This window comes from Paenibacillus sp. GbtcB18 (genome assembly GCF_019091125.1).
GTDB classification, from domain to species: domain Bacteria; phylum Bacillota; class Bacilli; order Paenibacillales; family NBRC-103111; genus Paenibacillus_F; species Paenibacillus_F chitinolyticus.
On the sequence record NZ_JAGXJX010000001.1, the window covers coordinates 631,763 to 747,105 of the forward strand.

Annotated in this window: 78 protein-coding genes and 1 riboswitch (2 of these 79 running past the window's edge); of the genes, 66 read left to right on the forward strand and 12 right to left on the reverse strand. The window is 54.4% G+C overall.

The annotated features are described in order from the left end of the window. The 4 genes from KVT34_RS03105 to KVT34_RS03120 all read left to right on the forward strand — a co-directional run. A protein-coding gene (locus KVT34_RS03105; protein WP_254634509.1) for a serine hydrolase domain-containing protein crosses the window boundary here: on the forward strand, positions 1–494 show its 3' end. 1,030 nt of this gene lie to the left of the window's left edge; 494 of the gene's 1,524 nt are visible here — the last part of the coding sequence; its start codon lies off the left edge, out of view; the stop codon is at positions 492–494. Between the two features lie 128 nt (positions 495–622). Next, positions 623–1,345 (forward strand): class I SAM-dependent methyltransferase, encoded by a 723-nt coding sequence (locus KVT34_RS03110; RefSeq protein WP_217556617.1) that lies wholly within the window; start codon positions 623–625, stop codon positions 1,343–1,345. Between the two features lie 223 nt (positions 1,346–1,568). Next, positions 1,569–2,018, forward strand: a complete 450-nt coding sequence (locus tag KVT34_RS03115) for a flavodoxin (protein ID WP_217556618.1) — start codon at positions 1,569–1,571, stop codon at positions 2,016–2,018. Next, the gene (locus tag KVT34_RS03120; protein ID WP_217556619.1) at positions 2,015–2,686 is read left to right on the forward strand and encodes a hypothetical protein; all 672 of its coding nucleotides are present in this window, start codon (positions 2,015–2,017) and stop codon (positions 2,684–2,686) included. The genes KVT34_RS03115 and KVT34_RS03120 overlap by 4 nt, the downstream gene beginning before the upstream one ends. Here the strand turns inward: KVT34_RS03120 and KVT34_RS03125 are convergent. After that, positions 2,673–3,245 (reverse strand): D-glycero-alpha-D-manno-heptose-1,7-bisphosphate 7-phosphatase, encoded by a 573-nt coding sequence (locus KVT34_RS03125; protein ID WP_217556620.1) that lies wholly within the window; start codon positions 3,243–3,245, stop codon positions 2,673–2,675. The genes KVT34_RS03120 and KVT34_RS03125 overlap by 14 nt on opposite strands. A 208-nt stretch (positions 3,246–3,453) precedes the next feature. Here KVT34_RS03125 and KVT34_RS03130 point away from each other — a divergent pair, with 208 nt between their 5' ends. The 16 genes from KVT34_RS03130 to KVT34_RS03205 all read left to right on the forward strand — a co-directional run bounded on the left by KVT34_RS03130 (position 3,454) and on the right by KVT34_RS03205 (position 24,868). Then, the gene (locus tag KVT34_RS03130) at positions 3,454–3,999 is read left to right on the forward strand and encodes a GNAT family N-acetyltransferase (RefSeq protein WP_217556621.1); all 546 of its coding nucleotides are present in this window, start codon (positions 3,454–3,456) and stop codon (positions 3,997–3,999) included. Positions 4,000–4,130: 131 nt separating this feature from the next. Further along, the gene (gene ku / locus KVT34_RS03135) at positions 4,131–5,057 is read left to right on the forward strand and encodes a non-homologous end joining protein Ku (RefSeq protein WP_217556622.1); all 927 of its coding nucleotides are present in this window, start codon (positions 4,131–4,133) and stop codon (positions 5,055–5,057) included. Positions 5,058–5,060: 3 nt separating this feature from the next. Next, positions 5,061–5,966, forward strand: a complete 906-nt coding sequence (locus KVT34_RS03140; RefSeq protein WP_217556624.1) for an ATP-dependent DNA ligase — start codon at positions 5,061–5,063, stop codon at positions 5,964–5,966. After that, on the forward strand, positions 5,963–6,853 hold the full coding sequence (gene ligD / locus KVT34_RS03145) for a non-homologous end-joining DNA ligase (RefSeq protein ID WP_217556625.1): 891 nt from the start codon (positions 5,963–5,965) through the stop codon (positions 6,851–6,853). The genes KVT34_RS03140 and ligD overlap by 4 nt, the downstream gene beginning before the upstream one ends. Before the next feature lie 176 nt (positions 6,854–7,029). Then, positions 7,030–7,260 carry a DUF2188 domain-containing protein gene (locus tag KVT34_RS03150; RefSeq protein ID WP_217556626.1) on the forward strand — a complete coding sequence of 77 codons (231 nt, stop codon included), beginning with the start codon at positions 7,030–7,032 and terminating at the stop codon, positions 7,258–7,260. Between the two features lie 161 nt (positions 7,261–7,421). Next, positions 7,422–8,537 (forward strand): SGNH/GDSL hydrolase family protein, encoded by a 1,116-nt coding sequence (locus KVT34_RS03155; RefSeq protein ID WP_217556627.1) that lies wholly within the window; start codon positions 7,422–7,424, stop codon positions 8,535–8,537. Between the two features lie 8 nt (positions 8,538–8,545). Then, positions 8,546–10,120 (forward strand): extracellular solute-binding protein, encoded by a 1,575-nt coding sequence (locus KVT34_RS03160; RefSeq protein ID WP_217557237.1) that lies wholly within the window; start codon positions 8,546–8,548, stop codon positions 10,118–10,120. Beyond that, a complete protein-coding gene (locus tag KVT34_RS03165; RefSeq protein ID WP_309244055.1) occupies positions 10,081–11,958 on the forward strand; it encodes a cache domain-containing sensor histidine kinase in 1,878 nt (625 codons plus the stop codon). The genes KVT34_RS03160 and KVT34_RS03165 overlap by 40 nt, the downstream gene beginning before the upstream one ends. Then, positions 11,955–13,553 (forward strand): response regulator transcription factor, encoded by a 1,599-nt coding sequence (locus KVT34_RS03170; protein WP_217556628.1) that lies wholly within the window; start codon positions 11,955–11,957, stop codon positions 13,551–13,553. Before KVT34_RS03165 ends, KVT34_RS03170 begins: the two co-directional genes overlap by 4 nt. A 152-nt stretch (positions 13,554–13,705) precedes the next feature. Further along, positions 13,706–14,260 carry a hypothetical protein gene (locus KVT34_RS03175; RefSeq protein ID WP_217556629.1) on the forward strand — a complete coding sequence of 185 codons (555 nt, stop codon included), beginning with the start codon at positions 13,706–13,708 and terminating at the stop codon, positions 14,258–14,260. Positions 14,261–14,461: 201 nt separating this feature from the next. Then, positions 14,462–15,418, forward strand: coding sequence for an ABC transporter permease (locus KVT34_RS03180; protein WP_217556630.1), 957 nt, complete (start codon positions 14,462–14,464; stop codon positions 15,416–15,418). 16 nt (positions 15,419–15,434) lie between these two features. After that, positions 15,435–16,358, forward strand: coding sequence for a carbohydrate ABC transporter permease (locus KVT34_RS03185; protein ID WP_217556632.1), 924 nt, complete (start codon positions 15,435–15,437; stop codon positions 16,356–16,358). A gap of 97 nt (positions 16,359–16,455) precedes the next feature. Further along, a complete protein-coding gene (locus KVT34_RS03190) occupies positions 16,456–17,949 on the forward strand; it encodes an extracellular solute-binding protein (protein ID WP_217556634.1) in 1,494 nt (497 codons plus the stop codon). 111 nt (positions 17,950–18,060) lie between these two features. Further along, the gene (locus KVT34_RS03195; protein ID WP_217556635.1) at positions 18,061–22,953 is read left to right on the forward strand and encodes an S-layer homology domain-containing protein; all 4,893 of its coding nucleotides are present in this window, start codon (positions 18,061–18,063) and stop codon (positions 22,951–22,953) included. Between the two features lie 585 nt (positions 22,954–23,538). Next, the gene (aph(3')-IVa, locus tag KVT34_RS03200; RefSeq protein ID WP_217556636.1) at positions 23,539–24,327 is read left to right on the forward strand and encodes an aminoglycoside O-phosphotransferase APH(3')-IVa; all 789 of its coding nucleotides are present in this window, start codon (positions 23,539–23,541) and stop codon (positions 24,325–24,327) included. A gap of 25 nt (positions 24,328–24,352) precedes the next feature. Beyond that, positions 24,353–24,868 (forward strand): DUF6886 family protein, encoded by a 516-nt coding sequence (locus tag KVT34_RS03205; RefSeq protein ID WP_217556637.1) that lies wholly within the window; start codon positions 24,353–24,355, stop codon positions 24,866–24,868. A 13-nt stretch (positions 24,869–24,881) separates the two neighbouring features. Here KVT34_RS03205 and KVT34_RS03210 read toward each other — a convergent pair whose 3' ends face one another. Genes KVT34_RS03210 through KVT34_RS03220 form a run of 3 tightly spaced genes read right to left on the reverse strand, consistent with a single transcriptional unit; the run spans position 24,882 to position 28,593 of the window. Beyond that, on the reverse strand, positions 24,882–26,018 hold the full coding sequence (locus tag KVT34_RS03210) for a Ger(x)C family spore germination protein (protein WP_217556638.1): 1,137 nt from the start codon (positions 26,016–26,018) through the stop codon (positions 24,882–24,884). Continuing rightward, positions 26,015–27,499 carry a spore germination protein gene (locus tag KVT34_RS03215; protein ID WP_217556639.1) on the reverse strand — a complete coding sequence of 495 codons (1,485 nt, stop codon included), beginning with the start codon at positions 27,497–27,499 and terminating at the stop codon, positions 26,015–26,017. Before KVT34_RS03215 ends, KVT34_RS03210 begins: the two co-directional genes overlap by 4 nt. After that, positions 27,499–28,593, reverse strand: coding sequence for an endospore germination permease (locus KVT34_RS03220; protein WP_217556640.1), 1,095 nt, complete (start codon positions 28,591–28,593; stop codon positions 27,499–27,501). Before KVT34_RS03220 ends, KVT34_RS03215 begins: the two co-directional genes overlap by 1 nt. Before the next feature lie 252 nt (positions 28,594–28,845). Between KVT34_RS03220 and KVT34_RS03225 the strand changes: the two genes are divergently transcribed. Then, positions 28,846–29,172 (forward strand): antibiotic biosynthesis monooxygenase, encoded by a 327-nt coding sequence (locus KVT34_RS03225; protein WP_042227914.1) that lies wholly within the window; start codon positions 28,846–28,848, stop codon positions 29,170–29,172. Positions 29,173–29,394: 222 nt separating this feature from the next. On the opposite strand, the gene KVT34_RS03230 is transcribed toward KVT34_RS03225, so the two are convergent. After that, entirely contained in the window at positions 29,395–29,937 is a 543-nt protein-coding gene (locus KVT34_RS03230) for a DUF1697 domain-containing protein (RefSeq protein WP_217556641.1), read from the reverse strand. A 325-nt stretch (positions 29,938–30,262) separates the two neighbouring features. On the opposite strand from KVT34_RS03230, the gene KVT34_RS03235 reads away from it, so the two are divergent. Beyond that, positions 30,263–30,652 (forward strand): hypothetical protein, encoded by a 390-nt coding sequence (locus KVT34_RS03235; protein ID WP_217556642.1) that lies wholly within the window; start codon positions 30,263–30,265, stop codon positions 30,650–30,652. A 51-nt stretch (positions 30,653–30,703) separates the two neighbouring features. On the opposite strand, the gene KVT34_RS03240 is transcribed toward KVT34_RS03235, so the two are convergent. After that, entirely contained in the window at positions 30,704–33,277 is a 2,574-nt protein-coding gene (locus KVT34_RS03240) for a helix-turn-helix domain-containing protein (RefSeq protein WP_217556643.1), read from the reverse strand. A 190-nt stretch (positions 33,278–33,467) separates the two neighbouring features. Here KVT34_RS03240 and KVT34_RS03245 point away from each other — a divergent pair, with 190 nt between their 5' ends. The 4 genes from KVT34_RS03245 (at position 33,468) to KVT34_RS03260 (ending at position 37,295) form a co-directional block, all read left to right on the forward strand. Next, entirely contained in the window at positions 33,468–34,451 is a 984-nt protein-coding gene (locus tag KVT34_RS03245) for an ABC transporter permease (protein WP_217556644.1), read from the forward strand. Positions 34,452–34,467: 16 nt separating this feature from the next. Further along, positions 34,468–35,355: a carbohydrate ABC transporter permease gene (locus tag KVT34_RS03250; protein ID WP_217556645.1), complete on the forward strand. Its 888-nt coding sequence runs from the start codon at positions 34,468–34,470 to the stop codon at positions 35,353–35,355. Positions 35,356–35,444: 89 nt separating this feature from the next. Next, entirely contained in the window at positions 35,445–37,076 is a 1,632-nt protein-coding gene (locus KVT34_RS03255) for an extracellular solute-binding protein (RefSeq protein WP_217556646.1), read from the forward strand. Between the two features lie 66 nt (positions 37,077–37,142). Further along, positions 37,143–37,295: an AraC family transcriptional regulator gene (locus tag KVT34_RS03260; RefSeq protein ID WP_217556648.1), complete on the forward strand. Its 153-nt coding sequence runs from the start codon at positions 37,143–37,145 to the stop codon at positions 37,293–37,295. Here KVT34_RS03260 and KVT34_RS03265 read toward each other — a convergent pair. Further along, entirely contained in the window at positions 37,290–39,461 is a 2,172-nt protein-coding gene (locus KVT34_RS03265; protein ID WP_217556649.1) for an extracellular solute-binding protein, read from the reverse strand. The two genes, KVT34_RS03260 and KVT34_RS03265, sit on opposite strands and share 6 nt — an antisense overlap. 347 nt (positions 39,462–39,808) lie before the next feature. Here KVT34_RS03265 and KVT34_RS03270 point away from each other — a divergent pair, with 347 nt between their 5' ends. The 17 genes from KVT34_RS03270 to KVT34_RS03350 all read left to right on the forward strand — a co-directional run bounded on the left by KVT34_RS03270 (position 39,809) and on the right by KVT34_RS03350 (position 58,554). Beyond that, positions 39,809–40,309, forward strand: coding sequence for an MgtC/SapB family protein (locus KVT34_RS03270; RefSeq protein WP_217557240.1), 501 nt, complete (start codon positions 39,809–39,811; stop codon positions 40,307–40,309). 38 nt (positions 40,310–40,347) lie between these two features. Further along, entirely contained in the window at positions 40,348–41,166 is an 819-nt protein-coding gene (locus tag KVT34_RS03275; protein ID WP_217556650.1) for an MBL fold metallo-hydrolase, read from the forward strand. Positions 41,167–41,181: 15 nt separating this feature from the next. Next, positions 41,182–42,432, forward strand: coding sequence for an MFS transporter (locus KVT34_RS03280; protein ID WP_217556651.1), 1,251 nt, complete (start codon positions 41,182–41,184; stop codon positions 42,430–42,432). Positions 42,433–42,874: 442 nt separating this feature from the next. Continuing rightward, the gene (locus KVT34_RS03285) at positions 42,875–43,720 is read left to right on the forward strand and encodes an STM4015 family protein (RefSeq protein WP_217556652.1); all 846 of its coding nucleotides are present in this window, start codon (positions 42,875–42,877) and stop codon (positions 43,718–43,720) included. A gap of 17 nt (positions 43,721–43,737) precedes the next feature. Further along, positions 43,738–45,105, forward strand: coding sequence for an STM4014 family protein (locus KVT34_RS03290; RefSeq protein WP_254634588.1), 1,368 nt, complete (start codon positions 43,738–43,740; stop codon positions 45,103–45,105). Continuing rightward, on the forward strand, positions 45,102–45,884 hold the full coding sequence (locus KVT34_RS03295) for an STM4013/SEN3800 family hydrolase (protein WP_217556653.1): 783 nt from the start codon (positions 45,102–45,104) through the stop codon (positions 45,882–45,884). The genes KVT34_RS03290 and KVT34_RS03295 overlap by 4 nt, the downstream gene beginning before the upstream one ends. Before the next feature lie 26 nt (positions 45,885–45,910). Next, entirely contained in the window at positions 45,911–47,311 is a 1,401-nt protein-coding gene (locus KVT34_RS03300; protein WP_217556655.1) for an STM4012 family radical SAM protein, read from the forward strand. After that, a complete protein-coding gene (locus tag KVT34_RS03305) occupies positions 47,308–48,225 on the forward strand; it encodes an STM4011 family radical SAM protein (RefSeq protein WP_217556657.1) in 918 nt (305 codons plus the stop codon). The genes KVT34_RS03300 and KVT34_RS03305 overlap by 4 nt, the downstream gene beginning before the upstream one ends. Next, entirely contained in the window at positions 48,209–48,742 is a 534-nt protein-coding gene (gene cysC / locus KVT34_RS03310; RefSeq protein ID WP_217556659.1) for an adenylyl-sulfate kinase, read from the forward strand. Before KVT34_RS03305 ends, cysC begins: the two co-directional genes overlap by 17 nt. A gap of 91 nt (positions 48,743–48,833) precedes the next feature. Then, complete coding sequence (locus KVT34_RS03315) at positions 48,834–49,271, forward strand: GNAT family N-acetyltransferase (protein ID WP_217556660.1); 438 nt, start codon at positions 48,834–48,836, stop codon at positions 49,269–49,271. A 315-nt stretch (positions 49,272–49,586) separates the two neighbouring features. Continuing rightward, entirely contained in the window at positions 49,587–51,872 is a 2,286-nt protein-coding gene (locus tag KVT34_RS03320) for a helix-turn-helix domain-containing protein (RefSeq protein WP_217556661.1), read from the forward strand. 188 nt (positions 51,873–52,060) lie between these two features. After that, a complete protein-coding gene (locus tag KVT34_RS03325) occupies positions 52,061–52,981 on the forward strand; it encodes an ABC transporter permease (RefSeq protein WP_217556662.1) in 921 nt (306 codons plus the stop codon). 13 nt (positions 52,982–52,994) lie between these two features. Further along, entirely contained in the window at positions 52,995–53,855 is an 861-nt protein-coding gene (locus tag KVT34_RS03330) for a carbohydrate ABC transporter permease (protein WP_217556663.1), read from the forward strand. Between the two features lie 298 nt (positions 53,856–54,153). Further along, complete coding sequence (locus tag KVT34_RS03335; RefSeq protein WP_217556664.1) at positions 54,154–55,716, forward strand: extracellular solute-binding protein; 1,563 nt, start codon at positions 54,154–54,156, stop codon at positions 55,714–55,716. A 48-nt stretch (positions 55,717–55,764) separates the two neighbouring features. Next, on the forward strand, positions 55,765–56,829 hold the full coding sequence (locus KVT34_RS03340; protein ID WP_217556665.1) for an amidohydrolase family protein: 1,065 nt from the start codon (positions 55,765–55,767) through the stop codon (positions 56,827–56,829). 18 nt (positions 56,830–56,847) lie between these two features. Further along, positions 56,848–57,204 carry a Rieske (2Fe-2S) protein gene (locus tag KVT34_RS03345; protein WP_217556666.1) on the forward strand — a complete coding sequence of 119 codons (357 nt, stop codon included), beginning with the start codon at positions 56,848–56,850 and terminating at the stop codon, positions 57,202–57,204. A 909-nt stretch (positions 57,205–58,113) separates the two neighbouring features. Further along, positions 58,114–58,554, forward strand: a complete 441-nt coding sequence (locus tag KVT34_RS03350; protein WP_217556668.1) for a DUF6376 family protein — start codon at positions 58,114–58,116, stop codon at positions 58,552–58,554. Positions 58,555–58,693: 139 nt separating this feature from the next. Here the strand turns inward: KVT34_RS03350 and KVT34_RS03355 are convergent, their stop codons facing one another. After that, a complete protein-coding gene (locus KVT34_RS03355; RefSeq protein WP_217556670.1) occupies positions 58,694–59,476 on the reverse strand; it encodes a helix-turn-helix transcriptional regulator in 783 nt (260 codons plus the stop codon). Between the two features lie 113 nt (positions 59,477–59,589). Between KVT34_RS03355 and pyk the strand changes: the two genes are divergently transcribed. The 13 genes from pyk to KVT34_RS03420 all read left to right on the forward strand — a co-directional run bounded on the left by pyk (position 59,590) and on the right by KVT34_RS03420 (position 75,473). Then, a complete protein-coding gene (gene pyk, locus KVT34_RS03360) occupies positions 59,590–61,005 on the forward strand; it encodes a pyruvate kinase (protein WP_217556671.1) in 1,416 nt (471 codons plus the stop codon). Positions 61,006–61,177: 172 nt separating this feature from the next. Further along, positions 61,178–63,061 carry a TolB family protein gene (locus KVT34_RS03365; RefSeq protein ID WP_217556672.1) on the forward strand — a complete coding sequence of 628 codons (1,884 nt, stop codon included), beginning with the start codon at positions 61,178–61,180 and terminating at the stop codon, positions 63,059–63,061. Between the two features lie 140 nt (positions 63,062–63,201). Continuing rightward, positions 63,202–65,118 carry an ATP-dependent DNA helicase gene (locus KVT34_RS03370; protein WP_217556673.1) on the forward strand — a complete coding sequence of 639 codons (1,917 nt, stop codon included), beginning with the start codon at positions 63,202–63,204 and terminating at the stop codon, positions 65,116–65,118. Between the two features lie 102 nt (positions 65,119–65,220). After that, a riboswitch (cobalamin riboswitch) is annotated at positions 65,221–65,422 on the forward strand. A gap of 98 nt (positions 65,423–65,520) precedes the next feature. Continuing rightward, complete coding sequence (locus KVT34_RS03375) at positions 65,521–66,702, forward strand: FecCD family ABC transporter permease (protein ID WP_217556674.1); 1,182 nt, start codon at positions 65,521–65,523, stop codon at positions 66,700–66,702. After that, positions 66,699–67,505, forward strand: a complete 807-nt coding sequence (locus KVT34_RS03380) for an ABC transporter ATP-binding protein (RefSeq protein ID WP_217556675.1) — start codon at positions 66,699–66,701, stop codon at positions 67,503–67,505. The genes KVT34_RS03375 and KVT34_RS03380 overlap by 4 nt, the downstream gene beginning before the upstream one ends. Positions 67,506–67,510: 5 nt before the next feature. Further along, positions 67,511–68,518 (forward strand): ABC transporter substrate-binding protein, encoded by a 1,008-nt coding sequence (locus KVT34_RS03385; RefSeq protein ID WP_254634592.1) that lies wholly within the window; start codon positions 67,511–67,513, stop codon positions 68,516–68,518. Between the two features lie 225 nt (positions 68,519–68,743). Continuing rightward, positions 68,744–69,658 carry a hypothetical protein gene (locus tag KVT34_RS03390; RefSeq protein ID WP_217556676.1) on the forward strand — a complete coding sequence of 305 codons (915 nt, stop codon included), beginning with the start codon at positions 68,744–68,746 and terminating at the stop codon, positions 69,656–69,658. 86 nt (positions 69,659–69,744) lie between these two features. Next, positions 69,745–70,479, forward strand: coding sequence for an ABC transporter ATP-binding protein (locus KVT34_RS03395; protein ID WP_217556677.1), 735 nt, complete (start codon positions 69,745–69,747; stop codon positions 70,477–70,479). Further along, positions 70,472–71,218 carry an ABC transporter permease gene (locus KVT34_RS03400; protein WP_217556678.1) on the forward strand — a complete coding sequence of 249 codons (747 nt, stop codon included), beginning with the start codon at positions 70,472–70,474 and terminating at the stop codon, positions 71,216–71,218. Before KVT34_RS03395 ends, KVT34_RS03400 begins: the two co-directional genes overlap by 8 nt. Positions 71,219–71,232: 14 nt before the next feature. Then, positions 71,233–72,711: a sensor histidine kinase gene (locus KVT34_RS03405; RefSeq protein WP_217556679.1), complete on the forward strand. Its 1,479-nt coding sequence runs from the start codon at positions 71,233–71,235 to the stop codon at positions 72,709–72,711. After that, complete coding sequence (locus KVT34_RS03410; protein ID WP_217556680.1) at positions 72,708–73,394, forward strand: response regulator transcription factor; 687 nt, start codon at positions 72,708–72,710, stop codon at positions 73,392–73,394. The genes KVT34_RS03405 and KVT34_RS03410 overlap by 4 nt, the downstream gene beginning before the upstream one ends. A 235-nt stretch (positions 73,395–73,629) precedes the next feature. Further along, complete coding sequence (locus tag KVT34_RS03415; RefSeq protein WP_217556681.1) at positions 73,630–73,923, forward strand: KGG domain-containing protein; 294 nt, start codon at positions 73,630–73,632, stop codon at positions 73,921–73,923. A 305-nt stretch (positions 73,924–74,228) separates the two neighbouring features. Further along, complete coding sequence (locus KVT34_RS03420) at positions 74,229–75,473, forward strand: MFS transporter (protein ID WP_217556682.1); 1,245 nt, start codon at positions 74,229–74,231, stop codon at positions 75,471–75,473. 146 nt (positions 75,474–75,619) lie between these two features. Here the strand turns inward: KVT34_RS03420 and KVT34_RS03425 are convergent, their stop codons facing one another. Further along, positions 75,620–76,513: a LysR family transcriptional regulator gene (locus KVT34_RS03425; RefSeq protein ID WP_217556683.1), complete on the reverse strand. Its 894-nt coding sequence runs from the start codon at positions 76,511–76,513 to the stop codon at positions 75,620–75,622. A gap of 161 nt (positions 76,514–76,674) precedes the next feature. On the opposite strand from KVT34_RS03425, the gene KVT34_RS03430 reads away from it, so the two are divergent. From KVT34_RS03430 to KVT34_RS03440, 3 genes are all read left to right on the forward strand, one after another. Beyond that, positions 76,675–77,427: an SDR family NAD(P)-dependent oxidoreductase gene (locus KVT34_RS03430; RefSeq protein ID WP_217556685.1), complete on the forward strand. Its 753-nt coding sequence runs from the start codon at positions 76,675–76,677 to the stop codon at positions 77,425–77,427. A gap of 228 nt (positions 77,428–77,655) precedes the next feature. Then, positions 77,656–78,576: a GNAT family N-acetyltransferase gene (locus KVT34_RS03435; protein ID WP_254634510.1), complete on the forward strand. Its 921-nt coding sequence runs from the start codon at positions 77,656–77,658 to the stop codon at positions 78,574–78,576. A 178-nt stretch (positions 78,577–78,754) separates the two neighbouring features. Continuing rightward, on the forward strand, positions 78,755–80,401 hold the full coding sequence (locus tag KVT34_RS03440) for an alpha/beta hydrolase family protein (RefSeq protein WP_217556686.1): 1,647 nt from the start codon (positions 78,755–78,757) through the stop codon (positions 80,399–80,401). 62 nt (positions 80,402–80,463) lie between these two features. Here KVT34_RS03440 and KVT34_RS03445 read toward each other — a convergent pair whose 3' ends face one another. The 3 genes from KVT34_RS03445 to KVT34_RS03455 all read right to left on the reverse strand — a co-directional run bounded on the left by KVT34_RS03445 (position 80,464) and on the right by KVT34_RS03455 (position 83,309). Beyond that, on the reverse strand, positions 80,464–80,703 hold the full coding sequence (locus KVT34_RS03445; RefSeq protein WP_042227822.1) for a hypothetical protein: 240 nt from the start codon (positions 80,701–80,703) through the stop codon (positions 80,464–80,466). A gap of 98 nt (positions 80,704–80,801) precedes the next feature. Next, positions 80,802–82,442: a Tat pathway signal protein gene (locus tag KVT34_RS03450; RefSeq protein WP_217556687.1), complete on the reverse strand. Its 1,641-nt coding sequence runs from the start codon at positions 82,440–82,442 to the stop codon at positions 80,802–80,804. A gap of 15 nt (positions 82,443–82,457) precedes the next feature. Further along, entirely contained in the window at positions 82,458–83,309 is an 852-nt protein-coding gene (locus KVT34_RS03455) for an ABC transporter ATP-binding protein (RefSeq protein WP_217556688.1), read from the reverse strand. Between the two features lie 496 nt (positions 83,310–83,805). Here KVT34_RS03455 and ectB point away from each other — a divergent pair, with 496 nt between their 5' ends. The 7 genes from ectB to KVT34_RS03490 form a co-directional block, all read left to right on the forward strand. After that, positions 83,806–85,107: a diaminobutyrate--2-oxoglutarate transaminase gene (ectB, locus tag KVT34_RS03460; RefSeq protein ID WP_217557244.1), complete on the forward strand. Its 1,302-nt coding sequence runs from the start codon at positions 83,806–83,808 to the stop codon at positions 85,105–85,107. A gap of 56 nt (positions 85,108–85,163) precedes the next feature. Next, on the forward strand, positions 85,164–85,886 hold the full coding sequence (locus tag KVT34_RS03465) for a thioesterase II family protein (RefSeq protein WP_217556689.1): 723 nt from the start codon (positions 85,164–85,166) through the stop codon (positions 85,884–85,886). Positions 85,887–85,900: 14 nt separating this feature from the next. Continuing rightward, complete coding sequence (gene fabD, locus KVT34_RS03470) at positions 85,901–87,118, forward strand: ACP S-malonyltransferase (protein WP_217556690.1); 1,218 nt, start codon at positions 85,901–85,903, stop codon at positions 87,116–87,118. Between the two features lie 27 nt (positions 87,119–87,145). Further along, a complete protein-coding gene (locus tag KVT34_RS03475) occupies positions 87,146–99,880 on the forward strand; it encodes a non-ribosomal peptide synthetase (protein WP_217556691.1) in 12,735 nt (4,244 codons plus the stop codon). A gap of 23 nt (positions 99,881–99,903) precedes the next feature. Next, positions 99,904–107,862, forward strand: a complete 7,959-nt coding sequence (locus KVT34_RS03480) for a non-ribosomal peptide synthetase (protein ID WP_217556693.1) — start codon at positions 99,904–99,906, stop codon at positions 107,860–107,862. A 93-nt stretch (positions 107,863–107,955) separates the two neighbouring features. Beyond that, positions 107,956–114,525, forward strand: coding sequence for a non-ribosomal peptide synthetase (locus KVT34_RS03485; RefSeq protein WP_217556694.1), 6,570 nt, complete (start codon positions 107,956–107,958; stop codon positions 114,523–114,525). 41 nt (positions 114,526–114,566) lie between these two features. Beyond that, positions 114,567–115,343, forward strand: partial view of a non-ribosomal peptide synthetase gene (locus KVT34_RS03490; RefSeq protein WP_309244056.1) — the 5' portion only. 7,323 nt of this gene lie beyond the right edge of the window; 777 of the gene's 8,100 nt are visible here — the first part of the coding sequence; the start codon lies at positions 114,567–114,569; its stop codon lies off the right edge, out of view.

The following is a 115,343-nucleotide window of genomic DNA, read 5'->3' on the forward strand; positions in this document are numbered from 1 at the left end:
CCGAAAACACGTATTCGTTTATGGTTATTCATGGAGACACGGGCATTATTCTGCTTCTCAACACGATGGATTATCTCGTGCCTTACGATCAGATCGTGATGGGAATATACGGGATTCTGGAGGGAGAAGACGCTCCCGTAGAGTCGCTGCCGAACTATATCCGGACGTATGCGCTGGCCGATATGGCGCTCGCTGCCGTGCTTGCGCTTGCCGTCCGAAGTTTTTACAGCCTGTTCCGGAGGAAAAAACGCGTAAAGCCGACGGCCGTCCGCATCGCGTTCAGCGCAGCGGGAATTGCGGGGGTTCATCTGCTGCTCCCGGCTTGCATCCTGATGCTGCCCAAGCTGCTTCATGCGCCTTGGCCGGTTTTGATGGTTTTCCTGCCGGGGCTGTCCCAGGGGCTGTATTTTATGGCGATCCTGCTGGTTTGCACCGGTTTGCTTAAGATTGCCGCTGTTGTCCGGGCGATTCGGGTGAGAAAAACGGCGCTGTAACGGATATCGGTCCCGGATTGACTTCCCGGGCGAAGCCGTTCTCATTCCGCTGCCGACGTTAGACGCTTCAACCCGGCATTTTTTGGGGTAAGCATGGGTAGCGAAAAAGCAGCGGAAGGATGATGAGCATGAATTCGGCACGCTTACAGCGAATCAGGCGCGAAGAGAAGGCGTATCACGAGCAGTATTTTGAAGAGCACGATTTGTACGAGAAAGACAGTTGGCTGGAAGAGCCGGATGAACGGGTTCTGGAGTATTTAGCGATGCTTCAGGACGGGAAACCTTTGCGGCTGCTTGATCTGGGATGCGGGGTCGGACGAAATTCCATTCCGCTGGCCCGGAAGCTCCAGCCGACAGGCGGAAAGGTCGTTTGCGTGGATCTGCTGGACAAAGCGCTGGAGCAGCTTGAAGCAAACAGCGGCAAGTACGGCGTGAAAGAGGTCATCGAAACCGGGCGGGCGGACATCAGCGAATACGAAGTGCCGGAGAATACGTTCGATTATATCCTCGCGGCATCCAGCCTTGAGCATGTCCGTTCCGAATCCGCCTTGGATAAGGTGCTGGCAGGACTTGCGGCGGGGACTAAGGACGGGGGCATCAACTTCATCCTCATGAATACGAACATAAGAGAAGTGGATGCGGAAACGGGCGAAGGGCGCGAAACGCTGATCGAACTGATTTTGACGAAAGAGCAGGCGCTCGAAAAACTCCGGCAGGCATACGCGGGGTGGGAGGAGCTTGAGGTGTCCCATAAACCGCTGGATATCGAAATCAACCGGGGCGATACGCCGGTCATAATGAAAACGGACTATTTGAGCTATGCGGTCCGAAAGCGGGAAGCCGGGCGTTAATCGGTTAACGGAAATGTAAAGTACGAGAGAGCCGCCGGATAGACGGATAAACGAAGAGCCGCAGAGAAACTGCGGTTCTTTTGTTTTTTCGTTGAGAATAATTTTCAATTAGGGATTGAAAACGGAACGGAGACCCTCTATACTAATTATGAAAATGATAATCATTATCAATTAAATAAAACCAGTCATAATCAAATTACATAGATGGAGGGATGTGTGACGGATGAGCACATTTATAGTCGTTTACGCAAGTTTAACGGGCAATACGGAGGAAATGGCGGACGCTGTGGCGGAAGGGATCAAACAGGCCGGCGCAGCGGTGACGGTCAAGGACATTCTGGATGCCCGCGCGGCTGAACTGGAAGCCTACGACGGTATCGTGCTCGGAGCTTACACATGGGGAGACGGGGAGCTGCCCGACGAGTTTCTGGATTTCTACGAAGAGATGGATGAGCTGAAGCTGAGCGGCAAAATCGGAGCGGTATTCGGCTCCTGCGATTCCAGCTATGCCCAGTACGGAGCGGCCGTCGATCTGTTGACGGAGAAGCTTCAATCCCTCGGCTGCACGATGCAGGAGGGGCTGAAAATCGAGCTCTGCCCATCGGCTCCCGAACGCGAAGCGTGCAGAGAATTCGGACGGCAGGCGGTACTCCGCCTCCAGGGGGCCCTGTGAGCGGCGCGCCGGCGGTAAGCCGGATGGAGGATGGCCGGCTGGAGCAGTTTATCCGCTGCCCCGGCTGCTTTTACTCCGGCGGTAACTGTCAGGAGAGCGAGCCGTGGCGCGAGAGCGCGAGAACGTCGGCCGACCGGATCATCCGCGAGTTTTACGGCATCGACGCTTCCCGGCGGACGGCGGACATTATCCTGGAGAGGCTGGAAATGTACCTGATCGGTCCGGAGGAGTCGGGGCTTGTCATGGAAGATTATTTGCGCATGAAGAAAAATCTGGCGAAATATTTGATTCTCGCCCTGTTTCAGGAAGAGAAGTCGGACCCTCCTTTGTTCCTCTTCGAGACGCTATCGGTACAGGTCGAAGAGCTGGATCTGGAGCTCGTCATGCACCTGCATGTAGGCGAATGGGCAAACGGGTCCTACACGCTGAAACGGTACTATCTTGACGAGGACTGGTCCGTCGTGAAAGCGTACCTTCAGCTGTCGCTCGTTTTCGCCTACAAGGCGTTCGGCAGGCTGCCGGGCCAGATCGAAGCGTACAACCTGCTCACCGGCGAAGCTTACCGGATCCGGCCCAAATCGGACGATCTGCAGGCTTCGATGGATTTTCTGCGGCTGACGGATACGCTGATGCGCGAGCACAAGCGCGGCCGGATTATGCTCGCTTAGCGCCTGTCTCCACTTCCTGCCGCACAATGATCACCGCCGCTTCCAGCAGGGAAGAAGCCGCAAAATCCGCCCCGTCCGGCGGTGCGGTGAACGCTTCGGCCGCTCCTGCGTCGCCGATCCGGATCGTGCGGGTTCCTGCGGCCCGGCCCGCCCCGATGTCTGTCTCGCTGTCGCCGATCGTGTAGCTCCGCGCGAGATCGATGCCGTGCTTGCGGGCCAGGTCGAGAAGCATGCCGGGCTTCGGCTTGCGGCAGCGGCAGCCTGCGGCCGGACGGTGCGGGCAGTAAGCGATATCGTCGATGACCGCATTCTCTAAGGCCAGCAGTTTTTTCAGACGCCGGTGAATGGCCAGAAGCGTCTTCTCCGTCATAAATCCGAGCCCGATGCCGCCCTGGTTCGTGACAATGTAGAGGAGAAAACCGGCCTCTTTCAAACCTTTGAGGGCTTCCGGCACGCCGGGCAGCAGATGCAGATCGGACGGTTTGTTGACGTGGCGCACCCTGCCTGACATCACCTCGTTCAGAACCCCGTCGCGATCCAGGAATACGGCTTTTTTCATCGTGGTTCCCTCCTTAAGCAGTAACCGGGTCTACGAGTTATTTCTCCCGGAAGACTTTCTTAATTGCAATTGTACAGGAAATTTGAATTTTACCGGCCGCTCATCCTCCAAAAAACATCATCCTGACCCGTCGCTTTACGTCCAGCACCTGTGATACACTGTTTTAACCGCAAATTTTTTGCAAAAAACAGTAGAATTGGAGACGATCATGATTATTGCCGAACGGCCTTTTAACGTGAACGGTTTATCGTATACGATTCGGTCCGCAGCCGCAGAAGATGCGGAGCAGTTGTCCGGGCTAAGAGTGCAAATCGATGGAGAAACCGAGAATCTGGACCGGGAACCGGGTGAAGCGTTCATCGACGCGCCGGGCTTCGTCAAGCTGATTCAGGCGGATTCGGTTAGCCCGACAAACTTGTTTTTAGTCGCGGCCGTAGAGGACCGCATCGTCGCCTTTTCCAGATGCCAAGGCAGCGACCTGATCCGGTTTTCTCACAAAGTCGAATTCGGAGTCGGGGTACTTAAAGATTATTGGGGGCACGGCATCGGTAAAAATTTGCTGAAGACATCAATCGACTGGGCGGATTCCACGGGCATGGTAAAAATGACGCTGACGGTTCTGGAAACGAACGAAAAAGCCGTTCGGCTATATGAGAAGCTCGGTTTTGAAGTCGAAGGGGTTTTGAGAAAGGATAAACTTCTTTCCGACGGCACCTATTACAGCACGCTCGTGATGGGCAGATTGAACCAATAATTGCTTATGCGGCGCAGGATGGGGTCAATACCTCATCCTGTTTTTTCCGTCCGGCTCTTTGATTGATCCCCCGAGCTCACGGTTAAGTACAACACATACGCTTCTTTAAGCGAAACGGAGGGGATTGACACATGCAAACGATCTGGAAGGGCGCCATCAGCTTCGGTCTTGTCAACGTACCGGTCAAAATGTACACGGCTACGCAGGACAACGACATTCCGATGAAAATGCTGCACAAAGAATATAATGTGCCTATCCATTACACCCGTACTTGTCCGAAATGCGAGAGCGAGGTGAACTGGAGCGAGATCGTCAAGGGCTACGAATATGAACCGGGCCATTTCGTCACCTTCGACAAGAAGGAGCTGGAAGGGCTCGCCTCGGAAAAATCCCGGGAAATCCGGATTCTCGATTTTGTCCATCTGGAGGAAATCGACCCGATCTATTTCCAGAAAACGTACTACCTCGCGCCCGACGAAGCGGGAACCCACGCTTACAATCTGCTTGTGTCGGCACTGGAAGAAACGGAGAAAATCGGAATCGCGAACGTGACGATCCGTTCCAAAAGCAGTCTGGCCGCAATCCGCGTCATCGACGGGGTACTGTCCATGGTGACGATGTGGTATGCCGAGGAAATCCGGCCCAAGGAGCAGATTCCGAATTTGCCGGAAGAGTCCGAAGCCGATGAACGTGAGCTGGAAATGGCCAAAATGCTGATCGAGCAGCTCACCGGAACATTCAATCCCGATAAATATGAAGACGATTACCGAGAACGTCTGCTGGATGCGATCGAAGATAAGGTAGAGGGCAAGGAAGTGAAGCTGGCTCCGGAGGAGAAAAAGTCGAACGTCATCGATCTGATGGACGCCCTTCAAGCGAGCCTCAAGCAGATGAAAGACAAGCAGGGAGCGGCAGGAACCGAGAAGAACAAAACTTCCGGGACAGCGGGACGCACGGGCTCGGGAGGACGGAAAAAGACGGAGGCATCACCGAAACCGTCCGCCAAAGGCAAGCCGAAAAACCGCTCCAAGTCGACGGCGAAAAAGACGGGGAGCTGATTTATGCAGCCATTTCTGCCGATGTCGCCCATCCTCACGAATACGCTGCCTGAAGGCGATGAATGGCTATACCAGCTCAAGTGGGACGGATTCAGGATGCTTGCTTTTGTGGATAACGGGAAAGTGGAGCTTTTCTCCAAAAAAATGTTATCAAAGAACCGGAACTATCCCGACTTGATCGAAGCGCTAAAGAAGTTGACGGGAACCTTTGTGCTTGACGGAGAAGCCGTTATTCTTGACCCGGCAACCGGACGGCCCAGCTTCCAGAAAATGCAGCAGCGTGACAAACTGACCGATCCGGCTTTAATCCGGCGTGCGGTCGCCCGCGAACCCGTTCATTACATGCTTTTCGATGTGCTGCAAATCGGGGATGAGGATCTTCGCGGCATTCCTTTCAGGGAACGCTTCAGGCGGTTGGAAGTGCTTGCGGCCGACTGGAAGCCGCCTCTTTACCGGACTGACCTGTACGTGGACGCCGGGACGCTGTGGGAATGGGTGACCGCTAACGAATGGGAAGGCGTCATTGCCAAGCGTGCCGGGAGTCCCTACCGCGAGGGAAAAGAGCACAGAGACTGGTTCAAGCGCAAAAGGGCTGTCCGGCTCGAAGTGCAAGCCGTCGGCATTCTGTTCAAGGAAGGCCGGGTGGCCAGTCTCGTGATGAGCCGCGACGGCCGTTATTTCGGCCGTGTCTCGTCCGGGTTGAACGAGCGGGTAAAGCGCGAGCTCCGCGGCCTCAAGACCGGGCGGATCATCGAAGATTATTTCATGGGGACGCCTGAAGGTTTGCGAAGTGCCGAAGTGCTGTGGCTGGAACAGCCGCTGCCGATCCTTGTTACGGGACGCGAGGTGACGGAAAGCGGCCTGCTGCGGCATCCCAAACTGATGGCGCTGGAGGGGATGACGTTATGAGTCCAAGTTCAAGCGAATCCGGAGTCGTCACGGTCGACGGAAACGAAATCACGGTATCGAACCCGCAGAAGCTCCTCTGGCCCGAAGCGGGTATTACGAAGGTGATTTACCTGCAGAAGCTGATCGCGCTTTCGCCGTACCTGCTTCCCTATTGCCGGAATCGTTACCTGACCACGATCCGTTATCCGGACGGGGTCGGGGGAAAGTTTTTTTACCAGAAAAACGCGCCCTCCAAGCTGCCTGAATTCGTGAAAACCGCTGCCCACGGAGGCGTTAATTATATTCACCTGGACTCCTTGTCCACTTTGCTTTGGCTCGGTAATCTGGCCGCGCTGGAATTTCATCCTTCGTTCGAATATATCGGGGGTGAAGAACCTGCGGAATGGGTGCTGGATATCGATCCGAGTTTCGAAGACGAGCCTAGGCTCATGGAAGCCGTCGCGATTATCGGTGAAACACTCCAAGGGATGGGCGTACGCTCGGTTCCTAAAACGTCGGGTGCGACGGGGGTTCAGATATTCGTTCCGATCCGCGAAGGGTATACGTTCGATCAGCTCCGGTCCGTCGGAGAATTTCTGGGGAACTATCTGGCCGAGAAGCACCCCCGGCTGTTCACGGTCGAGCGGCTGATCAAAGAGCGGGGAAAGAAAATCTATATCGATTACGTCCAGCATGCTCCCGGCAAAAGCCTCTCCGCGCCGTACACGCCCCGCGGCAGGGTGGAAGCGACTGTTTCGACGCCTTTGACCTGGGATGAGGTCCGCCGGGGTATAAGCCCGAACCGGTTTACCCTGCTTACGATCGAGGAACGGCTGGACAAGACGGGGGATCTTATTGCAGCGGAAGAAAAACAGTCGCTGGACCAGGTGCTTGATTTTATCCGCTGACCGACCGACGGTAAACTTGCTTGGGCCGGGTTTATGCCGAAACGGAAAAGCTTCCGCACTTTGGGCCTATTGGTTTTCCAGGCCTAGTTTCCAGGTTGCGTTTGTTTGGACAGCCCGGTGAGTAATAAACCGGAAGTTAGGGTAAGTAAAATCATAAAAAACAGGAGGGGATTCCGATGTCCAAACATGAACCGGCTTCCGTACATACGACGCCGAGCCCCGAAGGCGGCTGGGACAATCAGCGCGACGGGAAGAAATTCAGCCATCATGACACGAAAGAGGAAGCGCAGGCAAGGGGCCGAGAAGAAGCCAAGAAGAGAGAAACGGAGCACAAAATTCACAACCGGGACGGCAAAATTTCGGAATCCAACAGCTACGGGAACGATCCGTTTCCGCCGAAGGGTTGATTACCCAAAGCGGATTCCACGGAAACAAAAAATCATGCAATCCTTTTTCCAAACCGGAGAAAGGATTTTTTTGATGAAACGGGATTTGCAAAAACCTCTTTACACGTTGGGAATGTCGAAGGTAAGTTTAAGGAAAGACCTTTCAACCAAACGGGGGAGTGATGGAAGTGGAAGTGAAGCAAGCGGCAAAAATAGATATCGCCCGGTACGACCGGAACTTACAAACGGATACGACGACCGATGAGGCAGCCGTGTGGCATGATCCGCGCCGGGCTCCGTTTAGGATTTCGGGGTTTCCGTGGCTGGAAACGGAAGGCCGGTACCGGAGACTTCCCGTACGTCCGGACCGCAAACTGCCCGAGGCGGTCGACCGGCTCGCGGATTGCACGGCGGGCGGGCAGATCCGCTTTAGTAGCGATACGGCGCAGCTGTCCGTCCGCGTCCGGCTTGGCGGCCATGCCGCTATGCCTCATATGACGGCACTGGGCCAGTGCGGGTTCGACTGCTACATCGGGGAACCGGGCAATCAGCGATATGTTGCAACCGCTTCCTTTAAGCCGGGAGACAGTGAGTACACGTCCCGGCTCTACCGGTTTGAGGAGAAAAAGATGCGGCACATCACGCTGAATTTTCCTCTCTATCAAGGGGTGGAGGAGGTCTGGATCGGAACGGACGAGGATGCCCGTGTAGCGGAACCGCTTCCCTATGAAAGTCCGGGCAGGATAATCATCTACGGCACCTCGATTACCCAGGGCGGCTGCGCGAACCGGCCGGGTATGAGCTACCCCGGCATTTTGAGCCGGCAAATCAACCGGGAGTTTATCAATCTCGGTTTTTCGGGCAGCGGCAAAGGCGAGCCGGAAGTAGCAGAGGTCATCCGCGAGATCGGGAACCCCGCTTTGCTGGTCCTCGATTATGAGGCCAACACGGGCGAGCCGGAGAGCATCCGGGCCACACTGCCGGTTTTTATCGACTTGTACCGGGAAAAGCATCCCGAAGTTCCGATTCTCGTTGTCTCCTGCATCGAGTTCGCCGCCGCAGGGTTTGACCCTGATGTCCGCAAGAAGCTGGACGACCGGCGGGCCATACAGCGGCAGACCGTTGAGGACCGGATCGCGAAGGGGGACTCCTTCATCACGTTCTTCGACGGATCGGCGCTTCTCGGGGAAGACGGGGACGAGTGTACGGTGGACGGGATTCACCCGACCGATCTCGGTTTTAAACGGATGGCGGACGGACTTCTAGGGGTATTCAACCGATGCTTGCAGGCAGAGTGAGACAGCGGATGCGCATATCGAGCCGACTCGGCAACCGTTCCCTTCGTCCGCTTCGTTCGCTTGCATTGCTGAGAAGTACGCTCCTCTTGGGGGCGCTGGCCGCCGCTTCCGCAGGTTGTGAACGTTCGCCGGAGACGGCCGGGGGCGGATTTATTCCGACCGGTACCGCGTCTCCCGCCGATTCCATCTCGATTGTGACGAACACGATCGGGATGAGCTTTCCCCAGGGGCTGGACGAGAATAACAATCCTTATCTGCGCTATATTGAAAAAAACACCGGACTGAACATTAAGGTGACCCTGCCGCCGCAGGATGTTTATCCCGAAAAGCTGAACGTCATCATGGCTTCGGGCAACACGCCGGATCTGATTAATTATTCCGATAAAGTATGGATGAACGATAACGCCAGACAGAACAAACTGATGCCGCTGGACGAGCTGATCGACCGCTATGGCAAAGACCTGAAGGAGAAGATTCCGAAAGAGGCGTGGGATCAGGTCACCGTCGACGGCAAAATTTACGCGGTTCCGAGTCTGAACGAAGTGAAGGGGCTGGAGCTGATGTACGTGCGCAAAGACTGGTTGGACCGCCTCGGACTTGCTCCGCCCGTCACCTTGGACGATTACTACAAAGTGATCCGCGCATTTACGCTGAACGACCCGGACGGCAACGGGATTAACGACACGATCGGGCTGACGTTCGGCGAGTCTCTGGTCCGTTCCGCGCCTTTCTTCGGAGCGTTCGGCGTGCAGCTCGATCAGTGGGCGGACCGTTACGGGGAGCTTGCGTACACGAGTACGCTGCCGGAGACGAAAGAAGCGCTCGCTTTTCTGCGCAAGCTGTACCAAGAAAAGCTGCTGGACCCCGAGTTTCCGCTCAACCGCAATCCTAGCATGATGGATAAAATCAAGAACGGCAAGGTCGGTCTGTTCTCGGCCGCCTGGTACGATACGCGGGGGCCCATCGCCGCCAATATGCAGAAAGACCCCCGCGCCGTCTGGATTCCGCTGGAATTCCCTAAAGGTCCGGAAGGGCATAGCGGCGTCTACGCGACCAACCTCGTCCGTTCGTATAACGTAATTCCGGTAGATAGTGCCAATCCGGAGGGCGTAATCCGGTACTTAAATTTCATTGCGGGCGACGGCTACAAGACACTTAAACTGGGTTTCGAAAATGAAATTTGGTCGATGCAAAACGGGAAGATGGTGATCAACTTCGAAGAACACGACAAGCATTTGTATCGTGGCATCTATCAGGCGATGGCGGATGTTCAAGACAAAGAGACTTCGAAAATACGGCTCGATGCTCTGGGCGATTTTCATTTATACGACAACTTAAAGCGAATCGAAGGCCATCTCATCCCGAACGCCTTCTACGGCTCGCCCACCCCGTCGATGAGCAAATACTACAACATCAAGGGGAAAGAACTTATGGAGCATTTCGTTCGTATCATTGTGGGCGTCGAGCCTTTGGACTCGTTCGAAACGGCTGTAGAACGGTGGAGGAAAGAAGGCGGAGATGACATGACCCGGGAAGTGAACGAGTGGTACAAGAAGCAGGGCATCCCGCAGGGTGCGCGATGAGGAAGACGCTGCGCTGGTTGCGGGACAAGTTTCAGCGGAATATACAAGTCCGGCTGACCTGCTACTTTCTGCTCATTCTGCTGCCGCTCGTGCTGGTGAGTCTCTTCGCCAATGAGCGTTCTCAGCAGATTCTCGTCGAGCAGGCTGCGGAAAGATCACGGCTGGCTTTGAATTCCGCGATGGACTACATCGATTTGACGCTGCAGAGCGTCGAGGAGCTGTCTACACTGATCTCGACGGACTCAGAGCTGATCGGCACTTTGTCGCGCAACGGCGGGGAACTGACTCCCCGAGCCGTGATGGACTTTTCGCAAATGATGAAGCAGTTGGCTAACATGAACTCCATCAATCACATTGCCGCCCAGATTTCCATTTACCATTATCCGTCTACCAGGATGTTTTCCACGAATTACGGCCCGAGGTACCTGGATAAGAGCCAGCAGGAGTATATGCATAGCATGACGCTCCGAAACGGCACGGGTATTCTGTACATGCTGCCCGGCGAAACCATATATGGTAGCACCACCTTCGGAGAGTTGATGAATTCGGACAGCGTGACCCTGGTCCGCTCAATGGACTTGTACAACCCTCTGCGGGAGCAGAACGTACTACTTGTCACGCTGAACAAAACGAGGCTGCTCAATCTCATCAAGCCGCTGCTTCCTTCACCACAGACTAAGATCTATCTGACCAATGCCAACAACAACCTGATCGCGGGGATCAGCCAGGAAGGGGAAACCCGGGACAAATACCTGCCCTCCGAACCGGACATGCTGTCGGTCACGATTACATCCAGCACGTCCAATTGGAAGCTGACGATGATGCAGCCGAAGAGCGAGCTGTACAGCAAAACGGAGCAGGTCAAGCTGTATACGTACGGCATTATTACGATCAGTATATTGCTCGCGCTATGGATTTCCTGGATCGTTTACACAGGTATCGCATCGCCGCTTCAGAAGCTCTCGCACGGAATCAAGCGGCTCGGCAGCGGCAAGCTGAACATTCAGCTGGAAAACAGGCGTAGGGACGAATTCGGTTATTTGACGGAGGCGTTCAACCAGATGGCCCAGCAGCAGAAGCATCTGATCGAGGATCATTACGAGCAGGAGCTGAGGCTGGCCAAGACGGAGCTGAAATTTTTGCAGTCGCAGATCAATCCCCATTTCCTGTACAATACGCTCGACTCCATCTACTGGACGGCCAAAAACTACGAGGCGGACGAAATCAGTGAAATGGTGCTGAATTTGTCGCGGTTTTTCCGGCTCAGTCTGAACAAAGGACGCGAAGTTTTTTCGGTGGAAGAAAGCTTCGCGCACCTGCATTACTATATCCGGATTCAGCAGATCCGGTTTCTCGAAAACTTCGAGGTGCAGTACCGGATAGAAGACGCGGCGAAAGGGGTCCCGCTTCTCAAGCTGCTGCTCCAACCGCTGGTGGAAAACGCTATTCTCCACGGTATGGACGGAAAAGAAGACGGGGGCCGCCTCGTTGTTTCCTCCCGGCTGGAGGAAGGGTTTCTTGTGCTGGAAGTGAAGGACAACGGAAGCGGCATCCCGCAGGAGCGGCTGGCCTATATCCAAGAGGAGCTGGGCAAGCTGCACAGGCGCAAGGGCAAGCTGTACTCGCTGGATGAGGAAGGCGTGGACGATCTGTTCGGGCTCAGGAACGTGGTGTCCCGGATCAAGCTGTATTACGGCGGAAGCGCGGAGCTGAGCATCGACAGCGCGGAAGGCGGGGGCACCTGCACGGCGCTTAAGCTTCCCCTGGTCCGCTGCAGAGAAGATTTCAGTCCCGGCGCGGACAGCATGATCGACTACAAGGAGGAGACGGGAACATGAATGTCATGATCGTCGAGGATGAAGTGCGTCTGCGCACTTCGCTCGTAAACAATATTCCGTGGGAAGAGAACGGAATCGAAGTGATTGCCCAGGCGGCGAGCGGGACGGAAGCGCTGTTTCTGTTCGAGCGGAAAAAGCCGGACATCGTGCTGCTCGATGTCCAGATGCCGGAGATGGACGGACTTTCGCTGGCCCGCAAGCTGCGCGAGAAGGATGCCTTCGTGAAGATGATTATTCTCAGCGGGCACGACAATTTCGGCTTCGCCCAGAAAGCGATCGAAGCCGGTGTTTCCCAGTACCTGCTTAAGCCCGCAGGGGACGGGGAAATTCTGGAAGCGGTTCTGAGCGCAGCCGAACAGCTCCGGCAGGAACTGGAGCGCTGGCACAACCAGGCGGAGCTCCAGGAAAAATGGTCGGAGCATCTGCCCCAGCTGCAGAGCGCGTTTTTCCAAAACCTGATCGGGGGCAAGTACGCCCTCTGGGAAATCCGCAAGATCAGCAGGGACTATCTGCTCGATCTGGATGAAAGCATGCAGTACGCCGTAGCCGTAGCCGACGTCGATCCTCTCGGTCCGGAGGAGCCCCGCTACAAAAGCGGGGATATGCCGCTGCTGCGCTTCTCGCTGCAGTGTGTCGCCCGCGAATTTCTCCAGCCGCATTCGTGCTGGGTGAACACGGACGCAAGCGGGTACACGCTGGTGCTCTTCGCCATGCCGGCGGACGATTCGCCCAACGACGTGATGCTCCGCGTCCATGCCGCGGTCGTGAAGCTGCTCTCCCAGGCCAAGGAATGCCTGAAGGTTACCTGCAGCGCGGGAATCAGCGGGGGAACCGGCGGCCTCACGGAGATCAGCAAGCTGTACGCGCAGGCGTACCAGGCGCTGCAGGACCGCATCGTGTACGGGGCAGACATCGCTGTTCCGTACCGGGACAAGCCGGCGGGGGGCTCGTCGGTTCCGCTTTCTCCTGGCTTGGAGAAAACGTTGGAGATCGCGCTCGAAACCGGGGACGAGGACAAGGCCATGGATACCCTCTCGGAGCTGTGGGATCAGGCGATGGAAGGAACGGAGACCGCTGCGGGCATGCACGAAGCGCTGATGTACTGGACGAGCCTTATGATCCGGCTCATTCATAAGCAGGGCTGGAGCGTGCGTGATGTCGCGAAGGACGACTATCCGTACTATCGGGACGTCACGATGCTGAGCACGAAGCAGCAGATCCGGGCCTGGCTGGAGCGTTCCGTGCTCCATTACACGGCCTATCTGCAGGAACAGCGCAAAACGACGAGCCACGGGGTCGTGAAAACGATCCTGTCCATAGTCGAGAAGGAGATCGACAGCGACATCACCCTCCACAGCGTGGCGGACCGGCTCTATGTCAATTCTTCGTACTTAAGCCGACTGTTTAAGCAGGAAATGGGTGTCGCGTTTTCCACGTACGTGCTGGAACGGAAAATGGACCGCGCCAAGGCGGCGCTGCTGGAAGGCGCCAAGGTGTACGATGCGGCCAGGCTGGTCGGCTACCGGGACGTCAGCTATTTTACGAAAGTGTTCCGCAAATATTGGGGCGTTACTCCGGGCGAAATGAAGCCGTAACACGCAGGGGAACGGCCGGGACTTCGCAGGCGGAACCTCAGAGACATGCTTGTTTACCCGCACGCTCAGCAAACTTTAATCTTGTGTTTAGCTTCGTTTAAGGCCGCCCTGTTGTCTTGATGAAAACGTCGTACTACAGGGAGCTGCCGAAAATGAATACCATCCTTCATGCGGTTAGAAAAAAACGGGCATGGAACGAGTTGATACCCGCAAAGGAACGAAAGCGGGTCTATGCCGCTGCGCTGCTCACCGGCGTCCTCGTGCTGGCGGGTATGCTGTACTTGCTCCAACAGTCCGGCTACCATACACGCGGTTTTAAAGGAATTTTTAAAAATTACGGCTCGCTGGCCAGGCTTGTTCTTTTCTTCGTCCTGGCGAACTATGTTCTGCTTTTTATGCTGAGGAAAAAACTTCCGGATCGCTTGAGCCCGTTGAAAAAAGCCGCAGTCGCTTTATCCCGCTTTGTCCGGAAATGGTATACGCCGGCCGCTCTGATCGCGATCGGACTGATCGTTCTTCATATCGCTGCCGTTTTCATGTACGGATTCGTATGGGATTTTCATAACATCAGCGGACTTCTGGCGCTTGCCCCTCTGCTGCCCGTCCCGGTTTCCGGGTTGTTCCGTTATAAGATGCGGGACCGTTCCTGGCATCTGAGTTCGGGACTGGCGTTTGCCGTATTATTTCTGATTCACGCTTTTATATAAGCATTCGGATTGAGAAAGGTTGCCCGGCTTCGGCCGGACGGCCTTTTTTTTGTTTGCTTGTTTTGCCGGTCTCTAACGGCCTCGGAAGCAGCAGCCCGCCATGAAAGTACCACAAATAGTAATGAGTGTCCTCTACTACGGATTTCGCGCAGGTTCTAAACTTAATACATACAAAAGCGAAAGCGCATAAGGGGGGATTCGATGAGACAGCCTGCTTCTGAAGTAAACGTCTCCCGGTCGAAACAAAGTTATTCCAGGCAATTGGGTTCGGATATCCGCAAGGATTGGGATTTATATCTGCTGCTCGTGCCGGGTATCTTGTTTGTTTTACTGTTCAAATACACGCCGATGTACGGCCTCGTCATCGCGTTCAAGGATTTCAATATTTTCGACGGAATGGCGGCCAGCCCGTGGGTAGGACTCGAGCATTTCAAGAAATTGTTTACCTCGCAGGAGTTCGGCGGTGTTTTCGTCAACACGCTTATTATTTCTCTGTTGAAAATCGTCATCTTGTTTCCGCTTCCCATTGTCGTCGCGATTTTGATGAACGAAATGAAAAACATGCTGTTCAAGCGCACCATCCAAACGGTCATTTACCTGCCGCACTTTCTGTCCTGGGTCATCGTCAGCGGAATTTTCATCGACCTGCTGTCCACAAACGGCGGGCTTGTCAACAAAGTGCTGATGAGCCTCGGGCTGGAACAGATCGCCTTCTTCATGGACAGCAGCGTATTCCGCAGCGTCCTTGTCACGTCGGCCGGCTGGAAGGAAACCGGATGGGGCATTATCGTCTACCTCGCCGCCTTCTCGACGATCGATCCCCAGCTTTACGAAGCCGCCAAAATGGACGGCGCCGGGCGTCTGAAGCAGATCTGGCACATTACGCTGCCCGGAATTTTGCCGACGATCCTGCTGATGTTCATTCTCCGGCTGGGCTCTGTGCTCGAAGCGGGCACGGAACAAATTCTCGTGATGTACAACCCTACGGTTTACAACGTTTCCGACGTGATCGGCACGTTCGTATACAGGATGGGTCTGGGCAACCAGGACTACAGCTTTACGACCGCCGTCGGACTTTTCGAATCGGTTATCGCCTTCTCGCTTGTCATCACCGGCAATTATTTGAGCCGCAGATATTTGCAGCGCGGAATCTGGTAGAGAGGAAGAGACACATATGAATACAGACGCAGCCCTGCCTGCCGTAAAGCCGCACAAACGCAGAAAACCCCGGACGACCTGGTCCGAGAAGCTGTTCCATCTGATCAATTACACCTTGTTTATCCTGTTCGGACTGGCCACGCTGCTGCCGTTCCTTAACCTGATCTCCAAATCGCTAAGCGATGAATCCGCTGTCATATCCGGGCAGGTCAGTCTGTTTCCGGTCGGCTTTCAGCTAAGCACTTACGCCTACGTGCTGCAGGATCAGATGTTCCTGAATTCGTTTAAAATATCCATCACAATCACAATCGTCGGCACCCTGCTCAGTCTTTTTCTGACCACGATTACGGCTTATCCGCTTTCAAAAACAAGGCTGCGGGGCCGGAAATGGCTGCTGCTGGCGTTCATCTTCACGATGCTGTTCAGCGGCGGGCTCATTCCGATGTACCTGCTCATGCAGAACTTGAATCTGGTCAACACGCTGCCCGCCCTTTTCCTGCCGGCCATGGTGAACGTGTATAACATGCTCATCATCAAAAACTATTTCGAAGGGCTGCCTGAAAGCCTTGAGGAATCGGCGAAAATGGACGGGGCCAGCAATCTGCGCATTTTGTTCAGCATCATGCTTCCGCTTTCCATGCCGGTACTGGCCACGATCGGACTCTTTTTCGCGGTGTATTTCTGGAACGATTATTTTGCCGCCATGATTTACATTACAAACCCGAGTCTGAAGCCGATGCAGCTGTTTCTGAAAGAACTGCTCATTTCGTCCACCGGGGATTTTCTGCGGAACAATAATCTGGATTCTTCCATGAATACGACCCCGCAGTCGATTCAGGCGGCCTCGATTTTGCTGGCCACGCTGCCGATCCTGCTCGTCTATCCGTTCCTGCAGAAATATTTCGTGAAAGGCGTTCTGGTCGGCTCCGTCAAAGGCTAACACGACACTCCATCCTGAAAGGCGGTGAGGCCCTTCTTTTGAGGCTTGCGGATCTCGGTTCGGTCTTGTTGTTCAACTAAAAGGGAGGTTTACATCTATGTTAAAAAAAGCAGCGCTTCTGCTCACAGTCGCAGCGCTTGGCGTCACGACGGCGGCATGCGGCGGAGGAAAAGAGACCCAAACCGGCGGTACTTCGCCGGCACCGGCAGGAGGAGCCAAGCCGGCCATGCGCCAGCTTATGCAGTACGGCAATTTCGATCCAAACAAAGAATTCACCGCCAAAACGATTACGGAGAAAACGGGCTATACGGTCAATTACGAGATGCTTCCGGCGGAAAATCCGGATGAGAAGCTGAACCTGCTGATGGCGAACAAAGAAGAATACGACGTGATGAAGCTGAGCGCGCCTCAATTCGAGAAGCTGGCTACATCGGGTGCCTTGGAGCCGCTTGACGACCTGCTCGAAAAGTACGCTCCGAACATTAAAACGGCCATCGACCCGGCTGCGTGGGAAAGCGCCAAGGTAAACGGCAAAATTTACGCCATTCCGGAAACGGGCTCGGGTCTTTCGGTCGGGGAAGAACTGGTTGTCCGCCAGGATTGGATGGATGAGCTGGGTCTGAAAACGCCGACGAACACGGATGAGCTGTACACGGTGTTGAAAACGATCAAGGAAAAGAAAAACATCGCCCCGCTTACAGGTTCCAAAGACTCGAAGGAATCCATTATCGGCGATATCGGCGCCGCCTTCGGCGTCACTACGGACTGGGTGGACCAGAACGGAACGCTTATCCATCAGGTAGAGACACCGGCGATGAAAGAATTCCTGACTTACATGAACAAGCTTTACAAAGAAGGCCTGATCGATCAGGAAATGCCGATCAATACGAGCGCCAAGGCGATCGAAAAGTTTTCCAGCGGCAAAGCGGCTATTTTCAAACAGGCTTACTGGAACGCGGGAACGACGGAAAAAGCGCTTAAAAAGAATGATCCGAACGCGAAAACGGCCATCATTCCTTTCCTGAAAGACAAATCCGGCAAAGCGTCCACGTTCGTCAAAGCGAACACGACCTGGTTCGTCACCATTCCGAAGGTTTCCAAGCATAAGGAAGATGCCATGAAGTTTCTGGATCTGAAGCTGAAGCCGGATAATTTCATCGAAATTGCCATCGGCAAGCAGGGCGAACATCATGAGATTAAAGACGGCAAATACTACCCGATTCTGCCGAAGTTCAACGACGAGCTTAACAATGGAAGCGGTTTCCTGACGGGTGTCGATTACAAGAAATATCCGGACTACTGGCAGGCCCGTGTGCGTAAAGATCCCGTTCTGCAAGCGTTCTTCGAACAGATCAACAAAAACGCCGAAGGCATCATAGTCACCGATCCGCTTGCCAAGGCGCCGCCGATTGCGGACATCTCCAAAAACAAGCAGAAGCTCGACAAGTACCAGACCGACAGCATGCTGAAATTTATTAGCGGAGCGGATCCGCTGTCCAATTACGATCAATTCTTGGCCAAATGGAAGGCCGATGGCGGCGATGCGATGATTAAAGCGGCAAACGAGTGGTTCAAAAGCGCAAAAAAATAACACACATCCAGAATCATTCACATCCGGCAGCGGCTTACGAGCGGCTGCCGTTTTGTTCACCGGCCCCGGCCGGGTTCGACTCTACACTTTGAGAGAAAGAAGGGAGCCGCTATGAAAAGCTTGCTGCGCAAGTGGAATGGGATGATGATTATCGCTTTGGTGATTTCTTTGCTTACTCCCGCATGGGGAAAAGCCTCGGCACAAAGTCTCGGGCAAGAGAGCGGGGGAGTTCGGCCCCAAGCCGCCGCCGGTGTGACGGACGATGTATACATCCTGTCGCAGGACGGTACGTTCCGGCTGCCGGTCGGGCACATCAACGTCAATGTCGATGCGCCGCCCCAGAAGACGAACTATGTGGCCCTGTTTACGAGCGGAGCCCAGGTGACGAATTCGCCGGAAACCGACAAAGTATTCGTCAAGAAGACGAACACGGCGATTGCCGTGGATAAACACGATCGGGTGATCCGCGTCATCGGGCCGACGGTTGTGCCGCCTACGGGCTCCTCATGGGAGGAGAACCAGAACCTGCCCGTACCGGAGGGCGGATACGTACTTCTAGCCAACGATTCTTCCTGGGGGACATCCGTAACCCGGAAGCCGCTTTTCGAGCATTACAAAACCGGAGATACCGTGTCTTTACATAAAGGAGGACAAGTTGTGCATGCAGGCGATTTTCTCAACCCCGACCCGGGCCTGAATCTCGTGACGGCATCCGGCACGACGGTTACATCGCCTGATTTTACGGTATCGGGACAGGTGATCCGCTACGGCAGCGGACAGGGAATCTCCTTGACCGTGAACGGGACGGAAGCCGCACTGAAGGCGGATGGAGCTTTTCAAAGCGTAGTCCGGCTGACTGCGGGGACGAACGCCATTCCCGTCAAGCTGCTGAAAGACGGCCGGGAGATCGTTTCGTCCACAGTTACGGTTACGTATAACGACGCTCAGCAGCCGGCTGATCTGATAGAAGTCGAGGCGGCGCCGATCGACATTACGATCAGTATCGAAGGCCCGCGCCACGCGATCGGGTATGTGGATCAGGATATCACGGGAATCGACGACACCGTGGCGCTTTTCACGAACGATTGGGGGCCGCGGATTACCGTTCCCCAGTTTAACGTTGCGGTTCAAGTGGATGCGGGGAGCAAAGTGACGAAGGTCATCAACCCTTCGATAGACGGCAAAACGCCGGCCTGGACCGGTCCCACGGACCTTGAAATTCCGCCCGGAGGCTATGTGCTGGTCGCGCAGGACACGAGCTACGCCAGCAAAAACATCAAGAAATATTTGGCGACGTATTTCAAAGTCGGGGATGCGATCAAACTCCGGAAGAACGGCTTTGCGGTCCCGGTCAAAGATCTGATGGGAACAGGAGGGCCGATTGCCCGGCTGACGCTCGACAATTACGCGATGTACACGGAGACGAAGCCGTCCACCGAGCTATCCGGAACGATTACGAATATGGACGATCCTTCGAAAATCGCGTTAACGGTGAACGGGACTCCGATTTCTTTCGGTCCGGACGGAAAGTTCAAAACTTCGTATACGCTTGCCGAAGGCATCAATTATCTCGCCCTCTCGGTTACGAAGGAAGGCAAAGAGCAGGACTCCAAGGATCTGGTCGTTTACAGCCGTCCGGGCTTTTCGACCGAGAAGAAGGTGATCCTGTGGGTCGATCAGGCCGCGAACGCGAGGAAATTCCAAACCAGTGACAATGTGGGGAATTTTTTGCGGACTGCGAAAGAGAACGGCGTGACTTCCGTCGTTTTTGACGTAAAAGGTGTGGAGGGGTACGTATCGTACAAGAAAAGCACGCTGACCGGCCGTCCATACGTAAGCGCAATTAAAGCGCCTGAAAAAGCGGGCTCCAATCCCGATCTGGATCTGCTTCAGGAATTTATCACCTACAGCCGTGAGCTGGGGCTCGATATTCACGTCGCCTTTAACATTTTCGCGGAGGGATCTATCGCCAGCAATGAATACGCGCTGCTGGACAGCCATCTCGACTGGGAAGAGCGTGTGTACAATGCGGCGGACAAAGGGCAGATCAAACGTCTCCGCGAGTCGGCCAAGCAGGGGGCGGTCGCATTCGTGAATCCGTCCAATGACGAGGTGCGCGACTTCCAACTCAAAACGATCGAGGAAGTGCTGCAAAATTACGACGTGGACGGCGTTGTACTGGACCGTGCCCGGTATGATAATGAAAGCGCGGATTTCAGTGATTTGACGAAAGCCAAGTTCGAATCGTTCCTCGGCGCGCGCGGCAAACAGCTTCAAAACTGGCCGGAGGACGTGTTCACTTACGCGGGTAACGAGCGCAAAGACGGTCCGCTTATCGGGGACTGGTGGGAATTCCGGTCGAAAACGATCAAAGGCTTTACCTCCGAAGTCAGGCAGCTGGCCGACCGTTATAAAGCCGAGAAAGGCAAAAAGATCGACGTATCCGCCTATGTAGGCTCCTGGTTCGAATCGTATTACTTGAACGGGGTACACTGGGGCAGCACGGAATTCCGCTACGACGAGCGTCTGCGGATGAAAGACGAATCCGTATACACGCCGGGTTACTATGAAAGCGGTTACGTCAAAAATCTCGATTTTATTATGATCGGCGCCTATCAGTCGACCGCTCCCGAAATCGAGCATTATATTACGCTCGGCAATATCGTAACGAACGGGGAAGTGCCGCTTTACGCCGGCATCGCCCTTACGAATGTGCAGGAACCGGCTCTCCAGCGGGAAGTTTTCCAGGCGGGGCTGGAAAATACGCACGGGCTTATGCTTTTCGACGCGTCACAGGTGAACTGGCCTGTAGCCGGCGCGGCTCTGCGCAATCTCGTTTACGTGAGAGACTATCAGCTCGGCATCTCCCTTCCGGACTCGTCCGATTCGTTCCTAGAGGGAAGCTACTACAACACCAATCTGATCGAAAATAATATCGGCGTGCTCACGGACACCTTCGGCTATTCGACCGGCAACAGCCGCTTCGGCGTGGAAGCGGTCGTGGACAGCTCCGGCAAAGTAACGGCTGTGCCGAACAAAACCCAGGCCATGACGTGGAACTGGGGCAAGCCGGAAGAGACCAACAGCGTCATCCCGAAAGGCGGTTTCGTCGTATCGACGCTTGACGCTTCCGGAATCCGCACCAAGCGGCAGCTTGTCGCGAATGCGTACGAGATCGGCGACTCCGTAAGAGCGGCGGCCCTCAGCGGCTTCCTGCCGTACGAGGGGCTTAGGACTTCCGCCGAGACAGTGACGCTCCGGGGCAAGGTTGACGTACTGGGACCGGGCAAGGCAGCGGTCACTGTAAACGGGAAGGAGGCGGCGCTTCGGGAAGACGGCACATTCCAGGCCGATACCGCCATCCGTCCGGGAACGAATCCGGTCGTCATCACCGTCCGAGTGGACGGGTTCAAGACGAATGAGAAAACCGTCACGATCATCGGGGATGAAGCGGCGGTAAAATCATTGAAACTGGGTCGCGGCACGTACAGCATGAACAAGGGCGAGAGTCTCCAACTGGCCGTCACCGCGGAATACCTCAATTCCGGCAAGGACGTGACGGGACAGGCGGCTTATGTTTCCCTCGACCCGGCCGTTGTCTCCGTGAACGCTTCCGGGCGGCTCACCGCTTTAAAAGAAGGCAGCGGCACCGTTCAGGCGACATACGAAGGCCATACCGCTACGGCCCGGGTTAGCGTAACCTCCTGGAGCACCGGCGGCGGCTCGGACACGGAATCCGGCACGGGTTCCGGTTCCGGAGGCGGTTCAGCCGGAGGAGGCGGAACCGCCCCGTCCGGCCCGGAGCGCACGTCGGTGACGGAGACGAGAGGCTCCGACGGGCAGAACACGACGCTCGTATCGGCGGATGCCCGCGTGATGGAGGCGGAAATCGCGGCGCTTCAAGGAAAGGCGGACCCGGTCCTTTCCTTTGAGATCCCGGGCCGCGAGCCTGCGGGGATCGTATCGCTGCCGGGTTCGGCGCTCCGCAAGGCGGCTGCCGGATCGCCGGACGCGATCCTCAGCGTGAGCTCGCATCTCGGCGCAATCGAGCTTCCGGCCGGCCTGCTGCTCGCGGACCTTCCCGCGGACGGCAGCTTCGATCTGCTCGTAGGGATCGCGAGGACGGCAGCGGGAGAGACCGCGGATCTTGCCGCCCGGGCGGCGAAAGAAGGCATGCAGGTACAGGGCATGCCGGTTGTTTTCCGCGTTTCGCTGAAAACCGGAAGCGAAACGAAGGAAATCGGCGGCTTCGGAAGCTACGTCCGAAGAACGGTAAACTTGCCCGGAGCGGTTGATCCTGACCGCGCCACGGCGGTGGAGCTGGACCCGGCCACCGGAATGTTCCGCTTCGTGCCGTCCCGCTTCGAATCGTCCGGGGGCGCGCAGCGGGCCGTGATCCGCGACAGAAGCGGGGGAACCTACGCGGTGGTTACCTCCGACGTCAGCTTCTCCGACCTTGCGTCCCACTGGTCGCGCAAGGATGTCGAGCTGCTGGCCGCGAAGCGTATCGTGGACGGCATGGAAGGCGGCGCCTTCCTGCCGGACGAAGCGCTGACGCGGGCGCAGTTCGCGGCCCTGCTGACGCGTGCCCTCGCGCTCGATCCGGCGCCGGCCGCGGCGGACTTCACCGACATCCCCGGTGACGCGTGGTATGCCGGTGCCGTCGGCGCGGCCGTACAGGCCGGACTCGCGGACGGCTTCGAGACCGGGGAGTTCCGCCCCGGTGAGGTTTTGACACGCGAGCAGATGAGCGTGCTGCTCATGCGCGCCATGAAGCTGGCCGGTGTCCGGACGGCGGAGAACTCCGCGGCGGGCGAGCCGGCGGACTTCGCGGACCGGGGCGAAATCTCCGGCTGGGCGGCGGGCGCCGTCTCGCAGGCGGTGGAAGCCGGCCTGCTGAACGGGCGCGGGGACGGGCGCTTCGTGCCGGGCGGCACGGCTACCCGTGCGGAAGGCGTGGCTGTACTGAAACGACTGCTGCAGACAGCCGGTTTCGTGAACTAAGCGCTTCCGCACATGCAAGGCTCGTTCGGCACACGTGCCGGTATAAGCTCGGAAAGGCGCATACCACTCAGGTATGCGCCTTTTTGACATTCCGTTTTCAGCCGATCCACGAATTTCGTCCGGCAGGGTGAGCGGATACAACGCGGCCGATAACAGGTTGACAGACAGAGATGTTTCGAAGATAGGTTTAGTTCCGGAGACCGGATTCCTTCCCCTATGATCCATTAAGCCGCATGATTAGCTGCCCCGATCCCGCCGTTTGCTTCCAGAATCAGACTTTAGGTATAATTTTGCGACAGGCTTATGCCGGCAACTAAAGCACGGAGAAGGAGAGTTACAAAGGCTTTCGAGTAAACGGCTTCGTTTGTATAGCAAGACAGGAGCAGCCGCCCTATTCTAAAGATTTCTAAATCTTAGATCTGGAAATTGGGTCTTAAAAAGGAATTTTGTTCCTAACGGCGAATAACAGTAATTTCCGTTTAAAGACGGGACATTTTTCAAAGCGGAGAAGGGCCGGAGGACGAATCGGGCCGTGCAGGCGGATCAAGATCCGTATGCAGCCGAATTTTAAGGAGGAACTAACCAATGAACGAAAATACGCGTAATTGGCCGGAGGAGCTTCTTGAGCTTCTCGGGCAGACGGAATTAACCGTGAATAAAATCGGATACTCCGGAGATCACGTCTATCATGTGAAGGAATACAAAGGAGCCCCCGCCTTTCTGAAAATCGCCCCCAGTATCTGGTGGAGAACGCTCCGGCCCGAAATTGAAGCGCTCGCTTGGCTGGACGGGAAGCTCCCGGTCCCTAAAATTTTGTACACGGCCGAACACGGCGGGATGGACTACTTGCTGATGGAGGCGCTCCCCGGTAAAGACGGCTCCCACGAAACGATCCAGGCGAAGCCGGAACTTTTTGTGAAGTTGTACGCGGAAGGGCTCCGAAACATACACGGCCTCGATATCACCGAATGTCCGCTGTCGAACGGGCTGGAGAAGAAGCTCCGGGATGCGAAAAGGATCGTCGATGAGAGCCTGGTGGACCCGACCGATATAAAAGACGAGTACGATTGCACGCCGGAGGAATTGTACCGGCAATTGATCGCCCAAAAGCCGGCAACCGAAGACTCGGTTTTTGCGCACGGAGATTACTGTGCACCGAATCTGATTATCGCCGGAAAGAAGCTGACGGGATTTATCGATCTCGGACGTGCGGGCGTGGCGGACCGTTATCAGGACATCAGCCTGGCGATCCGCAGCCTCCGTCACGACTACGGCGACGACCGCTACAAGGCGCTCTTCCTGGAACTTTACGGATTGGACGGGCTGGACGAGGAGAAGGTCGAGTATTACATCTGGCTGGATGAATTTTTTTGAACAACCGAGAAGAGGAGGCGGCCCGATGCTGTATCATTTCAGCGAAGAACCCGATATCCCGGTTTTCCTTCCCCGGAAGCCGCCGGGGCGCGAAGATTTGCCGCCTGTAGTCTGGGCGGTGGACGAAGGCCACGCGCATCTGTACTACTTCCCGAGAGAGTGCCCGCGCATCGTCTACACGTTAACCGGCGATGTCGGCGAGGAGGATAGGCGACTGCTGTTCGGGCCGGCTGCCTCCGATACGGTCATCGCGACCGAGAGCGCTTGGCTGGAGCGGCTGAGACAAACGGTTCTGTACCGGTACACCTTCGATGAGCGGGACTTCCGTTTGCTTGATTCGACAGCGGGCTATTACACGGCCGAAGTGCCGGTAACGCCTGTGTCGGTCGAGCCGGTTGGGGATCTGCTGGACAAGCTGGCGGCGACGGGAGCCGAACTGCGGATTGTGCCGAATTTGAACCCTTTGCGGGACGCTCTTTTGGCTTCGTCCGTTTCGCTTTTCTCGGTGATTCGTTTCCGCAATGCGCAGCCTCCCGGGTAGATTCAATCCTACGCTATTTTCTCTCTTTATACTTGCCGGAATGAGAGACGTTTACCTTCACGTCAATTTTTTCGATAGAATCTTTGTCCAGCGGAAATTCTTTTCCTTTAAAATGCGTTTTCCATACGTCCGGGTACTTGCGGTACAGCGTTTCGCTTAGCTTCAGGACATCGACTCGCTTGTTGATTCCTTTATGGAAGGACATGAGGATCTCGTTTTTGATGGCGGTCCCGGCTGCGGTTTCAATTTCCGCTTCCGTGGCGCGCTCCCGGAATTCGTCGATAAACGCTTTGATTTCCAATGAAATGGTAAATCGTATTTTTTCGTTTGCGACATGAGCGTCGATTTTATATTTGGGATTTTCCAAAATAAGCGCGGCGATAGGATGCTCTTTGGGAACGCTTAAAGGGGTGCGCTCCAGTTTCGTTTGAAGCCAGCGTGCTCCTTTCAAGTCTTCCTGCGACAGCCAGGCGGTGTATTTGGTACCGTTGAAAAAATAAGCGCCGTTTATTTCGTATAAGGCAACTTTCGACCGGTCCTCTTCCCAAACGACGGAGTTGGCCGTGAGCGAAGGCAGCATGGTCGAATTGCCGGCTTCGTTCAGATTGGCTATAAATTTGTACCCGTAAACGGGCAGGATCAATGATTTTTGGGAAAAGTACTGCTCGGGACGCGTCAATAAGGACTCGATCGGCGAAAAATTAAGCATGGACGTCAGGGACAACAACTTGTCGAGGGGCTTGTTCGTGCCGTAGAACAAAATGTTGTACCGGATCTCGCGGTACCGGTTGAGCATGTCGTAGACGTCCGGAAGCCCTTTTTTCATCAAAGCTTCGCTTACGATGACGGCTTTGACATGCCCCCAAAACAAGCGCAGCTGAGAGGTGGAGTAGATGGACGTAAGCGACTCCGATACGGTCTTCCCTTCGCCGCGGCCGACCCAGATCGGAATACGGGTTCCGACCTGGTTGTTTTCGCTTTTGGCAATATTGGAGAAGTTCAGGATCTGGACATACGTGATATATTTTCCGTCTGCGTAATCGATGCCCAAGGCTGTCGCATAAGCCATCGTCTGGAGATCTTTGGAGTTCCAGCAGCCGGTCAGCAGCAGAAGGATACCCAGCCAGGCGCTCCTTTTCACGATACTCACGGGTTATCCTCCTTCTTATGGTTCTTGTCCTGCGTATGCAGATTTTTGGGCCTTCCGGTCAACAAGGACCAGGGAAGACGCATAAAGGCGGGCACCCAGTTGCTGTAAATAGGCGGCGAGAACGGGGACAGATAGGAGACTCCGAACGATCTCAGCTTGGACAAATAAACCGTCACCACAATAATCCCCATGATAAGTCCGAACATGCCGAGCAGGCAGGAAAGGAAGAACAGGAAAAACCTCAGCAGACTGACGGCTGAGCTTAAGTTCTGGTTGACCAGGGTGGCGTTGCTGACGGCCGTAATAGCGCCGACTACGACTACGGATGGGGAGACGAGCCCCGCCCGAATGGCCGCGTCGCCGATAATGAGGCCGCCCACTACGGTCAAAACCTGGCCGATGGCGCTGGGCAGTCGAATTCCCGCTTCGCGGAAAACTTCCAGCAGGATAAGGAGGATCAGGAGCTCGAACTGCCCGGAGAAGGGCAGGCCCAGACGGGCGATCGTGATGGTGGCGAGCAGCCTGAACGGAACCTGGTCCTGATGAAAAGCGGCCAGCGAAACCCAGAAGCCCGGCAGCAGCACACACAGGAAAATGCTGAGTATCCGAACGAGACGGGAAAAAGACGTATAGTAGAAATTATTGTGCAGATCCTCGGGCGATTTAAGCTGCATAGCCATGGTTGAGGGCGCGATCAACACCATAGGATTGCCGTCGACAATCAGGACGAATCGGCCGTTGAGGAGAGCGCTGACGGCAAAATCCGGTCGTCCCGTGTAATCCATCAGGGGCATCAGGGAAAACTTCTGGTCCGTGACCATCTCCTCGATTTGGGAAATGCTGTAGATGCCGTCCACGTCAATGGACTCCAGCCGGCTGCGAACTTCAAGGAGCACTTCGGGCGAGAGGATGTCCCGGACGTACATCAAGGCCACCTTGGTTCTCGTTCTTCGGCCGATCACGAACTTCTCGCAGCACAACGTATGACTGCGGATTCTCTTGCGGATTAAGGCGATGCTAACCGAGAGGTTTTCCACGAAACCGTCCCTCGGTCCTTTAATGGATAGTTCCGTATTGGATTCTTCCGGCATCCGCTCCGGCAAACTGCTTATATTCATAAGGAAAGCCGAGCGAAGATGCGGGAAAATAAGCAGCAGCTTGCCTTCAAACAAGCTCTCCGAGATCGTATCGGCCGTAATGGGACCGGCAAAGGGAAGAAGCGGCAGACAAGAGCTTAGGACGGTCCCGGCCGTCGGGAAGCCTTGATCCCTGTCAAAGGCCATTTCAAGCCCGGGCAAAACCAGCTCGCCGATGAGCTGGCTGTTGCTGGTTGCCTCGCCGTACAGGAGAAGAACTTCCGCAGCGTTCGCGCCGTTTTCCCCGAATGTATGGGTAAGCAGAACGACATCGTCGTTCTGGCTGAATAATTGACTGAGCTGTTCGGCTGTCCATATTTCGGCATTGCTGCTGCTCTGCGCCATTAGGAAGTCCCCTCCTTGCCCGTTTTAGTCGTGACGGATATAAGCGTCCATATTAGGGTCGAGCCCAGTATCGCAATAAGAGACAGCGGAAAGTAATACCGGTGCATAAATTCATACAGATTTTGTTGGGTAATCGGCAGCAGGGTTAGGAGCAGGTAACTTAACGCCATGCAGGCGATAAAGCGATTCCGGTATTTCGCCCGCTTAAAGGGGAGCAGATCCCCGAGCAGAAACAAGGATAAGCTGATTCTGACCATAGTTCCTGCCAGCCACTGGAAGACAGAGAAAAAATCGACATGCTCGATAGAGTCCCCCACTTTGACAAGCCGCCACTGTTCATAAGGCGATTCCGCCTGCTTCGCGGCCTCCTCAGGCCCGAACTCGGTGATGGCGCCGACGAGGGGACCCAGCATGATGTGAATGAACAGCAGGGCCAGTACGAGCAGCTGCCAGCTCTTGATTCTCCTTTTCAAGTGCTGTTGAAGGGTAAGGATAAGAACGAATTCCATAAAACCGCTGCCTGCATAAATCATCCCGTTCATAACCGGGTTCATGCCGAACTCCAGCATGGGAAAGAGTCGATCGTATTCTTTGTTGGGCATGTTGGTTATCATGACGAAGTAACCGAGCACAACTACGAACGGCAGGAGAACACCCGCGCTGATCGCGATCGTCCGCAGTCCCGATACCGCGCAGTACGCGCATACCGCCATGAGAGTTAGGCTTAAAGCGAAGTGCGGAGTGGCCGGCAGGTAATTCGTAACTGTCCAGATGCTCGTGTGCAGCAGCGTCGTCAGGCCGATCAGGTAGATTTGAATGTACAACGGGATAATCAGAATCCAGGAGACGACCGGATGCGTTCGCTGCGCCAGCCAGGGCTGAAGTTTTTGCTGCCTGGACTTTTTCATGAAATAAACGAGAAGAAGACACCACGGGACAAGGAACAAGGCGGAGAAAAGGGGAACGAGCCACGCATCCCGGCCTGAAGCATCCATAACAATGGGATTGAGAATAACGTGATTCATCAGTCCGTTAACGAGCATAAGAAGCATGGCGAGCTGTAAAAACGATATTTTGCCGCCTGATTGTGCCATAGGACCACCGCCTTCCCCAAGTGATAACGGGCTGTTACACAGCCGTATCCATAGGGTTTGCAGATAGTGGTAAATCTATGTCCTGTCCGGACAGGTTTTAGGAAAAAGAACGGAATACGTCAAAAATAGACAAGGGCTGCTGTCTACGAACCGGTAACTGGCGGGATGCAAAGAGGCACGGATCAAATTGACAATGATAATCTTTATCAATTACAATGAAGCTATATTTCATAAATAAGGAAGTGTATCTTCATGTTCATTCAAACGAGATCCGTCGTAGTGGAAAAAGGAAATGCCGAGCAGGTTGTCGAGCGTTTCAGTAAAGAAGGCGCCATTGACAGCCGCGAAGGTCTTATCGACGTCAGTGTGATGGTTAATCGTTCGAAGAAAGAGAACGAGGAAGTGCTGATCCTGATCCGCTGGGAATCGGAAGAGGCCTGGAAGAACTGGGAGAAGAGCGAAGAGCATATCCAAGGGCACCGCCAGAACAGAGGACAGCCGAAGCCCGAATATATTATTTCTACCAGCGTAAATTCCTATGAGCTGAAAAAGAGAAAGATCGGAAAAGCAGGCCAATAAGACACAAAAATGCACCTCGCGTGCATGTACATATCCGTTTCGGATGGGTGTTACTCCGCCGGAACACGGACTCTTCCGAGTGCAGGGAAAGCTGTGGGAACGCCGCAGACGGAACAAAGAATGCCGCCGATGGGCGGCTTTCTTTGTTTTCGCAGACCTCATTCGTCCCGACCCGTCCGGGATGCGGAAAGGAGATAAGGCTGCCTTCGGAAAAGTGACGGCTTAGAGGGAACGGGCCAACGCAAGCAGCTTGTTCATCGTGTTCCAGTTCCGCGTCGTTGCGGGGGTTTTCATCTTATGCAGGCTGGCGGCAAGCTTGGAATCGCGAATGCTCTGATGAAATAGAAGGTAGACCTCGCGTCCGCCCGCCTGGTATTCCTCCAGGCGGGGATCGGGGTCAGGCACACGATTCCAATCTTCGGGAGCAGGCCGGTCTGCCAGCAGCGTCACGTAAATGCTCTCGCCTTCTTTCAAATCTGCCGCGTCGTAGGGGCAGTCCCGGATAATCTGCTCCCATTCTTCCGCCGTTCGTACAATAACGGACACCTGGAAGCCGAAGACGGCGGCGATTTCATCTTCAATCCGCTCCCGGAGCGCCTCTTCTGAATTCGCGAGGTCTGAACGGAACAGAACGTTGCCGCTTTGGATATAGGTTTTTACCGCGAGAAAGCCCATCGCTTCAAACATGTTCTTGAGTTCGGCCATTTTGATCAGCTTCTGGCCGCTTACGTTAATTCCCCTCAATAAGGCGAGGTACGTCGTCATGATTCATCCCCGATTCTTTTTTGATCCAGTATAGCATGTACGGGCTGTGAAGGGAGAGTGAGAGAGAACGGGCCACCATCATTTCGCCGTCGATTGCAAATATCTCCATAAAGGAAATACCTCAGGCGATCGGCATCCCGAACACTCTCCGGGCGTAGAAGATCGCTTTTTTTATGCAGCAGCTTGTACCGTTTGTGAACGATTCTTACCCGCTTATAATTGGAAATTTAGTAATTATTAAGTCGGATTTTATATATAAAGCATTTATATATTAATCCTTTAAACTCTTAGATGTATACAAAAAACCAGTTACTAGGAGGTTGTTATGAACAAAAAATTGGTTTCAGTCGTACTGACAGGTCTTTTATCCCTTACGCTGGCGTCTTCTGCCTTCGCTTCATCCAGCAGCACGATCATTGCGGACAAGAACGGGGACAGGACAGGTTCCATCCCTGGCGCCAACCAATACGGCAGGGTCACACTGACCATCGATACGATCGTCTGGTACGATAATTATGCGTATGCCTACGTGTACGAGGCTTGTCCAGGCAAATCTCTTAACAATTTGGGCTCCGTTAAAGGGGAAGCATATAATCGGGTCGGAACGAACAACTTCTGGATGAGCGCCGCATGTTCCTATTATGCGGAATACTACAAGTATAGTCCCGAAGGGGCTACGGTAAGCAGTCATTTGACCATCCAAAACAATCCGTAGGGTTCATAAATAAGATCAAGAAAGCCGCAGCCAATGCGGCTTTTTCTTTTTTTATAAACCGCCAAGTTCCCCGCCGATGACCTGTCTCTTGCGGTATTCGCCGGGCGGAAGGCCCGTCATCTTTTTGAACATCCGGTTGAAAGAAGTGACGTTGCGGTAACCGATTCTCGCGCTGATCTCCTGCACGCTCAAACCGGTATCGCCGAGCAGTTCCTTCGCCCTGCGGATGCGGATGGCGTTCAGTTGTTCGCTGAAGTTGGCGCCCGTCTTCTCCTTGATATAGACGGATAAGTAGGCGGCCGACAAGTTCAGCCTATCCGCCAGCAGATCGAGCGAAATATCGTCCGCAAATTTGTTCTCCAGCTCGTTCATCACGAACTCGATGACGGAATCCCGCTCTTCCTTGCCAGCGGCGATAATCCCGGCCGCTTCCTTGAACATCTGCGCGTAGAACCGCCTGAACTGGCCGGGCGTGTAGCAGGTTCTCAGCCGGCGCTGGTGCCGCTCCTGGAAGGAGAGAGCTTCCTCCGGGCAGCAAGCCCCGCCGCAGACGCAGGCCGCTTCGCAAGGCGTGCCAGGGTCTCCGCCGCAGACGCAGGTCGCTCCGGACACCGCGGGTCCGGCTCCGCCGGTGCCCTCGCCGTTTCCGGCAATATTCCGCGGCAGAGTCCGCCGAATATTGCCGGAGACGCCGGCTGCGGCGGCTCTTTCACCCGCGCCCCCGTCCGGAGGCGTATCCGCCGGATGGCGAGCGCTCGCCTCCGCCGCGGGAGACGCTTGTCGCGGCTCGGCGCCCGAATCCGGCTGCGCCACACCGGCTGCGGCGGCGCGGCCGTACGGCTCGACGGCTCTCGCGGCGCGGAGCAGGATGCTCTCGGCGATTTGCCGGTACTGCGCGAGTCCCGCGTCTTTCTTCTCCATCTGCTCCACGATGCGATCCGTCAGCGACACGCAGTGGGCGAGATTTCCCGCCTGGATGTGCCGGAACAGCTCCTGCTCCTGGGCAGCGGTCGGCGCATAAGGAGGCGACACGCGGTGACTGCGGATAATCTGGCACTCGTCCAGAGGCCGGGCCTGCTGCGCCATTTCCTGCGCCTGCCTGTAGGCGGCGTTGAACTGGCCGGAGCCTTGGTGAACGGAACCGACGGCGAGCGTGACGAGAAAATAAGCTTTGTCCCGGTCCAGGATAGGCTTCAGCTTTTCCAGCGCTTCCCCGAGTTTTTCCGGCTCATCTCCGCCTTTTACAAGTGTCAAAATCTGATTCGTGTCGATCTGGAACGTGTGAGATTGAGGGAGATGCTCGGTCATGACGACGTTGATATACTCCCGGATATAGTAGGCGATCCGGTCCGGCCGAGAGTGGCTTTCGGGGACGGTCCCTTCTTTGAAATGAAGCTGGGCCAGCACGAGGCGGAACGGGTCGTCCATTTCCGCGATGTCCTGCCAATCGTTGATATCTGATGTAATCGCTTTCAATTTATTGATATAGCCGAAGCTGGTCAGAAGCGACTTTTTGCCGAGAAGCTCTTTCTGGACGGCTTCTTTTTCCTGCATCAGCTCGTGGAGGTTCTGATGGATCAGATCGAATTCGCGGATCGCGCTTTTCGGCCGGACAGGGTCCCGGCTCACAATGGAGCTGAGCATCTGTTTGACGGGCCGGTGAATTCTGCGGCTGAAGAACAGCGAGGCGGCAATGCCGAGCAGAAGGGCGGCGGCAAAAATAAGCAGCAGCGTCAGGCTCGCGTTCCGCACTTTAGCCGTGATATTCGCGTACGGTAGCGCCGTGACATACGTAAGCCGGGTGAGCGGGTCTTTTTCGGCAAAAAAATACGTATCGCCCGCTTTCGCATACCCTGCTCCTTCCGGTTCGAAGGACGGGATATCTCCGGCGCCGAAGGCGGATGAAGAGCGGTACAGCAGGGAGCCGTCTTCCCGGAGGATCATAAATTCCCGGCTGTCTCCGGGACCGTAGAACGCCTCCTGAAGAGCGCGGGCGTCCAGGAGGGCGACGACCAGATAGTTGGAGCCGGGCATGCGGAACGAGAACGGGATCAGCCCGACATCCACCGACGAGTTTAAGGTTGTCACGTTGAACGACGACTGCGGATGCAGCACGTAGTTGCCGCTTCGCGCAAACTGTTCCTTCCAATAAGCAAGCGGATAATCCGCGCTCCGGTAAAAGCGCTCGAACAGCATCGGCGCGCTTACGCTGCCTTCTTTCTCCACGATCAGCGAATGCGAATCGTAATACACCAGCAGATTATTCAAGTAAAACATCGGGTTGTAAGCCTGAGCGCGGACCGTTTTCAGCACCTCGGAAGCCTTCCAATAGTCGATATCCGGCTCCGCCTTTGTCAGCAGCTGGCGGTTAAACGCCACGACCGTTTCGTTCGAATAGAGGTCGAACAGCATCGTTTTGATCCGTTCGTAATGGGTCTCGTACCGTTCGGCCGTATTTTTAAGCATCAGACGGTTGTACTGGATAATTTCGTTTTGCATGCTCTTGTTAAAGAAATAAACGGACACTCCGTTAAAAACGGAAAACAACAGCAGAATGCCGAGAAAGCTGAAAAATAGTTTGTAGACCAGCGAATGCCGGTTAAGGAGGACCCGTTTCAAGCGCATCAAGCTCCCTTTCCGTGTTGTCTTCTTATTTTATCCAAAGAAAGCCGGGGGACAAATAAGCCATTTTTTAGATTCTTATCTTTTTTTTATCCGGCGAATCTGTGGCCAAGGAGATAAAGAAGTGTAAATACCCGTCGGCGGCACCGTTTGGTATGCTCCGGAAAGAATACATGAAAAGTGGGGTGGGGATTTGTCACAAGAAGCGTCATCGTCACAAACAGCGGCTCCGGCATCAGCCCCGGCCGCTTCGGCCGTCCGTAAACCGAAACGATCCGCGGTCTTTAAACGGGTCCGGAGAAACTGGGATCTGTATCTGCTTATCTTGCCGGTCCTCGTCTTCTTCCTGGTCTTCGAGTATTTTCCCATGTACGGCGTACAAATTGCCTTTAAAAATTTTATCGCGACCAAAGGAATCTGGGGCAGCCCGTGGGTGGGCTTCAAACATTTCGAGAGGTTCTTCGAAAGCTATTATTTCTGGCGGCTGCTGACGAATACGCTGGGCATCGGTCTCTACCAGCTCGTCGTCGGTTTTCCGGTTCCGATTATTCTGGCCCTGATGATCAATGAAGTCCGCTCCAAAAAGTTCAGCAAGTTCGTCCAGACGGTCACGTACGCGCCGCATTTTCTGTCCACGGTCGTTCTGGTGGGCATGGTCTTTATCTTTCTCTCGCCTCAGACCGGTCTGCTGAATATGGCCGTGACGTGGTTCCGGGGGGAACCCGTTAACTTTCTGACCGATCCCGCCTGGTTCAAAAGCGTCTACGTTCTGTCCGGCGTCTGGCAGCAGATGGGCTGGAGCTCCATCATTTATTTGGCCGCCCTTACGGGAATCGACCCGCAGCTGCATGAGGCGGCGAGGGTGGACGGGGCAAGCCGCTGGCAGCGCATCCGGCATATCAATCTGCCGGGCATTATGCCGACGGTCACCATTTTGCTCATTCTGAATATGGGATCTCTGCTCGGCGTCGGGTTCGAGAAAGTATATCTGATGCAAAATTCGCTGAACATGCAGGCGTCCGACGTCATTTCCACGCATGTGTACCAGAAAGGGATTATCGACGGTCAATACAGCTATTCGGCTGCGGTCGGCCTGTTTAATTCCGTCATTAACTTTATTTTGCTGCTAACCGTGAACCGGATCGCCCGCAAAGTCAGCAGCACCAGCTTGTGGTAGAAAGGAGGACTGCCCGATGAACACCATTCAAAGCACCCGGGAAAAAGCGTTCGACTGGGCCGTGTACGCGCTGCTCACGATCGTATCCCTGATTGTGCTGTATCCCCTTGTCTTCGTTCTGGTTGCCTCCTTCAGCAGTCCGGAAGCCGTCATGCGGGGAGAAGTGTGGCTGTGGCCCAAAAACATTACGTGGATGGGCTATACGAAGATTTTTCAGAACAACGAAATTTTGACGGGGTACCTGAACACGATCGTCTATACGGTCGTCGGTACAGCCATCAATCTGATTCTGTCCATTGCGGCCGCTTACCCGCTATCGCGCAAAGATTTTGCCGGACGGAACGCGATTTCCGCCCTTATGGTGTTTACGATGTTTTTCAGCGGGGGCATGGTCCCGACCTATCTGCTCGTGAAAAACCTGGGCATGCTCAACACGATGTGGGCGCTCGTTATCCCGGGAGCCGTGTCCGTGTATAACATCATCATCATGCGGACCTTTTTCCAGAGCTCGATCCCCGGCGAAATGCAGGAAGCGGCCTCGATCGACGGCTGCTCCAATCTCGGCATCCTGTGGAAAATCGTGCTGCCGCTTTCGATGCCGATTATCGCCGTGATGATCTTGTTTTACAGCGTGGGCCACTGGAATTCGTATTTCAGCGGACTGATGTATTTGACCGATCGCGACAAGTATCCTCTCCAGCTCTTTCTGCGCGAAATTCTCATTCAGGGACAGATGCAGGAAATGCTCGGGGTCGGAGACGATTCTCATGCCCGGAACGTGATGGAGGGCGAAGCGATCAAATACGCCGTCGTTATCGTCGCCAATCTGCCGGTGCTGATGCTGTACCCGTTCCTGCAGCGGTATTTTGTCAAAGGCGTCATGATCGGCTCGGTCAAAGGCTGATTTGAAGGAACGGAAAACTTCTCGGGTCCGCCGGGGCTGACACCCCGGCTGCCGATAGATACAATGGATTAAGGGAGGAAGATTTGCTGATGAGAAAAATGAGATGGACAGCCGTGACGTTAACCGTTGCCATGGCCGTAAGCGTACTGTCGGCATGCAGCGGAGGAAACGAAAGCGCGGGAAGCGCGGACGGCAAAGACAGCAAGAAAGAAGTGGCGAATTTGAATCCGACGGGAATGCCCATCGCCAAGGAGCCGGTATCGCTCACCTTCTTCACGGGGAAGGCGGCGACGAACGGCAATAACTTCGAAGAAACGCTCGTTTGGAAAGAATATGCCAAAATGACCAACATGAACATCAAGTTCCAGCTCGTCCCGTTTGAAAATCTGACGGAAAAACGCAATCTCGCGCTGGCCGGAGGGGATTATCCTGACGCGTTCTACTCGGCCCGAGTTCCTTCCTCCGACCTGATGAAATATGGGGCGCAGGGAACCTTCGTCAAGCTGAACGACCTCATCGACCAGTACGCTCCGAACTTCAAGAAACTGATGGAGAAATACCCGGATTTGAAGAAGGGACTGACGATGCCGGACGGCAACATTTATTCGTTCCCTTCCTTCTACAGCCCGGAATTTCTTCCGATGCTGATCGGAACTCCGCTCTGGGTTAAGCAGGACTGGCTGGATAAGCTGGGCATGAAGGAGCCGGCCACGACGGAGGAGTTTTACCAGTATTTGAAAAAGATCAAAGAAACCGACCTGAACGGGAACGGGCAGGCGGATGAAATTCCATATGCGGGAGAGGGAATCAACCCGCTGATCGAGCAGCTGCGCGGGGCGTGGGGCTTCGGAAACCGCGGTCTCGGCCACAAATTCGTCGATGTGGACCCGAAAAGCGGCGACCTGCGGTTTTTCCGGACGGACTCCGGCTACAAAGAAGTGATCGAGTACATGCGCAAGCTGTACACCGAAGGCTTGATCGATAAAGAAATCTTTACGATCAAGACGGCGGCCCTGTTTGCGAAAGGACAGAAAGGCGTATTCGGCGCGACCATCAATCCGAATCCGAAAACCCAGATGAACCAGACCGGCTATTTCGGACTCGGCGCTCTAAAAGGCCCTCACGGCGACCAGCTGTACTCGCACGTCAAGGTGCCTGCCGTATGGCCCGGCGCGTTCGTCATTACGGACAAGAACAAGAATCCGGAAGCGACCGTGCGGTGGATCGACCATTTTTACGGCGATGAAGGCGCGACGTTTTATTTCATGGGAATCGAAGGCCAGACTTATACGAAAACGGCGGACGGCAAGCTCGAATTCGTCGAGGAAATCACGAAAAACCCGAACGGCCTGACGATGGACCAGGCTCTGGCCAAATACATCACGTGGCTCGGGGGGAGCTATCCGGGATACGTGCAGCAGAAATATTTCAAAGGCTCGGAAACGCTGCCGGAATCCGTGGAGACGGGCAAAAAAGCGGAGCCTTACGCCGTGAAGGAGCTGTGGAACAACTTCAACTTTACCGAAGAAGAGACTGAATTCCGCTCGACAGTCGGCAAGGACATGGAGACGTATATCGGTGAAATGGAAGCGAAATTCATCACCGGCTCCCAGCCGATGTCCGAGTGGGACAAATACGTGGCGACCGTGCAGAAGATGGGCGTGGACGAATACATGAAGATTTACAAGCAGTCTTACGAGCGGTATAAAAGCAGCAAGTAAGGGCGAACGGGAGGAGGGCGTGACGTCCTTCTCCCTTTTATTACAGCCCGGTAAGGAATAAAGGGGATGGTTCATGTCGTTGCGAGGTTATCCGGGTACCAGAGCCCCAAGTATTTCATACTTGTATGTAAACAAAAGACAGGTCAGACACCCGGCGAATATCGCGGCGATCATGGACCTGTCTTTTTCCTGTTTCCTTATGAGCTGTATCTTCTATAAGGCAAGAAACTCTTTCTCGGATAACCTCGCGTTAATATAGTCAATCGCTTCCTCCATGCTCATCATCTGATTCATCACATCTTTCACGCCGAGACCGATAATCTTCTCGACTTTCCGCAGATTGAAGTTATGTCCCGTCGGGAAAGCGGATTCTCGAACCCCGCGATACTCTAAGTCTTTGGCGAATTTCAGCCAAGGGTATTGTTCCATGACATTCTGGTTACTGTAGACGAAATCGTTGACCGAGGCGCCGCCGAGCAGCGTGACTTGCTCGGCAATTTCATGATCATAGAACCAACGGAAGAAGGCTGAGACTTCGTCGTCCTTCCGGCAATATTTTGATACGCCTAGCGAGCCTCCCCCGAGCAGCGGCTGTTGGCCGGGGACCTCTGCGAACCCGACGAGCGGGGAGATCTCGCTGTGGGCGATATTCGAGAATAAGTTCATATACACGATGAGCATCGCGATCTGACCGTCTTCGAATAACGAGATGGACTCGTCCCACCATTTGGCAGGTAAGTTCTTAGCTATGGATAAATGATCGATATAGCTTTGCAAGGCATTAATCGCAATCTCTTTGGATAGAGCCAACTTGTTGTCTTCTTGGATCAAATGTCCGCCTTCGGCATAATACCTGACTAGGAATTCGGAAGCGATAATCTCTGAATTTCCCGTCGTTACGCAGGATCCATGGGATAAAGGCGACTCCGGGTTACTCGCTCGAGAGAAGAATGCAGAAATCCGATTGAACGCCTCGAAGTCGGGGGGCGTTCGCAGCTCCGCTTTATACTGCTCATAGAACATTCTTCGCACTTTGGTATCTTCGAAAATATCCTTACGGTAGAAGAGCATTTGAATGCTCGGATCGAAAGGTACGGCGTAAGGGATCTCGTTCACATAAGCATACCGATCAATAAGCTGTGGAGGATAATTCGTCAGCAGCTTCCGCATTTCCGGGCTTAACGGCTTTAAAGTCCGGCCCGCGAACCAAGAGAGCCCGGCCATATCAACACGAATGATATCGTAATGTTTATGGTTGTCGATATCGGATAAGATGTCGTAAATTTCTTCGAACGAATAGATAGCTAGTCGAAGATCGATACCGGTCGTCTTCTTAAAATGCGGAGCTAATTTCTTGAGCGCATCCGTGGTTGGGCTCGGGATCGTCAGAATGTTCAGCGTCTTGTTCGCCGTTGGATGACTGGGCGCTTGATCATCGAACATAAACCCGCGGTTCAACCCGATGATCGGGGCTCCGTCACGCTGGCCCGTCGTCTCATGACGTAGAATCGTCTCGGCAATTTCTTTGCCCAGCCACTGATAATTGATGTGATACTTGTGAATGAAATCCTCGGTTAAAAATTCGGAATCGGCCAAGCTGTATATCTCCGGACTTTGACCCGCACTCCCTAAGAAATGAGCATTTTTGATATAGCGTGCGCGTTCCAGATCACGGGTCACAATGCAATCGAAGCCATCCCCTGCAAAGAAATCAAATGCATGATTATAGGCCGTAGATTGCGCGGCAGCAATCGTATGTATGCGCACATCCTGAGGTGATAGTTCTTCCATGATGGCATTTCTAAAATCCCGATCACAGGAATATCGGAGCAAATCGGTGAATATTCCGATCTTCCGGTGCGCTTTTTCTTTTATTTTCTGAGCAATCGCTCGTCCGGATGCACCTGCATCGAAGCTGGCGAATTTCATGGTGTTTAGCAATTTACGATAGACAAAAATGATGTTCTCCCGTGGAATGCCGAGCAGGTCATAATATTCCATGGCATCGTCCACACAGGAGACCGTAATTACCGCGCAGTCCCGATTGGCAGCAATTTCTTGCAGAAGGGCTTGTTCATTTTCTTTCTGATTTTGTGTGAGATATAAATTTGTCGTGAACCCCGCACGGAGAAGGGTGCTATGGATTGCGATATATAGCTTGTTGTAGGAATCCGATGAAATGTTGGGCAAGATGAGGGAGACGGTTGTCGTGCTTCCTTCACGTAAAGATTTAGCCCGCGCGTGGATCTGGTAACCCATTTTACGAGCGGCTTCTTCCACGAGAGTGATTTTCTCCAGACTTACATTTCCTCTTCCGTTCAGCACATTCGATACCGTTCCATGCGACACCCCCGCAGCTTTGGCGATATCTTTGATTGTAGGCATGCTTCATCCTACCCCTTTTTGATAATATTTGGCTAAATTAATTATATCGGGTCTTCTTATAACATGCCATCACACATAAAATTTTTGACACGTTCCAATATTTAAAAGCGCTCAGAATGAATGTTTGAGTATTGTTTTTGCAGCGTTTTATGTAATTCATTCAAGTAAATCTGAAAACAAACCCTCAAATATTTATTGACACGTTCCAATAATATGTTAGAATTCTATTCAAGAAAGCGTTAACATTATACATGGATTGGTCGTTTTTCAGTGAGGCTGATCAAGATTTTCACGACATCATGATTAAGGGGGAGAGGAACGCTGTGGATCCAATCCAATATGGCCAAATGTTCGGACATTGGGAGATGTATGTCAGAATCCTTGCGAGTGCATTGATGGGCCTGTTTATTGGCTGGGATCGATCACATAAACATAAGCCCGCCGGTATGAAGACGTATACCTATACCTCAGTGGCTTGTACATTAATTACGATTATCTCCATCTCTACCGCCAGTCATTACAATGAAGCGGGTCAACTCATGCGCGCCGACCCGATGCGGCTAACGGCTCAAATCGTATCCGGCTTAGGATTTATCGGAGCGGGGGTCATTCTTAAGGATGGGGAACGGGTTAAGGGGCTGACATCGGCGGCGATGATATTTTTTTCAGGCGGCGTCGGAATTGGCATTGGAGCGGGGTATTACGGCATCGTCATTTTCTCCGTCGTCTTAACTTTTTTCCTCGCAAGAATCAGTCGATCTCTTCCAATGAACAATCCGGGAGATGATCGGAAATCAAGAAGCGACAGTGATGCTGTTAGGATACAACATGAGAAAGAGTGTATCTGAATTCCTGCATATCCGCGAATCGAAAAGGAGATATTTGTATGAAAGTTCATTTTCTAGGGTCTGCCGCGTCAGAAGGAATACCGAATCCATTTTGCAAATGTGAGGTTTGCGAGAAGACGAGAAGCGAGAAAGGGAAAAATAGAAGAACGCGGTCGGCTGCGATTGTTGATGATACGATGCAAATTGATTTCCCGCCGGAATACAGCTACCAAGTCATGCGGGATGATGTGGATGTTACTCGGATTTCGGCATTGCTCTTCACGCATACGCACCCTGATCATTTTAACGCAGGTGATTTGTTCAGTCGGATGGAAGGGTATGGTCACCACGTTACGCATCCGCTGCATATTTTCGGGAATGATCGTGCTGTTATGGGGTGTCTGGATGTGTTGTCCGGTTATAGTCCGGAGCGGTTTCAATTCACTCGGATGATTCCATTCGTGACAGTAGAGTCCGGCGGAGCGCGCATTACGCCGCTTCTCGCCAATCATGCGAAGTGGGAGACGTGTCTGATCTATTTTATCGAAAAGGAAGGCAAGACATTGCTGTATGGTCACGATTCAGGATGGTTTCCGGAATTGACGTGGTCGTGGCTTGCGGACAAGCATATCGATCTGACGGTACTCGAATGTACACATGGTTACAATCAGAATCCGCATTCCGATGGTCATATGAGCATTGAGACCGTGTTGGAGACACGGAAGCGATTGCTGGATAGCGGCATTCACTCGGCATCGAGCCAGATCATCGTCTCGCACTTATCTCATAACAGCGGTTTCATGCATGACGAGCTTGTGGACATATTCAAGCCTCTCGGTATCGAAGTGGCTTACGACGGTCTCATCAAATTTATTTAATAGGGGATACTACACATGAAGACTACGATCGTTCCGAGACTGTTAATCATGATGTTTCTGCAATATTTCGTCCAAGGCGCTTGGAATATGACTTTAGGATTAGTTCTCAGCACATCGGGCTTATCTTCCATCATCGGTACTTCTTATGCGTTGCTGGGCATCGCGACAATTCTGTCGCCGCTGTTCATCGGGATGGTTGCGGACCGGTTTATCGCCTCCCAGAAAATTATGGGCATCCTGCATATTGTCAATGCTTGTGTGCTGCTAGCGATTCCGGCTCAGATTCAATCGGGCAACGCGACGATGTTCCTCGTATTGCTCTTTATCGTCGGTGTGTTGTTCTATCCTACGACGGGACTGTCGAATAGCATCAGCTTCAGACATATTCACGGCGCCAAAACATTTCCGGTGATTCGGGTGTTCGGAACATTCGGTTTTATGGTGATCGGGTTTCTGCTCGGACAGATGGGCTTCTCGGGCAGTATTATGACCTTCAAAATTGCAGCAATTTCTGCCATTGTGCTCGGGATCTATTGCTTCACGCTTCCGAATACACCGGCAGCCGGCAAGGGTAAGAAGTTCCTGATCAAGGACCTGCTCTGTCTTGATGCGCTCGCATTGTTCAAGGATAAGAATTTTACGGTATTCATGGCCTGTACGATTTTCTTAATGATTCCTAAAACAGCTTACAGTGCTTATGTGCCGGTATTCCTGGGCGCGCTAGGGTTTAATAATGCAGCTACGATTATGCAAATCGGTATTGCAACGGAAGTTATCTTTATGTTCTTACTCTCTCTGTTTCTCTTTAAATTCGGATTCAAAAAGATTATCCTGTGGGGCGCGATCACGTGGGTTCTTCGTTCGTTGTTGTTCTCCTTCGCGGCAGTCGATGCAGGCATTTTCGTTATCGTCATTGCGCTGGCACTGCAAGGGATTTGTTGGGATTTCTTCTTCACGGCTGGAGACATCTATGTGGACAATAAAGCGGACGTAACGATTAAAGCGCAGGCACAGAGCTTGAAGTTCATGATCTCGAACGGGCTCGGGCTGTTGTTCGCTTCTTCGGTCACAGGTTATATCTTCAATCATACGGTCGTGGATCAAGGGGCGGCTGCGCTGAAGCAGTGGCAGCAGTTCTGGATTTACCCCGCTGTCGTGGCGGCTGTCGTCGCGCTGGTGTTCTTCCTGTTCTTCAAGGATAAAGGCATGATATTCCAGAAGAAGAATGCGGAAGAAGGTGCGGTTTCGGAGTTAAAGGCCGTGTAATAAAGGAGCCGAAATGCTGTGGAAAAAGGTTGCCGATAAGGTCGTTAGCCTTTTTCTTAGCATTTTAGTTCATGTTTTGGAATCCGCCAGGAGCGGATTTTTTATTTTGCGGCGATATTTTTTGTCAACATTACCGGTTCCCCGGGGAAGCAACTGCCTGTCGGTGCGGCTACTGTCTCTTGGCCCGGCAGTCCATTCGATCGCCGTGCCCTGCACGCGGCGGTTTTTTTACGAATAAATTCATTCTAGAAAGAAATTATCCATCATTTAAAACCGGCATCCGGTGGGGCTTCCATACGAAACAGACCTTACAAAACGAAAGGAAAACAAGACGGGAGACGTGCCCGGTTGCCCGGAAATGTTTGCAAGTCTTTTTTAGTATCGTTTATAGTAAGGATTATATCGTACATAGAAGGAAAAAGTTGACATGGGAGGGACTTAGATGTCCGAAGTGAAACTATCAATCGATTACGACCAGTATGAAAACGGCAAGAAAATGAAAGATTTGCTCGAGGAACTTGCGAACAGCCCGCAAAGCGGGGAACTCACAAGCCTCATTATCGGCGATTGGGGCGGTGCTTACGAGAACGATTCCGAAGAAACCGTCGAGACGCTTGTCGCGCTGAAAGACCGGTTTCCGAAACTGACGAGTCTGTTTATCGGCGACATGAGCTTCGAGGAATGCGAAGTGTCCTGGATTATGCAGACTAACCTGGCTCCTCTGCTGGAGGCTTACCCGGCACTGCGGTCGTTTACGATCAAAGGAAGCACGGGACTGGATCTGAACCCGGCCCGCCATGAAAACTTGGAGGAGCTGACCATTATTTGCGGCGGCCTCGGCAAGGACGTGATTCATCAAATTTACGAAGGGTCTTTCCCTCGTCTGAAAAAGCTGGAGCTGTATCTCGGCGTGGACGAATACGGGTTCGACGCCAGCCTGGAAGATGTGCTCAAGCTGACGGAGCCCGGCAAATTCCCGGAACTCACTTACCTCGGTCTCAAAAACAGCGAAATTCAGGACGAGCTGGCGATCGCGCTGGCCGATGCGCCGATTCTGGACGGGCTGCACACGCTCGATATGTCCGACGGAACTTTGTCCGATACCGGGGCGGAAGCGCTCTTAAACAGCGAAAAAGTGAAGAAGCTTCAATATCTGGACTTAAGCCATCATTATATGTCCGATGAAATGGTTAACCGCTGGAAATCGTCCGGCCTTAACGTGAACACGGACGACCAGCAGGATATGGACGAAGACGACGATTACCGGTACCCGTCGCTTACGGAATAACGGCCGTGCCTCAGAGGATGATCCTGATCGGCAACCCGGACAACCGCCGCACGGCGGGGCTGCAGAACGCCAGAGCGAAGCTGGGGCTGCCCCCGGCCGTCGTGCTGCCGTACGCCGGGCTGCTGGACGGCAGCGCCTCGCTCGCGCAGGCCGCAAGCCTCGCCGGGGCGGCGTCACAGCCGGCGGGCGAACCGGCCCCGCTGCTGCGGCTGGACGCGCCCGGCGAGCTCTTCGCGGTAGAGCGCGGGCTGATCGCCCTCGGCGCTCCCGACCACGAAGAGGCGGCGCACGGCGACCGCCTGCTTCCGTTCGGGCACCGCAGCGATCCGCAGCCGCTCTCCGTGCGGTCCGCGCTCGCGCTCGCGGAGCAAGAGGGACGTCAGTACCACCCGTCCCAATGGTTCCGCGGCTTTGCGCGGCTGCTCGCCCGCCTGCGGCGGGAAGCGGAGGAGCTGTGGCCGCAGCCGCAGTGGACGAACGCGCCGGAGGACATCGCCGGCATGTTCGACAAGCGGCAGACGCACCGCGTCCTGTCCGCAGCCGGCGTGCCGATGCCCCGCCTCCTGGCTCCGCCGGAGGAGATCGCGGGCTACGAGGCGCTTCGAGATTGGATGCTCTCCCGGCGGGTTCACCGGGTCTTCGTGAAGCTCGCTTCCGGCTCCGGCGCCTGCGGCGTCGTCGCTTACCGCATCAACCCGCGCACGGGCGCGGAGCAGGCGGTTACGACCGTCGGCGTCGAGAACTACGGCGCCCGCGCCCCGGTATTCTATAACGCGATGAAGCTGCGGCGTTACACGGATCAATCCGCGATCCGCCAGGTGCTGAACTGGCTCTTAAGGCACGGCGCCCACGTCGAACAGTGGATCGCCAAAGCTGCTTACGGCGACCGGACGTTCGATATCCGTCAGCTTGTCGTGGCGGGAGAAGCCTGCCACAGCATCGCCCGGGTCAGCCGGACGCCGATCACGAACCTGCACCTGCGCAGCGAAAGGGTGAGCGTGGATGACCTCGGTCTGGCGCCGGGCATCCGGGCGGAAGCTGCGGCCTGCGCCGTAAAAGCGCTGGCCGCTTTTCCGCGCTCCCTCGCAGCGGGAGTCGATGTTCTGCTCGACAGCGCGTCGCATGCGCCTTACATACTTGACATGAATCCGTTCGGAGATCTGCTGTACCGGGTCGTTCACAAGGGAATGGACCCTTACGAATGGCAGATGAGCCGGCTCGCAAGCGGCTCGGCGGAAGCGGCGGAAGAGTCCGCAGGGTCCGCAGCCTCCGGGGCTGCGGCCCCTAGGGGTTCCGCCGCTTCCGCCGGATTTTCCGTAGCGGAGAATTCCGGGAAACCGGGAGCCGCAGCGGGATCTCCGGGCGAGGGAGGAACGCTACGATGAATATGAACGAAATCGTGGGCACCCACGATATCCTGATGATCACGCTGGATACGCTGCGTTACGACGCCGCCGTGCTGGAGGAAGCCAACTGCCCGAATCTGTGCGGCGGCGGCTCCTGGGAGAAGCGTCACACGCCCGGCAGCTTTACGTATGCGGCGCATCACGCTTTTTTCGGCGGCTTTCTGCCGACTCCGGCGACAACGGACAAAACGCAGCATATCCGGCTGTTCCATTCCAAGAACACGGGGCTTAAAACCCATCCCCATACATGGCTCTTCGACACACCCGATCTGGTGTCCGGTCTTCAGGAAGAAGGCTACCGGACGGTCTGTATCGGGGGTGTAATTTTTTTTACGAAAAAAGTTCCGCTTGCCAGGGTGCTCCCGGGCTATTTCCAGGAAAGCTACTGGCGGATGACCTTCGGGGTGACGAACCCCCGCTCCACCGAGCATCAGGTCAATCATGCCCTCAAGCTTCTCGAACGGACGGAACAAAGCGAGAAGCTGTTTATGTTCCTGAACGTTTCGGCGATTCACGGGCCCAATCATTATTTCCTTCCCGGCGCGAAGAAGGATTCCGTCGAGAGCCAGAGGGCCGCGCTCCGTTATGTGGACGGACAGCTGGGCCGTTTGTTCGAAGCGATGAGAAAGCGGGAGCGGCCCGTGTTCTGCCTGGTTTTCTCCGACCACGGAACGTGCTACGGCGAAGACGGCTACGAAGGCCACCGGCTCGCGCATGAAGCGGTCTGGAACGTGCCTTACCGAGAGTTTGTTTTGTAAATTGACGTAAAGGAAGTGAACGGCCGATGACCTCTTCTCAACTGAGGAACCAACCGGTGCAGTCAGATGAAGAAATGTCCGTTTCCGCTTGGGAAGAAAATCTTCGTTCGGCGCCATACCGCTCGTATTTGTATTCGTATCCGCACAAGACGGCTTACCGCGAGCTGGACAGAAAAATCCCGCTGCAGGAGCTGTGGGCGGACGAGCCGGCGGACACCTTTTTCTTATATATGCATATCCCGTTCTGCGGGGCGCGCTGCGGCTTCTGCAATTTGTTTACCCTGCCGGATAAACGCACTAGCGTCCACGAGCAGTATGTGGATGCGCTGGAACGTCAAGCCCGCGAGTGGGCCCCGCATGTCGCGCACAAGAAATTCGCGCGGTTTGCAGTCGGAGGAGGAACCCCTACGCTGTTGGAACCGTCGCTGCTGGACCGTGTTTTCCGAATCGCGGAGGACGTTATGGGGCTGGACAGCGGAGAAGCTTCCATCTCGGTCGAAACTTCGCCGGAGACGGTCAGCGTAGAGCGCCTGGATATTTTGCAGGCTCACCGGGTGGACCGGGTGAGCATGGGCATCCAGAGCTTTGTGGATGCGGAGGCTGCGGCCATTTACCGTCCGCAAATGCCCCTGGTGGTGGAGAAGGCGCTGGAGCAGCTGAAGCGGTACAAGTTCCCGATTCTTAATCTTGATCTTATTTACGGACTGCCGGGCCAGACCGTGGAAACCTGGCTGTACTCCCTGGAACGGGCGCTTGCCTACGAGCCGGAGGAAATCTTTATCTACCCGCTGTACACACGCGAGCATACGATCGTCAAGCCCGAAGAGATCCGGCAGCGGGGCGCGGATATCCGCATGGCCTGCTACACGGCGGCTCGCGATCGTCTCCTGGCCGCAGGGTATACGCAGTATTCGATGAGGAGGTTCGCCAAAGAAAGCGCCTCGTCGCCCAAAACGCTTCTGCCGTACGGCTGTCAGGAAGAAGGCATGGTCGGTCTCGGCTGCGGCGCACGCTCGTATACGCAGAACGTCCACTACGCGACCCGCTATGCGGTGAGCCGCAGCGCGACGGCCGGCATTATCGCCGACTATGTCGCTGCGGAGCGTCATGACCTCGTCGATTACGGCTTCGTCCTGGACGAGGGGGAGCGGAAGCGGCGCTTTATTCTAAAAGCGCTCCTTCACCGCGAGGGGCTGGGGCTCGCGTCCTACGCCCGCCGGTTCGGCACGGAGGCGCTGGAGGATTATCCGGAGCTGAACCGGCTGACGGAGACGGGGCTGGCCGGGCATGTCCCGGGGATCGGGGCAGACGAAGACGGCGGCCTCTTCCGGCTGACGGACGACGGGATCGCCCTCTCCGATTCCATCGGAGACTGGTTCATCTCCCCGGAGACCCGCGCCCGGATGGAAGGATACACCTTCGCATGAAGGCGACGCTGTATTACCGGGGGAGCCTGTCATCGTGCAATTACGACTGCCCGTACTGCCCGTTCAGCAAGAACAAGGACAGTGCAGCCACGCTGGCGAAGGACCGGCGGCAGGTCGAAGCTTTTACGGACTGGGCAGAGAGCCAGGGAGCCGAAGGCCACCGTCTGTCGGTTTTCTTCAATCCTTACGGGGAAGGATTGACTCACCGCTGGTACAAGGAGGCCATGGTGCGGCTCTCGCACATGGATCACGTGGATAAAGTCGCGATCCAGACGAATTTGTCCGCGGGTCTTGCCTGGACCGGTGAACTGAACCCGAAGAAGACCGCTTTCTGGGTCACGTATCATCCCGGTCAGACGACGGAAGAGAAATTTCTGGAACAGGTTCTGCAGCTTTACCGTCGAGCCATTCCGTTCAGCGTCGGATCGGTAGGAGTCAAAAGCGCCTTCGGACGCCTGGAGTCGCTCCGTCGTTCGCTGCCTTCCGACGTGTATATGTGGGTCAATGCGTTCAAAGACAAGCGGGATTATTACACGGAAGAAGACCGGGCTTTCCTGAGGAGCCTCGATCCGCTTTTCGACCTGAACGCAGAGGATTACGAAAGCCGGGGACGGGCGTGCGGCACGGGCCACAACGTTTTCTACGTGCAGGGGCCCGGCATAGTGAAGCGCTGCTACAAAGACCGCCGGGTCATCGGCCATTTGTACCGGGACGGCCTGGACGCGCTTTCGCAGCCGCGCCCGTGCGGAATGGACTTCTGCGACTGCTATATCGGCTACATTCATATGCCGGACCTGCAGCTTCGCAAGCGGTATGGCGACGGACTGCTTGAACGCATCGCTGGAGCCGGTTCACAAAGGCAGATGCCGCGCGTTTATGAAGAAGGAGTGGAGAGTTGTGACGCACACGCTTAACAAAACGGTACCGGCCGGCCTCGCTTACTGGCTGACGGGACTTTCCGGTTCGGGCAAGACCACGACGGCCAAGGCTCTTGCCGCGGAGCTTGCGGCCCGGGGGCACGCCGTCGAATGTCTGGACGGAGACGAGCTCCGTAGGCAGGTCGGCACGGGCCTTGGCTTCAGTCGGGAAGACCGGATGGAGAATGTCCGGCGGGCCGTCTTCATAAGCGGTCTGCTTAACCGCAACGGCATCACGACCGTGGTCAGCCTGATCAGCCCATACCGCGAAATGCGGGCGTATGCCAGGCAGAACCTGCCGCGTTTCATCGAGGTGTTCGTGGATTGTCCTCTTGAGGAGTGCGAGCGCAGGGATGTGAAAGGGCTGTACGCGAAGGCGCGTAACGGCGAAATCCCGGCTTTTACCGGCATCAGCGACCCCTACGAAGTACCGGAAAATCCGGAGCTGGTTATCCGTACGAATGGGGATACGCTGGACCTCAACGTGCGCAGACTGCTCGATTTTTACGTGTAAAAGAAGGAACTCGCTCTGCGGGGTCGTATGTTATACCGTACGGAAGAGAAGGAACCCGGCAAAAGGGACCGCAAAGGGGGCAGCGAACGAGATGGAAATCCGCAAACCGATTCCGGAGGAAATTCAGCAGATCCGGAGGCTTTCGCCGCAGGCCCTATCGGAGGGAACGCTCGGAAAGGCCGAACCGAACCGGGACAAAGTGAGGCAGCTCGTAGATCCCCTTCTGAAAAAAGGCTGCTATTATCTGATCGCGACGGAAGAGGAGCGACTGGCCGGATGGGTTCTGATCGGGGAGAGCAAGGATTCGTTTACCGACCGGACTATCGGGTTTGTATACGAGCTCTATGTGCTCGAACGTTTCAGAGGACGCGGCATCTCCAGAAAACTCATGCAGGAAGCGGTGGATCAGCTCAAAAGTCAGGGATACCCCGAAGTACGCCTCAGTGTGTATGCCGGAAATCACGCGCTTCATCTGTATGAGTCGCTGGGCTTCGCTCCGAGAACGATTACGATGACCCTTCCTTTATGACCTGTCTGTCGCAGCAAAACGAATAGCCTGACGGTACGCCTAAAAACCTATTTCCCCCGGAGGAAATAGGTTTTTTCAGGTTGCACAGAAAATAATATTTCAAAATTCATAAAATTGTAGAATTTTTATTTCACCCCCACTATAATACAACTAAAGGGAAAATTGAGAACGCTTTCATTACATTTTGCCGGGATGCCGTACCTTTATCTGACCGTTTCCGGTGATGCGGGTTTTCATCCCCCGTGCTTTCTTGTCCCCGTATTCTCTCCTGCATTCCTTTCTTTCAACCTTCCGTGAAAAGGTGGTAGGCAGACCATGATTCCGATTCCGAGACCGCGTTCTTTCCGTATCGCCTTGTTCTGGCGTCATTTCGCCAACTATTTCGTCGTCATTCTGATTCCCGTTATCGTTGCCTGCACGCTGGCTCATTTCCTCGTCGTTTCCCTGATCGAGAAGGACGCGCAGAAATTAAACCGCGTCATTATGAGCCGTTTTTCCGAACAGACGGATACCGCTTTTAATTCCCTGAAAACGAATATGATTAACATGCTCAGCACTTCCAATATCCGCAGCCTGCTTAAAGAAGCCGGCGATTTGTCCGGCGAGAACACCCAGCGTATGGAGCTGATCCACGCTCTGCGGGAGCAGCTGATTAAGCTGCAGTCGGATGAACTGGTGACGAAAGCGTATCTGGTGTTCGCTCACCATGATCTTGTCATTGATGTGGATACGTATACCGATAAGTCGTACTATTTCGATTTTCGCTATCCGATGGGGGCGGAAGAGAAGGCGGCATACCTGGCCAAGTTTACAAACAAAAAAATGATGGAATTTACGGAACCGAAACCGGACGGCTCCGCCTTGTCCGCCTTGATGAGCTACCCGTTTAATACCAATGTCCCTGAAGTGTATCTGGTGGTGGATGTGAACAGGGATAAATTGCAGCGGCTGATCAACATTCGGGAAAACTGGGTAGCCGGTACCGCGATTGTGGGCAGTCGGGGAGAAATCATCAGCTCGAACGGGGTTGTGTCGGACGGTATAAGCCGGATTCCGTCTCCCCTGGGGGCCGATCCGGGCGAGTCCAAATTTCTGATTGCGAATGACAAAGCGATTTCGCTGGTCAAATCGGGTTTTGACGACACGTCCTATTATTTGAGCCTTGTCGATTTGCCTACGCTCATGAAGCCTGCCCATCTTACGCGGCTTATCAGTTGGATTTTTCTTGCCTTTTTCATTGTGGTGGGGAGTTTCGTCTCGTATTATTTGAGCCGCCGCATGTACCGGCCCATCCTGGAGATCAAAGAGGGCCTTAAATCGCACGGCTCTGCCCAGGTGCTGCAAATGCGAAGCGAAGGGAACGATTACGATGTGATCAAACGGTTTTCGCAGCTGATCATTTCGGAAAACAAACAGCTTAACCAGCGGGTGACGGGCATGTTTCCGATTGTGCAGGAGCATTTTGTGACCAAAATTTTGCTGGGTGAATACAGGGACGCCCTCTCCATCGAGACGTACGCCGGGGAAATCGGTTTTACCTATACGAAAAAAGCGGCGCGGACCGTACTTGGCATAGCGCTGCACTACGATCCGGACGTGTACGGCAGGCTTTCGGAGACGTCCAAATCTTTTCTCATGGCGGAGCTGAAAGAGCGCATTCTCCAGCTTGTACCCTCGACGATCTGGCTGTGCGGAATCAAGTCCGACCTGCTCGTCTGCGTTATTCAAAAGGACCCGTTCCTCAGCCGGAGCCCGGAGGAGGAGGCGAACCTGATCCGGGCGGCCCTACAGTTGTACGGCAGCTATTTTAAAGCGACGATCGGCATCGGCAGGACGGTATACGGCATTGAGGAGCTTCACTTGTCCTACGAGCAGGCCGTGTCGGTTTTGCAGCGCCGCGGACTGAGCGCCGACGTCGAGATTTGCAGCGGGCAGAGCGCGCCGGAATCGACCCAGTGCGATACATTCCTGAGCGTGCAGGAGGTGGGACGCATTTTGAACCGCTGCAAAACGCGCGACTACGACAAGCTGCTCCAATCGGCGTACGAAATGGTGGAAGAGGCCGTACGCAAAAACGGCACGGCCGTTCAGATCAAATATTTGTGCACGGACATTTTAAATACATGGGTACGTGCGGTGGAAACCGACCGCAAAGACTTCAACGTGCCTTTTTATGCGGGGCTGTTCGATAAGGTCAACGCCTGCATGACGCTGGAGGAAGTGAAGGGCTGCTTCCGGGAGTTTCACGAGCTGCTTTTCCAGCCTGCCAAGCCGGATGAGCGGGCCGGCAAATTTACCGACATCCTGGCGTATATTCATGAGCATTACGATGAAGAGTTGTCGATCGAACAGTTCGCGAACTCCATGAATATGTCCGTGGGCCATTTCAGCCGGACCTTCAAGGAAGAAGTCGGGGAGAAGTACGTGGAATACATCGCCAAATACCGGCTGGTCAAAGCGAAAGAACTGCTTCTTCAAACGGATTTGAAAATGGACGATATCGCCGAAAAAGTCGGTTACTGGGGAAGGAATTCGTTTATCCGGATGTTCCGGAAATACGAAGGCATTACCCCCGCGAAATACCGGACGATTCATCAGTGAATGCGGGAGGACTCCTCATTTTCCGGAGTCTCTTTTTTTTCCTGAACATACACGGAAAGCCACGGCCCGCAAGGGATAGAGGAATCGGCACCCGGGCCAAAATATGTACGCTTTACCGGAAAGAGCGGGTTCTTTATAGTTAGGCCATCACCATTTTGCAAGCGCTTACTTGAAAGGAGGAAGAGGCCATGACGAAGAGTGCCCGCTTCTGGTATCTCGTCAGAAAACACAAAGCGCTCTACCTGCTGATGCTTCCGGGGATTTTGTACTATATTATTTTCAAGTACGTGCCCATGTACGGCATCATCATCGCTTTCCAGGATTTTTCCATCGGCCGTGGCATCCTCGAAAGCAAATTCGTAGGGCTGAAGCATTTTATCGAATTCTTCTACGTCACGCCGGATTCCTGGAAGCTGATCCGCAACACGGTCATGCTCAACGTGTACGATCTGCTGTTCCATTTCCCGGCTCCGATCGTGCTGGCCATTTTGTTCCACGAGCTGCGGAACAAATGGTTCAAGGGATTTGTCCAGAGCGTCAGCTATATGCCTCACTTCCTCTCCACGGTAGTGATCGCGGGCATTCTCGTGACGTTTCTGTCTCCGACGACCGGGGTCGTCAACCATTTCCTCGTGAAGGTATTCGGAGCGGAACCCGTCATGTTCCTGGGCATTCCCGAGTGGTTCCGGACCATTTACGTAAGCTCCGAAATCTGGCAGAAGATCGGCTGGGGAACGATTCTGTACCTGGCGGCCATCGCCGGCATCGATCCCACGCTGTACGAAGCGGCCAAAATGGACGGAGCGAACCGGTTCCAGCAGATCCGCCATATTACGCTCGTCGGCATGCTGCCGGTCATGATCGTCCTGTTCGTGCTGACGCTCGGTCATTTTATGGAGACGGGCTTCCAGAAAATTTTGCTTCTCTACAACTCCATGAACTACGAAACGTCGGATGTCATCAACACCTTCGTGTACCGGCGGGGCATTCTTGATTCCGATTTCAGCTTCGCGACGGCCGTCGGCCTGTTCCAGTCCATCATCGGGCTTATCCTGGTCGTAACGGCCAACCGGATCGTCCGCAAATATTCCGAAACGAGTCTGTGGTAGGAGGAGGAACGCGATGAAAATCAAAACCAGCCTGGGCTCCAGAGTGTTTGACACGCTCAACATCATTCTGATGCTGCTGCTCGTCGTCGTTATGATCTACCCGATGGTGTACGTGTTCTCGGCGTCGATTTCGAATAACGCCCTGGTGGCGAGCGGAGAGGTGCTGCTTTTTCCGAAGCAGGTCACGCTGGTCGCCTACGAACGGCTCGTCACCAACCCCGATCTGTGGATCAGCTACTGGAATACGATCCGCTACACCGTTCTTCATGTGGCGCTTACCCTGATCGTGACGGCGGCGATGGCTTATCCTTTATCGAAAAAATGGCTTCCGGGCCGGAGGACCATTCTGCTCCTGGCCGCGTTTACGCTGCTGTTCAGCGGGGGCATGATTCCGACCTTCCTGGTCGTTCAAAAGCTCGGTATGCTCGATACGATCTGGGCCATCGTCCTGCCGTCCCTGATTTCGACGTGGTACTTGTTTATCATGCGGACGTTCTTCGAAGCGCTGCCCGAAGAGCTGGAGGACGCCGCCACAATCGACGGCTGTAGTTCCTTTCAGGTGCTGCTGCGCATCGTTTTGCCGCTTTCCATGCCCGTTATGGCCACGATCGGCCTGTTCACCGCGGTCAACCAGTGGAACGCTTTCTTCGATGCGCTGATTTACCTGAATGACAGGAGCATGTATCCCTTGCAGATTATGCTGCGCAACATTCTTATCGCCGGAACGAGCGTTCAGGGCGAGGGGGATCTGAATCACCTGGAGACGCTTAAATACGCCATGATCATGATCGCCACCCTTCCGATTCTGTGCGTGTATCCGTTTATCCAGAAATATTTCGTACAGGGCAGTATGATCGGCGGCATCAAAGGCTAGGCGGATGTGGAGATAGTTCTGAATTCCCGTGGGAATTCATGGCTATAAAGTAAAGTCTGCGGTATGCGGGGCAGCAGCAAAGAACGTGAGTCCAGTTCGCCCTGGCAACTGCGGCAGCGCTTGTGCTTCCGGTACGGGCAGCGTAACCATTCTGACAAGCGCGACCAGCAAGATCAGCAGAACCGGCAGAATCAGCAGGACTAACAGGAACTAACATGACTAGCGTGACCATGAGGACCAGCATTACCAGTAAAGCTATCCAGCAGACTAGAAGCTACCATTATGGGGAGGTTCGGAAATGAAAAAAAGACCGTTTGCCGTGATTTTAACTGTCGCTCTGCTTGCCGGTGTCGTTGCGGCGGGATGTTCCAGCAAGGATCAGGGGGCTTCACCGGGGGATGGCGGAGGTTCGGACGCCAAGAAACCCGTCAAATTTTCATGGCTGGCGTATGACCGGGTAGAGGGAAAAGTGCGGCAGGACTGGGAAATTTTCAAAGAGATCGAGAAAAAGACAGGCGTCAGCGTCGATTTTCAAATTGTCAGCCAAGAAGGACTCACCGAGAAAAGACAGATCATGATCGCCACGAACTCCGTCACGGATTTTATCCAGGTGAGCACCCAGGAGGGCAGGGAGCACGGTCCCGACAAAGTGTTTCTGAACTTGAAGGACTACCTGGACAAAGCGCCGAATCTGAAAGCGTTCTACGAGAAATATCCGGAAGCGAAAGCGGTTGCCAGCGGAGCCGACGGCGGTATTTATACGGTGCCCGTAATCGAAGGGGATGCGGAGGGCAAAGGTTTTAACTTCATCTGGTACACCCGCAAAGATCTCATGGATAAGTACGGGCTGAAGCCGCCGACAAACTTGGATGAATTTTACCAGTTCCTGAAGTCTTATAAGGAAAAAGAACCGAACTCGTATCCGCTCATTCCAAATGCGATCGTGGGCGACACGGGACTGTATACGGTGTTCGGCCGGGCGTTTACGGGCATACAGGGCTTCTTCAACATCGACCCGACGACCGATAAATATGCGTTCGCTCCGTATCACAAAGGCTACAAAGACTCGCTCGTTTTCCTGAATAAGCTGTATACCGAAAAGCTGCTCGATCCCGAGTATTCCCTGCTCACCCAGGCCCAGTGGGAGGAACGCATTCTGAAAGGCAAGTCGCTCGTGACCTACTTCTGGAAAGCGGATCTGGAATCGTTGACGGACAAAGGCCGCAAAGCGGGCACCTCTACCTTCGAGCTCGATGCGATCCCGCAGTTTGCCGCGGACGGCATCAAAAATTACCAGTTCTCCCGTCCCGTAATCGGAGCCGTCGGGCGAGCGATTTCCGCAAAGGTCAAAGACAAGGACCGGGCGGTTCAGTTCCTGGACTATCTCGTCAGCGAGGAAGGCTCGAACTACTTGTCCCTCGGAATCGAGGGTAAAACCTACACGATGGAAAACGGCAAGCCCGTTTATATGAAAGAATTCGGCGCTTCCCCGTTCAATACGCTGCGCAAGGACTGGGGCGTCTGGTACGACCTGATCACCCTGGACAATGCGAAATCGCGTGAGGTCTGGGAACGCGGGCTGAGCGACAAGAGCAAAGATATCAACAAGCGGTATGAGCCGTTTATCGTGCCGTCCCCGAAACAAATCGTAAAAACGCAGGAAGAGCTGGAACTGGAAAAATCGAAGCTGAACAACCTGAACAAATTCCTGGAACAGAAATTAACGGAGTTCGTCACCGGAAAAACACCGATCAACGATACGACTTACCAGCAATTCCTGGACCAGGTTAAGAAGATGGGCGCGGACGATTTGCTGAACATGTACAATACGGCCTATACCCGGACGTACGGCAAGAAATAGACCTTGAGCCGAGTACAAGGACAGCATCACTACGAAGGAGGGAAAGCTGTGGCAGCAGCGGAGAAGCTGAAAGTCATCGATACCGACGTTCACAACGAACAGAACGACTCGGACCTGATCCCGTATTTGCCGGAGCCATGGAAATCCAGAGTCGCGGCAACGGGCATCGGTTACTCGGGCTCCGGTTATTACTCGCCGATCGGCGTGATGAAGAAGGACTCGATTCCGCCGGGAGGAGGGAAAGCCGGTTCCGATCCCGACTTCATGATCAAGCAGCTTATCGAAGGCTATAACGTCGAGTACGCCGTCCTGACGGGCGTCGTCTACAACATCTCGACGACGCACGACCCGGATTACGCGGCGGCTATCTGCTCCGCCTACAACGACTTCCTTATCGCCGAGTGGCTCGGCAAGCATAAGGCGTTCAAGGGCGCTCTGGCGGTATCGACGCTTGACCCGCAGCTCGCCGCCAGAGAGATCGACCGGGTCGGGGATCATCCCGACATCGTCGAAGTGATCATCTCCAGCGCCGCACGCTGGCCGCTGGGGCACCGCTTCTATCACCCGATCTACGAAGCGGCGGAGCGGCACGGCCTGCCCGTCGCTATCCATCCGGGTGCCGAAGGAGGAGGCAGCTCGACCGCGCCTACGGCGGCGGGGTATCCGGCGAGATACATCGAGTGGCATACGTGCTTGTCCCAAATGTTCATGGCCCATTTGGTCAGCCTCGTATGCGAGGGGGTATTCGCCAAGTTCCCCCGCCTGAAGGTTGTGCTCGTCGAGGGCGGCATCGCCTGGCTGCCGCCGCTGATGTGGCGGCTCGACAAGAACTACAAGGCGCTCCGCTCCACCGTTCCGTGGCTGACGAAGATGCCGAGCCAATACGTCGCGGAGCATTGCTTCCTGACGACGCAGCCGATCGAGGAGCCGGACAATCCGCAGCATCTGGTCGACTTGTTCAACATGTTCGACGCGGAGAACATGATTCTCTATTCCAGCGACTATCCGCATTGGGATTTCGATGCGCCAGATATGATCCTGCGCAAGCTGAAGCCGGAAGCCCGGCGCAAAATCTTTTACGAGAACGCGAAAAAACTCTATAACTTAACGTAAACGGAGGGGCGTTTGATTATGGCGGTACACGATGTGCTGGATGCGGCAGACGTTCCCGAAGGCGGGCGTGTCCTGGTCGAGGTGGAGGGGCGGGAAATTTGCATTTACCGGATCGGCGGGGAATTTTACGCGCTTCACAATTACTGCCCGCACCAGGGTGCGCCGATGTGCGCGGGGCTTGTCTCCGGGACGAATCTTCCGTCGGACGTTTACGAATACGATTACAGCCGCCAGGGCGAAATTGTGCGCTGCCCTTGGCACGGCTGGGAATTCGATATCAAAACCGGGAAGTCCTTGTTCAGCGACCGGACCCGGGTCAAGAAATACGAACTGGAAATTAAGGACGGCCGAATTGGCATTGTGCTTGGAAAATAAGGGAAGTAATCGTGTCGTGCCAATGAAGAGCGCAGAATGGGATATACCGAAAGGCATCTCCCGTGTGCGTAGCGGCGTGTCAGGAGCAAGAGGGGCGGTCAAAAAGGACGGGAAGCAACCTGTTGAAAAATTAGCCGTCTGTGATGTGAAAGCAACTTGAAGAAACAAACCGTCTATATATCCAAGAGCTGCGTTGTGCGGCTCTTTTTTTGTTCAAAACAGGGTAGAGGCCTGTAAGTAGAAACACCGCATAGTGAAACCTAATCCCGCCAATGCAGTATTAACTTGAACCTGCTATAGCACGCCACACCACTAGCTTGCCTTGAAGTGAATGAGGTGTGAGTGTGAACGTATGGTTGTTGCAGTATTTAATGAGAGATGTTGGATACAGCCGACTTCACGGCTTTAACAATAACTGTTATCGATGCGCGATCTATTTTATTTTGAGGTATGAAATGAAAATAATCAAAGTTGTCACAAAGGCACCTAACCATCCGATAGTTGGAGCATATTCCACATAGCTCCGACCATATAAAGCAAATAACATCAAAATAACGTTAAACCCCATTGCGGAAATTATGAATTTTTTACTTTTCATTACAATCCCCTCGAATAATCTACTACACCATAATCCATTTATATACATCTATTAAAAATTATAGCGTATTTTTATTGTAAAAACTAGGTTCAGGATAACCACAGCAAATATCGAGAGGGAAAAGGGTTTAAACCTAAAGCGTTATAATTGCTAGACATTCGAAAATGTCACCGGTTAAAGAACTGCGCCTGTACGGCTCTTTTTTAAGTTTTTTCAGGCCAAGGCCTGTAAGTAGAAACACCGCAGTGAAACCGAATCCCGCTCAAAACGGTATTACCGTTTAAATGGAAACAAAAGGAGGCCTTAGATTCATGAAATCCAGACTCGTCCTTGCGGTTTTGACCGTTTTGATGCTGTCGGGCTGTTCGCTTCTGGAAGGCGTAAACAGTACCTTGAACTATGGGGAAGAAGCGAAAACGTATCTCCAGGAAGCCGCCGCTTTCGCCGAAAACCTGCCCGCCGCCCGCGATGCCGTAACCGATCCCCAGGCAGGTGAGAAAGTGAAAAAAGAACTGGAAGCAATGCGAGAGAATATTTCCAGTTTTAACGGACTGGACGCGCCGGGCTTCGCCGAAGACCTGCATAAGCAGATTGTCGGATATAACGAAACGATGCTGGGCACGATTAACGGACATCTGGAGCAGCTTAACAGCCAAGTGTTCGATTATCAATCGCTTCTCCAATCTCCGGTGATTCAGCAGGTCAACGAAATGAAGCGGCTTACCGAGAAAATCCAGAACCTGGGTCAGTAAACCAAGTTCAACAGCACGGCCCTTAACCTGTGAAAGAAGCGGCCGGGACGCATAAATATTCAGGCCCCTTGAGGGCTTTTTTTGTTGGAGCGCGGCACTTTTGCCCGCCATGATCATTCCATTTATCCGCACATGCGGGTCAATTCCTCGGCGGCCTTTCCTTCATATAGGAGGAAGGGGTGCGGCCGGTCGTTTTTTTGAAAATCCGCTGAAAATACGAAACATCCTCGTACCCGACAAATTCGGCGATTTCGGCGATTGTCAGCAGCGAATCCATCAGCATATAGACGGCCTTCTTCACCCGTACGGAATGGACATATTCGCTGATCGTTTGCCCCGTTACTTTTTTGAAAAGAGCGGCGGTATAGTTGGGGCTTTTCGAGATAAATTCACCCAGATCGTCTTTCGTCACTTTCTTGCGGTAATGGTCGCGGATATACTGCTTCATCCGTTCCGCATGTTTTCCCGTTTCGGACGATACGGACGCCTGATCCGCTTCACGGCTTAATAGAGCGAGCATTTCCAGGAGAATGGCTTGTCCGCGAATTGCCGCGTACGGTTCGTTCTCCTTCCAGTCGGAGTAGCACTTACGAGTCCGTTCAAGCAAAAATTCAGCCATGCCGGAGCGGATTTTTATCCATGGTTTACTCAGCAGCGGCAGCTCGTGTTCTTTTTCGGTCAGCCGGAAGCTTGCGACATATTTGTTGTGCAGGAAGGTCGGAATGCTTTTGCCGTAGTAGGTTACACCCTCTCTAATAAGGAGCAGGTCGCCTTTCTCCAGCATAATTTTGTCGTTTTCGATCCAGTACAGGCAGCGCCCGTAGCTCAGCATGATCAGCGAAGCGGCCATATTGCCGCCGGGCCCGCTTTCCTCGTACCATTCCGCCAGCCGGTCGTGCCGGATATTTGTCAATGTGATCATGGTTCCCTCTTCATAAAACATACTATAGTACAATTGCAATACTATAATTCATTTTCTCTCGAACGGAAACGAATTACAATAGGGACAACCAAAGAAGAGGAAGGACCGATCATATGCGGAAGACGAAAATTGTTTGCACCATGGGGCCCTCATGCCGCTCCGTCGAGGTATTGAAGGAATTGATCGCAGCCGGAATGAACGTGGCAAGAATTAACATGGCTCACGGAGAGCTGGAGGATCACAGCCTGCAGATCAGCCGGATCCGTCAGGCGGCGAAAGAAACGGGCGCCATCGTACCGGTGCTGATGGACATCAAAGGACCGGAAGTACGGATCGGCCTGCTTAAGGAAGCGTCGTGTGAAGTGAAAGCGGGGGAATCTCTCACGCTGACAAGCGAGGAAATCGCGGGAGACAGCACACGCATTTCGGTTAATTATGCGGAACTGCCGCAGGTGGTGAAAGCCGGGGACAAAATTTTGATCGACGACGGTCTTATCGAGCTGAGAGTCGTTTCGGCGGCGGGAACGGAAGTGTCGTGCGAAGTGATCAACGGCGGCGTCGTCAAGCCGCGCAAAGGGGTTAACCTGCCGGGCGTGCATACGACGCTCCCCGGTGTCACGGAGCGGGACATCCGCCATATCGAGTTCGGCATCCGCGAAAAGATTGAGATTATCGCCATGTCTTTCGTGCGTAAAGCGGAAGACGTGCTTACGGTCCGGCAGCTTCTGGAGGATCAAGGCTGCGGTCACATTCAGATCATTTCCAAGATCGAAAACCAGGAAGGCGTAGACGAACTGGAAGCTATCGTGGAAGCATCGGACGGAATCATGGTGGCCCGCGGGGACCTGGGGGTTGAAATTCCCGTCGAAGATGTCCCGGTCATCCAGAAAGTGATGATCGAATCCTGCAACCGGGCGGGCAAGCCGGTTATTGTCGCCACTCAAATGCTCGACTCGATGCAGGTCAACCCGCGTCCGACCCGGGCCGAAGTCAGCGACGTCGCGAACGCCGTTCTTCAAGGCTCCGACGCGATCATGTTGTCGGGAGAGACGGCGGCCGGCAAGTATCCGGTCGAATCGGTGCGTACGATGGCCACGATCGCCAAGAAAGCCGAGGGACTTTACATGGCGGAAGCGAGCCGCCGGCAAGCGGGCGTTCCCGCAGAGGTCAACGTGACGGAGATTATCAGTCAGGCGGCCGTCAGCGCTTCGGAGGCGATCGGAGCGAAAGCGATTCTGACGCCGACGATGAGCGGGTACACCCCGCGGATGGTGTCCAAGCACAGACCGAAGGCGCCGATCATCGCGATTGCGCCGAGCGACGAAGTTCTGACCAAGCTGTGCCTGCTTTGGGGCGTGCTGCCCGTAAAAGGTGAGTTTGTACAGACGACCGACGATATGTTCCAGGCCGCGGTATCCAGCGGCACCGCGCAGGGGCTCCTGCAAAGCGGCGATTACACCGTCATCACGGCGGGAGTGCCGATCGGCAAGACGGGAACGACGAACTTGATTAAAATCATGCAGGTATAGAAGGAAAAGCCTCCCGGCGACGGGAGGTTTTTTTTGTTGAAAGTGTAGACGTCATTCATCATACCGTCCTTTTTATGGTCGTATTAAAGACATTATATCCACTTTTATCATGCAACTTTTTCCAAATTATAGAGTCTAAATGGTAGGATTTAGGAAAGGTGGAAAAGGTACAATGAAAACGGCATTTCTGCTGGTCTTCCTTCTTGCGGCGAACACGATCTCCACTTCCGTTTCGGAACCGATTTCGGGAATGAGTTCTAAGCAGGCATTATCGATTGCCCAAAGTCATGTTCCGGACCGGAAGGCGGAATGGAAGGTCGGCTTGACGCAGTATCCTCCCGAGTTATTCGGAGAAGAAGCCGGGCAAAGCGGATCGTCTGCGGCACGCACGGAGAAACGAAAGGTTTGGAAGGCGGAAGCGAAATTCGAATCCGGAAACAAGGAGGTCTATTACATCGACGCATCCAGCGGCAAGCTGCTGAGCTTGTCCGAAATCGAGGCTTCCGGAAGCGGCTTGCGCGAACTTCCCGTCGCGTTGGAAGCGAGGCAGCTTCCTCATCCGTCTATTCAGGAACCCGGCGTGTCAGCTTCGGAAACCACTGGGGCTTCCAGCTCTCTGAACGTGAGCCTCGAAGAGAAAAAGGGTGGATTTCGGCTAAAACTGGCCGAAGAGAAGAATACGACGGCAGCTGTGATGCAGTCTCTCGTTTCTCCCGATAGCGGAAAAACCGTCCTGCACCTCGTCCGCAGGACATCTCCGGCCGAAGGAGGAACCCGGTACCGGCTCGATCTCGTAGCCGTGCATCCTGCGAAGAAGACGTTCAAGGTGTTTCCGTTTGCCGATCTGCAAATGAGCGACACTTATTCGACCGATACACTGGCCATGGGATACGGCTTCAGGGACGATTCTCATGTCGTTATGATCCAGCCCGTCGGGAAGGCGGGCGGCGCGGGGATCGGCTACCGGATCGTGTCGTTGGACGTTGGCAGCGGACGTCTTCGTGAACTGGCGGCCAACGTCCCTCCCGATCTATCCCCGGATTTTCTGGCATCCGGCTGGTTAAACTCGGACGGAAGCAAGCTGTACTTGAACAGCTACCGCGGGGGCAAGCTGTGGATCGCGGACCTTGCGGGCGGCGGCGTCAAAGCGCTTGACGGAACCTTCAGCCACACGTGGCCGGTGTTCCGCTTGTTCAAATCGCCGGACGGGGAGCGCTTCTGGTATGAGAAGGACGGCTACCGGCTGTTTGACGGCAAAGGCGTCAAGCTGGCCGATCTGCCGGCGGATACCGGTTTGCATTCAAACCCGGCGTTCAAATGGAGCCCGGACAGCCGCTACGCCGCTTACGAGTATACGTTCACGAACAGCGATGAGAACGTGATAGGCGGAGAAGATATCAAGGTGATAGCTCCGCAGGGCATCAAGATTTTCGGCCGGGACGGAAAACCGGTATGGAGTACCGACGCACGCGAGCTGAAGCACGGGGACCGGCTGGAGCTTCGCGGCTGGGTCGGCGGCAGCGGCGAAAGCCTCGGCAGCACCCTAAGTGCCGGCAACACCGGTAACGCCGAAAGAAGTATCGGCATCACAAGTGCGGGAAGCTCCAGCGCGGCTGTTCTTCGCAGCTATACCCTGGAGAGAGCGGAAGACCGTGAGCCGAGGAAAACGAACTCGGTCTATCATCTCGTGCAGCCCGCAACGGGGAAGCTGACGAAGCTAAGCGAGGCGAAGCTTGCGGAATTGCATAATCCGCAGCCCGTCCTGGGAGAGTCCGGCGCGCTCATGCTGGTGGATGCGGGGAACGCCCTGTATACGCTTGTCGGTGACGAGACGAATTCCGGGCGGACTGTGAAGCTGCTCTCGGCCTCTGAACCGAAGCGGCTGCTCTGGGCGGAAACCGACTACGCCAAAGGCAGCGTGACCATAACCGCGTATGACATCGCGTCGAAAAAGGTCCGGACCACCGAAACGAAAGATCTGTCGGGCGGGGATCTGCAAGCGGCCGGTGAGGAATATGTGATCGATTCCGAGCTTGTCTACCAAAAACTTCAATGACTTAGCCGGCAAGTTAGAAAGACGAATCCGCCTCCGGGCGGATTTTATTTTGCGCTTCTAAGAAAAGGAGGATTCGCACGGGGATCTTTTGCGGTATAATGGACAGATGTACGTAACGATGATGTGGAGGCACGGCCAGATTGAGAAATTATCCATTTGCATTTGATCCGACGAAACCTTTTATTCAGCAGGCAAGCGACTGGATTGCCGACGTATTTTACGAGCTTCTGCCGGAAGCCGGTTTTGAAGTGAGAGACGAACAAATTTATATGGCGTTTCAATTGGAGAGGGCTTACCAGGAGAAACAGACCATCTTTGCGGAAGCGGGAGTGGGAACCGGGAAAACGCTGGTGTATCTGCTCTACGCTCTTACGTATGCGCGTTATACGAGAAAACCCGCGATTATCGCTTGTGCGGACGAGTCGCTGATCGAGCAGCTGGTCAAACCCGAAGGGGATATCGCCAAGCTCGCCCGGCATCTCGATCTGACGATTGACGCCCGGATGGGCAAGTCGCAGCATCAATACATTTGCCTGAATAAGCTGGACGACACCCGGGGCGGCGGTTCTGACGAAGAGGAAGTCTTCAGCGAGATTTATCACGGCCTTCCTTCGTTCGTCCACTACCCGGATACGCTCCAGTCTTTCTATCCGTACGGCAACCGTAAGGAGTACCCCGAGCTGACGGACGAGCAGTGGGAACGGATCGGCTGGGACGTGTTCCAGGACTGCCTCGTCTGCAGCCAGCGGCATCGCTGCGGACAGACGTTGTCGCGTGAGCATTACCGCAAGTCCGCCGACTTGATCATTTGTTCCCATGATTTCTACATGGAACATGTCTGGACCTACGAGGCCCGTAAACGGGAAGGCCAGCTTCCTCTGCTGCCGGAGCACAGCTCCGTCGTTTTCGACGAAGGGCATCTGCTTGAAACGGCCGCGCAAAACGCGCTCACCTACAAATTGAAGCATGCGGTATTCGAAAGCATCGTCATCCGGCTTCTGGAAGGCGAGATCAGAGAAACGCTGGCCCTGGCTATCGAGGAAGCTATCGTCCAAAGTGAAACGCTGTTCCGCGTGCTGGACGAAAGCAGCTATTCCGTCCCGGCCTCGGACCGGAAAGAATTCGCCTGGAACGAAGAGCTGAAACGGGAAGTAAGCCGGTTCCGGCAGCTGATCGACGTGATCGAGGAAGAGCTCGTATTCGAGAGCGGGCTGTCCACCCTGGATGATTACCAGCTCAAAATCGTCGAGGAGCACCTGGAAATGATTCAGCTTGCTTTGAGCTTGTTCGATAAGCCCGGCCAGCTCATTTCTTGGGTTACGGAGGATTCCGACGGCATCACCCTGGTCATCATGCCGAAAATGGTCAAGGAGATTTTAAGAGATCGCGTGTTCTCGAAAAAAATGCCGGTCGTGTTCTCATCGGCGACCTTATCCGTCAACGGCTCTTTTGATTACATGGCGGGCAGCCTCGGCATCGAGAGCTTCCTTTCGTTCTCCGTTCCTTCGCCTTACGATTACAGCGCCCAAATGAAGGCGAACCTGTATCCAGACAAGCCGGAGGAGGATAAGACCGGCCGTGTTCTGGAACTGCTCAAGCAATCCGAAGGACGTGCGCTTATTCTGTTCCCGTCCCGCGAGGCGCTGGGAACTTTCAGAGGGAGCTTGGCGCTGTATCCCGAATCTGCCGATTACCGGTTTTTGTTTGAAGGCTCGGCGGAAATCAGTCACCTCATCTCGTCGTTTCAAAACGACGAGGAAAGTGTCCTCTGTGCGGTAACGCTGTGGGAAGGACTGGATATTCCGGGGCCTTCCTTGTCCCACGTTATCGTCTGGGAGCTTCCTTTTCCTCCGGACGATCCCGTCTTTGCGGCCAAACGGAAAGATTCGGCTCAGCCGTACGAAGACGTGGACATGCCGTACATGCTGCTCCGCCTGAGGCAGGGCATCGGGCGGTTAATCCGGTCACGCGATGACCGGGGTATGGTGTCCGTTCTCGGTCTTGATTTGGACAATCCCGCAATCAGAGAGCAAATCCGGGGCCTGCTGCCCGATTAAGCGGGATGGAAGATGTTGCCGATTCCTGTCGTATCCGCTATGATAGACAAGATGCTTCCGGTTCGCACTCCGTATTTCGTGTAAAATACAGCCGGACGATGAATTGAATAACTCGGTACAGGTGCTTGCCGCAGAGATTTTGCCGCGGTACAGCTTAATAGGGAAGTCCGGTGCAATGCCGGCGCGGTCCCGCCACTGTAACAGAAGAGTCGCAGCAACCCTAGTCACTGGTATCCGTACCGGGAAGACTGCTGCCGATGATGACGCTGAAAGCCAGGAGACCTGCCTGTATCCGTAACACGATCAACCTACGGGAGATAGGGAGGTGTTAGATGCGTTCCGTACTGAAATTACGAGCGTCTTTCCCTTTGTCTGCAAACGAAGGGAGAGGCGCTTTTTTGCATGGTCAGTCCTAAATATATCAAGGATCGAGGTGAGGACTTGCAGTCGGTTTGCAATAAAGAAACGGTACGGGAGACTGGTGAGGCCGGGGGCGCCCGCTCCACGTCCGTAAAAAAAGACGGAAAGGCACGCGCCCTAACCGCTTTTCCGCTGCTGCTGGGCGGCTTGTCGCTTTTCCTTGTGATCTCCGTGACGGCGGCCGTCATGCTCGGTTCCGTGCGAATTGAGCCCGTCACGGTCTGGAAGATCGCTTTGTCGCATATGCCGGGAATCGGCAGCCTGATCGAGCGGGATTGGACGAAAGCACAGGAGCAAATTATCTGGAACATCCGCTTTCCCCGCGTCCTGCTCGGTCTTGTCGTAGGAGCGGGTTTGTCCGCGGTCGGAGTGACGATCCAGGCGCTGATCCGCAATTCGCTCGGCGATCCTTACATACTCGGGGTATCGTCCGGCTCGTCGGTTGCGGCTACCCTCGTTCTGCTGTTCGGCGGCTTCTCGTTTCTTGGCGCTTACGCGCTGCCGGTTTCGGCCTTTATCGGCTCTCTGGTCGCGATGGCGCTTGTCTTTACCTTCGCCAAGGTAGGAGGCCGCATATCGACCACCCGGCTGCTGCTTGCGGGAACAGCCGTTGCGAGCATGATGTCGGCGTTTACGAGTTTTATCGTCACGATGGCGCCGAACGCCCAAGGCATCCGCTCCGTCGTTTACTGGCTGATGGGCAGCCTGGCGGGCGCGAAGTGGGAATACCTCACCGCACCGGCTCTGATCGTGGTGTCCGGTATCCTTTTCCTGCTCTTTCAGCACCGGTCGTTGAACGCTCTTCTCGTGGGGGAAGGCGCAGCGGGAACGATGGGGGTCAATGTGCCGGCGTTCCGGACCTGTCTGGTGATCGTGACCGCGCTGATCACGGGAACGATCGTGTCCGTCAGCGGCTCTATCGGTTTTGTCGGCCTGATGATTCCTCATATCGTCCGGCTGGTGCTCGGCTCCGACCATCGCAAGGTGCTTCCGGTGAGCGTCCTTTTCGGGGCGGTCTACGTCATCTGGGCCGACGTGCTGGCCAGGCTCGCGCTTGCGCCGGAAGAACTGCCGATCGGCATCGTCACCGCGATATGCGGCGGCCCGTTCTTCATCTGGCTGCTCCGCAGAAGCTCATACGCGTTCGGAGGAACTTCAAAATGAACATGGAAGCGAATCATCTTTCCCTGACCATAGGGGCCAAGAAAATACTCGATTCCGTAAACCTGAACGTCCGCGAAGGCGAGTTTATCGGCCTGATCGGCCCGAACGGGAGCGGGAAATCGACCCTGCTCAAAACGGTCTACCGCGAGCTAAAGCCGGACGCGGGACAGGTGTTTTTGGATGAGCGGGAGCTGCTGAATCTGCCTTACAAAAAAGCGGCCGAACTGATGGCCGTCGTCAGCCAGGAATCTTCCGTGGAATTCGATTTCAGCGTGGCGGACATGGTTCTGATGGGAAGATATCCCCACAAGAAATGGTACGAAAGCGATACGGAAGCGGACCGGGAAATATGCCTCCGGGCCTTGGAAACGGTCGGACTCGGACACTTCGGAGAACGCAGCTTCGCGACCTTGTCCGGCGGCGAGAAGCAGCGGGTGCTTATCGCCCGGGCGCTGGCTCAGCAGGCGAAGTTTCTGATTTTGGACGAGCCGACGAACCACCTGGATATCCGCTACCAGCTTCAGATCATGGAGCTTGTCCGCTCGCTGGGAATCACGACGCTGGCCGCCCTTCACGATCTGAATATGGCGGCTTACTATTGCGACCGTCTCTACATCATCAGCGAGGGAAGGATTGCGGCGGAAGGAACGCCCGGGGAGCTTCTCGTCCCTGCTGTTCTCCGGGACATATTCGGCGTTAACGCCGAGGTGAACCTGCACGCCCTGACAGGCAAGCCTGTCATTACATACTTGCCGGAATCTTTTTATAACGCCGGACTAAAAAAGACGGAGGAATCCTTTTGAATCTTATGAAATCTCTTAAACTTTCTTTATTCGTATGCCTGGTTCTTGTCTGCATGGCCGCTATAAGCGCCTGCTCCGCTTCCGATTCAACGAAAGAACTTGTACCGAGAGGGACTGCGGAGTCGGCGGGAACAACGGCGGCAGCCGTAGAACTTGATAATATGGGACAGAAGCTTCATTTTGCGGAAGCGCCCAAACGGGCCGTGACCTTAAACCAGCATGCTACGGAAGTGATGCTTGCGCTTGGCCTGGAGAAAAATATGGCCGGCACCGCATACCTGGACGATCAGATCTTGCCCGAGCTGCAGGAGGCGTACAAGAAAGTTCCCGTTCTCGCCAAAACTTATCCGTCCAAGGAAATTTTCGCGGAGGCCGCTCCGGATTTTGCCTATGCGGGCTGGAAAAGCGCGTTTACGGAGAAAAGTGTGGGTACCCGGGAAGAACTCGCCAAACAGGGGGTTCAGACCTATGTGCAGGAATCTTCCAATAAAGCCGCTCCGACTTTGGAGGATGTGTACCGGGATATTTTGAACATCGGCCGCATTTTCAGGGTGGAGGCCAAAGCGAATGAGCTTGTGGACGGCATGAAGCAGCGCTTGAAAGACATTCAAGAGCAAATCGGCACGGTCGGGACTCCTCAGAAGGTGTTCATCTACGACAACGGCGAAGACAAAGCTTTTACGGCGGCCAACACCTACATTACGAGCTTGATCAACATGATCGGCGGCAAAAATATTTTCGACGATATTCAGAAAAGCTGGGTCGAAGTCAGCTGGGAAGAGGTAGTCAGCCGCAGCCCCGACGTGATTGTGATTATGGATTACGGCGATACGCCGGTAGACAAGAAGAAAGAGCTTCTCCTCGGCAAAAGGGAGCTGGCCGATATTCCGGCGATTAAGAACAAGCGGCTGCTCGTTCTTCCTCTGTCGGCCGCTTCCGAAGGAATCCGCGCCCCGATCGCTCTGCAGACGCTGGCGGAAGGGTTATATCCGGATAAAGTACATAAAAAATAAACCTTCTTTTCCGATCCGATTTCGAGCAGCGCCGATAAGAGCCGCCTGACCGAATGGAAGGAATGAAATGAGCCCCTGCGAAAGGGGCTTTTTTTATGCGATTAAGCTAAAAATGTTCACTAGAAAGTGATTTAAGAAAGTTTTAATAGATGCTTCATAAGGGGTTTATTTTTTTTGCCTATGATGACAGTGGCAGTAAAATACGAATGGTTCAGGAGGAAGAAGATGAACAAGAAATGGCTTGTGCTGGGAAGCGTAATCGGAATCAGCAGCCTCATGATGGTCACGACGGGAATTAGCGCCATGGCGGGAACTTCAGGGTATGACGCCTACAAGTCCGCGTTGAAGAACACCAAGACCGTGCAAAGTGTGACCGTTCAGGCGGCAGGGTCTTTGCGGGATAACGGGAATGTGGCGCTGAGCGCAAACGGCACGTTTAAAATGAGCCGCGAAGGCGGCTCGGCAAGCGGCTCGGGTGAAGTTTCCGCGGGCGGCGCTAAACAATCGCTTCAATTTTACAAGCAGGGAGATCAAGCGATTTTCAAACCGGGAAGCGGCGATGTGTATTATGTAAAAGAGGCGGCGGCCGAAGCGCATAAGCGCTTTAAAGGCTCCGCGGACAAAGAAATGCCGCAGCAAGTGGAAACCGTGGTCGACGCGCTGGTCGGCAATCTGAAAGATTATGTCGCCGTCGATGTGAAAGGGGACGGGAGCAAGCGCGTATCGGCGGAGCTGGACGGCGCTCAACTGCCGGCTGTCGTGCAGGCGATTGCGCCGATTGTCATCAAGCAGGGGTCCAAGGAGCACGGAGCGCCGGAGAAGAAGACTGACAACGCGGCCAACCCGTTCGGCCATGATTTTCTGAAAGGGGCCGCTCCCGAGCTGACCGATGCTATTCGCCTGGAGAAGGTGGCCGTTAACGCGACGATCAGTCCTTCGAACTACATTCAGCACCAGGAGGCGGAACTGACCGTATCCGGCAAGGATGCAGGCGGCAAGACTCATCAAATGGTCGTACATCTTCAGGCGGATCTGTCCGGATACGATAGCACCGCGCCGGATACGGTGGATCTGAACGGCAAGAACGTACAGAAGATGGAGTCCGAGCACCGGAACAAATGGCAGGGCAAAAACGGCTAAACGGGCCGATTGTTTCGTCCGCAGCGGATGGACGCGGGTTACCGACGTCCGCCGGCTGCCGGACGAGAAAGGAAGAGGTGATACGGATGCAACCGATTTTGGAGGTCAGCGGCTTAACGAAGCTATACCGCGGAACCGGACGCGGAATAACAGAGGTCAGCCTGCGGCTGGAGGCCGGCGACGTCTATGGTCTGCTCGGCCCGAACGGAGCCGGAAAGACGACGCTGCTGAAGCTGATCACGGGGCTGATCCGGGCCGATGGCGGCACGGTTACCCTGTTCGGCGTCGACAGGAGCCTCCATCACGAGCAGGCGATGGCGAATGTCGGCTGCATGATCGAATCGACCGATTTTCCCGATTTTCTGACGGCCTGGCAGTATCTCCGGCAGTCCGCACGCTTTTATCCGCAGGTGACGGGACAGCGGATGGAGGAGGTGCTGGATACCGTCGGACTGCTTGGGGTTCGCCACGAGAGAATCAAAGGCTTCTCGGCAGGCATGAAACAAAAGCTGGCGTTGGCGGCCGCCGTCTTGCCGAGGCCGAAGCTTGTTCTGCTGGATGAACCTACGAACGGTCTGGATATCGAGGGAACGGTCATGTTCCGCAGTCTGATCCGCACGATGTCGGCGGAAGAAGGGACCTCGTTCCTTATTTCCAGCCATATGATCCACGAGCTCGAGCAGCTTTGCAGCCGGGCGGGGGTTCTGGCCGGCGGCAGCTTGAAGAAAGAAGCGGACGTCTCCGGTTTGGTGCTGGAAGGCGGGACGCTCGAAGATTTTTACATGAAAGAAATCCGGGAGGGGGAGCTACAAGGTGCATAGATGGAAAGCGGGTTACGTGAAGGAGCTTTATTTGCTGCTGTACCGGAAAAAGGTCGGCATCTTCGGGGCGGTCTCCATCCTGCTACCGATTCTGTTTGCCGTCTCGTTACAGTCGCTTGGGCCCGTGCTTGGATTGCTGGCGATCACCGGCTCTTTTCCGATCCAGATGCTCGGTTTCTACACCGCGCTGTGGATTCCCCTCTTTATTTTAACGCTTACAGGCGACCAGTTTCCTCACGAAGTCGCTTCAAGGACGCTTAAACTCGCTTTTTTGCGTCCCCATACACGCTTTCACATATTCACCGCGAAGGTGGCCGCCCAAGGAACCGCCGTCGCCATCCTCCTGGCACTGCTCTTCGCGATTACGCTGCTGTGCGCGATGTTCACGGGAACGTCCTTGGGCTTAGCCGAAGGACTGTCAGCCGCCAAAGCGTATGCGGCCGCGTTTGCCTCCATGCTTGCCCTGTCGGCCGTATTTGTTTTTGCCGCGCAGTTTTTCAAAAGCGCCAGCGGATTCGTCGTCTTCGGCATCGCTTTGTATGCGGCCGCCAAGCTGGCTCCTTTCTTCGTCCAATCCTTCCCGGCGTTCTCGCCCGTGTCTTATACGGATTGGCATCTGCTTTGGCTGAATGACGGGGTTCCGGCGGGAAGACGGATAACGGCTTCTCTGTTTCTGCTTTCCAGCAGCCTCTTGTTTTTTGCCTTCGGTTATTATAAATTTGATCGAAAAGAAGTGTGAACGGGGAAAAGCCTATGTCTATCCGTTTCAAACTGCTGCTTTCGTATGCCGCAATGCTCGTTATCCCGCTTGTTATGATGCTCATAACGGCGATGCTTCTCGTCGTGGTGTTCCGCGGCGATTTGCAGTCCATCAAAGACCAGTACGGCGAAGGCGAAGGCCGCTACGAGAACCGCGGTATCGAGCGGCTGCTCAAAGAAATCAAACGCACCACGGAAATTGACCCTGCAGCTTGGAACGATGCGTCCTACCTGGCGGAAATAGACGGGGAGCTGCAGCGGAACCAATCCAATCTAATTCTGCGCAAAGGCGATGAAATTGCTTATGCCGCAGCTTCTTTTCCTTATCCGCAGCTTCTTAAGAACCTGCCGGTATATGAAAAGCCGGGAAGCGTGAAGATGACCAAACCCGAGCGGATCGGCAAACAGCTTGTCGAGATCGTTCATGTGGATTTCAACTTTGAAGACGGTCAGAAAGGCAGCCTGTTCGTCGTAACGGCCGTAAGCCCGTTCGTCACTTTCGCCCGGAAGTTTTTCCCGATCTTGTTTATCGCTTTAATCGTCATTCTCATTCTCACGCATACGCTGCTGACTTATTTCGTGTCCAGAAGCATCATTAAACCGCTGAATACGCTGAAAGCCGCCATGAAACGGATAGAGGCCGGCGATCTCGATTCCCGAGTCGTGCCTTCGGGCAGGGATGAAATCGGGGAGCTTAGCGCGGCCTTCGAGCAGATGAGGATGAAGCTTAAAGCGTCCATCCAGACGCAGCTGCAATATGAAGAAAACCGAAAAGAGCTCATCTCGAATATTTCTCACGATATCCGGACTCCGCTGACGGCCATACGGGGGTACGTTGAAGGTCTCGGGGACGGAATTGCGGATACCGACGAGAAACGGGAGAAATACATCGGCATCATTACCACCAAAGTGGAGGAGATGGATCATCTGATCGACGAGCTGTTTTTATACTCCAAACTCGATTTAAACCGTGTGCCGTTCAATTTCGAGAGAGTCGATCTGTATGCGTTTATCGAAGATTTATCTTCGGAGCTGGAGTTCGAGCTCGGTAAACAAGGCATCCGGTACTCGGCCGATATCAGGCTGAAACCGCACACGGAGCTGGCGATAGACCGGGATAAAATCAAGCGTGTTTTCGTAAATATCGTCGACAACAGCGTCAAATATATGAATAAACCCGATAAACAGATCGGGCTGAAGGTTCTGGGAACGGAAGAAGAGGTCCGGATCGAACTATTTGATAACGGCCGGGGCATCGATCCCGAATCTCTTCCGCATATCTTCGAGCGGTTTTACCGGGCCGACCCGTCGCGCAACAGCGATACCGGAGGCAGCGGCCTGGGCCTTGCCATTTCCAAGCAGATTATCGACGGCCACGGGGGCACGATCCGGGCAAGTAGCCTTCCGGACGAGGGCAGCTGCATTACGATCGTGCTTCCGATCCGAACGAATAAAGAGAGTGATTCCATATGAAATCCATATTGATCGTGGAAGACGAGCGTCTGATAGCCGAGCTGCAAAGAGATTACCTGGAGGTTCACGGGTTCGGAGTCGATATCGCGGAGGACGGGGAGAACGGACTGCGTCTCGCCTTGACGGGAAATTACGATCTGATCCTCCTGGATCTCATGATTCCCCGCATCGGCGGATTTGAGGTGTGCAGGAAAATCCGGGAAGAGAAGGACATTCCGATCCTGATGGTCACGGCTAAAAAAGAAGACATCGACATTATCCGGGGCTTGGGCCTCGGGGCAGACGATTACATCACCAAGCCTTTCAAACCCGCCGAACTCGTCGCGCGCGTGAAGGCGCATTTGTCCCGTTATGAGCGGCTGATCGGGCCCCCGAAAAGCAAGGATGAGGTGTCCATCCGTGAGCTTGTCATCCAGCTCGATTCCCGCCGGGTTTTTCTGCGCGGTAGTGAAATTACGCTGACGACGAAGGAATTCGATCTGCTCTGGTTTCTCGCGCGCAATCCTAACCGGGTGTTCAGCAAGGATCATCTTTTCGAGAAATTGTGGGGCATGAATTCGCTCGGCGATTCTCAGACGGTTACCGTCCATATCCGAAAGCTGCGGGAGAAAATCGAGCTGGACTCCTCGAATTCCGAGTATATCGAAACCGTTTGGGGCGCGGGCTATCGTTTCCGCTTATAGAATATCGGGGCAAATTGGAGCAGGAGGCGGTTGCGGGCCTGCTTTTTTGCTTTTCGGAGAAAGTCGGCGGATTAGCAACGATTCCTTTTACGGCTGGATCGCCGGGAACATGTTCCGAGGAGAACCATGCGGTCGAAAACAGAAACCTTGTTTCAAAAAATTGACCAAGGGTAAATAAGACATAGGCAACGCCACAATGCCAAAAAAATTCAATACCTGTAAGGAGTGATTCAAAATGGCACGTAATGATGACAACAAAATGAGCCGTGAAGAAGCAGGACGTATGGGTGGAGAAGCAACCTCCAAGAACCATGATAAAGAGTTTTATCAGGAAATTGGTGAAAAGGGCGGCGAAGCCACTTCCCGCAATCATGACAAAGATTTCTACCAGGAAATCGGTCAAAAAGGCGGCGAAGCTCGCGGTAACAACGGAAATGGTGGCAATAGCGGCGGCGACGGCAAAATGAGCCGCGAAGAAGCCGGACGCAAAGGCGGCGAAGCAAGAGCCCGCCAGCGTGACCGCAGCTAAACGAACTGTAGACAATCAGACACGCATCAACCCTTATCTTATAAGTTATGGAAAAAGTCCGCCGAAATCCGGCGGGCTTTTTTAATTATAATCAAACTTTAGCCTGACTTTTGGATAAATACTCTTTATAATGAAACACAATCAATTCAGGAGGTGTCGTTCATGCAGCAAAACTCATATGAAACCCCGCGCAGAAAAGAACAAATCAAAAAGTGGGGAAGACGGCACGTGCGATAAGCTTGCCGATGAGCGGATAAGTGGATACAAAACGTGACGTGCCGTCTGCCTGAAAGGCGGACTTATTCATGAATGTACACGCGTCACAAGTTTATTTAAGATTAAAATTCGGCTTGGCACTGGCCAACAGTGTCATGTTTACAACGTATGCGGTGTATTTTATCCAGACATTGGGCCTGACACCGCTGCAGCTCCTGCTCGTCGGAACCGTTCTGGAGCTGACCGTGCTCCTGTTCGAAGGAATTACAGGGGTAGTGGCGGATACGTACGGCCGCAGAAAATCGGTCATCCTCGGGATGTTCGTGATGAGCGGCAGCTTTTTTCTGGAAGGCAGCGTGATAGGGGCGGGTGCGGTCGTGCCCGTTATCTCGTTGTTTGTCTGGGTGCTTATTTCCGAGGCTATCCGCGGATTCGGAGAAACGTTCCTCAGCGGCGCGGATACCGCCTGGTTCGTCGACGAAGTCGGCGAAGAGCATGCGGGCCCGGTCTTTATGCGTGCGAAAAGGTGGACGCTGACTGCCGCTTTGTTAGGAATCGGAATCAGCGTGGGACTTTCTACGCTGGCTACGAACTTGCCGTTTCTGGCAGGCGGCCTCTTGTATGCCGTAATGGGGGGTTACCTTCTCCTGCACATGAAGGAGACCAAGTTCATCCGTCAAGAGAGGCCGCCGGGAAGCGGACCTTGGACGGAACTCAAGTCTACCTGGCTCACCGGTGCCCGAGAGATTTCCTCCCGGCCCATCCTGCTGATGATGTTGGTTGTGACCGTATTCAGCGGGGCGGCATCCGAGGGCTACGACCGGCTGTGGGAAGCGCATCTTTTGAAGGAAATCACGTTTCCGGCCGAACTGCCCTTATCCGCCGCCCTCTGGTTCGGGCTCATCTCCGTCCTGACAATTCTGCTGAGCATGCTCGCGATGTGGATCGCCGAGAAGCGGCTGGACACGACGGATGAACGCATCGTGTTCAAAAGCATGTTCGTGCTGACGGCACTGCGAATCGCAGCCGTTCTGTCGTTTGCCTTCTCGCCGAATTTCGGCTGGGCCCTGGTCTCCCTGCTCGCTGTAGGGGTCATCGGGACGGTGAGCGCCCCGCTTTTCGAGACTTGGCTCAATCTCAATATCGAGAGCCGGGCGAGGGCGACGGTGCTCTCCATGATGAGCCAATCCGATGCGCTCGGCCAAACCGCAGGCGGTCCGTTCGTAGGCTGGATCGGCAACCGGCTGTCCGTTCGGGCTTCGCTTACGACCGCGGCGGTCCTGCTGCTGCCCATCCTGTTCGTGTTCGGACGCGTTCTTCGCAAACGGCAGTAAACCGAAATACACCCGAAAGACCTATGTCTGCAGACATAGGTCTTTTTTTGCTCGGCATAGTCGGAGCTTCCCCAAGAAAGAGTGATTCTCTTTGCGAATTGATCCTGCTGTAACAAGAAGTCTCTTATTGTACGGGGCAGGGGATCTTACCGCCGCCTTTTAAGCTGCATTTTGAGCCGGTTGACGAACAGATGGGCGGCTTGGGAGTACGGCTGTTCCTTGGGATGGACGCACCAAAGGTAAGAGGGCTGCTCGCCCGGAAGCTCCGCGTCCACCATCACAATATCGCCGTTTTCGTAATCCGGGTTCCCGTAAAACGTGTAATCCGTTCCGAGAGTGACGGCGATTCCCTCCCGGACCGCCTTGATGATCGCGTCGATATTGTTGCTCGTGAACAGAACGTTCACGGAATCGCCGAGCGTGGCGATAAAGCGGGCAATATACTCGTCATGGTAAAGCACAAGCTGATGGGCGGCCAACTGGTTCAGCGAGAGCGATTTTGCCGAGGCCAAGGCGGAATGCCGGCTCACGCCGACGACCATGCGCCCTTCGACAAGCGGTTCGGCATGCAGGCATGCGTTTTCCAGAATCGTATCAGGGAACAAAATAAAACCGATATCGACGCGGTTATGGCGCACATCGTCGATAATTTCTTTGGTGCCTTTCTCGATCATTTCCAGCCGGATGCCGGGAAAATCTTTTTTAAGTTCCGTCAGCGTATCTACGAGCAGAGAGACGGGGCCCGGAATCGTGGCCACGCGGAGCCTCGCGTTTTGCAGCTTTCCGTAGCTGTCCGCCTCCGCTTGCAGCTGATGAACCTGACTTAGAATAGCCGACGCTTTGCCGAGAATCATTTGCCCCTCCGGTGTCGGAACCGCCCCCGTACGCGACCGGATGAAGATGCGTACGCCGAGTTCTTTTTCCAGAAAAGAGATCGAGCGGCTGATGCCCGCAACTGTCATATGTTTATTTTGCGCAGCCTGGGTCAACGTTCCCGCCCGAGCCACCTCTACGATGAATTCCAACTGTTCCAGATTCATTTTAAGTGCTCCCTGATATTAACTTTAAGTTAAGGTTAGTTAATTAATGTGAAATATAATTAATCTTGAGTATATGATACGATCTAATCAAGGTCAACGTGTGACAAAGCGCACACCACCGACATATATACCAGACAAGATATTTTGGAGGCGGAATTTATATGACAACCACTCAACGTGTAGCAGTAATCACAGGCGGCGCAAGCGGTATCGGCCGTCAAACTTGTTTAAAATTTGCCCGCAAAGGCGACCGGGTCGTCGTAGCGGACTTCAATGAAGCGGCCGGTATGGAAACCGTAGAGCACATAAAAAAAGAGGGCGGAGAGGCGATCTTCGTCAAAGTCGACGTATCCAGTCAAGAAAGCGTACAAGCTCTCGTGGATGAAGCGGTTGCCAAGTTCGGCCGTATCGACGTGATGTTCAACAATGCGGGAATCGGCGGTGCCGGGCCCGTTTTGACTCAAAATATGGATCTGTATCACAAAACGATCGCGGTCAATCAGCATGGGGTTGCATACGGTATTATGGCCGCAGGGAACAAGATGAAAGAGCTCGGTATTAAAGGTGTGATCATCAATACCGCTTCGGTCTTCGGTTTCCTCGCTTCTCCCGGAACCTTCGCCTACCATGCGACCAAAGGCGCCGTTATCATGATGTCGAAATCGGCGGCACTGGAGCTTGCTCCTCACGGCATCCGTGTCATTGCGGTAGCGCCGGGTGCGGTGGATACACCGATCATCCAGGGCTTCAAAGATAACGGCATGCTCGAAAGCATGAAAGCCAAAGTGATGGGCGGCGAGCTGACGAAGCCGGAAACGGTAGCGAATTCCGTCTACCTGCTTTCGCTGGAAGAAGCGGATGCCATCAACGGCAGCGTAGTTATGGTCGACCAAGGGTACGCCTCGTTTAAATAAAAAAATTGCTTCCCCATACCATCAGGCAAGAAGCCTCTCTTCATCTGGAAGAGGGGCTTTTTTTATGAAATTCTCCATCCCGAGTAAACTTTATGTAAAATCAAATTCTCCCGTTTTTTTGCCGGTAGCCGTGGTATGATTTGGGAAAATAGTCATTAAGGAGAAATGGTATGGTGATTACGATCCGAAACATAGTGTATACCCGAAGACTATGAAGGCACGGCCGCTTTGCTCAGCACATTCTATTCCGAGCCGGTTACGGTACAGCGCATGCGTGAAGAGGATGCCGCGATTCCGCAGAAGGGCGAGTTGACGCGTGACGAGAACGGAAGACTGACCGGCCATGACCGTCAGCGTCTTGTGGCCGTAAACGAATCGGGTAAAATTATCGGCTACGGCTATTCCTGGCGGGCTCCCTGGACGGCTCCGGGTACGTTGTACCAAAAGGTTCTTGTCGATCCGGCGGAAAGGAAAAACGGCATAGGACGCGAAATTTACGCGAAGCTGGCTGCCTATGCGGACGAAAACGGCGCCAGTAAAATCGTAGGCGAAGTCCGCGATAACGATCGGGATTCTCAAGCTTACGCGTCAGGACGCGGTTTTGTCAGGGACCGTCACCTGTTTGAATCCCTCATCGAATTAGACGGGCCGGCGGCTGACACAGATGGCGGATCGGCAGACACGCCGGAAGGGATCACGCTGACCACGCTGGCGCAAGTTCCCGGAGAAGAGATGGAGAAGCGGGTCTATGAGCTCTACCGGAAAACCCACCGCGACATTCCCGGCTCCGAGGGAGAATTTATGTGGTACAGTCAGTGGCGTAAAGAGAATCTGGAACGGGAAAGCTTCGATCCGTCGCTGTTTCTGCTCGCTTTGGACGGAGACGAACCGGTCGGAGCCGCCGAGCTGTATGAAATGAAGCAAACCAACAGCGTTTATAATCTCTATACATGTGTGGACGGGGATTACAGAGGAAAAGGCATTGCTTACGCACTCAAACGCGCGTCTATCTCTTTGGCAAAAGAACGGGGCTACCGCTATATTCGGACGAACAACGATTCCCAGAATGCGCCGATGCTTGCCATTAACCGAAAGCTCGGTTATGTGCCTGTCCCGGGCTATTACCGCATGTTTAAAATCCTCGAATAGAACGTCTCGGAGCCTGCCGGCTTTATCCGGCGGGTTTCGGGCTGTTTAGTGACCCAAAAGGGCAGCTTACAATTTTGTAAGCTATCCCCTGTATTTTGTCATGGAAATCGATGGGACCTTTCTCTGGAATCCGTTACGCTGGAAGCAACACGATACCAGTAAAGGGGTACAGTCAGCGATGAAAACACAACCACCGCGTATGCTTACTATCTTCTTGTCAGCCGCCATTATCAGCAGCTCCATGCCTGCAGCCGCCATGGCTTCCCAGGATGGGAAAATCCCGCTGACACTTACTTCACAGGCTTCGGCTGCCGGAGAAGATTACTTGCCGCTTCGCGCGCTTTGCGAATGGGTAGGTATTCCCATTCATTGGGACGAAGCCAAACGGACCGTAACTGCCGCCAAAGACAAGCGTGTTCTCAGCTTCATTCTTGCGAAACCCGGTATGCCTGCTGCCGACCTGGAAGGCATACCTTTAGCGCCGGATGAAGTGATCCTGCTTGACAGCACTGCCTATATTAAACGGGAAACTGCCGTTAAAGCGTTTGGCATTGAAGCGGCTTGGCGCGGCGGAAAGCTGGAGATTCCGGCCCACGATCTCGCCGCAAGAGCACGGGCTTTTGTAACGCAGCTTCAAAAAAACAACCGTGCAGGCACAGACGCTCTAACGAACGAGGCATTCAAGGAAGCCGGGCTTCCGGAAGGGACGGTCCAACTGGTCAAACAGCTTGCACAGCTCCCGATTACCCGAGAACGGATCGAAAGCAACGCAGTCCACCGGACTGTCATCCTCACCTGTGAAAGCCCGCAGATGAATTTCGATCTGGAGATCCGGTTCGACAAAGACGGCTATGTGGACGATTTTTATGCCGGAATGGCTTTTGAGGGGTACCGGCCACCTTCGTACGACAAGCCCGCGGCTTATGAGGAGCGCAGAATGGTTATCGGGACCGGCGATCATGCCGTGGAAGGCACCATGACCGTTCCGGCGGGAAAGGGCCCGTTTCCGCTTGTGATTCTTTTGCAGGGCGATGGAGAACTGGACCGGGACAGCACGGTGTTCGCCCAAAAGCCGTTCCGGGATCTTGCCGTCGGATTGGCAAACCGCCAGGTAGCGACGCTCCGGATGGATAAGACGACCCGGGAGCATTTTGCGCAGCTTAACGGTCATTATACGATCGGAGACGAGTTCGTGGAACCGGTACTTGAGGCGGTCAAGGCGGCACGTCTAGATCCCGACGTCGATCCAGGCCGAATATACGCGGCAGGCCACAGCCGAGGCGGCTGGATGATACCGCGGCTTCTGGCAAAGGACACGGACTCGCTTATCAAAGGGGCCGTAGTGTTGGCGGGGGCCGATCCTCGCTATACGGAGATCGATTCCTACGAGCACGAGGAACTCGGCGGGATGATTCCGAAAGAGCAGCTGGCCTATTACCGCAAGCAGCTGGAGCTGGTGAAGGCCGATTCTTTCGATCCAAAGTCGCCCCCGGCCGCTTTCGAGCTGCCGCCGAATCCTTACTGGTGGCACGATATCCGCGGTTATTCACCGGCCGATGAAGCCAAACTCCGCAGCGCCGCCATGCTGGTACTGCAGGGAGAAGAAGATTTCCAGGTGCCGCTGGCGAGCCTGAAGGGTTGGAAGGAAGTATACGCGGGGAACCCGGCCGTTACTTATAAAACGTACCCAAACCTGACGCATTTGTTTACAGAAGGCAAATTGGAGAACGGCATCGGGAATTACAAAATTCCCGCGAATGTACCGGAGACCGTTATCGCGGATATTGCGGCTTGGATCGACGGCAGTGCATCGGTCCCAAAATAAAACAAACAAAAAAAGCCTGGTATTCAGGCTTTTTTTTGCCGCCATCTTTGAGCGGCGGGTGTTTAGTATTTTTGGCTGTTGTTGGACATATAAGCGATTGACCCGATGATGGTGCCTAACAGAACGAGGGCGACCGGAATTCCGATCAGCTCCATGATGGCAGCCTCTGTACCACGGTAGGTTGTAGTTCCGACGACCATCGGAATTTCCAGGCCCAGCACGTTCAAAATAAACACGATAACCCCTAGAATGACTCCCAGCAGAACAAACGGCTTTAAAAACCGGAAAATATATGCGGCCATTTTAAAACGCCTCCTTCACTTGCTTCTTTTTTATTTTCTTAACCCTTAGACGACCTCCAAAAGGATACCCCTTCAAAATATGGGTGAGGTTAACAATTTTATTTAACCTTTAATTTCCGTTTTGAATACGCCGCCAAAACAAGCAGAACCGAAGCCGCCAAAAGAACGGCAATAATAAGCAGGGAAGCGGAAGTAAGATGGCTGGCGGAGCCGGACGGTACTGCGGTGCCCATAAAATCCGCATAAAACAACTGGTTGAAAGGACCGAGGAACCACAGGAGCATGTAAATAAGTTCAAAGGGGCGTTTGGACTCCGTCCATATGCCCAAAGCGAGGGCAAAACTCGGTACGAAAAACGCCGCCGCGACAGCGTAAATCAGGTGAACCGCATCGCCCGTTACGATAAAACGGATGAGCATCCCGCTCCCTGTAAGGAGCACGGCCAGGAAACCGGACAGCCACACGGCAGGGATTTGTCTTCTGACATAGCCGGGTGACGAAGCGAGGACGGACAGTGTGCCGTACTGGTATTCGCGATTGCCCATCGAAGACCAGAGTGAAATCGGCCAGATCCATGCAAGCGGCCAAATCCACCTCAGTGCCGTCGTAAAGGGAAGGAACAGGCACAGAAGAGCGAGAATCACCGCCACAACGTACCAGCCGGGTGGAAAACCTGCGAACTGAAGCCGGAACTCCGCTCCGACGAGAGGCAGAAACCGGTTATTCACCCGCACGGGTGTCAGCCCGGCTGCCGACGCCAGGGCAGGACTTTTCGCCGGGGCGGGTTCCGTCGGCGCTTTTTTAGCCTGCCCCGAGGCCGGGGCTTTGCCGCGTCGGGAACGGGCCGGTACGGTCTGGCCGTCGGCGGTGCCGGCATTGGGCCCTTGAACGACGACAGGGCTTTCCTTGAAGCCGCGGAAAAGGCGGGAGGCCAGCAGGCAGACCAGGACCGCGACAAGGAGCAAAGCCGCTTGTTTGATCACAATGTCCCAAGTCCAGCTTATGCCGTCCCAGACGAATAGCTTGAGCGGGCTTTCCAGGAACAGAATTCCTTGCCCGTATGTACCTTCATAATCGGCGTGAGTGAGCAGCAGCTTTTCGCGCATCGCCTTGGTGATGACGTCGTTTCCCATGCCCGAATACAGCGTGGACATCGTAACGCCGGTAAACAAAAGCAGGTAAAGCACGATGCCGAACGGACTCCTGAGCACCGGACGGGTTTCGAAGAGGACGGCCATGGCTGAAACAACCGCCAGAGCAGGAATTACAACAAACAGATACGGGGCCAGATAAGCACCCAGGTGAAGCGTGTAGTCTTCGCCCCGGACCCACTGCATACAGATCGCGACGGGAATGACAACGGCGGCAATCACCGCCAAAACCAGAAAATTGCTGAGTGCTTTTCCGAGCAGATAATGGGATTTTTTCAGCGAGGAGCCTTCGATGATCTGGCCCACACGGGTCCTTTTATCACGCTCGATGCCGTTACGGACCAGAAAGAAGCCGAAGAAGGATAAAAACAAGGAGGTCGAAACCGCCGTTGTTCCGCCCACCCAAGCCGAGTTATAGATCCCCCGGAATTCTTCGAAATACAGCGTGACGTATCCGGCATCCGAGGGAGGCACGAACAGATAGGCTGCAAGAATCGTCAAACCGAGCGTAACGAGAAAACTGAACCGCCGGGTTCTTTCCAGAAAGTCCGCCAGAGCCACCTGGTATGTAATGTTCCATGCGTTCATCTGCGTCACGCCTCCTTATCCTGCGCTCAAATAGAGGTAGGCGTCTTCAATTCCCGCTTGAACCGCCGTCGCCTGCTCGTTTGGCGGAGTCTCCGACACCACGCGGAGCAGCAGCCCGTCTTCGCGCCGGACGGTTGCGCTGATGAGCCACTTGGCTCGGGCTTCCTGGAGCTGGTTTTCGGGTATGACCACGTTCCATACTTTTCCCTGTACATGCCGCAGTAGCTCCCCGGGGTTGGAATCGCTGATGAGCCGGCCTTTGGAAAGGATGGCGATTCTGTCCGCCGTCGCTTCAATGTCCGATACAATGTGAGTGGAGAAAATAATAAGACGTTCACCTGACAGGTCGGTCAGCAGATTTCGGAACGATAAGCGCTCGGCGGGATCCAGCCCGATTGTGGGTTCGTCGATAATAAGCAGCTTGGGATCGTTAAGCAGAGCCTGAGCGATGCCGATTCGCTGTTTCATGCCGCCCGAGAAGCTGCCGATTCTTCTCTTGCGCACGTCATACAAATGCAGCAGACCGAGGAGATCGTCGATGCGTTTCTCCGCCGCTTTGCCGCTTATCCCCTTTACCGCCGCCATATAGTTCAAAAATTCATGAGCGCTGAGATTCGGATAGACGCCGAAATCTTGCGGAAGATAGCCTAGAATACGCCGAATCTCTTCGGGATTTTCACGAATGCCGACTCCGTTCCACGTAATGGTACCCTCGGAAGGCTCCGAAATGGTGGCTAATAGCCGCATTAAAGTAGATTTGCCGGCTCCGTTAGGACCAAGTAGACCTAGAATGCCGGGCTGTACCTGCAAATCGACATGGCGGAGCCCCCATACATTTTCCTGGTACTGCTTACCGATATTGCTCATTGAAAGTAGGATGTCGGCCACCTCAAATCTAACAATTATTAACAAAATAACCAAGATATCAAGAAAGAGTATACACATGAAATTGGGAAATGTCTATAACTAAAACCATATTTACCAAAAAATTATAATTTAAAATTAAATAATTAAAAGACAAAATAAGTAACAATAATTTCAATTTTTTATTATTTGAAAATGCATTGACAACATTTGTAAACCTACTCTATCATAATTTATGAAAGAATTGGTAAATTCGACTTTCTTTTGCTACTTAAGACCTCTAAGATCTCCTCACATGATTCGTTAGTCTCACGTTTAGTCGGGCGTTTGGACTAAGGACACCTCAAGAACCCAGCCCACATTACTGGAACAAGCTCTGCCCTCATCATGAACTGCCTGAATAGCTTTTCGGATTGAAGCTGACCTCGAGCATTTTTTAAAATGCTGCTTTATCAGCGGTTATTTGTCCTGCAAAAAAACACAGATGGAGGATGAAATGATGAATTCGTTCGAACTTTTGGAGTCAAATGTAAGATCTTACAGCAGGGTATTTGGAGATGTGTTCCGTACGGCTAAAAATTCCATGATGTTTACGGAAGAAGGCAAATGTTTTCTCGACTTTTTCGCTGGAGCGGGGGCTTTGAATTACGGGCATAATCCCGATTTTATCAAAGGGAAATTGCTGGAATATATCGGGTCCGATGCGGTAGTTCACGGTTTGGATATGTACACGACGGCCAAGCGGACTTTTATCGAAACATTCAACGAACTGATCCTGGCGCCGAAAGGGCTGGACTACAAACTGATGTTCTGTGGGCCTACAGGCACAAATGCGGTCGAAGCCGCGCTGAAGCTGGCGAGAAAGGCGAAGAAACGGACTGGTATCTTTTCGTTCAGCGGCGGTTTTCACGGCATGTCTTACGGCGCCCTGTCCGCAACGGGCAATTTGTACAACCGCGGGGGCGCAGGCGCTCCGCTGCACAACGTGACGTTCATGCCATATCCTTACGGATTCAATGAGTCTTTCGACACGATCGGCTATATGGAGAATGTGCTTACGGACGCGAACAGCGGTATCGAGAAGCCCGCTGCCGTCATTCTTGAAACCGTCCAGGCCGAAGGCGGCGTAATCGTGGCTCCGGTGGAGTGGCTGCAGCGGCTGAGCGCTCTGTGCAAAGAGCATGACATTCTGCTTATCGTCGACGATATCCAGGTCGGCTGCGGACGTACGGGATCGTTCTTCTCGTTCGAACGGGCGGGAATTCAGCCGGATCTTGTCGTGCTGTCGAAATCGATCAGCGGTTACGGGCTCCCGATGTCGCTTCTCCTCCTGAAACCGGAGCTGGACGTATGGAAGCCGGGCGAGCATAACGGTACGTTCCGCGGAAACCAGCTTGCTTTCGTCGGCGCGACGGCGGCACTGGAGTTCAGAATTTCTTCGAACCTGGAGGGATCGGTGAAAGAGAAGGAAGCATGGGTCAGCGACTATTTGCAAAAAGAAATCGTTCCCCTGCACCCGGCCATCACCATCCGCGGACTCGGCCTGATCTGGGGAATCGATCTGGGCGGATTGGAAGGCGGCGAGCAGGCAGCCAAATTCGTGGCGTCCCGCTGCTATGACCAGGGTCTCATTATTGAACGGTCCGGAAGAAATGACACAGTCGTGAAACTGATGCCTGCCCTGACGATTGATTCCGAGCTGCTGGAGCAGGGCTGCAAGATCGTCAAAGAAGCGCTTGCCGCTTATTTCGAGCAGGCTACACTTTCCGCCCGCAAGGAAGCGACGCTTGAGCCGGTTTGATTTAAACCGCCTTCCGCAAGCTTTTACAAAATGGTTACGAATGGGCAGGTGACAGGATGAAAAAGATATTCTTGTTTTGTCTGCCCTATGCGGGCGGGTCGTCGGTGATTTACACAAGGTGGAAGCCCTTGCTGGATTCCGGCATTGAGCTGGTGCCGCTGGAACTGGCTGGCCGGGGAAGGCGCATTAACGAGTCATTCTACGAAAATGTGGACGAGGCCGTAAATGATCTTCTGCCCGTAGTGGAAGCTTATCTCGACAAAGGTCAGGCTGCTTTTTTCGGTTACAGCATGGGCAGCCTGATTGCCTTTGAACTCATCCACCGCATTAGGGAGAAGCACGGACAAAACCCGCTGCATTTTTTCGCGGCGGCCAGGATGGCTCCACATATACAGCGGACAGAGCCTCCTTTGCACGGGCTGGAGCCGGAATTGTTCAAAACGAAAATTGCGGATTTGGGGGGAACCCCTCCGCAATTGTTTGAAAATTCAGAACTGATGAATTTGTTTTTACCGCTTCTCCGGGCGGATTTCCGGCTTGTCGAAACATACGCTTACGCCGAGAAAGCGGAGAAGCTGGACTGCGCCATGACGGTATTGGCGGGGAAGCGGGATACGATGAGGGAAAAGGATGTGCTCGACTGGAGGCGCCATACGACGGGCGCTTTTACGGCTCATTCGTTTGACGGAGGGCATTTTTTTATCAATGACTTCCAGAAAGAAATCGTGGATATCCTGCACGCTTCCCTGGGAATCCGTTACTCATCTTTGTACGCGTAAGAAAGGAGCGGGGCATGGTTACTACCGCCTGGTTATTTCCCGGGCAGGGTTCCCAGTATGTCGGCATGGGGGCCGCCTGGTACGCCCGTTACGACGGGGCGAAAGCATTGTTCGAAGAAGCAAGTGATCTGGCCGGCTACGATATGAAATCTTTGTGTTTCGAAGGAAGCGCCGCCCGGCTCTCCAGAACGTCTTTTACACAGCCGGCGCTGCTGACGGTAAGCGTTTTGGCAAGCCGGGTATACCTGCACGAGATCGGTATCGAACCCCGATACTCGGCCGGGCACAGCCTTGGTGAATACTCCGCGCTGGTGAGCAGCGGCGTCCTCACATTTGCGGAGGCACTCGGACTGGTCATCCAGCGGGGCAAGTTCATGGAGGAGGCGGCGGAAGCCGGCCTCGGCTCCATGATCGCTGTCCGCTCGTCCGATCAGGCTATGCTGGAGGAGCTGTGCCGCAGGCATTCTTCCGACGGGCAGCCGGCGGCCATTGCCGGGTACAATTCCGGCAGCCAATTGGTCGTTTCCGGCCACCGGAACGCGGTGGCAAGCGCCGCGGAGGAACTGGAGCGGCTCGGCATCGAAGTGACCCGGCTCGCGGTCAGCGGACCGTTTCACAGCGTGCTTATGCAGCCTGCAGCGGAAAGCCTGGAAGAGGCGCTGAACAAGGTCACATTCAAGGAGGGCCGCTGGGCGGTCATTTCCAATACCACGGCGCTTCCTTATCCGGATGCGGCGGCTATCCGCCAGGGGCTTGTCGATCAGATGACCACACCGGTGAAGTGGTTGCAAACCGTGCGGTTTTTAGAGAAAGAAGGCGTTGAACTGGCCGTTGAACTGGGTCCGAGAACGGTTCTGAAAAACTTGACCCGGGACAGCTCGGGGCAGATCCGGCCTTACGCTTACGACCGGGAAGCGGATGCGGAGAGTTTGGCGGATTTGTTTCCGGTCCGGCAGTTTATCGAGGCAGGATTCTCTGCCGCGGTTTCTGCGCCTAATGCGAACTGGAACGAGGAAGAGTATGCGCAGGGAGTGCTTGAGCCGGTCAGACGCATGCGTGAAATGCTGAGTTCTTACACGGAAATGAACGGTTCTGTCCGGGATGCATACGGACTGAGGCAGGATGTAAAGGAATGCGTTCGGCAAGTGCTTCGGACGAAGAAGGTATCCGAGAAGGAACAAGAGGAGACGATTCGCCGGTTGTTTACGGACTCTTTTACAAAAAGCTTGTGACAAGGGGATAACTGCGGAGGGATGAACGTGGAACAATTTCAGACACTGATTGACGTTATCCGGGACAGGGGAGACAAGAAGTCCAGCGGAATAACCTTTATTAACGGTGACCAGAACGAAGAAAGTATTACTTACGGAGAGCTGCTAGAAGACGCGCTTGGCGTTCTTCACCATCTCCAAAGCTCGGGCATGAAAGCGGGCGACGAGCTTCTTATGCAAATCGACGATAACAGGTCTTTTCTGAATGTGTTCTGGGGCTGCCTGCTGGGGGGGATTATCCCGGTACCGGTAACGGTCGGCAATAATGACGAGCACAAGATGAAACTGTTTAAAATATGGGATACTCTGAACAATCCTTACTTGATCACCGAAGGAAAAGCATTGGACAATCTGGAGAAATATGCCCTCCAAAACGGAAAAGAGGAGGTGTTCGAAAAGGTCAGAGAAGTGTCTCTTTTTACGGATAAAGTACATTATTCCACTGGGGATAAGGGGGTTATTCATGAAGCGAAGGCGTCCGATCTGGCGTTTATCCAGTTTTCGTCAGGTTCGACTGGAGATCCGAAAGGGGTCATGCTGACCCATGAAAATCTGATTTATAACACAAGGGACATGGCCGTTCAAACGGAGATGGACGAAACGGATGCCTATCTCGGCTGGATGCCGCTCACGCATGACATGGGATTGATCGCTTTTCACCTGACCTGCGTCATGTCCAACACCAGGCAGCTTATTATGCCGACCGCGCTGTTTATCCGGCGCCCGTCTTTGTGGATGAAGAAAGCGTCGGAGCATAAGGTTACCCAGACCTGTTCCCCCAATTTCGGGTATAAATTTTTTCTGGCCCAGTACAAACCGGAAAATGCGGCGGATTGGGACTTGTCCCGGCTGCGTTTGATTTATAACGGGGCGGAGCCGATTTCCAGCGAGCTATGCGACGTCTTTATGGAGGCCATGAGCAAACACCGCCTGAGAAGTACCGCCATGTTTACCGTGTACGGCATGGCCGAGGCAAGCGTGGGCATGTCTCTGCCGCCTTTGGAAGAAAATTTCCGGCGTCTTCACCTGGATCGTGAGCATTTGAATATCGGCGAAAAGGTGGTTCAGATAGACGCTTCTGATAACCGCTGCCTGACGTTTGTGGATGTCGGTCATCCGCTGCGAAGCAGCTATATCCGCATCTGTGACGACGCGAACCTGCCTCTGGACGATTACGTGATCGGGAATATTCAAATCCGCGGCATGAATGTAACGTCAGGCTATTACAACAATCCCGAAGCGACCGCCAAGGTCATTACTCCAGACGGATGGCTCATAACAGGCGACCTGGGCTTTATGCGAGAGGGTCGGCTCATTATTACGGGCCGGGCGAAAGATATCATTTTTGCGAACGGGCAAAATGTGTATCCTCACGACATCGAACGGGTTGCGGAAGAAGTGGAAGGCGTTGAGCTAGGGAAAGTGGCGGTTTGCGGCGCCTACGATCCGGCGACCCGTCAGGACCGGATTATCGTTTTTGTGATGCATACGAAAAAAATCGAAGATTTCGCCCCGCTGGCCAAACGTCTCAAGGGTCACTTGAATTACCGGGGAGGGTGGGACATTCAAGCGGTTCTTCCCATCCGGCGGATTCCCAAAACGACCAGCGGCAAAGTGCAGCGGTACAAGCTTGCCCAGGACTATACGGACGGGAAGTTTGAAGAAACGATTGCGGGACTCCAGAAAATTTGGGAGCAGGAAAAGCAGAGTGCACGTGCGGCTGTCATTCCGCGCAGCGTTGCGGAGCAGAAGCTGCTTGCTATCGTGAAGCAAATTTTGCAGGTTGACGATATTGATACGCACGAGAGCTATTTCGATATCGGTGCCAGCTCTCTCCAGCTCGTGCAAATCGTGGAGGAGCTCGAAACCCAGTTAGGCGTTCAAGTGTCCGTGACGGACTTTTTCTCCTATCCGACGATTTCGAAGCTGGCCGGCTTTATTTCGCAGGGGGATGAGGCCGACCGTGTCGAGCAGAGCGATAGATTGGCGGGTTCCGGTCAGGAAACCGACGGCGATATCGCGATTATCGGAATGTCCGGAAAATTCCCGCAGGCGGACAACCTTAAGCAGTTTTGGACGAATATCTCCGAGGGCCGTGATTGTATTGCCCCGTATAACGAAAAGAGGAGAAAGGATGCCGAGGCGTTCATTTCTCATCTGAATACGGAGGGCCGGGATTTGTCGCTCGCGGAAGGCGGTTATCTGGACGAAATCGATACGTTTGACTATTCGTTCTTCAAGCTGACGCCTCGCGAAGCTTCGCTGATGGATCCGAACCAGCGGCTTTTTCTGCAAACCGTATGGAGCGCGATCGAAGATGCGGGATACGGCGGTTCCAATCTTTCCGGCAAACGAGTAGGCGTTTACGTCGGATTTTCCAAAACCAGCTTCGAATACGAGCGGCTTCTGTCCGAAGTGTCCCCGGCTTCTCTTCCGAATTTCGCGATCGGAAATTTGTCCTCGATCATTTCCAGCCGGATATCGTACCTGCTTGATCTCAAAGGACCTGCCGTCACAGTTGATACCGCATGTTCTTCCTCGCTGGTAGCTGTTCATCTGGCCTGCAAAGCGATTCTGAGCGGAGACTGCGATATGGCGCTTGCGGGCGGCGTGAAAACGATCTTGCTGCCGGTTAAGGCGGGCATCGGTATGGAATCCTCCGACGACCGTGCCCGGGCTTTTGATGACAGTTCGGACGGCACGGGCTGGGGCGAGGGCGTGGGCGCCGTTTTCCTTAAACCTCTCGGCAAAGCGATCAAAGACAAGGACAACATCCTTGCGGTGATCAAGGGGAGCGCGATTAACCAGGACGGAAGCACCGTGGGCATATCGGCTCCGAACGCATCCTCCCAGGCGGATGTCATTTCTCAAGCTTGGCGCAATGCACGGATCGATCCGGAGACGGTGACTTATATCGAAGCTCACGGAACCGGAACCAAACTCGGCGACCCGGTCGAAATCGACGGAATCGGCAAGGCTTTCCGCAGAAGGACGAAACGCAAGCAGTTTTGTGCCATCAGCACGGTTAAATCCAATATCGGTCACTTGTATGAAGCGGCCGGCATCGCAGGGTTGATCAAGACAGTGCTTTCCCTGCAGCACAAGAAGATCGCCCCTTCCGTTCATTACCGGGTTCCGAACCGGAAAATCAGTTTCGAGGAATCGCCGGTTTATGTGAATACCCAGTTAAAAGAATGGAAAACGGACGGCGCCCCGAGAAGATGCGGGATCAGCTCGTTCGGCTTTAGCGGAACCAATTGCCATGTCGTACTGGAAGAGTACGCGGGAGCCCCCGAACCTCTGCAGGAAGCATCTGTGGCAAATAGTGGAGCCGAAGGCAGCGTCCCGCTGCTGCTCACCCTATCGGCTAAAACCGAGGAAGGACTGCAGGAGCTTATCCGGGATTACGACCAACTGTTTGCCCGTACGGATGAACGCGATATGCAGGATGTATGTTATACGGCCGGCACGGGTCGTAGCCATCTGACTTACCGGTTGGCGGTTACGGCTGCCGGAGCAGCCGAATTGAAACAGAAACTGCAGCGTCTTCACAGGGAAGGCAAGGGTTCGGACGGCGTTTATATCGGCAAAATAGACAGCACTCAAGTGCAAGAATACACGCATCCGGGAAATCTCGCCGATCTTGGCGCGGAAGCTGTGCAGGAACTGGCCCGTCAGTATGTACAGGGAGCATCCGTAGATTGGAAGGCCCTATATGCGAAAGGATCGTTCAGAAAAGTATCTCTTCCGACGTATCCGTTCCAACGGAAAAGATGCTGGATCGACGTTCCCATCAAGGCCGGACAGGTGGCATCTGCGGCGCAACCGCTGCATTCGGCGCCAACGGGTCAACCGGAACGGGAACAATATATATCCGCAAAGGAGCAGGTGAGTGTGGTGAACGAACAGCTACAGGCGGAAACAGCCTCCGCCCGTCACGCCGATTCCGTCCGTCAGACGCTGATTACGATGATCGGCAACGTATCGCAGCTCAGTACGGAAGAGCTTCAGCCTCAGACACATTTCCTGGAGCTGGGACTGGACTCCATCAATTTATCCCAGGTCCGTCACAGCATTAAAGACGCGTTCGGACTGGATGTACCCATGAGCGATTTCTTCGAATCGCTCACAAACCTGGACCTGCTGACGGCCTATATCGTCGAACGGGTGCCGCAGACCGAAACCGCGCCCGTGATCCGTTCAGAAGCGGTCCTGCAAGTGTCTCCCGCCGAGACGGCGTCTGCCGGTTACGAGCGAACTGTTCCTGCGGAGCCGTACAGCTACAGCGAGCCTGCCGGAACGGCGAGCGAACAAGGACAGGCCGCGGCCGTTCCTGTCGTAGGTATCGCCGGAAGCTCAGCTTCTTCGGCAGTCGAGCGCATCGTGGAGCAGCAGCTACAGCTGATGTCACAGCAGCTGCAAGTGCTCGGAAATCGTCCGGCAGCGCAAGCACCGGTGTCCGTTCAACCGGCCGCCGTGCCCGGTCCGGCACCTGCCGTGAGGGTGATTGCCGCGTCTCCTGCCCAGTCTGACGCACGGCTGCATGCCGGAACGACGAGAGAAGTCGCTGCTGCCGTCGAAACGAGACCTGTTCCGCAGCAGGTAAACGGTGAGGAGCCGAAACCCTACGTACCTTATAAAGCTTTGGACCTGAAGGCCCGCGAATCGCTGTCACAGAGACAGGAAAAGCATGTGCGCGAGCTGATAGAGCGGTACACGGCACGGACGGGTCGTACGAAAGCGTACACCCAGCAGTATCGCGACGTGTATGCGAACAACCGCAATGTCGCCGGTTTTCGGCCTCTTTTGAAAGAAATGGTTTACCAGATCATCTCGGAACGCGCCGAGGGATCCAAGCTGTGGGACCTTGACGGCAACGAGTATGTCGATTTGACGATGGGTTTCGGTGTAAATCTGTTCGGACACAACCCTGCGTTCGTGCGCGAAAAGATTGAGCGGGAGCTTGCGAACGGCATGTGCGTAGGACCAATGTCCAATCTCGCCGGTCAGGTAGCCGAATCCATCTGCAGGATGACCGGAGTGGAACGCATCGCGCTGTACAATTCCGGAACGGAAGCCGTGATGGTTGCCCTGAGGCTTGCCCGCGCCGCAACCGGCCGTGCGAAGGTCGTTATTTTCGCAGGTTCTTATCACGGTACGTTCGACGGCGTGCTCGCACTAGGAAGCGCGGGAACGAACAAGGAGCATTCGACTCCGCTGGCCCCGGGCATTTTGCAAAATATGGTCGACGATGTGGTCGTGCTCAATTACGGAAGTGAAGACTCGCTGGAATATATCCGTATGCACGCTCATGAATTGGCTGCCGTGGTGGTCGAGCCCGTGCAAAGCCGCCGGCCCGATTTCCAGCCGAAAGCATTCCTGGAAGAAATCCGCCGTATCACGGCCCAGTCCCGCACCGCTTTCATCTTCGATGAAGTGATTACCGGTTTCCGCCTGCATCCGGGCGGCGCCCAGGCATGGTTCGGCATTAAAGCGGACCTGGTCACTTACGGCAAGGTCATCGGGGGCGGCATGCCCATCGGTATCGTCGCCGGTTCCTCGGCATTTATGGACGGCATTGACGGAGGAACCTGGAAATTCGGCGATGATTCCTTCCCGCAGAACGAACACCGGAGAACGTTCGTAGCGGGTACGTTCTGCCATCATCCGCTGGCAATGGCGGCATCCCTCGCTGTACTGAACCATCTGGAAGCTTCGGGAGGCCAAGTCCAGGCGGAGCTGAATGCGCGCACGGCGCGGTTTGCCGATGAGCTGAACACGTATTTCGGCCGTGAAGGCGTGCCGATCAAGGTGGTGCACTTCGGTTCGCTTTTCCGCTTTGTACTTAAAGGCGACCTTGAGCTGTTCTACTATCACATGCTCGATAAAGGCATTTATATCTGGGAGGGGCGCAACTGCTTCTTGTCCACCGCCCACTCGGAAGAAGATATTTCACGCATTGTACAAGCTGTCAAAGACAGCATCGGCGAACTGCGGAAAGGCGGATTTCTTCCCGACCGGGACCCGTCCCCGGACGATGACGATCCTTCCGGCAGCCGGCTTCCCGCCGACAAGCTGCAAGCAGACGGTCAAGGAGATACGTTTCCGCTGACTCCCGACCAGAAGCAGCTCTGGTTCGCCTCCGTTTCCAATCGCAAGGATTCCCCGGCGCTTCACGAAACCGCACTTCTGCGGTTTCGCGGACCGCTGCAGAATGAGGTGTTCGAGCAGGCTGTCCGGGCCGTTACCGCCAGACATGAAGCACTACGTCTCGTCATCAGTCAAGACGGTGAAACCCAGCATGTAACGGATAGCTTCAATGTGCCGGTTCCGGTTGTGGATTTAACGGGTGTTAATCCTGTGGAACAGGAACGTCAGATGAGGACTTGGCTCCATCGCGAGAGTCAGACGCCGTTCGATTTGAAGCAGAAGACACCGCTGTTCCGTATTCATCTTCTCCGCACATCGGCTGATGAGCATACGGCCGTGTTCACTTTTCATCACCTGATTGCCGACGGATGGTCCATGGCTCTGTTCGTCCAGGAACTGGAGCGGATTTATTCCGCTCTTGTCCGTCGGGAAGCTTACCGACTGCCGGAACCGGCACCTTTCAGAAGATATGCCGCTTGGCAGTCCGAGCAGCTGAAGAAACCGCAAAGCGCTCAAGCCACCGCTTATTGGAACGGACTTTTCGAGAAGCAGGTTCCCGTGGTCGAGCTGCCTTCCCCCGTCCGGGGAACGGTTCTTCCGACTTCCCGGGGCGGAAGGCATACAACTATACTTCAGGCCTCACTTGTACAAGAACTGAAAAAAACCAGCATAAAGCTCGGAAGCAGTCTATTTGTGACGCTGCTTTCGGGATTTCATCTTTTTCTGCACCGGTTAACGGGTCAGAGCGATATTACGGTCGGGGTACCCACGGCCGGACAGGCGCAGATGGAAGCTCCTTTTCTGATGGGAAACTGTGTCAATCTGCTCCCTGTCCTCAGCCGGGCTTCCTCCGAGCAGAGCTTTGCCGCTTATGCGGGTTCTATCAAGCAAAGAATGAACGAGCTGGACGCATATCAGGCATACAGCTTTGCGGCGCTGGCGGAGCGCGGGCTGCGCAATCTGCCTGTTCTTACGGCCGTATTCAACATGGACCGTCCGCTGCCGAAGCTTGCTTTTCACGAGCTGGACACGGAACTGCTTGTTCATGATCCGGCGTATTGCAAATACGAGCTTTTCCTGAACGTGACGGAGATTTCAAAAGAGCTGAGGCTCGATTTCGATTATAATGCGGACCTTTTCCAGCCTGAAACGGTTGAAACCTGGTCCCGTTATTTCATTCGTTTGCTCGAGTCTATCGTTCAAGGGGACGATAAACGCCTGCCCGAACTGTCTCTCCTTAGTGCGGAAGAAAGCGAGCGAGTGTGGGCGAGATGGGCCCTGCATGCGGATGAGAACGGGAGCTACGAATGTATTCTGGACGGTTACAAATATCCGGCCCCACCCGGAACGATCGGCGAAGTCTATGCGGTTTCGGGCGGAAAAGTCAAATCTCCGTCGAACCGTTTCACGAGTACGGGGAAATGGGCCTACAGCTACCCCAGCGGAGCCATTAAACGGCTCGGAAAATCTTCTCGCTCTGTCTTTATACGCGGAAACCGCGTGTTTTTGGATCAGATTGAAGAGCATTTGCTGCACACGCTTCACCTTGAGGCATGTGTCGTAACCGCTCAGCTCCACCCTGAAAATGAAGCCGTTGACTATATGACGGCATACATCGTTGCTAACCCTTCAAAAATATGGAAAGAAATAGAAAGTTTTTCGCTGCTGCACGAAACCTTGCCGGATTATGCGGTCCCCCGGTATGTGATTCCGATGGCGGAGCTTCCGCTGCTGCCGGATGGTGAGACGGATTTTGCGGCTTTACCTGCTCCCTCCGGCGGCAATTTGCCGCTTCCCGGCAAACAAAACTTGCAAGGAAGCGTAACGGACAAGCTCATCGCTATTTGGAAAGATGTGCTCGGCGCCGCTCATGTGAATGTCACGGATAATTTTTTTCAACTGGGCGGTGATTCATTAAAAGCGACCGTCATTCTTTCGCGGGTAAACAAAGAATTCGGCATTCATATTCCGTTAAGCGAGCTTTTTGCGCTGCAGACGGTTGGGGACCTGGAACAATTCATCACGGGCAGTTCCGGACAAACGTACGAGCCTATCCAGCCGGTTCAACCGAAACGGTCTTATCCAGTCTCGTCGGCCCAAAAAAGAATGTACGTCCTCGATCAGTTGGGCGGCGGAGGGACGGCTTACAACGTGCCGGGACGCCTTTTTATAGAAGGAGAAATCGACCGGGAGCGCCTTATCCGGGCACTTCGGCAGGCGGCGGCGCGACATGAGTCGTTTCGGACCTATTTCGAGCTGGAAAACGGGGAAGTGGTACAAAAAATCGCGGAAGAAGCCGATTTCGATGTTCCCGTCTCGATAGTACGGGCGGAAGAGATAGAGACGCTACAGATGCAGTTCGTCCGGCCGTTCGATCTCACGAAAGCCCCTCTATTCCGTGCCGGTCTGTTCGAGCTTGAAACAGGCGGCAGTGTTCTGCTGATCGATGTACACCATGCTGTGGCGGACGGTTACTCCATGGCCGTGCTTCTGGATGATTTTATCCAGCTTTATCAAGGTCGGCTTCTGCCTCCGCGAAATGTGCATTACAAAGATTATGCGATCTGGCAGAACGAACAGCTGGCCGAAGGAAAATTCAGCAGACAGGAAGCTTATTGGCTCCAGACGCTGGAAGGCGACCTTCCCGTTCTTCAGATGCCGACGGACTATCCGCGCCCGGCCTCTCAAAGCTTTAAAGGGGACAGCTTTGTCCAGCTTCCGGACGAGAAATTAACACAGGCGCTTTACAGCCTGGCGAAAGACAATGAAACGACGCTATACATGGTGCTGCTTGCTGCCTACAATGTGCTGCTGGCCAAATATTCCGGTCAGGAGGACATCCTTGTCGGTACGCCTGCCGCAGGGAGAAGACACGCCGATACGGAAAATATGGCGGGTATGTTCGTAAATACACTGGCGATCCGCAGCAAGCCCGAGTCCTCGCTGGCTTTCGGACAATTTTTGCAGGAGGTGAAAAGCCAGTCTCTCGAAGCGTTCGAAAATCAGGAATATCCGTTCGAGGAAATTGTCGAGAAGCTGCAGCTCGTGCGGGATTTAAGCCGCAACCCTCTCTTTGATACGATTTTCAGCCTGCAGAATGTAGGAACGGACGTCGTGAAGACGGGCAAGCTTTCCTTCAAGCCCGGAGAGTTTAACGTAGGCATCTCCAAAGTTGATTTCTCCTTGCATGTTACGGAGCAGAAAGACGGGCTGCTGTTTACTTGGGAGTATGCTACAGATCTGTTCGCGCGCGAAACAGTGGAGCGTCTGGCCCGGCACTATTCGGTCATCCTGGAGGCGATAGCCGGATCGGCGGATATTCTGCTTGGGGATATCCGGATGCTCACGGAGTCGGAGAAAGAGGACTTGATTAGCGGGTTAAACGCCACGGCGGTGGAGTTTCCTACTAATATAACGATCCACGAAGCGTTCGAGGAGCAGGCTGCGAAAACGCCGGAAGCTGCCGCGCTCGTTTTCGAAGGACGTAGCTTGTCATACCGGGAATTGAACGAACGCGCCAATTCCGCTGCCCGGACGCTGCGAGAGCTGGGCGTGGGACCCGACCGGCTAGTCGGGCTTATGGTGCCGCGCTCAATCGAAATGATCATCGGCCAGCTGGCCGTGCTGAAAGCCGGAGGCGCGTACGTGCCCATCGATCCGGATTATCCTTCGGCACGTGTTCTCTATATGCTTCAGGACAGCGAAGCAGGAGTGCTGCTGACCAGCCGCAGCTTGACCGAAGACCTGGAGTACGACGGAAGCGTGCTGTTCCTCGAAGAGGAAGAAATCTACCGGAACGACGGTTCCAATCTTGATGCTGAAGGCATAAAGCCTGAGCATCTGGCTTATGTCATCTATACGTCGGGATCGACAGGAAATCCGAAGGGTGTCATGCTGCCGCATCGTTCCGTCATGAACTTCGTAACCGGGATGAAAGAACTGATTGCTTTCCGCCCGAATAAAACGATTTTGTCGTTAACGACCATCTCGTTCGACATATTCGTTTTGGAATCTCTCGTGCCTCTTCTGACGGGAATGACAGTCGTCGTCGGAGACCGGCATCATCAGCTTGAAGCCGAAGCTCTCGGTGAACTCATCTGTTCGCATGAGATTGATATGCTGCAAATGACGCCTTCCCGTCTGCAAATGCTGCTCGCCAACGAAGAAGGCAAGCGGGCGCTGAACGGCGTGAAGGAAATTATGGTCGGCGGCGAAGCCCTTCCGCATGCGCTGCTGGAGCAGCTGCAGACGCTTGACGGACTGAAAATCTACAACATGTACGGACCGACCGAAACGACGGTATGGTCCGCGGTGAGGGAGCTGACTCAGGCAAGCCGGATCGATATCGGGCGACCGATCGCCAACACGCAGGTGTATATCGTCGATGCGCGTTCCAACCTGCAGCCTGTCGGAGTGCCGGGCGAATTGTGTATAGCCGGAGAAGGGCTGGCACGGGGGTACTGGAAACGTGAGGATCTCACGGCGGAGAAATTCGTGACCAATCCGTTTGTTCCGGGAACGAAAATGTACAGAACAGGCGATCTTGCACGCTGGAAGCCGGACGGGAACCTGGAATTCTTGGGGCGAATCGATCACCAGGTGAAAGTGAGAGGCTTCCGCATTGAGCTCGGGGAGATCGAAAATGCTTTGATAAGCGTGCCATCCGTTCAGGAGGCGGCGGTTACGGTCAATCAAAGCGGCGGACACGAGGCCGTTTTGTGCGCGTATGTCGTGCCAAAGTCGGATTCGGCTACAAGCGCGGCGGAGGTCAGGGAGCAACTGGCCAGACAACTGCCTTACTATTCGGTCCCGTCGCACTATGTATTTCTAGACAAGCTTCCGCTTACGCCAAACGGGAAAACCGATCGGAAGTCGCTTCCCGAACCGGATGATCTGTTCCGTACGGATACGGAGTATGCCCCTCCCCGCAATGAAGTGGAAGAGACGCTGGCCGGTGTATGGCAGGATGTGCTGGGTCGGGACGGGATCGGCATTCACGACAATTTCTTCCTCCTAGGGGGAGATTCGATCAAAGGGATCCAGGTCGTTGCCCGCATGAGAGCGGAAGGGTATGCGCTGGATATCAAGCAACTGTTCGAGCATCCGTCCATCGGGAATCTCGGCGCGTACGTGAGGTCGTCCGTCCGTGAAATCGCACAAGGTCCGGTCGAAGGAGAAATGGTGCTGACCCCTGTGCAGAACCGGTTTTTCGAACAAGGCGGTTACGAATCCGCATCGTCGCTATCGGCGCTGTTGTTTTCGGAAGCCGGTCTGGAAGAAAACCATGTCCGTTCGGCTTGGGACAAGGTGCTGAAACTGCATGACGCCCTTCGTTTGCGTGCCGTTTTGAAAGAAGGGAACTTGAAGCTGGAACACCGTTCCTTGGAGGAAGAAGATGCGGGACTAAGCGTCATTCGTCTGGACGGGGATAAGTCTGATCTCAGAGCGGCCGTTGAACTGCAAAGCAAAGGGATTGAATCGGGTCTTTCCCTGAAAGAAGGACCGCTGGCAAAAAGCGTGCTGTTCAAGACAGGCGAAGGTGACTACCTTCTGATCGCAGTCCATCGTCTGATTACCGACGAGACTTCTTTTTCTATAATCTTGGAAGATTTGGCGACTGTTTACGGACAGCTTATAGCGGGAGAAGGCGTATCGCTTCCTCTCAAAACGGATGCTTTCCGGACGTGGGCGGCCTATCTGGAAAAATACGCGGAGAGCAGCCAGGCGCAGACCCAGCGAGAGTACTGGACTCTGCCCGGCAATGTGGAGGAATGGACTGTTCCGCCTGATAAAGAAACCAAGGCGGGTCTTCCGACGCTCCGAAACTCGGTCTGCGCGGTTATCCCGGCAGAAAAGACGAGCCAATTACTTACAGGGGTGAAAGATATTTATTCGATGGAGGCCCGCGAAGCGATTTTATCCGCACTCGGCAAAACATTCGGCGAATCGTTGGGACTCAAACGTTTCTCCGTTGAACTGACGGCAGACGGCAGAAAGCTGTGCACAGATACGAAGCTGGATTTCTCACGGACAGTGGGCTGGTTCGATACGCAGTACCCGCTTGTGCTGGATACCTCGCATACCGATGATTTGGCGGGCTACCTCAAACAAGTTAAAGAAACGGTACGTCAAGTCCCGGACGGAGGAATCGGGTATGGGGCTTTGTACGATCTTGCGTCTTCGCATCGGCAAACAGAAGAGACCGCAGTCCGGAAGAAGCCGCGGATCGGGTTCGTTCACTTGGAGCCTTCGGGTGTCGCAACTCCTTATTTTGATTCATTTAACGAGGGCGAAAGAATAACAGACGAATTGTGGGCGGCACGGGAGTACAGCTGGTATCTCAAGAGCACGCTCGAATCGGGCGTCCTCACCCTACGGCTCGATTATGACGGCCATGCGTACACGGAAAAGACAGCATCGGATTTGCTTCATCGTCTGGAAGAAAATTTGGATGAGGTGCTGCGCCACTGCGAGGCCAAAACAGAGAGGGAGTTAACGCCGGCCGATGTCGGGGCAAACGATCTGGATCTCGATGAGTTCGAGGACATTAAACAATTTTATGAGAGCGTATAAGGGTTGCAAAGGGGGAGTTACGGATGAGTAAAGGACTGGAAATTGAGAAAATGTCCCATTTGACGCCTTTACAAGAAGGTATGCTGTTTCATGCGCTGATGAATCCCGATTCGCACGCTTATCTGGAGCAGGTGAGCTTGTCCATACGCGGAGAACTGGATGTGCAGGCGCTGGAAAGAAGTTTTCGCCTTCTTGTACAGCGGCATGAAACGCTCCGTTCGAATATGTATCACAAAAATGTCGCGAAACCCCGGCAAATCGTATTCAAAGACCGTGAGGCATCTGTCTTTTTTAAGGATCTGGCCTTGTTGCCGGATAGCGAACGGAATGCCGAACTTGAATCGCTGATCCAAGCCGATAAAAATCGTTCTTTTGACATAAGCAAGGAACTGCTGGTGCGGTTAACCGTTCTGCGGACAAGCCGGCAGGAATATACGCTGCTCTTCACGTTTCATCACATTATTATGGACGGCTGGTGCATCGGCATTGTGCTGGAAGAGCTGCTTAGTTACTACGAAGCCGAAAAGAACGGACGGCAAGCGTCCCTTCCAGAGGTCCGTCCCTACAGCCTGTACGTGCAATGGCTGCAAAAGCAGGATCAGACGGCTGCGTCGAATTACTGGCAGGCTCTGCTGGAAGGCGTGGAAGAACCGTCGGGATTGCCTGGCAATCCCGCGATATCCGGCGGTAAAGGCTACCTGCCGTCGGAACGGAAGTTTACGGTCGGGGCAGATATGGCCCGCCGGCTCCGTGGTATTGCGGAACGCAGCGGAGCGACAATCAGCAGCTTGTTCCTGGCCGCTTGGGCGCTCATTCTCGGACGCTATAACCGAAGCGAAGATGTCGTTTTCGGGACCGTCGTATCAGGCAGACCGCCGGAGATTGAAGGCATCGAGCGGATGGTGGGCTTGTTCATTAATACGGTTCCCGTGCGGATCTCGCTGCAGTCGGACAATACGTTTACCGGTTTGTTGAAGGAAATTCAGCGGCAGACGGTTCAATCACGCGCGTACGACTATTATTCACTGGCGGAAATCCAGGCTCAATCGGCCTTGAAACAGGATCTTATCGGGCATATCGTCGTATTTGAAAATTATCCGCTGCAGGAGCTGATCGGTCAGGAGGACTTGGAAAACCGGCTCGGATTCGCTATTACGGAGGCGGGATTATCCGAGCAGACTCCTTATGATTTTAATATCGAGGTAGAAGACGGGGAAGTTTTAACCATTACCCTTTCCTATAACGGACACACATACGATGAAGCGGAAATCGCGAGAATTCAGGGTCACTTGGAGACGGTTCTGGGCCAGGCCTCCAGCCAGCCGGAAAAAATCGTCTCCGAATTCACTCTTTTGTCCGAGCCGGAGCGGCAAGAACTTACGGAAGTATGGAGCGGTACTTCGGATTCCTTCCCGGAAGGGACGTTTCATGAACTTTTCGAGGCGCAAGCGGCAGAGACTCCGGACAAAACGGCGGTCGTGTACGAAGAGACCTCGCTGACCTACCGGGAGCTGAATGAGCGGGCGAATGTGCTGGCGCGTATTCTCAGAAAACAGGGCGTAAGGCCGGACAGTCCGGCCGCCGTTCTGCTTGAGCGTTCGGCCGATATGGTGACGGCAGTTCTCGCCATTCAGAAAGCGGGCGGTGCCTATATTCCGATCGATCCGACTTATCCGGCAGAGCGCATTGCATACATGCTCCGAGACAGCGGTGCGGGGGTACTGCTTACCCAGGCAAAGCTGACCGGTCTGCTCCAAGGAGCGGATTATCCGGGTAGTATTCTCGATATGCAGGGCCTTCTGGAAGCCGCAGAAAATCAAGGTTTTGTAAAACCTTTGAAAGCGGGAGAACAAGCGTCCTCGAATTCAGGTGAGGAAAAGGCCTGGATTTCCGGCTTGAACCGGGAAGAAGCGGTAAGCAACCTTGAGCCGGCCAATAAACCCGATGACCTTGCCTATGTGATCTACACGTCGGGAACGACGGGCAATGCCAAGGGTGTGATGATCGAGCACAGGCATTACGTGAATACTTCGTTCGGTTACCGGTATGGGTATCGGTTGAGGGAATTTGATGTGAAACTCTTGCAGATCGCGAGTTTTTCGTTTGACGTATTTGCGGGCGATCTCGCACGGACGTTCGTGAACGGGGGAACGATGGTTATCTGTCCCCAGGAGGTTCGGATCGATCCTTCCGCGCTGGCGAGCTATCTGGAAAAACACCGGATCACGGTGTTCGAATCTACGCCGGCTCTCATTTTGCCGCTTATGGAGCACGTGTACGATCACGGGACGGACGTCAGCGCTCTGAAGCTGCTGATCACAAGCTCCGACAGCTGCAGCGTGCACGATTACCGGACGCTGCTGTCGCGTTTTGCGGGAAGCATGCGGATCATGAACAGCTACGGTGTGACGGAAGCGGCCATCGATTCCAGCTTTTACGAGGAAGCTGCGGACAAGCTGCCGGAATCCGGCAATGTTCCTATCGGCAGGCCGCTGGGCAATCACCGCTTCTACATCGTGGATTCCGCGCTGCGGCCAGTCCCGGCAGGTGTGGCGGGCGAGCTGTGCATCGGCGGAGACTCCGTGGCACGCGGCTATCTCAACCGTCCTGAACTGACGGCGGAGAAGTTTGTCCCCAGCCCGTTTGCGGAAGGCGGCCGGTTGTACCGGACGGGAGATTTGGCCCGCTGGATGCCGGACGGAAACGTCGATTTTATCGGCCGGATCGACTACCAAGTCAAAATCCGCGGGTACCGCATCGAGCCCGGCGAGATAGAATCGGCGCTGCTGAAGCTCGAAGGAGTTGCGCAGGCCGTTGTCACCGACCGCACGGATTCAAGCGGGCACAAGTATTTGTGCGCTTATGTAGCGGGCCCTGCCGACGAGGCCTGGCTGCGGAAGCGGCTCGCCGCCGAGCTGCCGGGTTACATGGTTCCGGCTCATATCGTGAGGCTGGATAGCCTGCCGCTTACGCCTAACGGCAAAATTGACCGCAAGGCATTGCCGGCGCCTACCGGGGATCCGGCACCGGTGTCGGCTTACGCCGCTCCGCGCACTTTAACGGAAGCGCAGCTCGCGGAGCTGTGGCAGGAAGTGCTCGGCGTCAAAACCGTCGGCATCGACGATTCATTCTTCGAGCTTGGCGGGCACTCGCTCAAGGCGGTTCTGCTCATCGGCCGTATCGCCAAGCAGTTCAGCGTCGAGGTGCCGCTGCGGGAAGTTTTCGCCCATCCGACCGTGCGCGGGCTGGCCCCGCTAATCGCAGGTTCGGCGGAAAGCGCCTTTGCGGACATTGAACCAGTCGGCGAGAAGGACTACCATCCGGTATCGCCGGCTCAGAAAAGGCTGCTCATTATCGACCGTCTGGGAGACGCGGAGAGCGCTTATAACATGTGCGCCGCGCTGGAAATGACAGGTCCGCTTGACAGAGAGCGGCTGGAAGAGGCATTCCGGACGATGATTGGCCGCCACGAGTCCCTGCGAACGTCTTTTGCCGTAATCGACGGAGCACCCGTGCAGCGTATCCACAAAACGCTGGATTTCCGGGTTTCCTACCGCGAGCTGGCATCGGACGGGCACCGGGAAGCCCGCGATGAAGCCGCCGCGGCATCGGTAAGCGGGTTGCCGGCAGAAGCGGAATTGGGCTCAAGCGGTGCACAAGTCGAAGCGAAGCGGCCGGATTCGGAGCTTGAATCGCTTATCATGCCATTCATCCGCCCGTTTAATTTGGAACTGGCGCCTCTTATACGTGCGGAGCTGATCAAGCTGGAAGAAGGCAGGCATCTGCTTCTGGCCGATATGCACCACATTATTACCGACGGTATCTCGATCGAGGTGTTCGTAGAGGAGTTCAGCCGACTTTATGCCGGCGAGACGCTGCCTCCGCTCCGTATCCAGTACAAAGATTTTGCCGCGTGGCAGAAAGGGCAGATCGCCAAAGGGGCGGCCGAGAAGCAAGCCGCGTACTGGAAAGAGCTATTTGGCGGCGGAGAAGATGTACCTGTCTTGGACATGCCCGCCGATTATATCAGACCAGCGATCAAAAGCTTTGAAGGTGACAGCCTGACCTATGAAATCGGTAGCGAACTGACAGCCGACCTGCAGCGCTTGTGCGCCCAGACGGGGACGACCTTGTATATGGTTCTTCTCGCTGCTTTCAACACCCTGCTTCATAGATACACCGGACAGGAAGATATTGTCGTAGGATCTCCGGTGGCGGGTCGTCCGCACCCTGATCTGGAGACGATGCTGGGAATGTTCGTCAACACGCTGCCGATGCGGAACTTTCCTTCCGCTGATAAGCCGTTTTCGCATTTTTTGAAGGAAGTAAAAGACAGAGCGCTGCATGCCTACGAAAATCAGGACATTCCGTTCGAGGAAGTCGTCGAGCGTTTGCAGCTGCGCCGTGACGTGAGCCGCAATCCGCTGTTCGATGTGATGTTTGTACTGCAGAACACCGGCATGAACCAGTTCCAGTTCGACGGGATTACGTTCCGGCCGGTTGAGTTCGAAATGGGGATCGCGAAATTCGATCTGACGCTGAGTGTCGAAGAGTTCCCCGATAGGCTTGGCTTGTCGTTCGAATATGCGGTCAAGCTGTTTAAACGGGAAACGATCGAGAAGCTGAGTCGTCATTTCCTTAATATTCTTGAAGCCGTCGTCCGCAATCCGGATGTAAATCTCTCCGATATCGAGCTGCTGACCGAAACGGAAAAACACCGGATTATCGTTGAATTTAACGATACGAAGGCCCTGTTCCCGGAAAATAAAACGATCCACGGGTGGATCGAGGAACAGGCCGCCGAGGATCCGGACCGGATTGCCGTCGTTTTCGGCTCGAACCGGCTCACTTACGGGGAATTGGACGAGCGTGCGAACCGCCTCGCCCGTACTCTGAGGGCCAAAGGCGCGCGGAAAGACGGAGTTGTCGCCATTTTGACCGAGAGATCGGCCGAAATGATGATCGGTCTCCTTGCCATCCTTAAAGCGGGCAGCGCGTATTTGCCGGTCGATCCGGCTCATCCCCGTGACCGGGTCGGCTTCATGCTGGAGGACAGCGGAGCGCGTATCGTGCTTACCGCATCGAAGTGGGCCGAGCAACTGCCTGCCGGATACGAGTGCGTCCTGCTGGATGAAGAGAAGTCTTATCATGAAGATTTCAGCCCGCTGTCTTCCGAAGGAGCGGCGGGGCCCGGAAATCTGGCTTATGTCATTTATACCTCGGGTACGACCGGCAATCCGAAAGGCGTTATGATCGAACACCGGGCGCTGGTGAACCGAATTCACTGGATGCAGAAAAAATACCCGATCGGTCCCGACGATGTTATTTTGCAAAAAACGCCTTACAGCTTCGACGTATCCGTATGGGAGCTGTTCTGGTGGGGGACACAGGGCGCACGAGTCGTATTCCTGGCTCCCGGCGGAGAGAAAGAGCCGCAGCTTATTGTGGATGAAATCAAGCGAAGCCGCGTGACCACCCTGCATTTCGTTCCCTCCATGCTGTCTGTATTTCTTGACCATATCGAGCAGAATCGGCAGGCGGGAGAGTTGGGCTCGCTCCGTTATGTTTTCGCCAGCGGGGAGGCGCTTCAGGCCCAGCATGCAAACCGGTTTGACCGGTTGATCGGTACTTCAGGCGGAGCCGTACTGGCCAATCTGTACGGTCCTACCGAAGCGACCATCGATGTGACGTATTTTGACTGTCCGCAAGGTCAGCAGCTGGAGCAGGTGCCAATCGGCAAACCGATTGACAATACGGAGCTGTTCATCGTGGACGCCAAGCATCAAATCCAGCCGGTAGGCGTACCGGGGGAACTTTGCATTGCCGGAACGGGCTTGGCCAGAGGTTACCTTAACCGTCCCGAGCTGACGGCGGAGAAGTTCGTACAGATCCCACACCGTCCCGAGGCGAAGATGTACAAAACAGGGGATCTGGCCCGTTGGCTGCCGGACGGAAGCGTGGAATATATCGGGCGGATCGATCATCAGGTCAAAATCCGCGGTTACCGAATTGAATTGGGTGAGATCGAAGCGAGGCTTTTGAACCGGGACGAAGTTAAAGAAACGATTGTCCTGGATCGAACGGATGCGAACGGGCAGAAATATTTGTGCGCCTATCTGGTTTGCGCGGAAGATGCGGAGCTGACGGTTTCCGAGCTTCGCAGCGGACTCGCCGAAAGACTGCCGGATTATATGATACCCGCGCAGTTCGTTTTTCTGGATGCGATGCCGCTCACAAGTAACGGCAAAATCAACCGCAGGGCTCTTCCGGAACCGGACGGCTCGGTTAGACTGACGGCCGATTACGTCCAGCCGGAAACGGAGATGGAGCACACATTGGCCGAAATCTGGCAGGATGTGCTGGGAATCAAGAAGGTGGGAGTGCGCGATAATTTCTTCGAACTGGGCGGCGATTCGATCAAAGCTCTGCAAATTGCCGCGCGTTTGAACGGCAGAGGGCTCAAAATGGAGCTCCGGGACTTATTCCGCCATCCGCAGATCGAGCTGGTGATTCCTTATATCCAGGTTGTGCAAAGGACAATTCCTCAAGGGACCGTCCAAGGGCAGACGGAGCTTGCTCCTATTCAGCGGAGATTTTTCGAGCGTCACCGTACGGACCCGCATCATTATAATCAGGCCGTTATGCTGGAAAGTAAATCCAGGCTGAATGAAGATGCGCTTCGCCAGGCTTGGGATAAGCTGACCCTGCACCACGATGCGCTGCGCACCGTATTCCGTTCTACGGAAGAAGGCGGCGTTACGGCTGAAACGCGGGACTGGAAAGAGGGAGAGACATACGAGCTGCTCGCCTATGATCTTACTCTTGCGCTAGAACCAGGCCCAGAGATCGAGTCACTTGCGGATAAGCTGCAAAGCGGATTCTCGCTGAATCGCGGCCCGCTTGTGAAGCTTGCTCTTTTCCGCACAGCCGAAAGCGACCATCTTCTGATCGTTATTCATCATCTGGTTGTCGATGGAGTTTCCTGGAGAATTCTGCTGGAAGATCTGGAAACCGCCTACGAACAAGCGCTGGACGGCCATGCCGTTTCACTTCCGGCCAAAACCGATTCCTATCGCGAGTGGGCTGCCCGGCTGGCGGAATATGCGATCAGCAGCCGCGCTCAATCGGAGCTGAGCTATTGGTCCGCTGTCTCATCGCAAATTCCGAATTCGCTGCCGTACGATAATAAGGCGGCTTCGGATAAAGCCGAAGACGGCAAAGACTTTGAAATCGAGCTCGACCGCGAAAGCACGGAAAAGCTGCTGAAACACGCCCAGCAAGCCTACAACACCGAAATTAACGATCTGCTCCTTACGGCGTTAGGACTGACTTTCCAAGAATGGAGCGGCCTTTCCCGGATTGCCGTCAGCGTTGAAGGGCACGGCCGGGAAGAAATTATGAAAGATGTGGATGTATCCCGTACGGTCGGCTGGTTTACCGTCATGTATCCGTTTGTACTGGATATGAGCGGTCAAGGAGACTTGGGGCATCAGATCAAGCTGGTGAAGGACGGGCTGCGACGTGTACCGAACAAAGGAATCGGCTACGGCATCCTGCGCTATCTATCAGAAGGCATCAATCTCGAGGAACTTCCTTACGCTTTCGAAGAACCGCAAATCAGTTTTAATTACCTGGGTCAATTCGACGGCGAGGGTGACGGGGGGGCAAAATTCACGCCTTCCTCTTACCGGACAGGCGATGAAATCGGCGGCGGCAGCGAGAGACCGTTCGCTTTCGATATCAACGGACAGGTCACGGATGGAGTTTTCCGCTTAACCTTCAATTACAACCGTCATCAGTACCGGGACGACACGGTCGAGAAGCTGGCAGGCGGATTTAAGAAATACCTGCTGGAGCTGATCCGCCACTGTTGTGAAAAAGAGACCGCCGAGCAGAGTCCGACCGACTTTACTTACCAGAACTTGTCCATCGGGCAGTTCGAGAATATGGCGGCCCAGTTGGCCGGCAAACTAAAGCTTTAAAAACCTTTGGTCCTCCCCGTTTCACCGCTTAAGGCGGACATACGCTTCCGGGCGTCCTGCGGGACGGCCGGAAGTTTAAAGGAGAGTGAAATTGTGTCTCAAGTGAAGATTAAGGACATCTATCCGCTGTCCCCCATGCAGGAAGGCATGCTGTATCATTCCATGCTGGATCGGGATTCCGAAGTTTATTTTCAGCAAAATATCATTACCGTCGGTGAAGTGCTGGACCGTGAGCTGGTGCAGCAGAGCCTTCAGCTGCTTATAGAGAGATACGATATTTTCCGCACGGTGTTTGTATATAAAGAAACGGAGCGCCCGCTTCAGGTGGTGCTTCAGGAGAGGGAGGCGCCTTCCGTCCACACGGAAGACGTTAGCGGCTTGAGCGAGGATCGCAAAACGGCTGCGCTTGAACAGTTTACCGGAAGCGACAGGGCGAACGGTTTCGATTTGGAAAAAGACGTTCCCCTTCGTCTGGCTTTGTTTAAATGGAGCGAGACCACATGCAAACTCGTATGGAGTTTTCCGCATATCGTAATGGACGGCTGGTGCCTCGGCATCGTCGCCAACGACTTTTTCAGCCTGTACACTTCGCTTCGGGACGGAATTCGGGCCAGCCTGGAGCCGGTGTATCCGTTCAGCAGTTTTATCCAGTGGCTGGAAAATCAGAACAGGGAAGAGGCCGCAGCTTATTGGAGCAAGTACCTGGATGGCTTGGAAAACGAAACGACAGTTCCCGGGTTCAATCGGGCGGAGGGCAGCACCCCTTTCCGGCTTGAACATCATTCTTTGAAGCTGAACGCCGCACTTACACAAAAGATGGAGCAGATCGCAAAGCGTCGGCAGGTTACGGTAAGCACTGTCTTCCAGACAGCCTGGGGTGTGCTTCTCCAAGGGTATAACAACAGCACGGATGTCGTGTTCGGTACCGTCGTTTCGGGCCGGCCCGAAGAAATTAAGGGCATCGAGAACATGGTCGGGCTGTTCATCAATACAATTCCGTTACGCGTCAGCGGGGAGAAGAGCGAAAGCTTTGCCGCCTTATTGAGCCGTGTGCAGAGCGAATGGATGGAATCCAACGCGCATTCTTATCTTTCGCTTGCGGACATTCAGGCGCAGTCCCAGTTAAAGCATAATCTGATTCGTCATCTCGTTGTGTTCGAAAATTATCCGATATCCGAAGAACTGATCGGAACCGGAGATGAAACAGGAGGAGGGCCACGGGCAGAAGGAGAACCGGCCAAAAACAGCCTCCGCATCACGGAAGTGGACGGCTTCGAGCAGACGAACTATGAGCTTACGCTGACGGTAATACCGGGACGAGAGCTTGAAATCAAATTCAGCTTTAATGCGGAGAATGTCGAACTTGCGGGAATCCGCGCGATCGCCGGGCATCTGCATGAGGTGCTGGAGCAAATTACAGAAACGCCTGACATTCCGCTGGACAGCATAAATCTGCTCACGGATGAAGAACGCAGCCAGCTGCGTGGCTTTAACGATACCGGTGCTTCCTATCCCGCCGAGAAAACCATGCACGGCTGGTTTGAACTCCAGGCAGCCATGACTCCGGAAAAAATCGCCGTCATATTCGGTGAGAAGCGTCTTACGTACCGTGAACTGAACGTGCGCGCCAACCGTCTTGCCCGGCAGCTGCGCTTAAAAGGCGTGGAGCCGGACGCAGTGGTCGGTATTCTTTGCGAGCGGTCCATTGAGCTGATGGTCGGGCTGCTGGCCATTTTAAAGGCAGGTGGCGCCTATCTGCCGATTGATCCGGGGCATCCGCAGGAAAGAATCGATTACATGCTCGCCGACAGCGGGGCTGCTCTTGTGCTTGCGCAGAAGGAACTGTTGGAACGTGCTCCGGCCGGTGCAGAAACTGTCGAGCTCGATGCTGAAAATATTTTGACGGGTGACGGAAGCAATCTTTCTCGCGGATCGGGACCGGAGCATTTGGCTTATGTCATTTATACGTCCGGCACGACCGGAAATCCGAAAGGGGTCATGATCGAGCATCGCGCCCTGATCAACCGCCTTCACTGGATGCAGAAACGTTACCCGTTGGACGAAAAAGACGTCATTTTGCAGAAAACGCCTTACAGCTTCGACGTATCCGTTTGGGAGCTGTTCTGGTGGGGGGCGTACGGGGCTAAAGTCGTTTTTCTGGAACCGGGAGCGGAAAAAGATCCTGCGCAGATCGCAAGGGCTATCGACAAATACAATGTGACGACGATGCATTTTGTGCCGTCCATGTTATCCGTTTTTCTCGAGCATGCGGAGAGCCGGCTGGAACCGGGTGCTCTGGCTAGTTTGCGCTATGTATTCGCCAGCGGAGAAGCACTCAATCCTCAACAGGCGAACCGGTTTAATTCGCTGTTTTACCGGACTAACGGCACAAGGCTGATCAACTTGTACGGACCGACGGAAGCGACCATAGATGTTTCCTATTTTGATTGCTCCTTTGGAAAAGATCCGCTGGATCGCGTGCCGATCGGAAAACCGATCGATAACATCCGACTCTACATTACGGATAACTCGGGCCGTCTCCAGCCTGTCGGAGTTGCGGGCGAGCTCTGTATCGCAGGTACGGGGTTGGCCAGAGGGTATTTGAACCGGCCCGAGCTGACAGCTGAAAAATTCGCAGCAACGAGTTTTGATCCTTCCGGCCGCATTTACAAAACGGGTGATCTGGCCCGCTGGCTCCCGGACGGCAATATCGAGTACCTCGGACGGCTCGATCACCAGGTCAAAATCCGTGGCTACCGGATCGAGCTGGGCGAAATCGAAGCGGCTTTGCTCCGGCATCCGATGGTAAAGGAAGCACTCGTGATGGATCGGACCGACGGGCAGGGACAGAAGGTGCTGTGCGCCTATCTCGTCTGCGGTCCGGACCCGGCCCCGGAAACGGTACTTCTAAGGGAGTCCCTTGCCGTAAAGCTTCCGGGGTATATGATTCCTTCTTATTTCGTATTCCTGCCGGAAATGCCGCTTACATCCAATGGCAAAGTGAACCGCAGAGCGCTCCCTGCACCGGACACGGCCTGGGATGAAAGCGGGTATATTCGGCCCGAGGGCGAAACGGAAGAAGCGCTTGCCGCCATCTGGAAGGAAGTGCTGGGACTGGAACACCTCGGTGCCGGCGATTCGTTTTTTGACCGGGGCGGACACTCCTTGAAAGCGGCGCTGCTGGTTTCGAAAATACATCAACGGCTGCAGGTTGATCTACCGCTACGTCAGGTGTTCGAATCGCCTACGATCCGTACGATGGCCGAGGCGATCCGTAAGGAGGCCTACTCGGCTCACCAAGCTATCGAGCCTGCCGAACCGCGAGACGTTTATCCTGTCACTTCGGCTCAAAAAAGATTAATGGTGCTGGATCAGCTCGAACAAGAGAGCACGGCTTATCATATTCCGCATGTGCTGATCAGCAGGGTTCCATTGGATCGCAGACGTCTTCAAACCGTTTTTGAGAAGTTAATTGCCCGCCATGAGCCGCTCCGTACTTCCTTTGAGCAGATTGAATCCGAGATCGTTCAGAGAAGTCACCCTGAGGTGGTTTTTGAAGTAGAAGAAGTCACTTTGTCGGGAGCGGAGGCACCTTCCTTAACGGAACTTGGCGAAAGGGCGGAAATAAAGGAGAAGAGCGGGATTGAGGAGATTCCGGCCTTTTCAGGATTATCGGCGGTTTTGAAATCCGATGAAGGGATCGTGCCGGAAAATACGGATGTTAACAGAGCGAGCGGGTATCCGGAAGAGCCGACTGCTGTACAAGATATCCTTACACCTGCCGAGAAAGAGGCGCTTGACCGGGTTATCGAAGGGTTCATCCGGCCCTTTACCCTTGGGGAGGCTCCGCTTATCCGAGTTGGAGCGGCGGATCTGACCTGCGGGGGAACGGCGCTTCTAATCGATTTGCACCATATTATAGCCGATGGTGTTTCCATGGCGGTAATTGCCAATGAATTTAACCGGCTTTATGCCGGAGAAGAGCTGGCTCCACTTAAAATCCAGTACAAGGATTATGCTGTCTGGCAGCAAAAACGCAGCTCCAGTGGCGTATTGGACGCCCAGGAAGCTTATTGGACGGAGAAACTGAGCGGCGAGCTGCCGGTTCTGAACTTCCCGACCGATTATATGCGGCCACCGCTCCAGAGCTTCGAGGGAGACCGGTATGTCTTCACGCTCGGATCAAGTGAGGTAACAGCTTTGAAGCAAGCGGCATCCCGTGCCGGCGCGACTTTGTATATGGTCCTGCTCGCTTCATTCAACACGCTGCTGCATCGCTATACGGGACAAGAAGACATTATTGTCGGGTCGCCCGTTGCCGGCAGGACGCATGCGGATTTGCAGCCGCTGATCGGGATGTTCGTTAATACGCTGCCGATGAGAAGCTTTCCCGCCGGGGATAAAACGTTCGGTCAGTTGCTTGAAGAGGTCAAGCGAACCGCGCTTGAAGGATTCCAAAATCAAGAGATACCTTTGGAGACGATTCTGGACAAGCTGTCTCTCAAGCGTGATTTAAGCCGTAATCCTTTGTTTGATATGTTGTTTATTTTTCAAAATCTCGGTATCGAAGAGATCGGTCAGCAGGGTGAGCTGTTCCAATCTTATGAGTTCGGGCTTGCCGTATCGAAGCTGGATCTCACACTCCAAGCGGAAGAAAATGCAACCGGCGGCATCGATTTCCACTTCGAATATGCAACCGGCTTGTTCAGAAAAGAAACAATTCAGCGGCTTGCCAGTCATTATGTTCGCATACTGGAGGCTGCCGTTCGAAATCCGGACATTAAACTGTCGGCAATCGATATGCTGGAAGAACAGGAACGACGCATGCTTGTGGAGTCATTTAACGATACGGCCGCAGCGTTCGCCTATGACAAAACGATTCACCAGCAGTTTGAAGAACAGGCAGCTTTGACTCCTGACGCACCTGCTTTAGTGTTCGGCGATCAGGTCTTCACTTATCGGCAGCTGAACGAAAAAGCGAATTCGCTGGCCCGCACGCTGCAAAGTCACGGAGTCGGACCGGACCGGCTCGTGGGGCTGCTGACGGAGCGCTCTCCTTCGATGATGATCGGCCTCCTGGCCGTTCTGAAAGCGGGCGGCGCCTATGTGCCGATTGACCCCGATTTCCCGGCGGCACGCGTTGCCTACATGCTGGAAGACAGCGAAGCCCGAGTGCTGCTGACCGAGGGAGCACTGACGGAAGGTTTACAGACTGCGGGTGCCGTCATTTCTCTTGATGATGAAGGAGTTTACAGCGGCGAGACCGGCAATTTGGAGCCTGCCAGCGAACCTCATCATCTCGCTTACGTCATCTACACGTCAGGCTCGACGGGGAATCCGAAAGGGGTCATGCTCCAGCACCGTTCCGTATCGAACTTTTTTACCGGGATGCGGGAAAAAATCGAATTCGTTCCCGGTCGTAAAATTTTGGCTTTAACGACCGTGTCTTTCGATATCTTTGTGCTGGAGACGCTGCTTCCGCTTACCTGCGGGATGAGCGTCGTCCTTGCGGAAACACTGCATCAGACGGAACCGGGAGCGCTCAGCGGCCTGATTTCCGCTCACGGCATGGATACGCTGCAGATTACGCCTTCGCGCCTTCAAATGCTGCTCGGCAGCCCTGAAGGAGCCTCAAGCCTACAGAACGTCCGCAATATTCTCGTAGGCGGCGAGGCTATGCCGGTTGCGCTTCTGCGTTCATTGCAGGAGTTCCCGGGTTTGAACATCTTCAACATGTACGGACCGACGGAAACGACGGTTTGGTCTGCAGTACAGAACCTGACAAGAGCCGATTCCATCGATATCGGCAGGCCCATCGCTAACACGCAGATTTATATTGTCGACGCCGGAGGCAAGCTGCAGCCTGCCGGAGTGCCGGGCGAGCTCTGCATTGCGGGCGAAGGGCTGGCACGCGGTTACTGGAACAGGCCTGATCTGACGGAGGAGAAATTCGTTCCCTGCACGTTCGGCAAAGGCGGGGGACGCATGTACAAGACAGGCGACCTTGCCCGGTGGCTCCCGGACGGCAGCCTCGAGTTTCTCGGACGGTTGGACCACCAGGTCAAGGTCAGAGGGTATCGTATCGAACTGGGCGAGATCGAGACCGCTCTCGTACGCCATGAAGCCGTGGAAGAAGCTGTTGTCCTCGCAAGAGAGGATGCTTCCGGCGGACACACGTTAACGGGATATCTCGTTGTGAAAACAGAGATTCCGGCATCGGAAATCCGCTTCTTCCTTGGACAAAGTCTGCCGGATTACATGATTCCGGCCGCATTCGCCCAGCTTGAGAAGTTCCCTTTGACGCCGAACGGAAAAACGGATCGCAAAGCGCTGCTCGGCCTGGATGCCGTGCAAACTTCCGCAGCCGTTTACGTAGCTCCCGGAGATGAGATCGAAGAGCAATTAGCCGCCATGTGGGCTGGTATTCTGAGTGCTGCAAGAGTGGGAGTTCACGATAATTTCTTCGAGCTCGGCGGACATTCGCTCAAAGCGTCTTTGTTCGTGGCCCAAGTCCGTGAACAATGGGGAGTTGAGCTGGAGCTGCGCCAACTTTTCCGGCAGCCGACTATCGCGGAAATTGCAGAGCATCTCCGGCAGGAATTGGATGAGATTCGCAGGCTGGAGGAAATTTTACGGGAAATCGAAGCGCTTGAGCAGGTATAGAGGGTACAGATGGTACAGACCAGGAGAGGGGAGTGCGCCAAGTGGATTTATCGAAGCGAATAGCCAGTCTCTCGCCGGAAAAACGTAAACTTCTGGAAGCGAGGCTTGCTCAAGAAGGATTGTCCGCGTCCCGCCCGGTAGGAGGCGGGGCGGGCACGTCGGCCGGGCCAAGGCCCCTGGAGAAAATGGACGCTTATCCGGTATCGGCCGGCCAGAAAAGGTTGCTTCTGATTCAGGAAATCGGGGATACGGCCGCCGCCTACAATATGCCTTTCGTCCTGCTAGCAAGAGGTCCGGTACATGCAGGGAAGATTCAAGGAGCGTTTAAAGCCCTGATTTCCCGTCACGAAACGCTGCGTACCTCCTTCCGGAAGAGGGATGGGGAGTACGAACAGATCATTCATGGACCGGACGAGATCTTGTTTAAGCTGGACTATTCGGAAGAAACGGTTTCCAATGTGGAGGAAGAGAGAAACGTCATCGAAAGATGCGTTTCCTCTTTTATCCGTCCGTTTGATGTAAGCCGGGCACCGCTGTTCAGAGCCGCTTTGATCAGGTTGGCGCCGGAGCGGCATCTTTTGATGACGGATATGCATCATACCATTTCGGACGGCCTGTCGCTGCAAATTTTGGCGGAAGAATTCAACCGACTCTACCGTGGTGAAATTTTGCCCGAACTGCCCGTACACTACAAGGAATACGCGTATTGGCAGCAGGAGCGAATGCGCGACGGTGTATTCCTTAAGCAGGAAAAATACTGGCTGGACGTGTTCGAGGGCGAAATTCCCGTCCTGAACATGCCCGCCGATTTCCCGAGA

What these genes read in the sequence shown, in the direction of transcription:
- KVT34_RS03175 (WP_217556629.1), top strand. Translation starts at nt 13,706, where the DNA reads ATGAATACCATCCTTCATGCGGTTAGAAAAAAACGGGCATGGAACGAG.
- KVT34_RS03130 (WP_217556621.1), top strand. Translation starts at nt 3,454, where the DNA reads ATGATTATTGCCGAACGGCCTTTTAACGTGAACGGTTTATCGTATACG.
- KVT34_RS03180 (WP_217556630.1), top strand. Translation starts at nt 14,462, where the DNA reads ATGAGACAGCCTGCTTCTGAAGTAAACGTCTCCCGGTCGAAACAAAGT.
- KVT34_RS03250 (WP_217556645.1), top strand. Translation starts at nt 34,468, where the DNA reads ATGAACACCATTCAAAGCACCCGGGAAAAAGCGTTCGACTGGGCCGTG.
- KVT34_RS03300 (WP_217556655.1), top strand. Translation starts at nt 45,911, where the DNA reads ATGACCTCTTCTCAACTGAGGAACCAACCGGTGCAGTCAGATGAAGAA.
- KVT34_RS03215 (WP_217556639.1), bottom strand. Translation starts at nt 27,499, where the DNA reads ATGGCGCAGAGCAGCAGCAATGCCGAAATATGGACAGCCGAACAGCTC.
- KVT34_RS03385 (WP_254634592.1), top strand. Translation starts at nt 67,511, where the DNA reads ATGAAATCTCTTAAACTTTCTTTATTCGTATGCCTGGTTCTTGTCTGC.
- KVT34_RS03425 (WP_217556683.1), bottom strand. Translation starts at nt 76,513, where the DNA reads ATGAATCTGGAACAGTTGGAATTCATCGTAGAGGTGGCTCGGGCGGGA.
- KVT34_RS03285 (WP_217556652.1), top strand. Translation starts at nt 42,875, where the DNA reads ATGTCCGAAGTGAAACTATCAATCGATTACGACCAGTATGAAAACGGC.
- KVT34_RS03465 (WP_217556689.1), top strand. Translation starts at nt 85,164, where the DNA reads ATGAAAAAGATATTCTTGTTTTGTCTGCCCTATGCGGGCGGGTCGTCG.
- KVT34_RS03225 (WP_042227914.1), top strand. Translation starts at nt 28,846, where the DNA reads ATGTTCATTCAAACGAGATCCGTCGTAGTGGAAAAAGGAAATGCCGAG.
- KVT34_RS03240 (WP_217556643.1), bottom strand. Translation starts at nt 33,277, where the DNA reads ATGCGCTTGAAACGGGTCCTCCTTAACCGGCATTCGCTGGTCTACAAA.
- fabD (WP_217556690.1), top strand. Translation starts at nt 85,901, where the DNA reads ATGGTTACTACCGCCTGGTTATTTCCCGGGCAGGGTTCCCAGTATGTC.
- KVT34_RS03320 (WP_217556661.1), top strand. Translation starts at nt 49,587, where the DNA reads ATGATTCCGATTCCGAGACCGCGTTCTTTCCGTATCGCCTTGTTCTGG.
- KVT34_RS03480 (WP_217556693.1), top strand. Translation starts at nt 99,904, where the DNA reads ATGAGTAAAGGACTGGAAATTGAGAAAATGTCCCATTTGACGCCTTTA.
- KVT34_RS03430 (WP_217556685.1), top strand. Translation starts at nt 76,675, where the DNA reads ATGACAACCACTCAACGTGTAGCAGTAATCACAGGCGGCGCAAGCGGT.
- KVT34_RS03270 (WP_217557240.1), top strand. Translation starts at nt 39,809, where the DNA reads ATGTTCGGACATTGGGAGATGTATGTCAGAATCCTTGCGAGTGCATTG.
- KVT34_RS03185 (WP_217556632.1), top strand. Translation starts at nt 15,435, where the DNA reads ATGAATACAGACGCAGCCCTGCCTGCCGTAAAGCCGCACAAACGCAGA.
- KVT34_RS03280 (WP_217556651.1), top strand. Translation starts at nt 41,182, where the DNA reads ATGAAGACTACGATCGTTCCGAGACTGTTAATCATGATGTTTCTGCAA.
- KVT34_RS03335 (WP_217556664.1), top strand. Translation starts at nt 54,154, where the DNA reads ATGAAAAAAAGACCGTTTGCCGTGATTTTAACTGTCGCTCTGCTTGCC.
- KVT34_RS03450 (WP_217556687.1), bottom strand. Translation starts at nt 82,442, where the DNA reads ATGAACGCATGGAACATTACATACCAGGTGGCTCTGGCGGACTTTCTG.
- KVT34_RS03255 (WP_217556646.1), top strand. Translation starts at nt 35,445, where the DNA reads ATGAGAAAAATGAGATGGACAGCCGTGACGTTAACCGTTGCCATGGCC.
- KVT34_RS03445 (WP_042227822.1), bottom strand. Translation starts at nt 80,703, where the DNA reads ATGGCCGCATATATTTTCCGGTTTTTAAAGCCGTTTGTTCTGCTGGGA.
- KVT34_RS03230 (WP_217556641.1), bottom strand. Translation starts at nt 29,937, where the DNA reads ATGACGACGTACCTCGCCTTATTGAGGGGAATTAACGTAAGCGGCCAG.
- KVT34_RS03420 (WP_217556682.1), top strand. Translation starts at nt 74,229, where the DNA reads ATGAATGTACACGCGTCACAAGTTTATTTAAGATTAAAATTCGGCTTG.
- KVT34_RS03195 (WP_217556635.1), top strand. Translation starts at nt 18,061, where the DNA reads ATGAAAAGCTTGCTGCGCAAGTGGAATGGGATGATGATTATCGCTTTG.
- KVT34_RS03235 (WP_217556642.1), top strand. Translation starts at nt 30,263, where the DNA reads ATGAACAAAAAATTGGTTTCAGTCGTACTGACAGGTCTTTTATCCCTT.
- KVT34_RS03325 (WP_217556662.1), top strand. Translation starts at nt 52,061, where the DNA reads ATGACGAAGAGTGCCCGCTTCTGGTATCTCGTCAGAAAACACAAAGCG.
- pyk (WP_217556671.1), top strand. Translation starts at nt 59,590, where the DNA reads ATGCGGAAGACGAAAATTGTTTGCACCATGGGGCCCTCATGCCGCTCC.
- KVT34_RS03315 (WP_217556660.1), top strand. Translation starts at nt 48,834, where the DNA reads ATGGAAATCCGCAAACCGATTCCGGAGGAAATTCAGCAGATCCGGAGG.
- KVT34_RS03190 (WP_217556634.1), top strand. Translation starts at nt 16,456, where the DNA reads ATGTTAAAAAAAGCAGCGCTTCTGCTCACAGTCGCAGCGCTTGGCGTC.
- KVT34_RS03295 (WP_217556653.1), top strand. Translation starts at nt 45,102, where the DNA reads ATGAATATGAACGAAATCGTGGGCACCCACGATATCCTGATGATCACG.
- KVT34_RS03170 (WP_217556628.1), top strand. Translation starts at nt 11,955, where the DNA reads ATGAATGTCATGATCGTCGAGGATGAAGTGCGTCTGCGCACTTCGCTC.
- KVT34_RS03440 (WP_217556686.1), top strand. Translation starts at nt 78,755, where the DNA reads ATGAAAACACAACCACCGCGTATGCTTACTATCTTCTTGTCAGCCGCC.
- KVT34_RS03290 (WP_254634588.1), top strand. Translation starts at nt 43,738, where the DNA reads ATGATCCTGATCGGCAACCCGGACAACCGCCGCACGGCGGGGCTGCAG.
- KVT34_RS03305 (WP_217556657.1), top strand. Translation starts at nt 47,308, where the DNA reads ATGAAGGCGACGCTGTATTACCGGGGGAGCCTGTCATCGTGCAATTAC.
- KVT34_RS03375 (WP_217556674.1), top strand. Translation starts at nt 65,521, where the DNA reads ATGGTCAGTCCTAAATATATCAAGGATCGAGGTGAGGACTTGCAGTCG.
- KVT34_RS03390 (WP_217556676.1), top strand. Translation starts at nt 68,744, where the DNA reads ATGAACAAGAAATGGCTTGTGCTGGGAAGCGTAATCGGAATCAGCAGC.
- KVT34_RS03415 (WP_217556681.1), top strand. Translation starts at nt 73,630, where the DNA reads ATGGCACGTAATGATGACAACAAAATGAGCCGTGAAGAAGCAGGACGT.
- KVT34_RS03205 (WP_217556637.1), top strand. Translation starts at nt 24,353, where the DNA reads ATGCTGTATCATTTCAGCGAAGAACCCGATATCCCGGTTTTCCTTCCC.
- KVT34_RS03275 (WP_217556650.1), top strand. Translation starts at nt 40,348, where the DNA reads ATGAAAGTTCATTTTCTAGGGTCTGCCGCGTCAGAAGGAATACCGAAT.
- KVT34_RS03365 (WP_217556672.1), top strand. Translation starts at nt 61,178, where the DNA reads ATGAAAACGGCATTTCTGCTGGTCTTCCTTCTTGCGGCGAACACGATC.
- KVT34_RS03160 (WP_217557237.1), top strand. Translation starts at nt 8,546, where the DNA reads ATGCGCATATCGAGCCGACTCGGCAACCGTTCCCTTCGTCCGCTTCGT.
- KVT34_RS03330 (WP_217556663.1), top strand. Translation starts at nt 52,995, where the DNA reads ATGAAAATCAAAACCAGCCTGGGCTCCAGAGTGTTTGACACGCTCAAC.
- KVT34_RS03220 (WP_217556640.1), bottom strand. Translation starts at nt 28,593, where the DNA reads ATGGCACAATCAGGCGGCAAAATATCGTTTTTACAGCTCGCCATGCTT.
- KVT34_RS03155 (WP_217556627.1), top strand. Translation starts at nt 7,422, where the DNA reads ATGGAAGTGGAAGTGAAGCAAGCGGCAAAAATAGATATCGCCCGGTAC.
- KVT34_RS03110 (WP_217556617.1), top strand. Translation starts at nt 623, where the DNA reads ATGAATTCGGCACGCTTACAGCGAATCAGGCGCGAAGAGAAGGCGTAT.
- KVT34_RS03140 (WP_217556624.1), top strand. Translation starts at nt 5,061, where the DNA reads ATGCAGCCATTTCTGCCGATGTCGCCCATCCTCACGAATACGCTGCCT.
- KVT34_RS03410 (WP_217556680.1), top strand. Translation starts at nt 72,708, where the DNA reads ATGAAATCCATATTGATCGTGGAAGACGAGCGTCTGATAGCCGAGCTG.
- KVT34_RS03355 (WP_217556670.1), bottom strand. Translation starts at nt 59,476, where the DNA reads ATGATCACATTGACAAATATCCGGCACGACCGGCTGGCGGAATGGTAC.
- ligD (WP_217556625.1), top strand. Translation starts at nt 5,963, where the DNA reads ATGAGTCCAAGTTCAAGCGAATCCGGAGTCGTCACGGTCGACGGAAAC.
- KVT34_RS03125 (WP_217556620.1), bottom strand. Translation starts at nt 3,245, where the DNA reads ATGAAAAAAGCCGTATTCCTGGATCGCGACGGGGTTCTGAACGAGGTG.
- KVT34_RS03150 (WP_217556626.1), top strand. Translation starts at nt 7,030, where the DNA reads ATGTCCAAACATGAACCGGCTTCCGTACATACGACGCCGAGCCCCGAA.
- KVT34_RS03115 (WP_217556618.1), top strand. Translation starts at nt 1,569, where the DNA reads ATGAGCACATTTATAGTCGTTTACGCAAGTTTAACGGGCAATACGGAG.
- KVT34_RS03455 (WP_217556688.1), bottom strand. Translation starts at nt 83,309, where the DNA reads ATGAGCAATATCGGTAAGCAGTACCAGGAAAATGTATGGGGGCTCCGC.
- KVT34_RS03345 (WP_217556666.1), top strand. Translation starts at nt 56,848, where the DNA reads ATGGCGGTACACGATGTGCTGGATGCGGCAGACGTTCCCGAAGGCGGG.
- ectB (WP_217557244.1), top strand. Translation starts at nt 83,806, where the DNA reads ATGAATTCGTTCGAACTTTTGGAGTCAAATGTAAGATCTTACAGCAGG.
- KVT34_RS03265 (WP_217556649.1), bottom strand. Translation starts at nt 39,461, where the DNA reads ATGCCTACAATCAAAGATATCGCCAAAGCTGCGGGGGTGTCGCATGGA.
- KVT34_RS03405 (WP_217556679.1), top strand. Translation starts at nt 71,233, where the DNA reads ATGTCTATCCGTTTCAAACTGCTGCTTTCGTATGCCGCAATGCTCGTT.
- KVT34_RS03350 (WP_217556668.1), top strand. Translation starts at nt 58,114, where the DNA reads ATGAAATCCAGACTCGTCCTTGCGGTTTTGACCGTTTTGATGCTGTCG.
- ku (WP_217556622.1), top strand. Translation starts at nt 4,131, where the DNA reads ATGCAAACGATCTGGAAGGGCGCCATCAGCTTCGGTCTTGTCAACGTA.
- KVT34_RS03260 (WP_217556648.1), top strand. Translation starts at nt 37,143, where the DNA reads ATGGTTCATGTCGTTGCGAGGTTATCCGGGTACCAGAGCCCCAAGTAT.
- KVT34_RS03395 (WP_217556677.1), top strand. Translation starts at nt 69,745, where the DNA reads ATGCAACCGATTTTGGAGGTCAGCGGCTTAACGAAGCTATACCGCGGA.
- KVT34_RS03380 (WP_217556675.1), top strand. Translation starts at nt 66,699, where the DNA reads ATGAACATGGAAGCGAATCATCTTTCCCTGACCATAGGGGCCAAGAAA.